The organism is Pedobacter zeae (assembly GCF_014196715.1).
In the GTDB taxonomy this organism is placed as follows: Bacteria; Bacteroidota; Bacteroidia; order Sphingobacteriales; family Sphingobacteriaceae; genus Pedobacter; species Pedobacter zeae.
Map to the genome: position 1 here is coordinate 1 of NZ_JACIEF010000003.1, position 115,343 is coordinate 115,343.

Genomic DNA, 115,343 nt, shown 5'->3' on the forward strand with positions numbered 1-115,343 from the left:
TTCAATATAATGGTTTTACCCAAAACCCCTTCCTTCCGAAGCGGGTTGCAAAGGTAGAAAAAATTATAAACCCTGCAAAGCAAATTCAGCAAATAATGCGCAAAATCCCGTAAACCTATGGTTTACAGCAGAAAATAATATTGCCTGATGTAAAACAATTGAGGCTTCAGGCTGTTTTACCCCCCCCCTTTCAAATCCGTCAGGTTTCGAAAGCCTGATGGGTTTTCCTCATGCCAGCCCACCTAGCCCCCGTCGGTACTGGCAGGCAATTGTAATGAAAAGCGGGAAAATCAATTAGATCCTGGCGCTAAAACTGCTTTACTGAAAAATAATATAAGTAAAATACACTAAAGGAATAAACAAATCCTAACCACGCATAATGGTATCGAGATTTCGAACAATAATTAATACTTTTATGGCTTTAAAATGCCCTATAAATGAAATTGATGCTCAGATTATACGCTATACTATTATTTATTGGCATAGCTGAAATTAGTTATGCCCAAAGTTTTAAAAATGAACTTGTGATTATCTCTGAAAACGATGCCTATATCGACATTACCAGCGACCGCTATTATACGAATGGGGCTTTTATTAAATTCAGGCATGCATTAAATGGAGAAAACCTGAAAGCCGGAAGAAGCAAAGAGATTATCGGCTTTGAGCTTGGCCAAAAAATATACAATCCTTATTATAGCTTTGTACCTAATCCGGCTTTACACGACAGACCTTTTACAGCATATCTGTATGGAGAAGCAAACTACAGCCGGTTTTATGAAAACAAACAGCTGTTAAAGGTTTCAGCCCAGCTGGGGGTTACCGGAAAAGATGCTCTTGGAGAAAAATTTCAGAAGGCTTTTCATAAGCTGGTTGGCCAAAACCAGATTGAAGGATGGGAATATGGCTTAAACAGCGAGCCAACGCTGAACCTTGGTGCTGAATACAACAAACTTTTAGTAAGCACCAACAATAAGGTGTTCGATGTTACAGGAACAGCTTCGGCCGCACTCGGCAATGTGATTACAAAAGCTAATCTGGGTGCCCTGTTCCGTTTGGGAAGATTTAACGATATGGAAGGCTCAGCGGCCTTTAACAGTTTGGTAAGTAATAACAATACCTATAAAGTTCTGCGTAAATACGAACTTTTTCTTTCAGTTAGTCCGCAATTACATGCTGTTGCATTTGATTCGAGCTTGCAGGGCGGTTTATTTAGAAGCGATAAAGGGCCGATCACTTTTAAACCGAAACCATTTGTTTTTACCACACAGGTAGGTTTAACCTTTGCCATTGCCCGCTGGACAGCCAATTACACTGCCACCTTTACTTCAAATGAAGTTAAAAACAGTGCAACAGGATACCGATATGCCTACTACAGCCTCGCTTACCGTTTTAGTAAAAGTTAATATGAAAAAACAGTTACTCTCTTTCGCCTTAATTTTTACAGGCTTGTCTTTTACCAAAGCGCAAATTGTGCCGGAAAATCATTCGATTATTTTTAAACCGGTATTCGGCACACACATCAATAACGATCAGGGACACTTGTTCCAGGATCAGATTACAGGATTTGATGCGGCCTATTTTAAAGATATTAGCCAGAATAGCGATAAATGGATTGGTTTTAGCGGTGCAAAATCATACGGAATCGGCTTTGTTTTCAGAGACCTGAGTAAACTGAAGGGCACTAAAGATACTTCTGCCCATGCCTTTGGCCAGATTTATAGCGCCGTATTACAACTAGATTTCCAGCTCTTTAAAATTGGAAAGGCCAAGTTTAACTTTACACCGGGTGTGGGTTTAGGTTACACCAATAAATACTACTTCAATAATACCAAAAACCGTTTTCTGGGCAGCCCGATTAATGAAACAATAAAGGCCGACCTGGGTATGGAGCTGCCATTAAGCAAGTATACGGATTTAATGGCCGGTTTTGGCTTCCTGCACGTATCAAACGGTGGTGCAACGGTACCTAATGGTGGCTTAAATACCGGAAATGTATATATCGGGCTAAAACTTGGCAATCCAAAAGAACTTACTGCCGAAAGAAAAAGTACATATACTACTTTGCAACGCAACTCCATTGAGCTTAGCGCAGGTTTGGGCGCCAGGGGTGTATTTGGCGATAACACCAAAAGTCTTTATAAAAGTGGGCTGTACGCAGGATATAATTTTTACTTAAACGATATCATGTCGTTAAAAGCGGGAGCCGATGCCGTTTACTATTACAGCGTTTTTGATCCTGATCGCTTTGGCGAAACCTATCAGAACTACGGCACTTCTTATGACAGATGGCGTACAGGAATAAGCGTTGGCGCCGACATAAATTTATGGCGCGTTACCGTAGCTGCACAAATCGGAAAATATATCCATTACAACAGGCTGATGGAGAAAGCATCCTGGTACTGGACATTTGGTCCAACCTTTAACGTTACCCCTCACCTGGGTTTACAGGCAAAAACCTATATGCATTTTGCCCAGGCCGATTATGTGAACTGGGGTATAGTATACAGGTTCTAATACTGGCCGGTACTCAGTAGCACCAAGGTACAGGCCTCAATGGGCTCTATATTATGCTGATCCAATAATTTCTCTAACTCATAATTTTCAGTTCCGGGATTGAAAATTACCCTTTTGGGTTTGGTTGCTAAAATATAATCGTGATATTGCGACTGCAAAGCAGGGCCTATATACAGGGTGATGGTATCGATATCATGATGGATTTCTCCCGGCTTTTCAATTTCAACACCTGCAACTTCTCCTTTTTTTATTCCAACGTTAACGATATCGTGATTAAAACGCTTAAGCATGTTGGCCGCCTTATAAGCATATCTTGATGGATCTGGCGATGCGCCAATAATTAATGTCTTTTTCATTTTAAATTGATTATACAGATGGAGAGATTACACAGATTAATATTTTGACAATAATGCAATCTGTCCGGAGTGATAGGCATGGTGCTGTGCCAAACCACTCACCAGTTCAATATTAGTTACCCCTGTACCTAAAGCAGGATTACGCTCGCTCTTTACCTCATCATCCCACTGGTTATCTTTCAGGCTTTCGCAATGGCGGATCAGTTCTTCGTTCGCAATCTTAAAATCGAAGATAATACGCTCCCAGGCCTGTGGTGTCCTGGCATCAGGTTCAGGCCAATCTCCCCGCTCCGGTTCAGCAGCTGGCTTACCAGTTAGTCTGGAAGTTACTTCCTCTGTCCAGGCAGTTAAATGCAAGGCTATTTCGGCTATAGAGTGTGCTCCCGGTATAAAATGGCTAAATGCACTTTCAGGATTTACATTATTTAATGTTTGCATTACGTGATTGCCATGCCAGGCATCACCATTAAAGGCCTTTTTTATTTCGTTCGTGATATTAAACATATCAAAACAACAATTGGTCTAATATAAAGTTTGTTAAGATGCATTCATTATTGCATTTGCACAGTTGATTCCATCAATAGCTGCCGATACAATTCCACCCGCATAACCTGCCCCTTCGGCACATGGATATAAACCTTTCACCTGGGGATGCTGGTATGTTTCTTTATCCCTCGGAATCCTAACCGGGGAAGAAGTTCTGCTCTCAACACCTACTAAAATAGCCTCGTTGGTATAATAACCCTTAATTTTTTTTCCAAACAAAGGTAATGCTGCACGCAAACTACCGGATACAAATTCAGGCAGGATGTTATCGAGCATCGAACTCTTGGTACCGGGCAGATAAGAATTTTTGGGCAGATCGAGCGACAATTTGTTGTTCACAAAATCGATCATACGCTGTGCAGGAGCAACCAGATTTCCTCCGCCGGCTTCAAAAGCAGCTTTTTCGATTTCAGACTGAAAATTCAGCATCCTTAATGGATCGTAACCCTGAACATCATTTAAAGTTACCTGAACAACGGTGCCCGAATTGGCGTAGGGATTGTTTCGCTTAGAGGGCGACCAGCCGTTAACTACGATTTCTTTTTCGCCCGTAGAACAAGGTGCTATAATTCCACCCGGGCACATGCAGAAAGAAAATACGCCCCTTGCTCCAACCTGCTCAACCAAACTGTAATAAGCCGGCGGCAAAAATTCTGAACGGATATCGCAATGATACTGTGCCGTGTCGATAATTTCCTGCGGATGTTCAATCCTGACACCTAAAGCAAAAGGTTTTGCTTCAACCAGGATATTTTTACTGTTCAACAATTCGTACACATCCCTTGCGGAATGTCCTGTTGCCAGGATAATATCATCAGCCAGCAGTTTTTCTTCAAAATTAATCTCAATGCCCTTTACCTTGCCAAATTCGATTAAAATGTCGGTCATCCTGCTATCAAACATCACCTCACCACCCGCATTCAAAATTGTATCTTTTATGGCCGTGATGATGTGGGGAAGTTTATTGGTACCAATGTGCGGGCGGGCATCAATGGCAATATCGGGTTCTGCGCCATGGTTCACAAAAACCTGCAACACTTTATTGATGTCGCCACGTTTGTTGGAACGGGTATAAAGTTTACCATCAGAATAGGTACCTGCACCACCTTCGCCATAACAATAGTTGGATTCGGTATTGACCAAACCTTGCTTGTTTATGGCTGCAAGGTCTCTCCGGCGTTGTTTAACGTCTTTGCCCCGTTCGATGATAATGGGTTTTAGTCCATTTTCAATGCATTGTAAAGCGGCAAACAAACCTGCCGGACCAGCGCCGATAATAAGTACCGGTTTAGCTCTGCTTACATTGGGATAGTTGATGGTATAAACTTCTGGAACGGCTTCTTCATCCACAAAAACCTTTACCTGCAAACGGAAAATCACCTTTCTGGAACGGGCATCGATCGATCTTTTCAGTATTTTGTAGCCCTTTATCCTTCTTTCTGAAAGTTTTAATCCCTCGGCAAGTTTCTGTTTAATAACTTCAGTCTGCTCAACCTGTTCCGGGAGCAAAGTAATTTCGATGTCTTTTTGCATATCTGGTCAGGTTTTTATCCCGAACGGTACAAAGATAGGCAACTAACAAGAATAATTAATACAATTTAGTGCTATTGAGGTTCGAATAGATATTATGGCATCCAGAAAGCATTGGTTGGTTTGGAAAGCAATTGCAATATTCCTTAGGCAGCTTTCTTCCCGCTCTACCTCCGGCCCCGATCGGAGCGGGACAAACATTAAAAAAGCGAAAAACCCTGCACACCAAACAAACGAAATAGACGAGAGATACACAGGTTTATTATCCAATTACTCAATCAAAATATCTTGATTTACTTTATCAAAATTAATGAGTAGCTTGTCAACCTGTCAGATAAATACCGAAACTGTAACAAAGGCATACAATTTGATATCTAATTCGTAAATTGAATTATAATTCAGTTTGATTATAAAAGACAAAAACCATAAAAATGAAAAGATTAATATTTGGAATTTTAGCTGCAGTAATTGCAGTAAGCACTTTAAGTTCGTGCGGTTATAACAGCATGGTTAAACTTGATGAGAACGTGAAGTCGAAATGGGGAACCGTACAGACCCAGTACCAGAGAAGAGCTGATTTAATTCCGAACCTGGTAGCAACCGTAAAAGGAGCGGCTAAATTTGAACAGGGCACACTAACCGCAGTAACCGAAGCACGCGCTAAAGCTACGCAGATGACGGTTAGCACGGATGATTTATCACCTGAAAACATTAAAAAATTCCAGGCTGCACAGGGCGAATTAAGCCAGGCATTAGGTAAATTATTATCCATTACCGAAAATTACCCTGAATTGAGGGCAACACAGCAGTTTAGCGATCTATCTGCACAATTAGAAAGTACCGAAAACAGGATTACGGTTGCCCGTAAAGATTTTAATGATGCAGTGCAGGAGTACAATGGTAAAATCAGGTCGTTTCCTACCAATTTAACAGCCGGAATGTTCGGTTTTAAACCTAAAGGATATTTTGAGGCCGATGCTGCTGCAAAAAATGCACCTAAAGTAGAGTTTTAAAAATCTAACGATAACATGGAAGGGTAATGGATGTTTATAAATTAAACGTTTGTTACCCTTTTTAATTCTTATACAAATAAACTCATGCCACTATTTTCAGATATAGAACAAGAAAAAATAGCAAGCGCAATAGCTGATGCTGAGAAAGCCACCTCCGGAGAAATCAGGATTGCGATTGATAAGTTTTGCGAAGGAGATCCGTATGAAAAGGCCATTGAATATTTTAGCAAACTGGATATGGACAAAACCGCCGGGAGAAACGGTGTACTGATTTACCTTGCACATGCCGATCATAAATTTGCCATTATCGGCGATGTAGGCATTAATAAGGTGGTGCCGGAAAACTTCTGGGAAACTACCAAAATTGCAATGACAGCTCATTTTACCAAAGGAAATTTGGCTGAAGGTATTATTGCCGGTGTTGCATTGGCAGGAGAAAAGCTGGCTTTATTCTTCCCTCCACAAAAAGGCGACATTAATGAGCTGCCGAATGATATTGTTTTTATGGATAATTTAGAAAATAAATAAGCGATGAAGAAAATATTCCTTTTATCGCTGCTCAGCCTGTTCTTCAGTCTTGCATTTGCACAAGATTTTCCGGAAAAACCCAACACTTTGGTTAATGACTATGCGAATGTATTATCGGCCGATCAAAAACAGGCGCTTGAAAGTAAGCTCGTAACGTTTAACGACTCGTCATCAACACAGATTGCCATCGCTATATTAAAATCGGTTGGCGATTATGATATTAATGAATATGCGGTAGAACTGGGCAGAAAATGGGGCGTTGGCCAAACTGGCAAAAACAATGGTATTATGATTGTTGTAGCTGTTGGCGACCGAAAAATTTCGATACAAACCGGTTATGGCTTAGAAGGGGCTTTACCCGATATCTATGCCAAACGCATTATAGATAATGATATTAAACCCAATTTTAGAGCCGGTAATTATTATGCCGGCCTGGATGAGGCGACAACATCGATCATAAAATATGTGCACGGTGAATATAAGAACGATAATCCAAAGGTATCTAAAAGTAAAGGAGGCTCCGGAAGCATTATCATTATCGTTATTATCATAATTGTGATCATCATTATTATGAGAAAAGGCGGTGGGGGCGACAGCCAAATAATCGGGGGCCGTGGTGCATCTAATGCTTTATTCTGGGCAATGCTTTTTGGCAGCGGTGGCGGCGGAGGCCGTGGCAGCGGCTGGGGCGGTGGTTCATCAGGAGGTGGAGGCTTCGGTGGTTTTGGTGGCGGAAGTTTTGGCGGTGGGGGTTCAAGCGGAAGCTGGTAAGTGTTGATTCGTAAACTGGTTAATTGTTTAAATCGGTTAATCGATGCAACACGTAAAACTTGTCATTGGCTCAATGGTTAAACTGGCTCTGAAAATCAAAACTCTGTAGCCCAAACGAACAACATTTCAACTTCCAACAAACAACATTTCAACTTTACATCCATGTACAGGAGAGATTTAATCACAGCAGAAATACAGAAACTTGCCCAGGTTTTGGCTCGTATCATGGGACTCAAATTAGAAGGCAAGCTGGCAGAGGCCGGTCAGCTTTTTGATGAAACAGTAGAAAGTGGTTTCCAGCTGCCCAAAGAAATTCTGGAGAACGAAGATCTGGCAATTTTTGAAAACTGGTTGAATGAAAATAATCTTCTGCCGGAGAAACTCGATTCTCTAAGCGAGTTTTTGTATTATGAATTAGGATTCAGTGCAGAGAGAAACCAGCTCATTGCCCCGAAACTTAATTTGGTTTATCAATATTTGTCAGATCAGCATAAGATTGTACATTTGGTAAACCTGCACCGGCAGAAAACGATACAACAATACCTGCGATAAGTACATAGTACTCTAAAATAAACAACATAAATATATGATGATAGAAAAGTGGCAGAAACTTGCCTCTAAATATTTGGTTAGGGAAAAGTGGGCTACCTTAAGGGTAGATGAGGTTAAACTTCCGGATGGAATAGTAAAGGATGATTACTATGTTTTAGAATACCCGAACTGGGTAAATGCCATTGCCTTAACAGCCGAAGGAAAAATGATCATGGTGCGCCAGTATCGCCACGCGGCGGATATTGTTTCACTCGAAGTTCCGGGTGGAGTAATAGACGGAGACGAAACGCCGGAGTTTGCGGTTAAACGCGAGCTTTTAGAAGAAACAGGTTATAGTTTTGAAACCTGCAAATTTATAGCTGAGCTTTATCCCAATCCGGCAACATCAAATAACAGGACCTTTACTTATTTTTTAACTGGTGGTGTTAAAACCCATAATCAGCAACTGGACGAACATGAAATTTTAAACGTGGAAGAATATACGGTTGAAGAAGTTAGGCAATTGATCGGCGATAATAAAATAGCACAGGCCCTGCACGTGGCAGCTCTATGGTATGGCCTCGCCGAGATAGAAAAACTTTAATGACCAGGAAACCTGGTACAGCAAAAAGGCCCGATATTTTACCGGGCCTTTTTAATTACTTCAGCTTTTTTGAGCAGGAGCGAAAGAGATTTTAATTTACACCTTCCGGCTTTCTTTCCCGGCGTTTATGCTAGCTCATTTTTAATTTCTTCTGGATATCGTGTACGTAAGCTTTAAACTTTTTATCGGTATCAATTAAATCTTCTACCGTTTGGCAGGCATAAATTACGGTACTATGATCGCGGCCACCAAAAAAAGCACCAATTGTTTTCAATGAGGATTTGGTATGGCTTTTAGACAGGTACATCGAAATCTGACGTGCCTGCACAATTTCGCGTTTACGTGTTTGCGATTTCACCATATCAACCGGTACCTCGAAATACTCGCAAACCAGTTTCTGGATGTATTCCATTGAAATTTCTTTTGAAGTATTTTTGATGAAATTCTTCAACATCTGCTTAGCAAGGGCTAAATCAATTTCCTTTTTATTCAGAGTAGCCTGTGCCAAAAGCGATACCATAGCGCCCTCTAATTCACGTACATTGTTATCAATATTGTGGGCCACATATTCTACCACCTCGCCAGGTAACTCAATACCATCGGCATACATTTTCTTTCTTAAAATAGCGATACGCGTTTCCAGGTCGGGAATTTGCAGATCAGCAGACAGGCCCCATTTAAAACGGCTTAACAAACGTTCTTCCAAACCAGCTAAATCTTTCGGGGCTTTATCTGATGTTAAGATCACCTGCTTGCCCGATTGGTGTAAGTGGTTAAAAATATGGAAGAAAATATCCTGTGTTTTTTCTTTACCTGCAAAGTTGTGCACATCATCCATAATGATTACATCCATGGCCTGGTAAAAATTAACAAAATCGTTAATGGTGTTGTTTTTTAGGGAGTCTACAAACTGCTGACAGAATTTCTCACAGCTTACATAGATCACCAATTTATCCGGCATGCTGCGTTTAATCTCATTACCGATTGCCTGTGCCAGGTGGGTTTTACCCAGGCCTACTCCTCCGTAAATCATTAAAGGGTTAAAAGACGTGCCTCCTGGTTTAGCCGCAACAGCGTAACCTGCAGAACGTGCCAGGCGGTTACAATCCCCTTCAATGTAATTTTCGAAAGTATAGTTAGCGTTTAATTGCGGATCAACATTTAATTTTTTTAATCCAGGGATAATAAAAGGGTTTTTGATATCCTTATTAATGGAAACCGGAATTGGCATCGATTGTACCTTTGCCTCCGCGCCATTTCCATTTGAGGGCATATTGGTAGTATAAGGATTACCGCTGTTTGACGATTTATCTACAACGATGTTATATTCCAACCTGCCATCCTCTCCAAGTTGTTTTTTTACGGTCTTGCGTAGCAAGCCTACATAATGTTCTTCAAGCCATTCGTAAAAGAACAAACTTGGCACCTGTATGGTTAGAACCTTGCCTTCCAATTTAAGAGCCGTTATTGGCTCGAACCAAGTTTTGAAACTTTGATTCGGAATGTTATCCTTAATAATTTGAAGACAGTTCTTCCACACTTCTGTACAAGTTTTTTCCATTGCGATTTCTATAATTTATTGGTTTACAGTGCCGATTCGAATTAAACGGATGGTCCGTCTCGGGACTACGAATATTGATAAAATTATCAACATTTTAAACAAAAATTTCAAATAAATTGTAACGTGCTGATAAGGAATATAGTAGACCTCTTAACCTCAATTTTTTATGTTGATAACTATTTATTAACACCGGTTATCCACATTTACAATTATTTAACGCGATTGTTCCAAATTAATTTCAAATCGCCAATAGAAAGCAAATTCTAAGCCATTTAGGAGGTAATTAACCGTTTTAGTAGTATAAATATTAGAATTAACTGGAAATCAAAGTAATAACAGAAGCAAATAAACTCCTATCCTTGGCCTCATCAACAAGAGATCAAAAATAAATCATTATGATTATTTTTTTGTATTAATTTTACGACAGTTCAAACTCCTTTTATATAATAGGATATGCATCTGTTTCCCGTAACTTTACCATAAAATCGCCCGGTCTGAGTTATGGAAACTTAATATGTTCCAAAGCTAGCCCTGAACACGTCTGCGATTTCGCCAAGGGTGGCATATTTTTCGACGGCATCAATAATCAAAGGCATCAGGTTGGCTTCACCTTTGGCAGCTTCGCTCAACTGTTGCAATGCTTGTTCCACTTCAACCTGATTACGGATTGATCTTAAATGAGCTAGCTTCTCAGATTGAAGTTTACGGATCGAATCATCTATGTTGAAAACCTCGGTCAAACCTTCTTCTTCCTGGGTAAATTTATTTACACCAACTGATATCCGCTCACCGCTTTCAATCTCTTTTTGATATTGATAAGATGCGCTGGCAATTTCGTTCTGCATGTACTCACTTTCGATAGCATTCACCGAACCTCCCATGGCATCTATCCGGTCGATATAACCCCATGCAGCTGCTTCAACTTCATCAGTGAGGCTCTCTACAAAGAATGATCCCGCTAATGGATCTACCGTATCGGTAACCCCGCTTTCGAAAGCAATAATCTGCTGGGTACGCAATGCGATCTTAGCTGCCGATTCTGTAGGCAAAGAAAGGGCTTCATCATAGCCATTGGTATGGAGCGATTGTGTACCGCCTAGAATAGCTGCCATGGCCTGATTGCTAACCCGGATCACGTTGTTTAAAGGCTGTTGTGCGGTTAAGGTAGAACCTCCCGTCTGTGTATGAAACCTCAACATCTGGGCCTTTTCATCGGTAGCCCCCAAATCTTTGGTAATTTTTGCCCACATTCGCCTTGCCGCTCTGAATTTGGCGATTTCTTCAAAGAAATTATTGTGGCAGTTAAAGAAGAACGATAAGCGCTTTGCGAATACATTAATATCTAATCCTTTATCCAGTGCGGCTTTCAGGTAAGTTTTTCCATTGGCCAGCGTAAAAGCAAGTTCCTGTACCGCTGTTGATCCGGCCTCGCGGATATGGTAACCAGAAATGGAAATCGTATTCCACTTGGGCACTTCTTTACTGCAGAATTCAAAAATATCGGTAATTAACCGCATGGATTGTTTTGGAGGGTAAATATAAGTTCCCCTTGCAGCGTATTCTTTTAAGATATCGTTCTGAATAGTACCCGAAATCTGTTTTAAATCTGCACCCTGCTTTTTTGCAAGCGCAATATACATGGCCAATAAAATTGAAGCTGTAGCATTAATGGTCATTGAAGTTGTAATATCCTTCAATTGAATACCATCAAACAGGATTTCGATGTCTTTTAGCGAGTCGATGGCTACCCCAACCTTTCCTACTTCACCGTCGGCCATTTCATGATCAGAATCGTAACCGATCTGTGTCGGGAGATCAAACGCAACCGATAAGCCTGTTGTTCCCTGTGCCAATAGGTAATGATACCGTTTGTTGGATTCTTCAGCGGTAGAAAAACCGGCATACTGCCTCATTGTCCATAAGCGGCCACGGTACATATCCTTTTGGATCCCCCTGGTAAAGGGAAATTCGCCCGGACGCTCATCCATCGGTTTCGCCTCGGTATACAAGGGCTTTATTTCAATGCCCGATGTAGTGGTGTGTTTTTTATCGCTCATTTGGTTAGTTCATTAGTTCAGTGGCTCATTAGCCATTAGTTTATTGGTTCATAGTCAATAGTTTGATGGCCATGGCCAAATTGTTAACTGGGGCAATTAACCAATTAACCTTAAAAAAGCCTGTGGATATCTTTCTTGATTAACTCAATCGTTAAATCGTAAGGATTCTCCTCTATACTGGCCATGTGCTGCAAAACTGTTTTACTTAGGTCAATCCCGTTTGCATCTGCAGGTAAACCCTGAACAGCGTTATTGATCATCGCAATGGTATCATCCTTCAATTTACGGACCACATTCCAGGTTACACTGTCTATATACAATTGCTGGATAATGTTATGCTGGTACTCTGAGCGCACTTCATTTAAAATACCCGCCTGTAAAACAGCAATACTGATGCCCTGCTGATGTAAACGTACAAACAGGTTTGCCGGATTAATACGGTCAATAAACAGGATCAGGCGTTCGTGCGCCTGTAATCGTAAAGGTAAAATGTGGGCCCTGCTTTCTTTATTCAGTTCGATGTTTTTGAGATCGAAAAATCGTTGGATATCGCTCTTTACAATATAATAAACGGCTGTTAATGCAGCAAAAATGCCTGCAAATAAGACTGCTACATCAATTAAAATCTGTTGGGTATTCATAAGTATTGTTTAATTACGGTAATATTAACGAACCGTTAAAAGCAAAAATGTGCATTATTATTTATATTTGTAACAGATAAAATTTAAATAACATGAGCACAACAGTGGATACAGCATTTGCACCGGTTACTTTTTCGGAGGGAGCGGCCAAAGAGTTATATAAGTTAAGAGATCAGCAGGAAATTGGCGAAGATTATGGTTTACGCGTTGGTGTAGAAGGTGGCGGTTGCGCCGGTATGAACTACGTTTTAGGTTTTGACCAGAAAAAAGATGGCGATCAGGAATATGTTATTGATGGCATCAAAGTTTTTATGAATAAAGCACACCAGATGTATTTAATGGGTATGATGATTGATTGGCAGGATGGCTTAAATTCACGTGGTTTTACATTTATAAACCCTAATGCAACCAGCACCTGTGGCTGTGGCACAAGTTTCTCGGCATAAATAAAATATTATTGTAACATATAGTACAGTCCCCTTGTCTAAACATCGGGACTTTTTTTATTTTTAAAGGCTTTGCCCGTCAAACGCTTATCGCACGACTAAATGAATTACAGAGAAAACATCAAACTGGCATTAGAATCAATTAAAGCTAACCGCTTGCGTACCATGCTTACTGCTTTGATTATTGCAATTGGTTTAATGGCTTTGGTTGGGATTTTAACCACGCTGGATGCGGTAAAGAAAAGTATGACGGATGCCTTTAGCAGCATGGGAGCAAACTCATTCACGATCAGGAATCGTGGTACGGGAATCAGGATCGGGAACGGTAAAAGACCAAAACCCTTTAAGTCCATCCGCTATGAAGATGCGATTAAGTTTAAAGACAGCTTAAATACCCCGGCTACGGTTGCGGTAAGTGTTTTCGCCAGTGGCGGTTCTACTGTAAAATATGGCAGTTTAAAAACCAATCCCAATATCAATGTTCAGGGAATTGATGAAAATGGTTTGGCCTCTCAGGGCTTAAACCTCTCTCAGGGAAGAAATTTTAGTGTTTCTGAAATACAATTGGGAAGCAATGTCTGTATTGTAGGTGGCGAAGTGGTTGAAAAACTGTTCAAAGATTCAGACCCATTGGATAAACTGATCAATGTAGGCAACAACCGGTTCAAAATTGTTGGCATCCTGGAGAAAAAAGGATCAAGCATGGGTTTTAGCGGCGATAGGGCCGTATATGTACCGCTATTAAAAGCGAAGCAGATTAATGCCAATGCCAACCCATCTTACACCATAACCGTAATGGTTCCCAGCAATGAGATGCAGGAAAACATTATTGGAGAATCCATTGCACTATTCAGAAATATCCGTAAGGTAAAAGTAAATGAAACCAATAACTTCGAAATCACCAAAAGTGATGCGATTGCACAGACGTTATTCGAGAACCTGGCATTTGTGGCAATAGGTGGCGTGGCCATTGGTATCATTACCTTAATCGGAGCATCAATCGGATTGATGAACATCATGCTGGTATCGGTTACAGAGCGTACACGCGAAATTGGTATCCGTAAGGCCATTGGCGCAAATCCGAAAGTAATCCGTCGCCAGTTCTTAATCGAGGCGGTAGTGATTTGTTTAATTGGCGGTGTATTCGGTATTTTTCTTGGGATCGTTTTAGGCAACTTGATTTCACTGGCCATGGGTGGATCCTTCCTGATTCCCTGGCTGTTTATTATCGGTGGTTTTGTGCTTTGCGTTTTGGTAGGAATTCTTTCCGGATATTACCCTGCTAAAAAGGCTTCGAAGCTGGATCCAGTAGAGGCGTTGAGGTACGAATAGGAAGGTTCATTTAGTCAGTGGTATATTGGTCAATGGTTGATTAGTTGATGGTGATAGACTAAAAGTTCAGTAGTTCATGGGTCAATGGTTGATTAGTTAATAGCCAATAGGTTAATTGTCTTAACCGGTGAATTGGAAAAAAATCAGAGTGCCAAAAAGTTAGTGCCTTAGGAACAATTAACCGGTTAACCAGTTTAAACAGTTAACCAAAACAAGCTATGAACGATCAAGACCACCGACATGGCTGCAACAATGAACTCATGACTAATGAACCTAGAGTAACGCGTTCTTAAGCTGGTGTTGTGTAAGTAATTGTTGCATTAAAGGTGTGCTGAGGCTATCTTCAAGTGCTGCTGCATGTTTTAAATGGTGCATGTCGCTGCCCAAAAAATCGACCAGGTGGTTTCCCACCATTTCTTCCGCTGTTTTTTTTGCTCCCGAACCGTAGTAACCCGTTAAAGCAATCGAATTGAGCTGCAATAAACAACCGGTTTCCCTGATCTGGTGATAATTTTCGAAAGAACTGTAATAGTACGGGTACCTTTCGGGATGGGCCAAAACAGGTTTGTAGCCGGCATCCTGTATGATTTTAATAAAATCGAGAAGGTTTTGGGGCGGATTGATATAAGAAAGTTCGAACAGCAGGTAATTTTCGCCAAAGGTAAGCACTTCCTTCTGCCTGATTTTTTTCTCCAAAGTTTCATCCAGGTAATATTCGGCAGCAGCATCAACAGCCAAACCGATTTCATTTTCTTCAAGGCCTTTCCTTAAAACATCCAATCCACGGTTGATCGTACCTGGTGTATTACGGAAATAATCGGCCATAATGTGCGGTGTGGCAATCAGTTTCTGATAACCTAACGCTTTAAACTTTTTGGCAAGCAGCAAGGCCTCTTTAAGGTTTTGTGCACCATCATCAATTCCCGGAATAATATGGGAGTGCATATCGGTTTTAATGCCTGAGAAATTAAATTCGGGTGCTATTTTTTTCTTTTTAAATAATCCGAACATACTGGTAGGTTATAATTTAACTGATCTTTTTTGGCAAATTACCGGCTTCTGCTGCACCAGCCAATTTAGAAGAATAGATTTTATCGAGCAAATGATTCAGCTCTTCACTTAAATCGAACTGCAGGTCTTCGTGCAGTTTTTTGAATTTATTGATGGTTACCGCAACCGTTTTGATGTAATATATACCAAAAAGCATCATAAAATCGCGGTAACCAAAAATTGACTTTTTATAATCAAAAGGGATGGCATTGAGGATAAACAGTTTAAGTTCTACTTCCCCAACAGGATCTTTGGTTACTTTATAAAAATGGTTAACCAATGTGATCATCTTCCTCACTTTTACCAATGCCTCTTTGGCATTTAACTTTTTCAGTTCAGGAAGCTGCTTGTCAACATCGGCTTTAATCCTTTCTTTACGGTCTTCAAGATCGGTTTCATCCTCCAATAATTTATAATGAAGGTGTTCAGTGAGCACTTTATCTTTAGCCACCAAACGCAATAACAACTTGTCTTTTTCTTTAACAGGCAGTTCGGTAATGGCGGTTTTTAAATTTTTATGCTCCGATAACTTCATCTAAAAAGGGTTAGCCTTGATGTATTTTTCCCACTCCCACGCAGAGCTCATCATTTCGTTGATATCGAGATTGGCTTTCCAACCCAGTTCTTTATTTGATTTTTGTACATCGCCATAAATCTGAACAATATCTCCTGCCCTTCTCGGACCAATTTTGTAATCCAATTTTTCTCCGTTTACTTTTTCGAAAGCGGCAATAATCTCCAGAACTGAAGATCCTTTACCGGTACCGATATTGAAAACATCGTAATTACCGTTAGGGTTTCCATCTTCCAGTTTTTTAATGGCTGCAACGTGTGCTTTAGCAAGATCAACCACATGGATATAATCACGTATAGCTGAACCATCAGGAGTATCGTAATCGTCACCATAAACGGTGATCGGTCCGCGTTTGCCAATGGCCGATTGCGTAATAAAAGGAACCAGGTTTGCTGGAACTCCGTTAGGCAACTCGCCGATCAAGGCAGTTTCGTGAGCACCAACCGGATTAAAATAACGTAAAGCGATTACCTTTAAATCAGGTGTTACCGCAGCAGTTTCTGCTAATATTTCTTCGGCGATCTGTTTGGTGTTGCCATAAGGGGATTCGGCCTTTTGCACCGGCGCTGCTTCGGTTACCGGCAAAGTTTCCGGCTGGCCGTAAACCGTACACGATGAAGAAAACACGAAATTAATTTTTCTGTTGAACGAGGTGAGCAGGTTAATTAATCCATAAAAATTGTTTTTATAATATTTTAAGGGTTGTTCTACCGATTCGCCTACTGCTTTTGAAGCGGCAAAATGGATTATCCCTTCAATATCGGTATGGTTTTCTGCAAATTCCCGTACCGCTTTTTCATCCTGAAGATCAATTTCGTGAAAATCGAACCATTTGCCGGTAATAGCATGTAGCTGGGTTAAAATTTTGATATTCGAGTTTGAAAGATTATCGATGATTACAACTTCGTATCCTGCGTTATGTAACTCTACAACGGTGTGCGAACCGATGTACCCTGTTCCACCAGTAACTAATATTTTTGTCATTTTAACGGTTAAATGTGGTAAAATCTTTATGTTCTATTTTTTCCAATGCCTCGGGAGGCAATGATTTAAAATATTCGTATGTAATTTTCAATCCTTCAGCACGTCCGATTTTGGGTTCCCAGCCCAATATCTCCCTTGCTTTTGTAATATCCGGCCTGCGCTGTTTCGGATCATCCTGCGGCAGTTCCCTGTATACAATTTTCTGCGTAGTGCCGGTAAGTTTGATAATTTCCTCGCAAAACTGCTTGATCGTGATTTCGTCCGGGTTACCGATGTTTACCGGTTGTGCATAATCGCTCATCAGCAAACGGTAAATACCTTCGATCAGGTCATCCACATAACAGAACGAACGGGTCTGGCTTCCATCGCCAAAGATAGTTAAATCTTCTCCTCTTAAGGCCTGTCCGATAAAAGCAGGTAAAACTCGGCCGTCATTCAGGCGCATTCTTGGGCCATAGGTATTAAAAATCCTCACAATTCTCGTTTCTACCCCATGGAAAGTGTGGTAAGCCATAGTAATGGCTTCCTGGAAACGTTTAGCCTCGTCGTACACGCCACGCGGACCAACGGGGTTTACGTTGCCCCAGTATTCTTCGGGCTGAGGATTTACACTCGGATCGCCATATACTTCAGAAGTTGAAGCAATCAGCATCCTGGCCTTTTTACTGCGGGCTAAGCCTAACAGGTTATGTGTTCCTAAGGAACCTACTTTAAGGGTTTGGATAGGGATTTTAAGGTAATCGATCGGGCTTGCTGGCGAAGCAAAATGTAAAATATAATGAAGCTCACCGGGAACATGCACAAACTTGGAAACATCATGATTGTAAAACTCAAAATTTTCCAGTTTAAACAAGTGTTCGATATTTGCCATATCACCGGTAATGAGGTTATCCATTCCAATAACGTGATAGCCTTCTTTTATAAAACGATCACAAAGATGTGAGCCCAAAAATCCGGCAGCACCGGTAATCAATATCCTTTTATTCCCCATTTTAATCTATTAATTTTCTGCCGATACTGTTATAATAATAGCCAAGATCGATCATTTTTTGCAGGTCGTATAAATTACGTCCATCAAAAATAACCTTACTTTTTAAGATGTTATCAATCTTTTCGAAATCAGGGTTACGGAAAACCGACCACTCTGTTGCAATTAACAGGGCGTCAGCATTTTCCAAAGCATCGTACTGGTTTTTGGCATAATTTACCTGATCCCCGATTACGCCTTTCACATTGTTCATCGCTTCCGGATCAAATACCGTTACAGTAGCGCCGTTTTTAATCAATGCCACAATAATATATAAAGCCGGTGCTTCGCGGATATCGTCAGTTTCCGGTTTAAAAGCCAAACCCCACAGTGCAAAATGTTTGCCACTAATATCGTTTTTATAATACTTAAGTACCTTATCAACCAGGATTGTTTTCTGTCTTTCGTTTACTTCCATGACAGATTTCAGGATCTGGAAATCGTAGGCATAATCATCAGACGATTTTACCAGCGCCTGTACATCTTTCGGAAAACACGAGCCACCGTAACCTACACCCGGGAAAAGAAAACGCTTACCGATTCGCTCGTCAGAACCGATCCCTTTTCTTACCGCATCAACATCGGCCCCTACCAGCTCGCAAAGATTGGCCACCTCATTCATAAAAGTGATTTTTGTAGCCAGGAAAGAGTTTGCAGCATATTTGGTCAGTTCAGAAGAACGCTCATCCATAAAAAGAATCGGGTTTCCCTGGCGTACATACGGTGCATATAGCTCGGCCATCAGTTTTTTGGCTTTTTCACTTTTTGTTCCCAGAACAACACGGTCAGGTTTCATAAAGTCATCAACGGCAACCCCTTCCCTTAAAAATTCAGGGTTCGAAACCACATCTACCTCAATCGAAGTATTTTCGGCAAAAACAGCTTTTACCTTATCGGCCGTACCTACCGGAACGGTTGATTTATTTACGATGATTTTATATTCGGTAATAAGTTTTGAAATATCTTTTGCAGCGCCCAAAATGTAAGAAAGATCAGCTGCACCATCGCCACCCGGAGGGGTTGGTAAGGCCATAAAAATAATTTGCGATTCTTTTACAGCATCAGCAAGGTTTGTGGTGAAGGTTAATCTTTCCTGTTCTATGTTCCTGTGGAACAAAAGATCTAAACCCGGTTCGTAGATCGGTACTTCGCCGGCCTGCATCTGTTTTACCTTTGCTTCGTTAATATCAACACAAATTACATCATTTCCTGTTTCTGCTAAACAGGTTCCGGTAACTAAACCTACATATCCGGTACCAATAACGGCTATTTTCATCTCTTAATTTATTTTAGCGGCTATGGAGCGATCATCGAAGCCTGTTTATCCAGTTGAAAGTTAGGCCAAATAGCGATGGTTCCATATATTTTTAAGCTTTTTAAATATATTCGTTTTATCTTGGCACGAAGATATGAAATTACTTTACATCATCGGAATTCAGGCTTATACTTTACTCATCAGGATATTTTCGTTATTTAATCCTAAAGCAAAGCTGTTTATAAATGGGCGTAAGAATATTTATACAGCAATTGCTCAAAAAATAAATCCTGCTGAAAAACATATATGGTTTCATTTTGCTTCTTTAGGCGAATTTGAACAGGGCCGGCCGGTTTTAGAAAAACTGAAATCACGCTACCCGGCCAAAAAGATCGTGGTTACTTTTTTTTCTCCTTCGGGCTATGAAATCAGGAAAAATTATGCATTGGCAGATGTATTTTACCTCCCGGTTGATACGGCTGCCAATGCCAAACGTTTTGTATCCGATATTAATCCCGAAATGGCCATTTTTACCAAATATGAGTTTTGGCATTTCTATTTTAAGGAGTTAAAAGATCGAGACATACCCTTGTACGTAATTTCCGGAATTTTTAGAGAAAGCCAAGCATTTTTTAAATGGTATGGTGGCTTTTACCGTACTATTTTAAAATCGGTTACCCATTTTTTTGTACAAAATGAAGAAAGCCAAAAGCTCTTAAAATCGATCGGCCTTGATCATACTACCATTAATGGCGATACCCGTTTCGACCGTGTTTATGAGAATGCGCAATCGCCCAAGCGGCTCCCGCTGATCGAAAGTTTTATCGACGGTTCGCCCACTTTAGTTTGCGGGAGTACCTGGCCGGAAGATGAGAAAATATTATCGGTCCTGCCAGAAAAATACCCCAACTGGAAGTTTATTATTGCGCCACATGAAATCCACGAAAGCCATATTGAAAGTATTGAGAAACAGTTTTCAGTTAGCAGTTTGCGGTTTTCGGTTTTGAGTGCACCCGACCAAAAGCTAAATGCTGCCCCGCAAACGCTTATCGTTGATAATATTGGTATGCTCTCCTCTCTTTACCAGTATGGAAATGTAGCCTACATCGGCGGAGGTTTTGGGGTTGGTATCCATAATACTTTAGAAGCTGCTGCATTCGGACTGCCCGTAATCTTTGGGCCTAACTATGATAAATTTCAGGAGGCGAAAGAGCTGATTGCCCTTGGTGCGGCAAAAAGCATCAGCTCAACAGGAGAATTAATCGATGCTTTTGACAGTTTTATTGAAAATAAACATGCAGCAGCATTAGCCAAAAAATATGTAGACGATAAAAAGGGCGCCACCGATCAGATTATTTCGGAGATTACGAAATCAGGTCGGCTTTAACAATTTCTCCAATAATTTCAGAAATACCTTGATCAACAGAAACCGTAAATACATCCGGTTCATCAAACTGCGGTTCCTCCAGCGTGTCGAACTGGCTTTGCAATAAGCTGGCAGGCATGTACTGGTGCGAACGTTTCAGAATTCTATCGTGGATCAGGTCGAAACTTCCTTTTAAATAAATAAAACGGATAGAATCATTATCTATTCTCAACAGGTCGCGGTAGGATTTTTTCAGTGCAGAACAGGCAATAATACAGGTTGTTCCATGTGCTGCATGCTCACGCCCCACCTTAGCAATCAGCTGAAGCCAATCCAAGCGATCGGCATCTGTTAATGGAATTCCGGCAGCCATTTTATCGACATTGCGTTGCGAATGCAGGTTGTCGCCATCTATAAATTCGGCATTTAGTTTAGGTGCCAGGGCTTTTCCAATAACAGTTTTACCACTTCCGGATACTCCCATTAAAACGATAAAGTTCGCCATCTCTAAATCTAAAACTATTTAATCATTCCGGCAAGTGCCTCAATAAAAACGGGGCTATCGTTCAAACTTTCTACCAGCTGAACATGCTCGCCGCCGAGCGTTTTAAATTCTTCATGATACTCTACCGTAATTTCATAAAGCGTTTCTAAACAATCGGCCACAAAAGCGGGACTGAATACCAAAAGGCGTTTTTTACCTTCGGCTGCCAATTTCTTTAATACATCAGTAGTATAAGGCTGCACCCATGGCTCTTTACCTAAACGCGATTGGAAACAAACCGTATACTGGTCTTCTGACAGGTTTAATTCCCTGGCGATTAACCTTGCCGTATCATGCCCCTGAGCAGAATAACAGAACTTATTTGTATCGTTTAAGGTTTGGCAGCAATCGGCACTCTTTAAACAATAATTTCCGGTATGATCGCACTTTAAAAGCTGACGCTCCGGCAAACCATGGAAACTGAACAATACATGATCGTAGCTTTCTACATTATGCTTTCTGGCATTTTCTGCAAAAACTTTAATCATCAGTTCGTTATCATGAAACGAATTAATAAAAGATATTGGGGGTACAGTTTGCCATTTGCTCACCAGTTCCATCACCAACTGAATCACTGAACCGGTACTTGCTGATGCATACTGAGGAAACAATGGAATAACCTGTATGCTCTCTACCAAACCTGCTTTTAAGTTGGCCAGGGCCGAGGCAATAGATGGACTTTGGTAGCGCATGGCCAGCTCTACATGGTAATCATCTCCTAACCTTTCCTGTAGCATTTTGGCCTGTAACCTACTGTAATACAATAATGGCGAGCCATTCTCATTCCAGATTTCTTTGTATAATTTGGCAGTTTTAGGGCTTCTGAATGGCACAATGATTCCCTTTACCAACAATGTCCTGTTCAACTTCGGAACATCGATTACCCTTTCGTCCATTAAAAACTGATCTAAGTATTTTTTAACGTCGGCTGTTGCCGGACTATCAGGCGTTCCTAAATTTACCAGTAAAATTCCCTTTTTGCTCATTTATACAAGAATATGTTTTGTGCGGCAAATATCGCCTTTTTATTGTTTTTTACCTATGATAAAAAGTGATGCGCCAACATTTTTTGGTCAGAAAAGTGTTATTTCGCACTCCAAAAGTTTAAAAATGATTGAATAGGAATAGATCTGTGTAAAGAAGTGGGGACAACGTCCGATTTAGTGGCAGATACCAAACATCTGATAGCGCGATCAGCATTACTACTATTTCATTCTATACAACTGCCACCAGGGCATACCCGGCTTTTGGTGGTGTTCGAAATGATAACCAAAAAAATAACAGGTTATAAAAGCCACAAAATGGTTTTTCTGTAAAGTACTCGCATGGTATTCGTTATTATGCTCACCTTTGTGCGGCCGGTAGGTACCAAAATAAAATAACTGAAAAGTGCTCAATAACGACGGAAGCACCCAAAACAACAACAGGTTCCTTTCATCCACCCAGATTTTTAATACATTATAGGCTGCTGCCATGATGATCAATTGAATAATGGTAACATAATTTAACATGAAACGGAAATACCATCTCCAAAAACCATGTGGAGCAAAATCAGGATCTTTTTCGGTATGTACATGATCATGATGCTGATGATGTTTGGCGTATAAGCGGTTATAGAAGAAGCCTGCATAGAGAAAAACAGATAAATAACCGATAAAATCATTGGCCTTTTTATTCGATGAAACTGTGCCGTGCATGGCATCGTGGGCAGTAATAAACAACCCCGTGTACAAATGCATCTGAACAAAAACCATAAGATAAACCAGAGGATTGTTCCAGTTAAAATTCCAGTTTAACAAGAAAAAAAGGGAAATAAACCAACAGCCTATTACGGTTAACGCAACCAGGATTCCGGTATATGGATTTATTGTTTTCAATGAATTTATTTTATTCGTCATGCTGAATTTAGTTCAGCATCCTTCTCAGCGATAAAGACCCAGAAACAAATTCAGGGTGACGCCCAATTAGAGAAATCTAGTATTTTTCTAAAGCGGCCTTAACCTTCTGCATGAGCCACATTGGTGTAGAGGTAGCCCCGCAGATACCAACTTTATCATTTTCGGCAAACCAGCTTTGCTCCAACTCTTCAACATTCGAAATAAAGTAAGAGTTTTCGTTATGTTTTTTACAAACATCGTAAAGCACTTTTCCGTTAGATGATTTTTTACCTGAAACGAAAACGATTTTATCATATTGACCTACAAAATCTTCAAGTTCTTCGTAACGGTTAGATACTTGCCGGCAAATGGTATCGTTAGCCTTAACATCATACCCCCGACTCAATAATTCATCTTTAATGTGGTAGAATTTATCAGTGCTTTTAGTGGTTTGGCTGTATAATGTAAATTTAGCAGGAAGTTCAACATTGTCTAATTCGGCTAAATCCTGAAAAACAATGGCCTTACCATCTGTTTGTCCCTGGAGACCGATTACTTCAGCGTGGCCATGTTTCCCAAAAATAAGAACCTGCTCATCATCATCATGTGAATTTTTGATCCTGTTCTGCAATTTCAAAACCACCGGACAAGAAGCGTCAATCAGGGTAAGATTATTTTCTAAAGCCAATTGATAAGTGGAAGGCGCCTCACCATGTGCCCTGATCAAAACCTTTTCATCCCTTAAGTTTTTTAAAACTTCATGATCGATGATTTTTAATCCTCGGTTGGTTAAACGTTCCACTTCTTCATCATTATGAACGATATCACCAAGGCAGTATAAATAACCTTCGTTATCCAAAATATCTTCGGCCATTTCTATAGCGTATACTACGCCGAAACAGAAGCCTGATGATTTATCGATGTTGACCTGTAAGTTGTAACCCATTGCGATACAAAATTAAGCAAAAATATTTGTTCCGGTTGTCATGTATAAGACAACAAAAAAGATTAATTGCGAGGCAAACATGGCCGTACCGATATATTTTTGCTGTTTTAAGCCTAAAGCGTAATAAAACTTCAATAAGATTACCGAAACAATAAACCAGGCCACATAATTTTGAACTGGGATTTCGTGCCAGTCCCAGTGCCAGTAATCAAATTTCATGGCTACCGGTTCTAAAAAGAAATCGAAAGCAACGAGGATAACAGCACCGATAAATGATGCCAGGATGCTGTTTCTAATTTTCATGCTCCTGATCATCTGCCCCACGCTGAAGACCAGGATAACCCAGTTTACGCCCATTAGCAAAGGAACCGCAGCTATTTTGTAGCCTAAAGTATTGCCATAATAATAGCTGCCAAATATTTTACCGGTGCTTACTCCTAACACTTCCACCAGAAAACCGCAAAGGAAAACACCTGATATAAATAACAATAACCGTTTAACATCTGCATTATAAGCGAAAACAATGACGCTAAACATCAATAACAAATGAAAAGGAACCAACTTGATAAAGTAAGGCTGTGCGGCAGGTATTAAAAAGCCAAGCAAACCAACCAAATGAAAAACAACAATTATTGCAACTGCAATTCTTTTAACCTTTAAATCGTTTTGATCGTTCTGCCCTTCCATGTTCCAGTTTTAAAAGTATATTTTGTTATAGAAATGATTGAAATAATTAAGAAGAATAACATCTGAAAAGGATGTAATATCAAGTTTATGAGTACATGCTGTCCTGATAAATAAGAGATCATCATTCTACTTAATAAGATTAAAGTTAATGGTAATACCAGCAAAGCGAAATTAAAGTTTAAGATTAAAATTACCGGACCTATAGCTACCAAAAGCTGGTAAAGTAATAATATTATGATATTATTCCCAAAACCTGCAAGTAAATTTTTACTGAAACCGTTTAAGCTTTCACCTAAATTTTTATACATCCTGCAATAGATCAGTCCGTTGGCCAAAAGTGCTTCTGCATTTAATTTTTCCTGTTTTACCAGTTTCATTATTTCTACATCTTCCACAACACGTCCCTTAACCTTTGCGTGCCATTGGTTTTCCTGATATTGCTTGGCATTAAAAAACATACACTGCCCGCTAGCCGCAGCAAAGGCCGGATTTTTCGAAAGCCTCACCAAACGCAGGGGCAATAAATTCAATAGCATAAAGTGCATTAACGGTACGGTAAGCCACTCTCCTATCGATTTTATCGTTTGGTTAGTAAAAACGCTTAGCAGCGCAAGGTTTCCGATTTCCATCCGGTTGATGAGGCTATTGATCAACCCCCTTTTTATAGATTCATCTGCATCTACAAACAACAGGTATTTCCCTGAAGCCAATTCGCTAAGCTGGTGGCAGGCATAGTTTTTACCCAGCCAGTCTGGCGGAAGCTCCTTTCCATTTATTACGTTGAACTGCGGGTTAGCCATGCAAAATTCTTCAACTATCGCCAAAGTATTATCGGTACTGCTATCGTTTAAAACCATTACTTCGTAATTGGCATAATCCTGATTTTTAATAGATAGAAGCAGATTCAGGATATTATCGGCTTCATTTCTGGCAGGAATTAAGATGGAAACTTTATCATGGTAATGTTTAACTACCCGGGGCAATTTAGGATTGGAAAGGAAATTAAATACGGTAACCGAAAACCGGATGACCAGAAAAATTAAAACGGCGTAAATAAAAATTGTCATTCAATAATCTGATTTTGTTTAACCGCCGATTGATCATAATGTTTATTATAGGCACTTTTTAACAATTGCAGGCTTACATATTCTTCATTTTCCCAATGTTGCAGATAAGTGTACACAGATGGCTTCCTCTTCGCGAAATAATCTATAAAAGTGGCTGCAAAAATAATGTTAAGTTTCTTCTGGCTGGCGTTGATCATCTGCATCACCCCTTTTTCGAAACTGATATTTTTTAAATGGTTTGAATATAACTTGCCCTGCGGAAATACAAGCACAAGATTTGCAGCATCGTCCAGCAGTTTTCCGGCATAATCTAAGGTGGCCAATACATCTTTTCCCTTATTTTCGGCAGCAAAGGCACCCAGGTATTTCAAAAAGCCCACTTTGGTATAATTTTCAGCATTCACCAATACATGAAATTGCTTTTTAAATACTTTCTTGTTGATGTAGAAAAGAAAAAAGCCATCCCACCAGCTGAAATGGTTGGCTAAAACCAATATGGAAGCATCAGATTTAACCTCCATTTGATCATAATGAAACGCCGCAAAGTCTTTTTTGATGATAAATCGGATGTACCAGGAGAAAAAGTTGAAAATCAAATTATTTTTTCTGGGATGATACATTCCGGAAAATTGCAAAAAATTGAGCTGAATTGCAAATTTTAAACGGTTTATAGTCCTCGTTTGCAAGGAGGATCAGGCAGGATCCGCATTTGTGGTATAAAATTCTTAAACGATACATTATTCAGCGATACAATCGCTGTTCTCGTCCATCCTCGTTACAAACGAGAACGATATTGCCATCACCCATCCTAACTCTTCCATCTTACATTTTATACCCGCCCTAGCTCAAATAAACCCGGTCTTCTTCACCTTCCACATCCATCACCACATCTACATGTTCCTTTAAAATGGTTGCCAGTTCAAGACCAACAAAATCGGTTGCGATAGGGAAAATTTTATGGCTGCGGTCTACCAATACTACCGTGCGGATTTTTTTATGCGGGGTGTTTAAGAAAACGCCCAAACCATAAGCCAAAGTTTTACCACTGTTGAGCACATCATCAACGATAATGATTACTTTATTTTTCCAGTGGCTTTCATCCAGATCGGTTGAGGCAACCAGTTTGCTGCTTTCTTTTTGCAGATCAATGCGCAGCAGGGTTAATTTAAAGCCAGAGATTTTTTTGAGTACCTTTTCTAATCTTAAGGCCAATTTATAGCCGCGGTCCCAGATACCGGCCAATACAATTTCTTTCTCATTCAGGTTGTCTTCCAAAATCTGATAAGCGATACGGTCTATTTTCTGCTGAATTTGTTTCTTGTTAAGAATAAGTAATTGCGATGCCATTTTATAAAAAGGATTGAATACAAAAAGAACGATTTTAAGGATGAAATTCAAACTATTTGAAAAATAATTTCGATTGTTTGCAACGTTTCTACCGGAGATGCGTCTAATGGATAACCAAAACACAAAAATCATGAACATCATTCCGCAAACATTCGTGAAATGATAGCTTCAGAATCATTTAACGAAATACAATTATGAAAAGCCTTATTAAATCGTCCGTTTTTTTATTTATAGTGGTAACCAGCTACATGGCTAAAGCACAGGAAACAAAAAATTTCCCGGTAAAAAATTTTAGCAGTATAGGAGTAAGTAGCGGAATAGATTTATACCTCACACAGGGCAATAGTGAAACTGTGAGTATAAAATCAGATGCAGAAACCTTGAAAGATATTATTGTTGAGCAAAATGGTAATAATGTGAATATCAAATTCAAAGATGGCATCAAATGGAGCAGCTTATTTAAAAACCGTGTAATTAAAGCATATGTAACTTTCAAAACATTAAATGCACTTGCTGCATCAGGCGGATCGGATGTTTTTACACAAAACCAGATCAAAACCGATAAGCTTGCCATTCGTTCTTCTGGCGGTTCCGACTTAAAATTAACGGTAATCTGTAAGGATTTATCCATCCAATCGAGTGGTGGCAGTGACCTGAATTTAAAAGGTAAAGCAGAAAACATGACCATTCAATCAAGCGGCGGCAGTGATATCGATGCCTACGAACTGATTACTGAATATGCAAAAGTGCAGGCTTCTGGTGGTTCTGATGTAGATATATATGTAAATAAAGGCCTGGAGGCAGCTGCAAGTGGCGGTGGTGATGTGAGCTATAAAGGAAATGCATCACTTAAAAAAACATCAAGCTCTAAGAGCGGAGATGTTAACCATGTAAATTAAAAGTTTAGTTTAGTTAATAATAGCTCGCCGTTTTGTGGATGCAAAACGGCGTTGTCTTTATAAAGGATTTTACCGATTCGGAATTATGCAGATGTAATTCCTTATACGAACAGGCTTCCTCCCAGAGCAGCAAACTTTAGAATAAAAACCTACTTTCTGCCTTTTTTATAAGGATAGTAAATAAAATTTGCCCCTTCCGGAACAATTACGAACACACACATAAAATCTTCAGGTTTTTTATAAACCTTTAAAAATGGTTCTTTCTTCTCTTTGCTGATGATCCCTTTTTCTACAAATTCTTCGAAAGTAGAAGCCTGTATGGTCCATTCGGTGTTGAGTTCTTCTTTATTTAAAATGAGTTCTCCAATATTTACTTCGTGCTGGTGTGCAATAAAAATCGGATAAGCCGAGATACCTTCAACCATGATTTCGATGGCAACTTCTTTAATTGCATCTGCATAAAATTCCAGGTCTTTTTCTAAACTCACCAACGGACTCTCCCGTTTCTTCTGCGGTTCTCCGTCTTCTTCCGGTGTTGCGTGTAATAATTCTTCTCTATCCATTTTTTTATTATTGAAAGGTTTAAATGATGAAACGTTCTAAAATTCCATCATACATCTTCCATTTTACAGCTTACTTCCATTTTACATCTTACGCCTTCAACCTTAAAAGCACTACATTCTCCACATGTTGTGTGTGTGGGAACATATCTACCGGTTTAATGCGCACCACATCGTATTTGTCTTTTAAAAGTTCTAAATCGCGCGCCTGTGTTGCCGCGTTACAACTTACATATACAATTTTTTCCGATTCCATTTCCAGCAACCGCTGCACCACATCAGCATGCATCCCCGCACGTGGCGGATCGGTAATCACCACATCCGGTTTGCCATGTGCCAATATAAATTCAGAAGTCAGGATATCCTTCATATCGCCCGCATAGAAAACTGTGTTATCAATTCCATTCAATTCAGAATTAAACTTGGCATCTTCGATTGCCGTTGGTACATATTCTACTCCAACTACCTGTTTAACTTCTTTTGCAATAAAATTGGCAATGGTTCCGGCCCCTGTGTAAAGATCGTACACCAGCTCATCGCCTTTGAAGCCAGCAAAATCACGGGTAATTTTATAAAGTTCTAATGCCTGCTCTGAATTGGTCTGATAGAAAGATTTTACGCCGATTTTGAAACGGATGACATCCCCGCCTGTTAGTCCGGCAGGCATTTCTTCGAAAATATGATCGCGACCTGCAAATACCACCACATCCTGATCGAAAATCGTATCGTTTTTCTTTCGGTTAATGATGTATAGCAGCGAAGTAATCTGTGGGAATTCATTTTGGATAAAACTCATTAAGCCATCAACCTGCGCCTGTTCAGGATAAGCAAATACCACCGCCACCATTACTTCGCCTGTAGTTGAAGTACGGATAATGAGGTTACGCAAAACCCCTTCATGGTTACGGAGATCGTAAAACGACAGTCCGTTCTCCAATGCATATTTACGTACTGCATTCCGGATCGAATTGGAAGGTTCATCCTGGAGGTAACAATGTTCGATATCCAAAATTTTATCGAAACGCAAGGGCACGTGAAAACCCAGAGCATTCATATCAAAGTTTTCATCGCGTTCTACATCGGTTTTTTCCAGCCAACGCTTGTTTGAGAATGTGAATTCGAGTTTATTACGGTAATAACGGTTCTTGGCAGATCCCAGAATAGGCTCTGCGTTTGATACATCTATTTTTCCAAGGCGCTGTAAAGCGGCCTCAACATTTTTCTGTTTAAATTTAAGTTGGGAATCGTAGCCCATATGCTGCCATTTGCAACCGCCACAGGTGCCGAAATGAGGACAAAAAGGCTCGGTACGTAAATCTGATTTTTCGTGCAATTGCTCAATGATGGCTTCAGCAAAATTCTTTTTCTTCTTGGTCAAACGCACATCTGCCACATCGCCTGGAACAGCTTTGTCAACAAAAATGACCAACTCGTCGGCCTTGCCAACACCTTTCCCTTCTTCAGCGATATCAATTATATGTACGTTTGGAACTATGGTTACCGTACCGGGTTTTCTCTTACTCATTATTCTGCAAATATAGAAAAAAGAGGATAAAGGTTGAGGGTAGAAGGTTGAGGGTTTAAATTAAGAAAGATTGGGCAATATTTTTCCGCTCAGCTAATAACAACTGATTTAGCATATCTTTGATGTTAAAAATTATTTTCCAAAAAATTTAAATGCAGCTCCCCAAAAGCCATCCAGCCAGTTAAATTTTAAGTCAAATTTTTCATCAACCTGTACAGAAAACTCTAGTATTTCTTTGCTCATGATCAAAAACCTATCTATTTAAACAATAATACAAAATTTATACCGAAAACCACAATGGTACAAATTAATTTTATGTTAATTTTAAGATATACCTGTAAGTAACTTTATCGCAGTTAATTTAATTTCTGTTCCTGCTGATTTTCAAATCTTTATTTGATAACTCCATATAAAATCCGTAACTTAATGTATCATTCACATAAAAATGGAGGTTCATTATGAACGTTATCCGTAAAATTGAACATTGGGGAGATGTTCATCACTCGAAATGGCTGGATTATCTGCGCATTATGCTCGGCCTGATCATTTTTGGAAAAGGTGTTTCTTTCATTAGCGACACATCCGTACTTCAGAATATGATTACACAGAACAACGTATTTGGTTTTTCAGGTGTACTGATCAGTGTAGCCATCCACGTTGTTGCCTTTGCACACCTGGTTGGCGGCATTTTGATTACACTGGGCCTGGTTACGCGCTTTGCAGTGGTTATCCAAATCCCTATCTTACTGTTTGCCGTGTTTTTCATTAACCTTACCCCAGGGTTCTCTACCCCCAATTCGGAACTCTGGCTTTCGGTGCTGGTGCTGTTCCTGCTCATTATGTTTTGGGTGGTTGGCTCTGGTCCGTTATCGGTTGATGAAGGATTAAAACATAAAACGGGAAAGCGTTACGCATAAGTAAGCTGAAATATTCTTAGTATCTTTCGCTTTTATAGATGATCATGAAAACGAAGATACTTTTTCTACTGCTTTTTGCGGGAGTGGCATGTTACGCACAAAACCCAACAGATGGATATTTTAAACTCACCAGGGCAGGCTTTCAGGAAAAAAACGCATACGAAACCACCGCTTTTGTAGAAAAATATTTCCGCGTACCCGGCAATACCGGTTTTAATGCCAGCATTCATTATGTAGAAAACATCCTTAAAAAAGCGGGCTTTGTACAGCAGAAGCAAAATGAAGCCGAAGCTCCTTTAACTTATCGCATCGAAAAAAGGGCGATGAAAAATAATACCTGGGAGCCCGTTGATGCCAGTATTGCTATTGTAGGCGAAACACAGCCGTTTATTTCTTACCAAACCAACCGCAACATGATTCCGATCAATTGCGGCTCAACCCCTGCTGGTGGCGTTACGGCCAATGTGGTTTACCTCGAAAAAATAATTCCGGCAGAAATAGAGAAAATGGATCTAAAAGGAAAAATCCTGTTTTCAGAAAATAATCCATCACGTTTACTTCAAATTGCAGCCAAAGCCGGTGCCATTGGTGTTTTAGGCTATTCCATGCCAAAATATACCCAACCAGAGATTCATCAAACTTCTATCCAGTTTGGCAGCATGAAAGCGAACAGTGACGTATGGACGCTGCTCTTATCTTATGCAGCTAAAGAAAAACTAAAAGCTGCTTGTTTAAAGGGTGAAACGAAACTGAAGGTAAATATCCAGACTAAAATTTATCCCTCAGAAGAATTAACCATTATCGCCAATGTCAGGGGCAGCATAAATCCTGCTGAACGTTTCGTATTTAGTGCTCATGTACAGGAGCCAGGGGCAAATGATAATGCGAGCGGTGTAGGTACGCTGGCAGAAATGGCGAGGCTCACAGCCGAATTATACCAGGTTAAAAAAATCAATCCCAAGCGCAGTCTCACATTTTTGTGGGGCGATGAAATTGTATCAACGAGAAGATACATTATGGAGGATACTACACGTGCCAAAGGCATTTTATGGGGCATGAGCCTGGATATGGTTGGCGAAGACACCAAAAAAACAGGCGGTTCTTTCCTGATCGAAAAGATGCCTGATCCGTCTGCCATCTGGACGAGGGGAACAGATAAACATACCGAATGGGGTGCCGGGGATGTTGGCGAAAAAGACCTTTTCCCACATTATTTTAACGATTTTATTTTTGACATCTGCAAAACGCAGGGAAAATTTGCCAACTGGACGGTTAACTATAATCCTTTTGAAGGCGGCAGCGATCATACCCCTTTTTTACAGCATAAAATTCCGGGCTTATTGATGTGGCATTTCACGGATGTGTTTTACCATACAGATAACGACCGGATCGATAAAGTTTCGCCAACGGAAATGAGAAATGTAGGGATAAGTGCCTTAACTGCAGCTTATACATTGATTTCTGCAGATGAAAACACGGCTATAGCTACTGTTTCTCAAGTTAAAGCAGATGCCTTGACACGCTTAAAAACCGAATTTGAGCTTAGCAAAAAAGCAATTGCTGGGGGAAAAGCAGCAAATAACGAAAAACATATTATCGAGGTTTGGTGTAAATGGTATGTTGATGCATTGGCAACCATCGGTAAAATGCCTGTAAAAGCAGAAACCACAAAAGTAGGTTCGGCCATTAAATTTGCGACCAACGAGATCGAAAAGCAAACTGAGGTATATTTAGGGGAATTGAAACAGGTTAATGACTAAACCAAAAGCCATAGTTATTGGTGCCGGAATTGCCGGAATTGCATCTGCCATTCGTCTGTCTATAAAAGGTTATGATGTTGATGTTTTTGAAGCCGGCTCAAAAGCCGGGGGCAAGCTAGGGGAAATAAAAATGAATGGTTTCAGGTTCGATGCCGGGCCCAGTCTTTTTACCATGCCCCATTATGTGGATGAACTTTTTAAACTGGCGGGTAAAAATCCCGGAGATTATTTTAAATACACGAAGCTAAAAGAAGTTTGCCGTTACTTTTACGAAGATGGCTTAAGGTTAAATGCCACCTCTGATCTTGATCGATTTGCAAAAGAAATAGAGGAAAAAACCCATTCAACTGCAGCAGAAGTCTATCGTTATTTAAAAAAAAGTAAAACAATTTATGAGGTTACACATCGCGTTTTTTTAGAAAGGAGTTTACACAAACTTAAAAGCTACCTGCATTGGGATACTTTAAGATCGATATTCCGTTTTGGCCAGATAGATGCCTTTAGAACGCAGGCTAGGGCAAACCAATCCTTTTTTAAAGACAAGCGGATAACCCAACTTTTTAACCGTTATGCCACTTATAATGGCTCAGATCCCTATCAGGCACCAGCTACGTTAAATGTAATTCCACATTTTGAATATCATTTTGGCGCTTTTATTCCCGAAAACGGAATGTATGGCATTGTTCAGGCTTTATTAAAATTGGCTGAAGAGCTGGGCATCAGGTTTAATTACAACCAAAAAGTTGAAGAAATTTTATATAACAAGGAAGGCAAACCTAAAGTAAAAGGGGTAAAAGTTAACGATAGAAGCTATCAAGCAGATGTGGTGGTCTCTAACCTTGATATCTGGTTCACTTATAAAAATCTACTTACAGGCATAGCTGAACCGAAAAAATTATTAACCCAGGAACGCAGCAGTTCTGCTATGATCTTCTACTGGGGGATGGATGGCCATTACAGCGACTTAGGCCTGCATAATATTTTCTTTGCCGAAGATTATCAAAAGGAATTTAATGCCATCTGGAAGGATAAAACCATTAGCAGCGATCCTACCATTTATATCAATATTACTTCCAAGCAGCTAAGAACTGATGCACCGGCAGGCAGTGAAAACTGGTTTGTAATGATCAATGTACCCGCAAACAGTGGTCAAAACTGGGATCAGCTGATTAAGGAAGCAAGAGCAAATATGATCAAAAAAATCAGCCGGATGCTGAACAGGAATATTGAAAAAGATATCATTTGCGAACAGGTGCTTGATCCCCGGAGTATTGAAAGCAAAACCGGATCCTATCAGGGCTCCTTGTATGGCAACAGCTCCAATAATCAGTTTTCTGCCTTTTTAAGGCATGCTAATTTCAGCTCAAAAATTAAAAACCTGTATTTCTGCGGGGGCAGCGTACATCCGGGTGGTGGCATCCCCCTGGCACTATTGTCGGCTAAAATTATCGATGATGATATCAGTTCAGTGGTTCATTAGGTATTGGTTCATTGGTCAATAGTTTAATGGTTAATAGTTTAATGGTTAATAGCCTATAGTTCAGTAGGCATTGGTTCATTAGTCAATAGTTTAATGGTTCATGGTTGATAGACTTAAAACAATCGCTAAAACTCAATTCCCTTAACTTCTTAATGGTGATAGTTTAATTGGTAAATTAACTCCAAACTTAACGATTACCATCGACTACAGACTGAAGACTCCAGACTAAGGACTGCAGACTAACGACTTTTCTTAATAGCCTCCTCCAGCTTTTCCCCATCAAGATCAAATGCATCTACAATGATTTTTGCCTGGGTATAAAAAGGATCGCGCTCCTGAAGTTTTTCTTTAATGAAGACCAAAAGCTGCTCGTCATCCAGATCTTTAATCAACGGACGCTTTTGGCGGTTATGTAAACGTGAAACCAAAGCTGCGGGTTCCATTTGCAGGTATACTGTTTCTCCATGCGCATTCATCCATTCCATATTATCAAAGAAACAAGGCAATCCACCTCCTGTAGCCACCACACAGGTTTCGGGGTAATCGTATGTTTTAAGCATTTTGCTTTCATAATCCCTGAAACCACTTTCTCCGAATTCTGCAAAATATTCGGCAATGCTTTTGCCGGTTTTTGAAACAATTTCGGCATCGAGATCTATCACCGGGCAATCTAAACGGTGAGCCAGCTGTTTTGCTTTGGTGCTTTTGCCGCAGCCCATATATCCAATAAGGAAAATTTTCATCTGAAGTTCTATGGCCGACCTATAACAAATGGTCGCGTTTTAACATAATATAATCGGTTACAGGCGGTGTAAAACCAGCCTTTTTTAACAAAGTTACCACCTGTCCGCGATGATAAGTAGAATGATTAAATAAATGAAATAAAATTTCATCTATGCGGTTTTCATATTGATCACCCCTCGTATTCGCATACAAAATCCGTTTATCTAAAGGTTGATTATTCAATACCTCCCTCATCAGCTTAAAATTTTCTGCAGAAAGGAGCTCAAAATTTTCTTTTGGATGGGTATCCCAAACCCCATAAAGCGGTTTTTTACCTGAAATCCTTTGCGCCCAAATATGCTGGGCATTAAGCACATGACTGAACAAACGCTCCGCATCCGGCAATTCAATTGTTGCTGACTTAAATAGTTCAATGATCCGGGCATCGGCAAGCTCCGTATAATTAATGATTTCTGCTATTTGCATTGTTTTAACTTAATTTAACCCTTGGATCGATATAAGCATATAAAATATCAACCAGAATATTGATGACTACAAATACAAAAGCGATAAAAAGGATAGATCCCATTACAACCGGAAAATCAGACATTTCTAAGGCGGTTACCGTTGTTCTCCCTAAACCATTATAACCAAAAATATACTCTACAAAAAAGGAACCTGCCAGTAAAGAGGCAAACCATCCCGAAATGGCTGTAATTACGGGATTCATGGCATTTTTTAAAGCATGTTTATAAATAATGGCATTTCTGCTTAATCCTTTGGCGCGTGCGGTCCGGATGTAATCCTGTGCGAGCACATCCAGCATGGCGCTCCTGGTAAGCTGTACAATAATGGCAAGAGGCCTCAGCCCTAAGGTAATCATCGGTAACCATAAATTTCTTAAGGTCAGGATTTCGCCATTAAACGGGTCATAAGAGTATAAGCTCCCACTCATTTTTAAACCCGTATAGTTGCTTAATAAAAAACCAAATAACCAGGCAATGATAATCCCTGCGAAAAAAGAAGGCGCTGATATTCCTAAAATGGCAAATGCATTGGCCGTTTTATCAATCCACGAATCTTTATGAACTGCTGATAACACACCTAAAAACACGCCGATGACGGTGGCAAAAATCATAGCGGTTAAAGCAAGAATAAAGGTATTGGGTACCGTTTCGGCAAGAATTGCCGTGACATCGCGCTTGGTTTGGTACGAACTCCTCAAATATGGCCATTTTAGGGCGAGCACTTTTTGGTCAAAGGCAATCAGTTTTGCATAATGGTATTTTTGCTGACTGGCACTATCATTATCCAAAATACTGACCGGCGATAAATCGTTGATATATAAAACGAACTGAACAGGTTTGGAGCGGTCTAAACCAAACTCTTTACGCACCGCCTCCAGCGATTGTACATCGGCCCGTTGGCCCATCGTCATCCTTGCCGGATCGCCAGGCAAAATATTGAACAGCACAAAAACAACCAATATCACACCACCCATTACAAGCAATCCATACATCAGTTTTTTCAGTGCGTATCCGATCATGTTATTTATCGAAATATTTTCTGCTTAATTGATCAAATGTTGGCACATTATGAAAATGCCACTTATTGATCACCACGCCATTCTTCATCAGCAAAACACCCGGATTTGCCCTTACCATACTTTTTAAAGGTACCGCGTCAGCAAAAAAAACTTCAGAAAACAAGTTGTTCTTTTTAATGAAAGCTTGGGCATCCTGTGCTGAATTGGAAGTAAGCAATACCGTACGGATATTAAATTGTTGTGTAGCATTTAGGGCCAGCGCATTTAATTTACCAATGGCAGCCTCATTGGTGTTGTGAAGATCGTAGGCTACAAAAATCAGGTTATAGTATGGGTTTTCAATCAGTTCTTTCGTATAATCAGTACCGGAAGCATCGGTAATATTGAGGTCTTTTATTTTAGGCTCAAATCCTTTTTTGATGAGTTTTTTAGTCGGTTCGCCTATAATTTCCCAGTTATTATCTTTCCAGATTTCCGTTTTCAGGTAATCTTTATCGCTCATGTCTTTCTCTTCCTTGGTTTTCTTGTTCTGAAGGTGATACATGATTTCGAATTCATCAGGCTTTTCTCCCGGAGGAATCACCATTAACGATGGAAGGTGTGCACCAACTTTATAAGGTAAAAAATCGATAATGGGCAGCACATTATAGGTATAGAGGCCAAAACCTAATGAAACAGCCGTTACGGCAATAGCAATATTTCTTTGTGTGTTTTCTTTTTTAAACAGGGGACTGATGAGCTCTTTTTTCAAGAAAATCACAATAATCAATACCAACAGGATCAGGTCTTTACTAAACGATTGCCAAGGGGTAAGTGGAATGGCATCACCAAAACAACCGCAGCTGGTTACCACTTTAAATGCGGCAGAAATAAAGGTTAACAGTGTGAAGAAGATAATCAGTAACAATAAGCCCCAAGCTACTTTTTTACTCCAAAAACCCAACAACAATAACACGCCCAAAACAATTTCCAAAGTACAAAGTAAAATGGCAATACCTGTAGCCATTCCGTTAAGAAAGTTCAGGTGAAAAACTTCAAAATATTCCTGAAGTTTATAACCAAAACCAAGCGGATCGTTCGCTTTGATCAACCCTGAAAATATGAATAAGGCACCAACAAAGAATCTGGAGAATCTTAAAAGTAAATTTTGCATCGGTATAATTGTTTTTTCTAGTGGTGATGGTATAATTTTATTTAACGCCTAGCTTAATCAACGCAAAAACCGAATAGTTAAGCATATCCTGGTAATTTGCTTTTACCCCTTCAGAAGCAAGGGTCTGTCCTTCGTTATCTTCTATCTGTTTAACCCTAAAAATCTTCATTAGAATCAGATCGGTCAACGAGCTGATGCGCATATCGCGCCAGGCTTCACCATAATCATGATTTTTGGCAAACATTAAATCTTTGGTTTCGGTTACTTTTGCTTCAAACAGTTTTTCAACGTCAGCGTAAGGCATTTCGTTGGGGTCATTTTCAGTCAGTTCGAGCTGCATCATGGCAATCACACAGTAATTAACAATACCAATATATTCGGATACCACACCCTCTCCCACTTTACTCACTTTTTTTTCTTCGAGGGTACGGATGCGCTGTGCTTTTATAAAAATCTGATCAGTGATCGAACTGGGTCTTAAAATCCGCCATGCCGTGCCATAATCTTTAGTCTTTTTTAAAAATAATGATCTGCAAACCGCAATCACTTCATCAAATTCGGTAGAGGTATTTGTTTGTGCCAAAGCCAATAATTATTTAGTTTTAATGTATTTTTGTCGTGAAAAAACAAAAGCTAAAGATACATTTTTAAAGCGAAACCCAAATCCCCGAAAGGGTTTATTATGGCAGAAAAAAACTTTTTTGAGCCCAAACAAAGCTTAAATATAAAAGGCAGAATTATTGATTTAAGCACACCAAAAGTGATGGGGATTTTAAACATTACCCCCGATTCTTTTTACAGCAACAGCCGCACAAAAACGATAGACGAAGCTTTAACAAAAGCTGCCCAGTTTTTAAATGAAGGGGCAACATTTATCGATATCGGCGGATATTCATCAAGGCCGGGTGCTCAAGACATTTCTACAAGTGAAGAAATAGACCGTTTGGTTCCGGTTATAACAAGTTTAGCTTCGGCATTTCCGGAAGCGGTTATTTCTATCGATACCTTCAGGGCGAAAGTGGCTGAAGAAGGCATTTTGGCCGGTGCGCATATCATTAACGACATTGCTTCAGGTGATATGGATGAAAAAATGTTCGAAACCATAGCCAAACTGCAGGTGCCCTATATGATGATGCATATGCAGGGCACACCACAGAACATGCAACAGAACCCGGTTTACAACAATGTTCTTTTAGAAGTGATTGATTACCTGGCCAAAAAAATCGCCATACTCAAGTCACTGCATGTTCACGACCTTGTTATCGACCCTGGGTTTGGTTTTGGAAAAACAGCGGCGCATAATTACGAACTGCTTAACCAGATGGAAGCCTTTAAAATATTCAAACTCCCGGTATTGGTTGGCTTTTCGCGTAAGGGAATGATTTATAAAACACTCGGAATTACAGCAGCAGAAGCCTTGAACGGAACTACAGTACTGAATACCATCGCGTTGCAAAAAGGAGCCGGCATTTTAAGGGTACATGATGTAAAGGAAGCAATGGAATGTGTGAGGTTGGTAGAAAGGTTAACTGGTTAATTGTTTAAATCGGTTAACTGAGCAACATTGTTAAAAGTTAAATGCATTACGTAAATCGATCCTAAAGAGTTAATCCTTATGCATCCAAACAGTTAACCGATTAACCGGTTTAAACAATTAACCAACTTTTAAACAAGCAACCTATCTTGTAAACTGAAATCTGTTTTGCTATCTTGCCACTAAATGAAAGGTTTTGATTTTGACTTCCTTAAAGTATCGCCAACTGATATCGTTGATATCATTTTGGTGGCCTTGTTAATTTATTACGTTTATACGCTGATCCGCAATACACTGGCCGTTAACCTGCTTGTGGGCATGTTTATTATTACAGTTTTTTACTGGATAGTAAAGGCTTTACACATGGAATTACTCACTGCAATCATCGATAAATTTATGAGCGTGGGGATCATCGCATTGATTGTAATTTTCCATCCGGAGATCAGGCGGTTTCTTTTACTGATCGGCAAAAATGCCTTTTTACAGAAGAACAAAGCCTGGTGGGGTTATTTATTTGGCAGAAAAGAGATTGAAAGGAACAATTTAACAAGGATAAAGCCCATTATCGATGCCTGCAAAAGCATGAAGAAAACCCGTACCGGTGCTTTAATGGTTTTTGTTAAATTTTACGATGAACAGTTTTTTGCCAATAGCTGTGAACTGGTTGATGCCAAAATCTCGAAACGTTTGCTGGAAAGTATTTTTCAAAAAAACAGTCCGTTACATGATGGTGCCGTGGTTATCTCCGAAAATAAAATTAAAAGTGCCAGTTGCATTCTACCTTTAACCGATAACGACCAGTTGCCTTCGCAATTTGGCTTAAGGCACCGAGCAGGAATCGGTGTTTCTGAAACCACTGATGCTGTTGCGGTAATTATTTCAGAAGAAACAGGAGAAATTTCTTACGCTAAACAAGGCCGGGTAAGGATGAATGTTTCGTTCGGGGAACTGGAGAAATTGCTGAATAAGGATTTTTAGTAAACACTACCGGATAAGGTTCAATAAAAAAACCGTCATCTCTGCTGGAGTGTAGCGGAACGTCTGCCCGTACAGGCGGGGAGAGATCTATCACAAGATAGTACCTTAACTTCTTTGTCAATAATATTAATTTATACAATAAATTGTTCCTTGGGATAACGAAAATTATTAAACGCAAAAAGGCGAATGTTTCCATTCACCTTTCTATATCGTTTTAAGCATCACCTATCGGTGTAATCCCTCAATCGGGGTCTTTTATTAGCAATATTGCTCGAAAGCACCGATCAGGTTATCAGCGATCATTTGTGCCGGACGACCTTCAATCTGGTGGCGCTCGATCATGTGTACCAATTTACCATCTTTAAATAATGCCATTGCCGGAGAAGATGGCGGAAAAGGCATCATATAGTTTCTGGCCTGATCTACTGCTTCTTTTTCCATACCTGCAAAAACGGTAACCAATTTATCAGGATGTTTTTCGTGGGCTGCTGCTGCTCTTGCTGCCGGACGTGCATTAGCCGCTGCGCAACCGCAAACAGAGTTCACCACTACCAACACGGTCCCTTCACCTTTAATGGCCTGATCTACCTCTGCTGCATTTTTTAATTCTTGAAAACCTACGTTAGTTAATTCCTTACGCATTGGCTCTACTAAATATTCTGGATACATTATCTTAGTTTTTTATTTACAATTTTGAACGATACAAAAATAAGAAAATCGGATGGCATGTACCATCCGATTTATATTTTTAAGGTAAAATTAAATGATGCTTTATTGAAGACCTTTTAAGATTTCCTGCATTTTATTTGGATCGCTTAACATTCCCATACCAAACATTATAATGATAACAACGTAATAAAGCAGGGATAAAATATTAAAGATTAAACCAATAATGGCACATATTCTGCCCGCATTTAAGTTTTTATATGAGCTTAAAGTATAAAGAGCTGGATTGGCTGCATACAGAACCCTGTCCTTCTTACTTAAAACCAATGCAATAATTGCAGGGATCAAACCTATAATACCATAGCAACAGCAAAATGCAATCGAAAGAATGCCCAGTACAAGCACTACGGTAGAGTTGGGCAGGCTTTGCTGTCCAAAGCCACCTCCAAATTGGCCAAACGGCGGAGGCTGCTGAAATGGTGGAGGTTGTTGAAACGGTGGTGGCGTTGCAGACCCTTGGTCAAGCGGCTGAGAAGGTGCCGGTTCAGGGTTTTGATTCTTTGAAGGATCAATAGGTTTATTTTCTTGAGGGTTTTCCTGTTCTTCTGACATAGGTATGTTTAGATCAATTGATGAGTGTATATTTTGTAAATGTAGTTGATTAAAATAATTAGTACAACACCTGCAAAAACGATTTTTATTAATTGTGCCCCAAATTTAAAATCTAATTTCAGGTGAACAATGGTAAACAACACCATAAAAATAATCGGGATCGTTGCAGGATATAATTTAAAGGAAGCGATAAGATCACCCTTTAACAAAGCTAAAACCGACCGCTGAAAGCCACAGCCCGGGCAATCTATTCCAAAATTTGCTTTGAAAGGACAGCTGAAAAGATGCTTTCCCAACCAATCGGTAAAACTATGTTGCGGTTGAGCCATCTGCATTACCAATAAATTTTATTTGAGCATCCTTCCATGCCTTATATTTTTCAAGATCTTTAATCACCTGCCTGTACACCAGGTTTAAGATATAAATATCATCAATAAAGCCTAAAAACGGTACAAAATCCGGAATCACGTCTACAGGCGACAAGAAATAAATTAAACCGCCTAAAATGGCAATGATTGATCTTTTAGGGATTTCGGTATAATCTCCGTTTACATAATCTTTAGCTACAGCAAAGAGCAATACCAGCTTAGCCCAAATCCCTTCTAAATCACCTTTATTGGTTACCGCCTTGCCAAGTGCATCTTTAATGGTATTGCTGGCTTTGGTTTTATCATTTAAGATAATTGTGGCTTTGCTTTCTGATTTCTTAAAGAAGCCTAGTATTTTCGCCTTATTCAATTTCATGGTTAATCCTTTACAAATTAACGGCCAAAAGCATCGTAATTGTCTTCTGCGTATTTGGTAAAACGGTCTAATAACTTAATATTTTTATTTTCTATCGGTGTTAAATCATGATCAACATTGCTTTTAACGGGAACGTACCATGCTACCGGATCGAAAAAATTTCTAAAAGTCTGTTTTTTAAAAGCATAACCATGCCTGGCAAAAATGGTATTCTTGATGATCTGCAGATCGAGTTTCCTTAGGTTTTTTACATCCTCTTCCTTAAGTACTGTGGTTGAAGCATTTAATTTAAAAATCTGATCGGATGCGCTCCTGTAAAATGGATTGGCCTCAAGGGTGTCGATTTCTCCGTCTTCTGCGGTATCCACTCTTTTTATCATCTTGTGGTCGCTCCAGTCTACATAACTGCTTTCGCTGGGCAACATCAGGTTAGCGTTGTAGGCAAAAGCTTTTTTGATCAGTTTAAACTGTCTTTCGGGCCATTTTAATTCGGTTCTATAGGCATTCCATTTGCCGATCAAGGTATCGCCAACTAAGGTGATTTCGAACTTACCATCGTATTTTTCTGTGCCTGGCTCATCTAACACAAAACTGATTTTACCTCCATCGTCTGATAATTTACCCAATAACGGGCGGCTGTTGCCTGAAACCACACTTTGAGCGATTACCGTATCTGTGGTTATCTTTTTAATATTGATATTGAGTTTTCTTACTGCGTCGGTCATATCCCCGTCGTATTCCAGCTCCTCTTCGGAGTAAAAATCGCCCACCCAAAAACCGTAAAGTTCTTTGTGGATTTCCGGTTGAGCTACCTGAATAACCTTTTTTTGTTCATTTGTTTTTTTATTATCCCTGCACGATAACATCAAAAGTGGAATCATAACGAGCGCCAAGATTTTTTTCATAGGGTTTATTTGTTTTTACATTAAATATTCTTTCTGATCAGCCATTCAGCAATCAGTAAATTGGGTATCCAGCCCAGCCAGGCAATAATCTGGTACACATCCATAGGCGCCGGGTGGAATAAATATACTAAAATAACCTTCCACAGCCTTAAAGTGATGGCCGAAGTTGCCAGGGCAAAACTGCGGTACATCAACTTTTTATGGACGGTTATTTTTCTTTCCAGGATCAATAAGGTGGCTTTTAAGGTAAACCAGAACCATAAAACACCCAAAATTATAAAGGAGGTTTTTGCTGTTAAGCCTCCGTTTGCAAACCAACCGATAAAAATACCGGATGGTGAAGCCAACAATAACACAAAACTTACGTACAAATAGCCCAGCCATTGGTGTATTTTAGGATATTTAGTTAAAATTTTGGCGTTAAATTGTGTAAAGCCTGCCAGCAAGACAAATATGGCGCTGTATACATGCACATAAAATATAGGAAGGTAAGCTTTGATTCCGGTAACTTCGGTCTGCTTAATCTGCAGGAATGATACTTTACTGCTTAATGGGAGGTAAAGTAAAGTAATCTGCACCATCAGGATAAAAAAGTAAGTGAAAAACAATAGCCAGGCGATTTGTTTATAGCTGATGCTTTTCATCTGTTTCTATTAAAGCGTGGCAATAATTTTTTATCAAAAGCGATTGCAATTAGTTTATCGTTAGCCACATCTTCTTCGTAAAGCTGCTGTTTTTTGGGATCAAATACAAACCTTGCAATAATGGGCATCCTATCGGCATAACTTTCGTGCAGGTTAAAATGATAGTTTTCTGAATAGGCTTCTGAAAGATCAGTTTTGGGATTTGGGCTACTTTCGAGCATAATGCCATAAGAGGTACCACCATTTTTAACAATCCTTTCGTAAAGACCTTTGGTAAGCTGCCTATACCTCGGAGAAGTTTCTACGATCTTATAGGCGATCTGTGCTTTATAATGCTCTTTAACCTGGGCTTTGGATTGATAAACTGAAGATCCCAGAATTAAAAGAAAAAATAGGATGTTTTTCATTTTGAGCAGAGTTAATTATAAGATTGTCATACTGAGCCCGTCGAAGTGCCATCATTAGGTCTTCCACAGACTCAGACTGACACCCTAATTAAATTTAAGCTGATTTTATCATCTCCAAAATATCTTCTACATATTTACGTTCGTTGGCTAAACGGGGTACCTTATGCTGCCCCCCCAATTTATCCTTTGCTTTTAACCAATTGTAAAAAGTATGCGCAGGGGCATTATGTACCTTAGGCCGGGCCAAAGCCATGTCTTTAAAACGTTTTGCGTCGTAATCCGAGTTCACCTCACGTAAGGTTTGATCCATCACATCAACAAACTTTTCAAAATCATTAGGTTGTTTATCAAATTCAATGATCCATTCGTGCCCACCGGCTTTTTCATCTTTAAAGTAGATCGGCCCTGCAGTATAATCTTTTATTTCTGCACCTGTTTCCTGGCAGGCTTTGGTTAGGGCCTGTTCTGCATTATCAATGATCACTTCCTCGCCAAAAGCATTGATAAAATGTTTGGTGCGCCCTGTAATTTTTATGCGGTATGGAGAAAGTGACGTAAACTGGATGGTATCGCCAATCATATACCGCCATAAGCCTCCGTTGGTTGAAATCACAATGGCGTAGTTTTTATGCAGTTCTACCTCAGCCAGCAATAATGCCTTAGGATTTTCATCCCCTATATTCTCCATCGGCACAAATTCATAAAAGATGCCATAATCGAGCATGAGCAACATTTCTTCCGAATTATCCTGATCCTGAATCCCAAAAAAGCCTTCTGAAGCATTATAGGTTTCGAGATAATACATTTCAGCGGATGGGATAAGCTGTTTGAACTGCTCACGGTAGGGGGCAAAATTTACCGCTCCGTGAATATATAGCTCCAGGTTTGGCCAAACCTCCAGTAAATTCTGTTTTCCGGTAAGTTCGAGCACTTTTTTAGCCAATACGATGGTCCAGGTTGGCACGCCAGAAATGCTGGTTACGTTTTCAGTAATGGTGGCTTCGGCCATCCTATCCATCTTGATTTCATAATTATCCATCAACGCGATAGACATATCGGGCGTACGGTAATATTCGGCCCATATCGGGAGGTTTTTGATCAGTACAGCTGATAAATCACCATAAAAACAGTCTTCGTTTAACTGATTAACCTGATGGCTGCCACCCAAAACCAAGCCTTTACCGGTAAACATCTGGTTATCGGGCCTGTTATTGCAATAGATGGAAAGCATATCTTTACCACCTTTAAAATGGCATTCTTCTAAAGATTCCTGCGAAACCGGGATAAACTTACTTCTATCGCTGGTGGTACCGGATGATTTCGCAAACCATTTGATATCAGACGGCCAAAGGATATTTTGCTCACCATTGAGCATGCGTTCGATATAAGGTTTTAAGGTATCGTAATTTTGAATTGGGATGCGCTCCTGATATTGCTGCGGAGTTAAAATGCTTTTGTAATCGTACAATTTACCCCATTCTGTATTCTCTGCACTATCAATTAATGTATGGAACCACTCTTCCTGAACGTCATACGGATATTTCATAAAAAGCTCGATCTGGTGGATCCGCTTTTTCATTAACCAGGTAAAAATTGAATTTACAAATGCCATTTTTAAATGTTAAAGTGAATAAGCCTCATTTTACCCGGGATTTTCATACTTACCCATTGGTCACGTGGGGATTCGCACATATTTTTATACACAGAAATAACTTTAGTTTTAACGCCGCGCTTAGGCAACACATCAAATCAGAATTTGTTTGTTGATCCAACTACTTTTGTCGGCGATAGAATGGTTAAACATCAAATTTTTTTCGTTTCAATACGAAATTCGATCCTAAATACACTTTTCTTACCATTTCGTTTTCGGCGAGCACCTCGGGCACACCCTGCTCTAAAATTTTCCCTTCAAAAAGCAGGTAAGCCCTATCGGTAATCGATAGTGTTTCCTGTACGTTGTGGTCGGTAATTAAAATGCCTATGTTTTTATGTTTCAATTTGGCAACAATACTTTGGATTTCCTCTACCGCAATTGGATCAACGCCGGCAAAAGGTTCGTCCAATAATATAAAATTAGGATTTGCAGCTAAAGCACGTGCAATTTCGGTGCGGCGGCGTTCACCACCTGATAACAGATCGCCACGGTTTTTCCGTACCTTGTGCAAACTAAATTCGTTAATCAGCTCTTCAAGTTTATCACGCTGTTCTTCCTTGGTCAATTTGCTCATTTCCAAAATGGCCAGTATATTATCTTCTACGGTAAGTTTTCTAAAAACAGACGCTTCCTGGGCCAGGTAACCGATTCCTTTTTGCGCCCGGCGGTACATCGGGTCTTCGGTAATGTCTTCTTCTTCCAAAAAAATACGGCCTTCATTTGGCTTGATCAAACCCACGATCATGTAAAAAGAAGTGGTTTTACCCGCCCCGTTGGGGCCTAAAAGCCCAACAATTTCCCCTTGGCTTACATTAAAGGAAACATTATTTACAACGGTACGCTGCTTGTATTTTTTAACCAGGTTTTCGGCTTTTAATATCATATATTGATTCATCCGTCATCCTGAATTTATTTCAGGATCTTCAAATTTAGATGCTGAATAAAGTTCAGCATGACGATTTATTTTATAGTTAATTAACTTTTATTCCTTTAATGTTTAACTGCAAACGTTTCTTATCGCGCCATACATTTTCTTCTAACGTATAACAAACAGAAAACGGTACTTTTGGCTGTAAAAGATTCTGAAATTCTGCCAGTCCGAATGCAATGCCTTCAAAAATAGGCGAATTTTGTTGTTTTATGTTAATTTTTAAATGATTTTGGCCAACTGCCGTGGCATACTGTGCCAGGTATACATTGTGCGTAACAAAAACAGGCGACATATTTTCCGGCCCGAACGGCCCCATCTGAGATAAAACCCTGTAAAATTTACCATTTATCTGCGACAGTTCGATTTCGGCATCTATCCTGATCATTGGCGTTAAAAGCTCTTCGGTAATACTGGCAGATACAATTTCTTCAAATTTATCGGCGAAAGCACCAATATTATGTTCCTGCATGGTTAAACCGGCAGCAAATTTATGTCCACCGTACTGATCCAATAAATGAGCACAACCATTTAAAGCTTCATATAAATCGAAGCCTACCACCGAACGGCATGAACCGGCCACATGCCCGTTAGATTTAGTGAGTACCACCGTCGGACGGTAATATTTTTCCGTTAAACGCGAGGCCACGATCCCGATCACTCCCTTGTGCCAGCTTTCGTTAAACACCACGGTCGTTTTCCTGTTAATGAGGATTTCACTTTCGCCGATCAGTGCCAACGCTTCGCGGGTAATGTCCTGATCGTAGGTTTTACGTTCAGTATTTTTAAGGTTGATGAGTTCGCTTTGCTCTAACGAGTTACCATCCACCTGGCAGAGCAGCATGGCAACGGCATGTTTAGCATGATCGATCCTTCCGGCAGCATTAATCCTGGGCCCTAAGGTGAAAACCACATCAGTAATGCTGTAATTTTCGGTTTTCCCCGAAACCTCCATTAAAGCCCGTAAACCTTCGCAAGGATCGGTATTTAATTTTTTCAGGCCATAATGGGCCAAAATGCGGTTTTCGCCTATTACCGGTACAATATCAGCAGCGATGCTTACCATCACTAAATCAAGATAACAGAGATAGCTTTCTTTCGGAAGCCCGTGTTTCTGGGCATAGGCCTGCGCCAGTTTAAAACCGATACCGCAGCCGGCAAGTTCTTTAAAAGGGTATACGCAATCGGCACGTTTAGGGTCTAAAACGGCAATGGCCCGGGGCAGTTCATCACCAGGTAAATGGTGATCGCAGATAATGAAATCAATACCTAACGTATTGGCGTACCCGATTTTATCAATCGATTTTATTCCACAATCTAATGCTATAACCAAAGAAAAACCATTTTCATTGGCGTAATCGATTCCTGCGGTAGAAATGCCATAACCTTCCAGGTAGCGATCGGGGATGTAATATTCGATATTTTTAGTGAGCTGAGAAAAGAAGCTGAAAGCCAGCGCAACCGAAGTTGTTCCATCTACATCATAATCTCCATAAATTAATATTTTTTCGTTGTTAGCCAATGCAGTTTCTATACGGGCAATGGCAACATCCATATCTTTCATTAAAAAAGGGTCGTGAAGTTGATCAAGATTTGGCCTAAAGAAATCTTTAGCCTGATCGAAATCACAGATGTTCCGCTGCACAAGTATCTGTGCCAACGAGCGGTCTATATTCAGTTGTTCTGCAATCGTAGTTATAGTAGCATCATCACAATCTGACGCAAGCACCCATCTTTTTTCCATTTATTCTGTTTCCGAACAGTAAATATACATTTTAATTGGATATGATGGCGGCAATCTTTAATGGCCATAGGAACAATCGCCTTAATAGCAAAAAGTTAGATTTTACTTCGAATTTCCGGGGTATTCCAGGTAAAGTTTCATCAAATGCGCTTTTTGGCTTACATATTTTGCATCATCAATTAAATTAACCCGCTCGGCCGGATCCCATGATAAATTGTAAAGTTCGGGTACTTCCTGATTGTCTTTTTTAGTGATGCGCAACTTCCAATCGCCGTCTTTTACCCCTTCCAGTACATAATTGTGGTAATAAATAGGTCGATGTGTTTTGTTATAAGTTTTATTGGTTAGCAACCCTGAAACAGACTCACCATCATACACTTTCTGCGGCAATTTACTTTTGGTCCACTCGGCCAGTGTAGGAAAAACATCGAGATTAGAAATGGGCTTGGTTAACTGGGTATTGTTAAGCGTGTGCCCCTTCCAGTACACGATAAACGGAACACGATGACCACCTTCGTATGAGATTCCTTTTGAGCCTCTAAAAATCCCTGCCGAGCCTACATGGTAAAATTTGGTAAAACCATCATCATACATGCGCTGTGGTGCATTTATCCATGGACCATTATCGCTGGTGAAGATAAAAATAGTATTATCCGCCTGTCCGGAGGCCACAACCTGTTTCCAGATTTCGGCCAGTCCTGCATCCATGTCTTCAATTACATTGCCTAACTCGCCTCCCGCGGAAGGTATTTTCCTGCTTTTTTGCGCGGCAAAAGCTACTGGTAGGTGCGGCATATTCTGCGCCAGGTAAAGGAAAAACGGTTTCTTTTCTGCTGTACTTTTTTTAATGAATTTTATCGACTCGCGGGTATAAGAGGTGGTTAAAATACTATCGTGCGGTTTGTAAATTTCGGGTTTGGTATTTCTGAAAATCTTGATCGTGGTATCGGTTTTTACATAGGGTGCCCTGTAATCGTGACTGTATAGCAACCCATAAAACTCATCGAAACCTTTTTTGTTCGGCAAAGAAACGCCATGATCGCCGAGGTGCCATTTACCGATCAAGGCTGTTGCATAGCCCGATTGTTTAAGCATTTGGGCAATGGTAATTTCATCTTCAGGAATCCCCTCTTTTTCGCCGGGGCCTATTGGCCTTGGCAAATCCATCCGGCTGCAATACCTGCCGGTAAGCAACGATGCCCTCGAAGGGGTACAGGTTGGTGAGGTAGTTACAAAATTCGTTGCTTTTATTCCTTTTGCAGCCATCCCATCTAAAAACGGGGTTTTAATCAGCGGACTCCCATAACATGAAATATCGGCGTAGCCCATATCATCGGCCAGTACAATAATTACGTTTGGCTTTTGTTGTGCCTTTACCTTTAATTGTAAAGAAAAAAAAGAAGCCAGCAGAAAAATTAAAATTCGAAGATTCATGCCTGAAATTTAAGCATCATATTTTACAAAAAAAGGAAGTATTGAAGCTTTTACCAAAACAAATACTCAAGTTTAGATTGTTACCTTTGTATAAACATTAATAAATAACATTTTGCAAGTCCACACCCTATACGAAGGAACTTATTCTGTTGATGCTTCAAAGAAATTTGTGCCTTTCGATCCCGCAATACATCATTTTAAAGACAGGCCCGCTTCATTATTCATCAATGTGCAGCCTTTCTTGGTCGAGTTGAAAAACGATCTCGTACTTTTTGATACCGGTTTAGGCTTTAGTGACGATCATGGCGAACTGATTTTACATAAAAATATCCGTAATGCGGGCTTCGATCCTACGGATGTGACCAAGGTTTTAATGTCGCATTTACATTACGACCATTCAGGCGGCATGATCCACAAACATGAAAATGGAAAAGTAGAGCTGAGTTTCCCTGACGCGGAATACGTAATTAACCGTGGCGAATGGGAAACCGCTTTTAGCAGTACTTCATCGTCTTACCATCCTGATATTTTCGATTTCGTACAACGCAATGCCCAGCTTAAATTTGTTGAAGGCGATGGCGCATTGGACGACGCCATTACTTACGAATTTACCGGGGCACATTGCCCGAACCACCAGGTTTTTTTATTGACCGAGGGCAAACAAAAAGTATTTTTTGGTGGCGATGTACTACCTGAGCCAGAAGAACTGGTTAAAAATTTTATCGCCAAATATGATTTCGATGGTCGCAAGGCGATGGAATTAAGAAAAGAATTTGGAAAAAGAGCCGCAGCCGAAAACTGGGAATGTTTGTTCTACCATGGTAAAAGTGCCGCAACAGGATTTGTAGACGAAGTTGAAGGTGGATTTAAAATAAGGTAAATCTGCCCGTTTTTTACCGAGCGTTTTTTTACCACAGAGTTCACAGAGTTGGGACATATCTAGTTTTCAAAAACTCCGTATTCCTCTCTGTAAAACTCGGTGCGCTTGGTGGTTATTCTTCCAACTCCACTCAGACTGACATCGATTATTCGTGGTAAAACTCAGCGCTCTTTTGCGGTTAAACAAAAAAGCCCCGACGAATGCCGGGGCTTCTATTTTCCGAGACTGGAAAAATTATTTTTTAGCTACCAATTTAACAGACAACTCGAAGTTATCATCAATTGCCTTGTCGCCAATGCTATCAAAGAATGATTTCGAACCATATTTGATGTCATATTTAGTTCTGTCTACAACGATTTTACCAGCTAAAGCTGAAGCTGTACCATCTGCATTTACAGTTACAGTTGCAGGGAAACTTAATGGTTTAGTAATCCCTTTGATGGTTAAATTACCAGTTACAGTTACATTGGCACCAGAACCGGCAACTTTAGTAATAACGAAAGTTGAAGTTGGGAATTTAGCTGTACCGAAGAAATCGTCTGCTTTTAAGTGACCTTCTAATTTCGCACTGCCATCAGCATCTTTAATAGAAGTCATATCGATAACAAAAGTACCGCCGGTTACGCTTTTACCGTTAACGGCTAAGCTACCTGATTGTAAAGCAACTGTTCCATTGTGAGAACCTGTTACTTTTTTACCGATCCAGGTAATGGTCGATTTTGCTGCATCTACAGTATAAGTTACCGGTTTTGTTGGGTTTTTAAAAGCTGACAATGCTACTACTGCCACTAATAAAAAAATTGAGCTAATTTTTAATTTCATTTTCTGGTTTTTTAAAATTTGATACAAATATAGATGAACTCACAATCTCTTGTTGTTGACCTATGTTAAGTTTTTTCAAAAATAATCGATTTATTTAAAATCATTCTATTGACTGAAGAATTGTAACAAAGGTTTAATTTGTTTACTTTTTTGTATGGGTGAGATTCATCGTTAATTCAATTAATGACGTTTACTCCTGTTCTTATTGGTGATAGCAACCATTTATTTTATAAATTTATGCCATGGCAAAGAAAAATTTACCGGAAAATTTAAAAAATGGAATTGAAGCCCTTTCGGCTATTTCGATGGATAATGTTCGTGTTCATTTCAATGCTGATAAACCGGCACAATTGGCTGCTTCGACTTATGCACAAGGCACGGATATTCACATCGCTCAAGACCAAGGAGAACATTTACCACATGAGGCATGGCATCTCGTACAACAAAAACAAGGTCGGGTTAAAGCAACAGCACAATCAAAATCTAACACAATTGTTAATGACGATGCTGGCTTAGAAAAAGAAGCAGATGAAATGGGATCAAAAGCTGCTAAATTGCAAATAAGGTAACAGCTTAGTTAAATACCTTTGCCTGGCCCTTGCATCTCTAAACCAGCAGCGAAAATCCCTTTTGTTTTGTAGCAACCTTGAATATGATGTCATGCTGAGGCACGAAGCATGACAGTATCACAAAAAGATTGAAGCAAATGGCAGGACTGCACTTTCCAATGAAAACCGGCGCTCATTTCCAAAAAAAATCTGCAAGCTTTATGAACTGAACCCATAAAACTTGCAGATGATTTATCTAAACAGATTGCCACGTCGTTCCTCCTCGCAATGACGAAAAAGGAGCTTAAGGAACTATCTCTTCCAAATAACTCTCAACCGGCGGACAAGCGCAGATTAACGACCTATCGCCATGGCTGTCGTTAACGCGACCAACCGAAGGCCAGAATTTGTGCGCTAACACATAAGGGAGCGGGAACGCAGCAGTTTGACGGCTATAAGCATGCTCCCACTCATTTGCGGTGATTACCGAAACAGTATGTGGTGCATTTTTTAAAGGATTATCCGCTTTGTCGAAAGTTCCATTCTCTACCGAAGTAATTTCATTTTTGATGGCAATTAATGCATCACAGAAACGGTCTAACTCATGTTTAGGCTCTGATTCAGTTGGCTCAACCATTAAAGTACCCGCAACCGGGAAAGAAACCGTTGGTGCGTGGAAACCATAATCCATTAAGCGTTTTGCAATATCGGTTACTTCAATACCGAAAGCTTTAAAAGCACGGCAATCTAAAATCATTTCGTGCGCACAACGGCCCTGAGCACCTGAATAAAGTACCGGGTAGTGCTGCTCTAAACGCGCTTTCATGTAGTTAGCGTTCAGAATAGCATATTTAGTGGCGTTGGTTAAACCTTCAGCACCCATCATGGCAATATATGCGTGAGAAATGATCAGGATTGAAGCCGAGCCCCAAGGTGCAGATGAAACCGCAGAAATAGATTTTCCTTTATCGATATCAACCACAGCATGGCCTGGTAGATAAGGAACCAGGTGTTTAGCCACACCGATCGGGCCCATACCCGGACCACCGCCGCCGTGAGGGATACAGAAAGTTTTGTGCAAGTTTAAGTGACAAACATCGGCACCGATATTGGCCGGGCTGGTTAAGCCAACCTGTGCGTTCATATTTGCACCATCCATGTAAACCTGTCCGCCGTTAGCGTGAATGGTTTCACAGATTTCGATAATGCTCTCTTCAAATACCCCATGTGTAGATGGATAAGTTACCATTAAACACGAAAGATTGTCTTTATGCAATTCTGCTTTAGCTTTTAAATCTTCAACATCGATATTTCCGTTTTCTAAAGATTTAACCACGACAATTTTCATATCGGCCATGGCTGCAGAAGCCGGGTTGGTTCCGTGTGCCGAAGCCGGGATTAAAGCCACATTACGGTGGAAATCGCCTCTATCGTGGTGATAGGCGCGGATAACCATTAAACCGGCATATTCACCCTGAGCACCAGCATTTGGTTGTAAACTCATGGCTGCAAAACCGGTAATTTCGCTTAACCATTTATCCAGTTCGTTAAAAACCGAATAATAGCCCAACACCTGATCGGCAGGAGCAAACGGGTGGATCCGACCAAAGTGAGACCAGGTAACCGGAATCATCTCGGCAGTTGCATTTAATTTCATGGTGCAGCTACCCAAAGCAATCATAGAGTGGCAAAGCGATAAATCTTTTGCTTCCAATGATTTGATGTAACGCAACATCTCGTGCTCTGAATGGTGCGAGTTAAAAATCGGGTGGGTTAAATAAGCTGAAGTACGTTGTAGAGCAGCCGGAATAACGGTTTCTACCTGTTCAGCTACTTCTACCTGATCGCCGGCAAAACCTTTAGCTCTTGCAAAGATTTTGGCAATTAACGTAATGTCTTCAAAAGTAGTGGTTTCATCAACTGAAATGGTCACCGTATTGCCTACATAATTTAAGTTGATCTCGTTATCCAGGCAGTAAGCATGAATGCCGCCTTTTAAATCGCCTAAATCGAAACGGATGGTATCGAAATAAGCTGAATTTAACTGCTCGTAACCTAAGTTTTTCAAAGTGGTAGCCAAACTGATGGCTAAGCCATGTGTACGCTCAGCAATGGCTTTTAAGCCTTTCGGACCGTGATATGCAGCATAAAAACCAGCCATAATCGCCAATAATGCCTGTGCAGTACAGATATTTGAAGTTGCTTTATCTCTGCGGATATGCTGCTCGCGCGTTTGTAAAGCCATACGCAAAGCGTAATCGCCATGGCTATCGATGGTTACACCGATAATACGGCCCGGGATTGAACGTTTATATTCTTCTTTGGTGGCAAAAAAAGCAGCATGCGGACCACCAAATCCCATCGGGATACCAAAACGTTGTGTAGTACCTACCACAATATCAGCACCCCACTCGCCCGGAGGCGTTAATAAGGTTAAGCTTAATATATCAGCAGCAACCGTTAACTTAATATTTAAGTTATGTAATTCGGCAGCAAAGTTTTTATAATCGAAAACCTCACCATTACCAGCAGGATACTGCACAATGGCACCAAAGAAATCTTCGGTAGCCACGAAATCCAAATGATTTCCAATAACGAGTTCGATGCCATAAGGATTGGCACGTGTTTTTAAAATATCTATCGTTTGTGGGAAAAGCAATTCAGAAACAAAAAATTTCTTGGCTGCCTGATTTTTGCGCGTGCTGTACTGCATAAACATGGCCTCAGCCGCAGCTGTACCTTCATCTAACAATGATGCATTTGCAATTTCCATTCCGGTTAAATCGATAACCATGGTTTGGAAATTTAACAAAGCCTGTAAACGGCCTTGCGCAATTTCTGCCTGGTATGGCGTATATTGGGTATACCATCCCGGATTTTCGAATACGTTACGTAAAATTACACCAGGGGTAATGGTATCATAATAACCTTGACCGATAAAGCTTTTGAAAACTTTATTCAACAATGAAGTTTGTTTTAAAGCACCAAGATATTCAGTTTCTGATTTCGCAGCAGGTAAATTCAAAGGCTGTTTTAACCTGATTGCCGTTGGAACAGTTTGTTCAATTAGCTCATCAATAGAATTTACGCCAACAGTGTGCAACATCTCGGCTGTATCAGCCTCATTAGGAGCAATATGGCGATTTTGAAAATCTTCCTTGTAGTGGATATTTAAGCTCATGCGGTATGAATAATAAATTTGCGTGCAAAGGTAGCAAAAACGAAGCTGTATTTCACTATCAATCAGTGTAAAAAAGGCGTCTTATTTACACTTAAAAGCGACAAAACAGGTAGATTTTATAAGCAATAACCAGAACAAACGTTTGTTCAATTTTTGAGCAAATCCTTTGGTTATTTGGAAAGCAGTGGCAACACTAAAATTTAAATTCGCTCCTGCTATTCGCTGCAATCTTTTTACCAGCTTTCGTCGCGCTGAGGCACGAAGCACCTGCAAGATTGGAAACAGATGATTCTCAGCATAACAGCATATTTAGGTTGTTGCAAGCAAAAAGGATTATAGACCCCCATGATTTAAAAACTAGCGGCGCTATAAGAAAGCAGTAACTGTAGCGTTAAGAGGTATTACACTTTAACCTTTGGTCTTTCAGCTTTAGTCTTCCACCCTATTTCTGCACTTTCCAGCCTTCATCTTTACTTAGCTTTAATTTATAAGTTTTGGTGATGAAGTTGCTGTTTTTATTGGCCTCTTTATCAAAAGGCTCGAAATCGGTCGTATTCATTTTAAGCGATACGGTTACTTTGGCCGTGCTTGAGTTTACCTGAGCAAAATCAACCGGTTTTTCGTCAGACAATACATATTCTACCGCTTTAACCGTTGCCCTGTCGCCATCTTGTTTCAATACCAAAGGACTTGCTTTATCGGTTAGGGTAATCTGGTAAACAAAACTGCTATCTTTTGAAAGAAATTTCTTCTTGGCTTCTTTTAAACTTAATGTAACCAAACCTTTGCTGGCCAAAGATTTATATTTCCCCAGTTCGAACATATCATTGGTACTGTTGAATTTCATCTCACCAAATTTAAACCTGGTGGTTTTGTACTCAGGATTAGCTTTTAAGTAATTGGTAATCACTTCTGCGGCCTCATCCTGATTGATGGTGGTTTTGGTTTTACATCCGGCCAGGCCGACAATGATCAAGGATAAAATATAAACGGTTAGTTTTTTCATGTGTAAATGCTTTAAGCTTTTTAAAGATATTTATTTTTTCAATAAGTCGGATGTCCGGGGTCCGAAAGTCGGAAGATTATTTCTTTCGTGTATTTCAACCTTACACCCCCAACCTCTACCCTCTACCTTTTTTCAGGTATTTTAGGTTTGGCAAAACCATCGCCGATAATATCACCACAACCCCTATCCACCTTAAAAAGGATACCTGTTCCTGCAGTACCAAGCTCGCCATCATTACAGCAACAGGTAATTCTGCGGCGCTTAAGATAGAACTAATGGCTGTGCCTATTCTTGGCACTCCTTCAGCATAAAATAACGGTGGAATAACTGTACCAAAAATCGAGATAATCAATCCCCACTTCAATAAACTTCCACCCAAAGCCCCGTTAAACAAAAAAGCTGGCGGGAAGATTATAAAGATTAAGATACAGGCACCGCTAATCATCAGGGCGCTTTTCTTTAACGGAACATATTCGTTTCCGATCCTACCGCTCAACAATAAAAAGCCGGCGTAACCAAGTGCAGCCAGCAAACCGAAACCAATCCCCTTTAAATCCATGCTTCCGATACTGGTTTCTGCCATTCCACTCGCTAAAACTGTACCCCCTAAAACCAACAGAACTGCAAATAGCTGCAATCCAGTAGGTTTCTTACCAAAAATGAGGTATTCCATCAGAATGCTCATCCAGATAAACTGCATCAACAAAATAATTGCGACCGAATTGGGTACCAACTTTACACATTGATAGTAAAATAAACTCACCAGGCCTGTACAGGTTCCGGCCAATAGCATTTTCCACCATGGAGTTACTACAGCAGGCATTACTTTAGCTTTGTATTTTGCTGTTCTGCTTTGAAAGAAAAAAAGTATCCATAAAATTACAGCGCCGAAAAAAGCCTGTGCACCGGTTACATCGCCAAGGGTATACCCTTCATGGTAAGCCAGTTTTACAAAAGTAGACAGGATGCCAAAACTACAGGCACCGAAAAAAACAAGGAGTATTCCTTTAAGCATAATGTATTTTTTAACCACCGAGAAATCAGGGTTTTTACGGAACGCACAGAGGCTCTGTTTCTCTGTGCATTCCTTTGTGCGCTCTGTGGTTAATTAAACGAGCTGCTCCAAATAGCGTTGTATGGTGGTTTCTAACCCCAGATAAAGTGCATCGCTTATTAAAGCATGCCCGATAGAAACTTCCAGCAAGCCCGGAACGCTTTGAGCGAAATAATGCAGGTTATGCAGATCCAGATCATGGCCGGCATTAATGCCCAGGCCCAGTTTATTAGCATGGCGTGCAGCTGCAATATAGTTTAACACTGCTTTTTCACGATCAGCAAAATAATTATGCGCATAGGCCTCGGTATATAATTCGATACGGTCTGTCCCGGTTTCAGCCGCTCCTTCCACCATTTCTACCACCGGATCAACAAAAATAGAAACACGGATGCCTTCCTTTTGAAAAACTGCAACCATTTCTTTCAGGTAATCCTTATGTTTTATGGTGTCCCAACCGTGGTTAGAAGTGATCTGCCCTTCGGCATCGGGCACTAAAGTAACCTGTGCAGGTTGGTTGGCCAGAACCAGGTCAACAAATTTATCTTCTTTGCAATTTCCTTCAATATTGAACTCGGTAGCAATAACGGCCTTTAAATCGTATACATCCTGATAACGGATATGGCGTTCATCAGGACGTGGGTGTACCGTGATTCCCTGTGCGCCGAAACGTTCGCAATCTAATGCAACTTTAATTAAATCGGGATTATTCCCCCCGCGGCTGTTGCGGAGCGTAGCAATTTTATTGATGTTAACCGATAACTTTGTCATGAAACAAAGATAGCGCTTTGCCCCTGTTAATCTTAAACCTTAAAAAAATTTGACTTTTTTTTGCTCATATTTGCTTCTTGTAAATGAACCTGAAAGACATCACCTTATATAAAACTTTAATCGCCCTGATGGTTTTCGTCAGTGTATTGGCACTTTTTGGTGGGGTGATGGAGCCTGATTCTGCACTTTATGCGTCCATAGCCAAAAACATGGTGCTCCGGAGCGATTGGATTAATATTTATGTTAGAGGTGCTGATTGGCTGGACAAACCGCATTTAACTTTCTGGCTGGCAGCCGCCTCATTTAAAATTTTCGGAATTACTGCTTTTGCCTATAAACTCCCCTCCTTTTTATTTGGGCTATTGGGTGCATGGTACCTTTATAAACTGGCCAAAGACATTTACAATGAAAAAACAGGATTGATCAGTGCCCTGATTTTTTTAAGTTCTTTGCATATCCTTATCTCTACCTTCGATGTACGTGCAGAAGTTTACATCACTACCTTCACCTTAGCGGCTATTTATCATTATTATAAAGCGCATGACCATTCTGTTAAGCATATCGTTGCAGGTTCGTTTTTCGCCGCCTGCGCCATTATGATTAAAGGTATATTTGTGCTGATCCCTGTTTTTGGTGGGTTTATTATATACTGGTTGTTAACCAAACAGTTTAAACAGCTCTTAAAACCAAAATGGTGGCTCGCCATTGTATTGATTTTCATTTTCATTATTCCGGAGCTTTACACCTTATACGTTCAGTTCGATTTACACCCGGAGAAACTGGTGTTCGGAAAAACCGGGGTTTCCGGCTTAAAGTTCTTCTTTTGGGACAGCCAATTTGGCCGTTTCTTTAACAACGGGCCAATAAAAGGCAAAGGCGATGTTTCATTCTTTTTGCACACTACCCTTTGGGCATTTTTACCGTGGTCGATACTTTTTTATTCAGCAGTGGTTAATCTTTTCAACAAGAAAAACAGGGCAAATTTACCTGCCGAAAGTATCATGATCTGGACGAGTGCCGCCATTACATTTTTATTGTTTTCGCTTTCGAAATTCCAGTTGCCACATTATATCCTGATTATTCTTCCACAGTTTGCCATCATTACGGCTCTATATATACAGAAATTGGAAAACAAAAGTTTGAAGGTATTTCTTACCATACAAAATGTACTGGCAGTTTTAATCGTTGTGATATTATCCGCAGTAGCGATCTTCTTCAGATTTACCAATAATTATGTAGCGATTACAGTTTTAGTTATTTTATTAATGGCATCTTTTTTAATCTTCAAAGGATTAAAAACGGAGGTGTTATTGGCACGAAGTGTTTTGATCTCTGTTGGCCTGATGATTTTTTTATCGGTTTTTTTCTATCCGTCAGTATTGAAATACGAATCAGGCAGGGAAGCTGGAAATTGGCTAAAAGAAAATTATCCGGAGGCCAGGGCTTCGGTTTTAATGTACCCGGATGCATATTCATTCGATTTTTATGCCCAGGGAGAGCCGGAATACTTTTGGAGCTACGAATCGCTTGACCAATTTAAAGAAGATAAAAACCTAGTGATTTATACACCTGAATCTGAACTGGCCAAGCTGAAAAAAGATTACAGTGCCAAAGTGTTAAAATCGTTCGAATACTATCACATTACAAAGCTCAGCCCCAAATTTATCAATGCAAAAACGCGTCCTCAGCTATTAGAACATTTTTACCTGGTTAAACTGCATTAACATGGATCTATTCTTCCGCATTATAAAATTTGGGCTGACCGGCCTGCTCGGAATGGCAATTGACTTCGGTGCAACATGGCTCTTTAAAGAAAAAATAAAGGTAAATAAGTATGTGGCAAATGCCATTGGTTTTACACTGGCAGTAACCAATAATTACCTCATTAACCGTGTATGGACTTTCGAAAGCACCAACACCCATTGGGCGACCGAATTCACTAAATTTTTGGTTGTGAGTTTAATCGGCTTAGGTTTAAACACCATTATCATCTACCTTTTCCACCAAAGGAAAAATGGAACAAACTTTTACGTAGCGAAATTTTTTGCCATTGTAATCGTATTTGTCTGGAATTTTTTGGCAAATATGTTGTTTACTTTTAGATAGCTTTTCGCCATTAAGGGATTAAGGACATTAAGAAAAAGCCAGATAATTGCGCTATGCAACTGCACGGTTAATGAATCAATGGCTAATGACTAATGAACAAATAACTTATGTTACATTTTTACCGATAAAGTAAAATACCACAAGCCAGATCAACCCTTTTATCAGGAAGAACAGGAAGCCTATCAGCCCTACCCGTTTAAACCATAGTTTTAATTTTTCTTTGTTCATGGCGATCTTTGTAAAGATAATAGATTTGGGTTAAATTAGAAAGATTTTAAATAAGGAAGCTTAGATTTCTGAATAGTCTGCTAAAGATTTAATTTTTTGAAAGTTTTCTGTAAATTCAATAATTCTAATTTAAAGCTTATGAAAAAACTATTATTCCTACTATTGCCCGTTTGCTTCATTTCATTATCGGCAATCGCATCTCGTCCACAGTCTTTCTCAAAAACGTTTTCTTCAAAATCATCTGTTATTGATTCTACAAAGAAAATGAGTGCGAAAGAATGGAAAGAAATAGAGAAGCAATTAAAGAACACCATGCCCAAACAGATGGCCGCTACTATGCTCAAACAGTTGAAAGAAGCTGAAAAACTTGGCAAATCTACCTCGGTCGATAACCAGAAAGCCTTAGGTAATATAATGAAGGATTTAACCGACAATTCAGATCGAATGAACTATGAGATCGAAAAAAAAGAAATTATTGACGATTTCAAACAGGAAGAATTTGACAGCCGTACAGAAAAAAGGGAGGCCCGTAAGGAAATGCGACAAGAACTCAGGGATCTAAAAAAAGAATACAAAAAAGATCAGAAGGAGAAAAAGAAAGACAAAAAAGCAGAAAACCTTCAGTTCATTTAACCTTACTCCAAAAGATACGATTGCAGTCACTGTAAATGAAACCTATATTATTTACCTTATTACTCCTTTTATCCCAACTTAGTTTTGCGCAAAATTTTAATGGTATTAAACGTTATCAAGTAAATTTTGCCGTGGCAACAGGAGCCAATGAGAAGTTAATCGCCCTCCGAAGTTTTTCTGCGAATAACCAAAAATATTTATTACTGGTAAATCCTGAAACTTTAGACACCAAGGTAAGCCAGGCTAATAATTATACCACAAGTAACCTACAATATTCCAATGTACTGGCTATTTTTAAAAATACTGCCTATGTTAAGGCGTTAGAAGCCGCAGCCGCTAAAGATGTTCAGTTACAAAATGCTGGTATAGACCACGCTTTTCCAAATGAAAAAGGCATTACTTTAACCATCGATCTTTGTCCTTCGCATAAAGCACTGGACAGGATTATTTTCCAATCCGTTTTCGACGAATTTAAAAAGATAGAACAACCCTCTCCTTTAGCCGTTTCTGTTTCGGGCAAATGGATGTTAAAACACCATGATGATTTGAATTGGTTGAAAAGTTTGGTAGAGAAAAAAGAATTAGACATTACCTGGGTGAATCATACCTACAACCATGAAGTAAATAAACTGCCCCTGGCTGAAAATTTTCTACTTGCACCGGGTACCAATTTAGATGTAGAAGTATTAGAAAACGAAAAACTGATGCTAAAAAACGGTTTAACCCCTTCGGTGTTTTTCCGTTTCCCGGGATTGGTATCGGATAAAGCAATAGTCGAAAAAATTGAAGCTTATGGTTTAATTTCCATTGGAAGTGATGCCTGGTTAGCCAAAGGACAGCAACCTAACGCCGGAAGTATAGTGCTGATACATGGCAACGGAAATGAAGAAATAGGCGTAAAAGATTTTATCCGGTTGCTAAAAACGAAACAAGCTGACGTAAAGAATAAACAATGGTTGCTTTTCGATTTAAGACAGGGTTTGGAGAAAGAATTTGAATAAATTATCGCGTTTTTAACCGCAAAGAACATGGAGAATAACGCAGCAAGCGCAAAGCCGGATGCAGATTTGCCAAATGTCCCTGACTTATCTTTGCGAAAAGCTTTGCATTCTTTGCGGTATAGCTATTTCTTAACCGGCAATAACTTTATTTCTTTGGCCTTAAAGCGGTTGTTTACAATTTCGCCGGTAACTTCTGCTTTGCTAATGGCATTGCAAAAACCATGTTCGCCGTGTGCATCGCCAAAGTCATCAATACCTTTACCATCTACAAAATAAGATTTTCCGTCTATTTTCACGGCCAGTTCGCAATCTTTACCTTTCATTTTAAACTGACATTCGCCACAGGCAATATCGACCACCTGTTTGCTTACCACTTTTGCGGTTGCAGCTTTTTGAGGACTGGTTTGGGCATTCGCAGCAACTGAAAACACACCCAATAAAAGGGCAAATATTAACTTTTTCATTGTTTTTTGTTTTTTCAAATGTAAGTTTTCAGGAGCAAAAGAACCACAGCCCGCTGTAAAATAAACCTGATAGAAATGGAAATCCTTTTTGTAACCCGTGCATAGCGAGAGGGAAACAAAAAGATTGGAATGAATAGCAGGACTGAAACCTCCGAAAAGAACCGAACGTAGGTTTTCAAAAAAATAATTGAACGCCCTGCTGGAAGAGTGGAATAAAAAAGGGACATGCAAATCTGCACATCCCTCTAATATTATTTGTCTTAAGTTAACTGCTAACTAAAAACCGTAAGCTGAACTAGTACCTATATGTATCTGCTTTGAAAGGACCTTCAACCGGTACGCCGATATAATCAGCCTGGTGTTGATCCAAAACGTCTAACTCTACACCGATTTTTTCCAGGTGTAAACGCGCAACTTTTTCATCTAAATGTTTAGGCAAAGTATATACTTTGTTTTCATACTTATCCGTATTGGTCCAAAGTTCGATCTGCGCCAAAGTTTGGTTGGTAAAAGAGTTACTCATTACAAAGCTTGGGTGACCTGTTGCACAGCCTAAGTTCACCAAACGACCTTCAGCAAGAACGATTACGTCTTTACCATCGATGGTATATTTATCAACCTGAGGTTTAATTTCAACTTTGGTATCTCCATAAGCACCGTTTAACCAGGCCATATCGATTTCGTTATCAAAGTGGCCAATGTTACAAACGATGGCTTTATCTTTCAATGCCCTGAAATGCTGTTCGCGAACGATATCACAGTTACCGGTGGTGGTTACCACAATATCGGCTTCTTTAATGGCATTAGCCAGTTTTTTAACTTCATAACCTTCCATAGCTGCCTGTAAAGCACAGATTGGGTCAATTTCAGTTACAATAACCCGTACACCTTGTGAGCTTAACGATTCTGCAGAACCTTTACCCACATCACCATAACCACAAACAACAGCCACTTTACCAGCCATCATTACATCGGTAGCACGACGGATCGCATCAACCAATGACTCACGGCAACCGTATTTGTTATCGAATTTAGATTTAGTTACTGAATCGTTCACGTTAATTGCAGGTAAGTGCAAGGTCCCGTTTTTCATTCTTTCGTATAAACGGTGAACACCGGTAGTGGTTTCTTCTGATAAACCTTTAATTCCTGCAATCAGTTCAGGATATTTATCGAAAACCATATTGGTTAAATCGCCACCATCATCCAAAATCATGTTTAATGGCTGTTGCTCCGGACCAAAGTGTAAAGTTTGTTCAATACACCAGTCGAACTCCTGCTCGTTTAAGCCTTTCCACGCATAAACCTGGATACCGGCAGCAGCAATTGCGGCAGCAGCATGGTCTTGTGTAGAGAAAATATTGCAAGATGACCAGGTAACTTCAGCACCCAGGGCCACCAATGTTTCGATTAATACAGCCGTTTGGATGGTCATGTGCAGGCAGCCTGCAATACGCGCACCTTTTAACGGTTGTGTCGGACCGAATTCTTTACGTAAACTCATTAAACCTGGCATCTCTGCTTCGGCTAATTCGATTTCTTTACGGCCCCATTCTGCCAGTGAAATGTCCTTAACTTTGTAAGGAATGTAAGTTGTCTCTACTGATGACATAGTATTTGTTTTTAAATGTTTTTGAATCAAATAATTAGAAAGATGTCTGTTTTTACACTCCTATTATTTTATTATTTGCATACTTTTCTAAAACCGTTGTTTTCGAGCCTCAAAATTACGCAATAGTTTAGCCAATATCAAAGTCTTAAAAGCTAATCGTTTTAAGGCTATGGATTATAACTTTAGAATGGCAATTGGAATTACCATTGATGATCCCACTTTCCTCACACAAGCCAATTAATAAGATCACTTTGATTAAAGAATAACTTTCCATCGACAACATTTTTATTTTTCAAAAATACCAAGAGTTATTTGCAAGCATTCCCAAATTGTGTATTTTAGGAATCACCTAAATTCTTAATTATGATTAAAAAACACAAGTTATCGTTTTTAGCTACGATTCTATGTCTCTCAACCATCATCTATTCCTGTAAAAAAAATGAAACAACACAGGAAAGTTTGGACAATTCAAAAAACAAACTAGAAATTATCAAACCAGATAATTTGGCTTTAGCAAATAACGATCCAGGAACCGAAATTGGTTGTTATATAAAACTAACTGATGATCTTAGTGCTGGATCTACAACCGCTGGTAAAGACTACAATAAATGTGTAAAAAACCTTCAACCACCAAAAGACTTCAAGGACCCTGTTGTATCAAGCCCCGCCACAGATGTTGTAGATGATTATATGTTAATAAGGGAAGTAAGCGAATTGGCAACTTTAGCAGGAATAAATCCAAATGATCCGCTAGCTTCAAAGGTAAATCAAATGAGTAGCTTCTACGCCCCGTCAATCAACTTATATAATATTTATTATGATACCTCGCTTACATCGGAAGATAATTTAACGCGTTTACTTTGGCATGCAAGAGAAAACGGACTGGATTCAACTTACTATACATTAGGCGGTGGCACGCTATATCCAACTTCAAATTCGTACTTTTTGAAAGCATTATTATATGCACGACAACAGACCGGCCCTACATTCACTATATCATCCTGGATAGAGGGAGGATTATCAGGCTTATAAATTATAGCCATTCAAAAGGATGGCTTTTTATTTTCCTAATTTACGGATGGTTTTAGCTGCCCTCGCGCGATCAAAATTTAACTAGCCCGCAATCATTAAATTTTAAGCTGCTGTCAGAGATTCTATATACTTGTCTATGGGGGGGCGGCAATAGTATCCACCTATCTTCGCCCGATAGCTTTTTGCTGAGATATGGTTACCCAAAGTCAAGTTTGATATGGCCCGATACACATTAAAATCCTGACTTCTTTTAAAGCCCAAAAAACCAAAATAAAACTTTGATATCCAGCTAATTATTTCTTAAATTGTTATAACCAAATCAATAATTATGAAAAGCGTAAAACATTTACTGGACACCAAACAGGCCATTATAATTTCGGTACCTGAAAATATTTCTGTTTTGGATGCCTTAAAAGTAATGACAGAGAAAAACATCAGCGCGGTATTGGTGATGGAAAACGAACAACTTCGGGGTATTTTCACCGAACGCGATTACGCCCGCAAAATCATCCTTCAGGGAAAATCATCAAAAGACACCCTGATCCAAGAAGCCATGACGGCGAACCCCATTACCATCAAGTTTAGCGACAGTATTGATCATTGTATGGAACTGATGACGGATAAACACATCCGCCATTTACCGGTTGTAGAAAACGGTGAAGTAAAAGGGATGGTCTCCATCGGTGATGTGGTAAAATTTATTATTGCCGATCAAAAACAGACCATTTCGCAATTGGAAAGCTATATTAGCGGGTAATGGATGCTCCAATTTACACCTGTATTGAATTAGCGATTTAAAAACTAATCAAATAGATTTCTCCACTACGGTCGAAATGACAAATTATCATACTCGAATTAGCTGGATAGAAATCAGTGTAATCATTCTGTTAGTGGAATCTACCATGAAGCGAAAAGCAAGAAATTAAACCGCAGGTTACTTCCAGCGCCACTCTCCCGCTATCGTTAACGGCTCTTTTAAATTCTGCGACTCCAAAAAGGCCCTTAATTCTTCCTCACCCTGAACACCTACAGGGATTTTTGGTGTATTGGCCAGTGCATAAGTTAACATGGTGCTGTAACGCACCGTATTTTTAAGTCCCTGTTCATCAACCAATTTAAAGCTATCGCCATCGGAATGGTAAAATGGACCCGAGTTATTGGGCAATTTGCCACCGAAACCACCACCCGTAGGAATGCCTTCTAACATAAACGGCTGATGATCGCTATGCAAACCCGCACCGGCATTAAACAGGTTTTTGAACCCGGTATCAATTTTTACAATATCCGCTCCCCAGGCCGTAAACAGATCTTTCATTTCAGTCCGTGAAGTAGAAAACCCCTTGGGATCGTTCGTCATATCGTAGTTTAGCATAAACTTTACCTGAGCCAAAGTCCCGTCCTTTTTTGTTCGCTCTACATAAGCTTTAGAGCCCAGTAAACCCTGCTCCTCGCCCATAAACAATACAAACTCTACTGTACGTTTGGTTTTTAAATTTAGTTTTTTAAATGTCCGTGCCATATCCATAACGGCAAAAGAGCCAATTCCATTATCGATGGCGCCGGTTGCCAAATCCCAGCTATCCAAATGCCCGCCAACTACAATTTTATCTTTGGGTAGCTCGGTTCCTTTAAAAGTAGCCACCACATTACGGGCTTTGATCAAACCTGAAAAATTCGTCATGGCGATATGTGCAATCTGTGACTGTGATTTAATTTTTTCTTTTAAGGCCATTCCATCTTCCAAACCGATGCAAACGGCAGGTATCGGGATCAGTTTACCTGTTACCGAAGCAGTTCCGGTAAGTAACACGCCGTTCTTTACCGTGTTAATAATAATCACACCGGTTGCGCCATATTTGGTGGCAATAGCAGTTTTCTCCGAGCGGTGTAACGATTTGGTACCCGCAGGAGAGCCGGGCAACACCCCCAGGTAAATCAAGGCAATTTTACCTTTAAATTTTTCCGGACTCCCCTGGTAATCTGCTTCCAGCCCGTTACCGGCATCTACAATTTCACTGGTGATATCTGCCTTTACCGGCGAATGTGCAAGCGTAACAGCTTTCATTTTAGTTAAACTGTTTTTATCCTTACCAATTTCTACACTGATGGTTTTTCTGGCCCAGCTTTCTACTTCAAAAGGTTGAAATCTCACCGCGCAGCCATAAGATTTTAATAAATCGAAAGCATACTGTTCAGCTTTTGCGCCATTCGCAGAGCCTGTTAAACGGTGACCGATGGTTTCAGTTTCATACTTAAGGGTTTGATACGCTTTTGAATTTTGTTGTACATCAGCATTGATCTTGGCAAAAACATCATCAAATTTATCCTGTGCGCTGGCCAACAAAGTGGTACAAAGAAGGGCTGTAGAGAAAAGGTATTTCATTACGTTCAGTTTAGCTGCTGAAAGTACAAATTTTTGATAGAGATTGCCAGCTGTAACGTTTATTTTGCTTTCTGGCTGAACATTACTTATCCCACTAACCCTGAATAGGCTATTATGCCAGGGCACCAACATCTGTTTCATCGCTGCAGATGCGTCGTACCTTAGCATGACCAAAAACTTACGGATTCTAAGGCGGCGTAGATGATTAAAATAATTTTAAAGGCAAATATTTAATGACAGCCTTAAGGTTCCAGGCGCACTTTTTTCTTCGGGAAAACCAAAGAAGCCACAATACTGATCACCAAAATACTCAAAATCACGATCAGCGAATGCTCGGTAGTGAAACCCCATTTTTCCAGGTAGGTATGTCCTAACATTTTTATACCGATAAAAGCCAGTAAAAAAGCTAAACCTGTTTTTAGATAATGGAATTTATGAATAATATTTACCAGCAAAAAGAACATAGACCGTAAGCCCATGATGGCAAAAATATTAGAGAAAAATACAATGTAAGGATCTTTGGTTACTGCAAAAATAGCGGGAATAGAATCTACAGCAAATAACAGATCGGTAAATTCTACAATCAACAATACCAAAAATAGTGGGGTAACCATTCTTTTATGGTTTATTTTAACGAAAAAGTTTTTACCCTCATATTTCGGATGGATTGCGAATACTTTAGAAGCCCATTTCACTACAGGATGATTTTCCGGATCAATTTTGTCGTCCTCTGCTTTGCTCAGAAGCATCTTTATGCCCGTAAAAACCAGGAAAACGCCAAAAACATAAAGTATCCATGCAAATTTGGTAATTAAAGCCGCACCCACAAAAATGAAGATGAAACGCATCAAGATGGCGCCCAATATGCCCCAGAACAATACCCTGTGGTAATACTTCTCTTCCACAGCAAAGGCAGAGAAAATCAGAACGATTACAAAAATATTATCAACAGAAAGAGCATATTCAATTACGTAGCCCGTTAAAAATTCCAATCCAAGGTTTTGCCTGTAAACCGCTAAACTCCCTTCAAAATCATTCGGGATAAGCTTAATATGGTGCTGGTGTTTGGTTACGATTTCCTGTAGATGGGCAAAATCCCTGATTCCGTGGAGCTGATGCCCCTCTGTTAACAGGATAAAATAAAAACCGATGGCCAGCGCCACCATAACCAAACTCATTACCCCTGCCTGTTTTAAGCTCACCACATGTTCTTTCCTGCTAAACAAGCCTAAATCCAAAGCAAGGATCAATGCAATGAAAAGTAAAAAGCCTAAGCTAAAAAGTAATTCGTTACCCATTATTTTTTACGTTCTGTAGTATAGAGTACAAGCTGCTCCAAACCCGTTCGTGCCTCGCCCGCATCAAAGCTGTGCAGAATAGCAAATGCTTCATTTTGGTACTCCAACATTTTCTGGTTTGCATAATAAACACCTTCGTGGGCATTTACAAAATCAATGATCTGCTGAATTTTAACCGGATCATCCTGGTGGTTTTTCACCAGGTTGATCATCTTTTTACGTTCGGCTTTTTCTGCCTTGTTTAAAGCATAAATCAAAGGTAGCGTTACTTTCTTCTCTTTAATATCTATACCTAAGGGTTTACCTACATCATCTGTTCCAAAATCGAAGGTATCATCTTTAATCTGAAAGGCAATCCCTACTTTTTCGCCAAACAGTCGCATTTTTTCTATTGTAGCATCATCAGCACCTGCCGAAGCCGCCCCTGCAGCACAACATGAAGCAATTAACGAAGCCGTTTTCTGCCGGATCACCTCAAAATACAGGTCTTCCGAAATATCCATTCTCCGTACCTTTTCTACCTGCAGCAATTCGCCCTCGCTCATCTGTTTCACCGCTTCCGATACTATCTGTAACAAACGGTGTTCATTATTGTTTACCGAAAGCAATAATCCTTTAGCCAACAGGTAATCGCCCACCAGAACAGCAATCTTATTTTTCCATAAAGCATTGATAGAGAAAAAGCCACGGCGTTCGTAAGCATTATCTACCACATCATCGTGCACCAAGGTAGCCGTATGTAAAAGCTCAACCAAAGCCGCACCACGGTGGGTCGATGCTGTAATTCCGCCACACAGTTTGGCCGCAAAAAATACGAACATGGGCCGCATTTGTTTGCCCTTTTGCTTTACAATATAATGGGTAATCCTATCCAGCAACGGTGCGTCGCTATGCATCGATTCCTTAAAGGTTTTTTCAAACGCTTTAATATCAGCAGCTATAGGTGTTTTTATCTGTTCGATTCCCGGCATTAAGTCGAAAAATTTTGATTGCAAACTTAAACTAATTTCCCATAAAAAGGTAATCTGCCATCTTATTATTAAGGATTTGAAAAGCAGGGCTAGCATTCTTTACCATCTTTGCTCCTGCTATTGCCTATAGTCCTCGCCCTCATGCTTCGGGCTGTGGGCTATTTGGCGCTATCAGGTTTAACATTAAGGGGCAGTGCAGGTAAAAAAGACCCTCAAAGCGATAATTAATTCTTTTAAAAATTAGCTTTATTTAAATTCAAATTTTACATTTAAACCAATTATTTAATGGCATGAAAAAACGCTACAAAGCAATTATAGGCCTCTCGGCATTTATTATTGCAGGCTATTTATTGGGGCCAAAACCCAAAAAACCGGTATTTAGTGAGGCGCTGACCAAAGTACCCGACCTGGAAGATCTGGATAGTTATGTAGCCAGCATCGAATCCATGCACAGGATAAAACCCGGCAACGAAGCTGAAATTGTGTGGGCCGATACGCTCCACCAACAAACCGAATATGCCGTTGTTTACCTGCATGGTTTTTCGGCCTCAAAAACAGAAGGTAACCCGGTACATTTAAACCTGGCCAAAGCACTGCATGCCAATTTATACCTTGCCCGCCTGTCTGATCACGGCATCGATACCCTGGCACCCATGCAATATTTTACGGCCGACCGTCTTTGGGAAACCAGTAAACAGGCCTATGCCATTGGCAAAAAACTGGGCAAAAAAGTAATTTTAGTGGGCACCTCTACTGGTGGTACTGTGGCTTTAAAACTGGCAGCAACCTATCCCGAAATCAGCAGTTTAATTTTATTATCACCCAATGTGGCCATTAACGATAAAAATGCCTGGCTTTTGAACAACCCCTGGGGGTTACAGATTGCCAGGAGGGTTGTTGGAGGCGATGAACGCAAAGTAGACGACCGTACAGAAGAATATAAAAAATACTGGTACACCAATTACCGCCTCGAATCGCTGGTAGAACTCGAAGAATTTATAGAGAGCACCATGGTAAAAAAGACTTTCAAAAAAGTAAAACAGCCTGTTTTAATGCTTTATTACTACAAAAACGAACTCGAACAGGATCCCGTTGTTCGCGTAGATGCCATGCTGAAAATGTTCGATGAACTGGGCACACCAGACAATTTAAAAAGAAAAGTAGCCATACCCAACGCAGGTAACCATGTAATGGGCTCCTATATTACTTCGAAAGATTTGCCAGGTGTAGAAAAGGCAATAAATCAATACATAAAACACACCTTAAAAATATCTTTGGAAACTTCTAAATAAATCAAAATGAAAAAATGGCTCTCCCTTCTTAGCATCATATTCTGTTTTATCAAAAGCCAGGCGCAGACAGTAAGTTATAATGATTTTAAAAAGCTAATCCCCTACCTACAGACCGAAGACTGGAAAAATGCCTACAGAATTTCATCTGATCTTTTGTCTTCATCAGAAAAAGATACTTCTGATTACAGGGCAATAGTTTTATATGCTAATATTTTGTCGGCGTCAGGTATGGTAACTCAACGTTTAATGACTTTTGAACAATTGGAAAAAGCTATGAGCAAACACAAAGGGCATAGAATATTATTTTCTTCACATCCAATCACACAAAAAGAAGGGTCATTAAATTCAGTTAAATTCTCTGACGCCAAATCAGCGAAAGATGCTTTTATTACTGCAACCAATAAAGAGGGTGCCCATATTTTATGTTTCGAAAATATCATTTTCAAAGCCCCAGTTAATCCGGCTTCTTTTAATAATTCTTTTGTACGGTGCGGTGGTAAAATTGATAAAATAGAGTTTAATCCAAATAAATCACTAGTATGGATTACCAGATTAACCATTAAAGATGGCTTTGCCAGGGCATCGCAATAATCGGAAGTTGAAAAAAGAAATACTTTTCCCTAGCCTTTACTATATTTTTGTAATCTGTTGTATATTAATCTGCATAAGATATTTCCGCTCGGGTGCCTGTACGCCAAACCTCGATTTTATATCTATAATACTATTGGTCCCAATTAGTTTTATATTACTTTTATTCAATCTCTATAAAAGCATAAGAACAAAAAACTGGTGCTTATTCGTCCCTCATTTATTAGGATTCTCAATACTTTTATTAGTTTTAAATATTATCTGATCTTTCTCTCTCTCAAAACCAATGAAAAACCTCAAACCTTTATTAATTGAAATAGCGTGGCTTATAGGCTGCGTCGCATTTACCATCATTATTGGCATTCTCTTTTTTGGAAAGGCTATTTTTGAAAGAGATATCGATATTAATCTACATGACACCTATTTTGTTATTGCGAATCAGCATTTTTTTATTTGCTTTTTTATCGTTTTTTCATTTACATTCTATATTATCAAAGAAAACAGGCATGCTTTTAATCGGAAATTGCCACTAAGTGTCTTTTTAATTTTAGGATTTGGCTTTAATGTATTATTGTTCAGAACGGGTCCGATTGCAACATTTTTTAATCCGTGGAAAAGTGGGTAGACAGTTTATCCACCTCTATCAGTTAAAGCCAAACCAACAGAAGTTAACGCAATAACAGGATTTGCGCCAACCGTTTTTACCCCATTAAATGCGCTATTGGTCGTCCAAATTTTGGTAATTGCATTAATGTTGCATGCGGTCTACAAATATGGAAAATCAAAGAAAATGATTTCAGGAATTTAGTACTACTCACCAAGCCCTATCACTAATCCTGCCAGCTACATTCCGTAAGACACTAACCTACAATATCTTTCACAATCATTTCGGCGTGTACCCTGGAGTTTTCGATAAAAAGTTTGTGCGTATCTAATCCACCACAAACCACCCCTGCCAGGTACAAACCTTTTACATTGGTTTCCATGGTTTCCTCATTATATACCGGACAAAGGCTTTCGGGCAGGTCGATACCGAATTTCCTGAGCATGCTAAAATCTGGCTGATAACCCGTCATGGCAATTACAAAATCGTTTGGAATCGTTTTTATTCCATCGGGTGTCTTAATCTCAACTTCACCATCCCGTATTTCAACCAATTCAGAATTGAAAAATGCCTTAATCTCCCCCTCTTTAATCCTGTTTTGAATATCCGGACGTACCCAATATTTCACATGAGGGCCAAGATCGCCACTCCGCACCACCATGGTTACCTTTGCACCTTTACGATAGGTTTCAAGGGCCGCATCGACACCGGAATTATTGGCACCAACCACAACAACGTTCTGGAAGGCATATAAATGCGGGTCTTTATAATAGTGCGTTACTTTTGGTAAATCCTCTCCGGGCACGCCCATTAATAAGGGAACATCATAAAAACCCGTCGCAACGATCACATGATCAGCGGTATAATTCGTTTTAGAGGTATTAATTCCGAAAAGATCCTGATCATTTTTAACCACTTGCTGTACCCTTTCGAAAAGGTGGATATTTAAATCAAATTTTTCTGCAACACGGCGATAGTACTCAACTGCTTCATTTCTGTTGGGCTTTGGACTAATGGTTACAAAAGGTACCCCACCAATTTCCAACTTTTGAGAAGTAGAAAAGAAAGTCATAAATACAGGATAATTGAACAAGCTGTTCACCAAAGCTCCTTTTTCTATAATAACATAGCTTAAGTTTGCTTTTTGGGCTTCAATTGCACAGGCCATCCCAATCGGCCCGGCACCTATAATTAATACGTCGTAATGATTTTGATTTGCCAAAATGGTTATATCTTAGGTTGTCATTCTGAGCCCGACGAAGCATCTTAATTGCATTTCGACAAGCTCAATGTGACAATTGCTTTTATTATACTTTCATTGCTTTACTCGGGCAAGCAAAATCGGTTCTCTTTAAACCGGTATTTTTAATTGCACCATAACCTCCGGCTATATCTATTACATTTTCTACACCACGCGCTTTTAAGATGGAAGCCGCTATCATTGAGCGGTAACCGCCGGCACAATGAATGTAATACGTCGCTTTTGGATTAATCTCACCCATCCACTCGTTAATAAAATCTAACGGGCGGCTCAGGGTAAATTCCAGGTGTTCTGCTTCATATTCACCTGGTTTACGTACATCAAGCGCAGTAATTTCACCACCTGATGCAGCCTGCTCAAAAGCTTCAGCCGATATAGATTCAATGGTATCGATTTCTTTACCCGCTGTGGCCCATCTTTCGAAGCCACCATCTAAATAACCTATGGTATTATCGTATCCTACTCGGGTTAACCGGGTAATGGTTTCTTCTTCTTTACCCTGATCGGTAATCAGTAAGATCGGTTGTTGTAAATCGGTAATCAAAGCACCAACCCAGGGTGCAAACTGTCCGTTTAAACCAATATTGATCGAATTTGGGATAAAACCTTTTGCAAAAACCTGCGGATCGCGGGTATCGAGCATAATGGCACCGATTTGGTTGGCCAGATCTTCAAATTGTTGAGGGCTTAACGCATTTAAACCCTTTTCATATACCTCATCTATGCTTTCTACCCCACCTTTATTAATGGCAGCATTTTTAGCAAAATATTGTGGCGGAGGTAAAATACCATCGGTAACTTCTGCAATAAACTGTTCCTTTGTTTCTGCTCTTAAAGCATAATTAACCTGTTTCTGATGCCCCAAGGTATCAAAAGTTTCTTTACTCATACTTTTACCACAGGCCGAACCTGCACCATGAGCCGGGTAAACAATTACATCATCAGCTAAAGGTTTAATTTTTTCATTTAACGAATCGTAAAGCATTCCGGCCAGGTCGTCCATCGTTAAATGGCCTTTTTGCGCTAAATCAGGTCGGCCAACATCACCGATAAATAAGGTATCGCCACTAAAAATGCAATGGTCTTTTCCATTTTCATCCCTTAAGAGGTAGGTGGTCGATTCTAAAGTATGCCCGGGGGTATGCAATGCGGTAATGGTGAGTTTACCGATTTTAAACTGCTCGCCATCTTTGGCAATATGCGATTTAAATTTGGTTTTAGCAGTTGGTCCGTAGATAATTTCGGCGCCGGATTTCTCTGCCAGGTCTACATGTCCGGAAACAAAATCTGCATGAAAATGCGTTTCAAAAATATATTTAATGGTAGCGCCCGCCTTTTCTGCTTTCTTTAAATAGGTGGCAACTTCCCTTAAAGGATCAATAATTGCTGCTTCTCCATCACTTTCAATGTAATAAGCAGCTTCTGCCAGGCAGCCTGTATATATCTGTTCTATTTTCATTCTTTAGATTTGAGTATTGAGATATGATAAGTGAGTATTAAGACATAAGCACAACTGTACCCTACGCCTTAAACCCTTTACCTTATACCTCCTTACTAGCAAAAATAGGGCTAAATACTTATAACCGAAATGATGCTGCTCATAATTGCAGAAGTTTTACGTATTCAGGTACCGCAACAGTACCATAAACAGAGGAACCCTTGCTTATTAAACCTGATAGTAGGAAAAGCCCACGGCAAAATGTAGACTGCCACAAAAAATATTGACCGTATCAGTCGCCCGAGTGTGCCTCTAAGTAAGCGGTAAAAGTATTTTAAATTTAAAGCCTCGCAGTCTTTAAAAACCTGCGAGATTTGACGTATTAATCTTTAGTCAATTCGCCGCGTAGCGATTCTTCCATCAGTTTACAGCTTTCTTCAACTGATAAACCCAAGCCCATTACAAACATTAGCTTGGTTACGGTAGCTTCGAAAGTTAAATCATAACCACTTAAAACGCCCATTTTTAACAGTTCTCTACTGGTTTCGTAGCGGCCAAGCTGTACCGAGCCTTTTTTACATTGCGAAATGTCGATAATGATTTTTCCATTTAAAATGGCCTGATGCAAGCTATCTAAAAACCATTGTGCGGTGGTGGTGTTGCCTGAGCCAAAAGTTTCCAAAATGATGGCATCTACTTTAGAATCGGTAATGGCCTGAACGGCCTGCGGGGTAATTCCCGGATACAATTTAAGTACACCTATATTCGAATTAAAATTGGTATGCAATTTTAATTCACCTCCTTTAGCTTTCAGGATATAATTTCTGTGGAACTGCAGGTGCACCCCAGCCTCTGCAAGTACCGGGTAATTTGGCGAACGGAAAGCTTCAAACTTTTCGCTATTGTATTTTATAGATCGGTTACCCCTAAATAATTGTGCATCAAAATAAATACAAACCTCTGGAAATAATGCTTTGCCATCTTCTTTGGTTGCGGCAATTTCTAATGCAGTAATCAAATTTTCTTTAGCATCGGTCCTGATTTCTCCGATAGGCAGCTGCGATCCGGTTAAAACAACAGGTTTATCCAGGTTTTCGAGCATAAAACTCAGTGCCGAAGCAGTGAAGGCCATGGTATCAGATCCATGCAAAATCACAAAACCATCGTATTGATCGTATTTATGGTAAATAAGCTCGGCCAATGTTTTCCATATTTCAGGATCCATGTTTGATGAATCCAACACCGGATTAAAAGAGTGTACATCTAACTGGTAATCTAATCGGCCCAGTTCCGGGACGTTTTCCTGTATCTGCTCGAAATTAAACGGAACTAACATCCCGTTTGTTGGATCGTTAACCATACCGATGGTGCCACCGGTATAGATGATAAGTATTTTGGTCATTTGGTTTAGTGAAGGTTGCTCAACGCAAAGAAACTAAAAATTTACAAATGATCAGGCGATATTTTTAAATCAGCAACAAAAAAGCTAAAAAACGTGAATGTTTTGACAATATAATAAAATTTTAGCGGATATTTTACAATAAAAGAAATCAACACTGATACAATCCTATTGGAGATACTTCAGCAGAGTTCTGCATTACGCAAAGTTTATCGGAATGACGATCGAGCTAAACCGACTAATGCCTCAGACCAGGGACTCCGGACTCCATCCTAAACTCCAAATATCTTTTTCGAATTCTCCGTAGTTATTGCAGCTATTTCTTCGATAGAAAGACCGTAAATCCCGGCCAGTTTCTGTGCGATATAAATCAGGTAACTGCTCTCATTGGGTTTACCACGGAAAGGAACAGGTGCCAGGTAAGGAGAATCTGTTTCTAAAACCAGCTTAGTTAAAGGAACATCTGCCAATACCAGATCCAGGCCTGCTTTTTTATAGGTTACCACACCGCCAATGCCCAGGTAAAAATTCAGATCAATAGCCTGTTTTGCTTGGGCTAAATTTCCGGTGAAACAATGAAATATGCCCCGTAGTTTTTCATCTCTTTCACTTTCCAACATCTCAAAAACTTCATCAAAAGCTTCCCTGCAATGGATTACAATCGGCAAACCCAACGCTTTTGCCCAGCCAATCTGTTTACGAAAGGCGTCTTGCTGGATTTCCAGAGTGGTTTTATCCCAGTACAAATCGATCCCGATTTCACCAATGGCATAAATTTTCCGCCCGGCAATGCTTTTATATATTTCATCCAACAGCACCAGGTAATCTTCCTTTACATCGCAGGGGTGCAGGCCCGCCATTGCAAAACAGTTTTCAGGATATTTTGCCACGAGGTCATCAATCATTGCGACTGATTTTACGTCAACATTGGGCAAAAACAAGCGGTTTACATTGTTTTCAAAACAACGCTCCATTAACTGAGCCTGTTTCTCAGCATCCTGCTCGTAATATAAATGGGTATGGGTATCGGTGAAAAGCATTTTTTTATGGTATCAAGTATTTAGCATTAGTATCAAGACAGATTTACCACTCTTGATACTTTCATAAGCAGTCCTATTTTGTTTCAGCTTTGCTTTTCTTCGTTTTTTTGACTTTAGACTCCTGATTTCCGTCTTCGGTCTTCGGACTATATTCCATTTCCTTTTTCAAAAATTTTCCGGTTAAACTGATCGGGTTCTGGATTAGCCCTTCTGGCGTACCTTCGAATAAAATCCGTCCGCCGCCAGCGCCACCTTCTTCCCCTAAATCGATTACCCAATCGGCAACCTTAACCACATCTAAATTATGTTCGATTACCAAAATGGTATTCCCCTTATCAACCAGCTCTTGTAATACACCCAAAAGCACGTTAATATCTTCGAAATGAAGCCCGGTAGTAGGTTCATCCAAAATATAAAAGGTTTTTCCGGTATCTTTTTTGGAAAGTTCGGTAGCCAGTTTTACACGTTGTGCCTCGCCACCCGATAAAGTAACTGACGATTGCCCCAAAGTGATATAACCTAAACCAACATCTTTTAAGGTTTTGATCTTTCTATAAATGATCGGGATATTTTCGAAGAAAGTGCAGGCATCTTCAATACTCATATCCAATACGTCGCTGATTGATTTTCCACGGAAACGCACTTCTAAAGTCTCCCTGTTGTACCTTCTTCCGCCACACTCTTCACAAGGCACCTGAACATCAGGCAAGAAGTTCATTTCAATTACCTTTAAGCCTGCTCCCTGACAGGTTTCGCAGCGGCCACCCTTTACGTTGAAAGAGAAACGGCCGGGTTTGTAACCACGGATTTTTGCTTCGGGCAACTGAACAAATAAATTCCTGATATCGGAGAAAACCCCGGTATAGGTAGACGGATTGGAACGTGGCGTTCTGCCAATCGGCGCCTGATCTATCTCGATTACCTTATCGATCTCTTTTAAGCCATTGATTTTTTCGTAAGGCAAAGGCGTTTTTTTGGCCCTGAAGAAATGGTGATTTAAGATCGGGTATAAAGTTTCGGTAATTAAGCTCGATTTACCACTCCCCGAAACGCCGGTTACGGCAATAAATTTACCCAAAGGAAAATCTACTGAGACCTCTTTTAAATTATGTCCGGTAGCTTTAATCAGCGATAGTTTATGCCCATTGCCTTTTCTTCTGGTTTTTGGTATTCTTATGCCTTTTTTACCGTTCAGGTAATCAGCGGTTAGGGTATTCGATTTCAGGATCTGTGCAGCTGTTCCTTCGGCAACAACCGTACCGCCATGAATACCGGCACCTGGCCCTACATCAATTACCCAATCGGCCTCTAAAATCATATCCTTATCATGTTCTACCACTAGAACGGTATTTCCAAGATCCCGCAGGTTTTTAAGGGCATTGATCAATCGTTCATTATCGCGCTGGTGCAGGCCGATGCTTGGCTCATCGAGAATGTACATCACATTCATCAGCTGCGAACCGATCTGCGTAGCCAAACGGATGCGCTGTGCCTCGCCGCCCGAAAGGGTGCGTGCAGTCCGGTCTAAAGTTAAATAGGTTAAACCCACATCGGTCAGAAAGCCGATCCGCGCTTTAATCTCTTTTAAAATTTCTTTGGCAATAATATTCTGACGGTCGGATAAACGTTCATCAACTTTTTCAAACCATTGATGGAGATTATTAATATCCATCGATGAAAGTTCGAAAATGTTTTTGCCGTCGACTTTAAAATGCAAACTTTCTTTTTTCAAACGGGCGCCATGGCATTCCGGACAGGTCTTCAGCTTTCTGAACTCGTCCATATCGTCAGATGCCGATTCGCTTCGCTTCTCGTTCTGCTCTTCGAGCATTTTAATTATCCCATCGAAAGTGATGTTATAATTCTGGACGTTCCATTTATTGTATTCAACTTCAACCTTAATCAGATCTGGCGAACCATTTAAAATGATGTCGATCACTTCATCGCTTAATTTTTCAATTGGTGTAGAAAGCGAGAAACTGTATTTCTTGGCCAGTGCTTTTAGTACCTGGAACATCCAGATATCGCGGTACTCCCCCAATGGCGCCAAACCACCATTTAAAATACTCAGTTTCGGGTTTGGGATCACCGATTCTTTATCAACCACGAAAATATAGCCTAAACCGTCGCAACGTTCGCAGGCACCATAAGGCGAGTTGAACGAAAAACTGTTGGGCTGAGGCTCATCATAAGAAATACCCGTGGTTGGGCACATCAAAAATTTACTAAAATGTGCCACATTATTATCCTTATCGCTGATTTTGATAACCCCCTTACCCATTTTCATCGCAGTTTGCAAGGAGTCGAGCAGGCGTTTCTTATCTTTTACGTCGATAATCAGGCGATCGATTACCACTTCAATATCGTGGATTTTATACCGGTCTACCTGCATTTTAGCCGTAATATCCTTAATCTCTCCGTCTACACGAACTTTTACATAACCCTGTTTACGGATCTGCTCAAAAAGTTCCCGGTAATGTCCCTTCCTGCCTTTAACAACCGGTGCAAGGATATTTACGGCAAGCCCATCAAATTTGTTAAAAATATTCTGCAGGATCTGATCTTCGCTCATGCGTTCCATTTTCTCTCCGGTGTTGTAAGAATAAGCATCAGCAACACGCGCATAAAGCAAACGCATAAAATCGTAAATTTCGGTAATGGTTCCCACGGTAGAACGCGGGTTTTTACTAGTCGTTTTCTGTTCGATGGCAATAACCGGACTTAAACCCGAAACTTTATCTACATCGGGGCGTTCCATTCCGCCCATAAACTGACGGCTATAGGCGCTGAAGGTTTCCATATAACGGCGCTGTCCCTCCGCATAAATGGTATCAAAAGCCAGGGAAGATTTACCGCTTCCGCTCAGCCCCGTGATGACCACCATTTCGTTACGCGGAAAACGAACGTCTATATTCTTTAAATTATGCACCCTCGCACCGTATACTTCAACATCCTTTTGCTCGCCGAGGTCGATAGATTTATTGCTCATATTTATTAAAAATTGTGGATGAAACCAAGCCTTAAAAAAGACCGGATTTCAATCCGCAAAAATGCTAAAAATTTTATCAAAAAGAAAGTCTAATGCAATCTGTATTAAGGATTAAATGTCATAATATAAAAGCCATCTTCCGAAATAAAGTTTTGGCTTTTTCCAATAGCCTAAACGTTGTGAAACAGGTAATGGTTTTGTATTTTTAGAGAAAATAGCGAACGCATCATCAAATGATAAGCAAACTTAAATAGCATGGATTAAAAGCCGGCTTTGACATTTGCCACTGCTTTCACCAAAACCCATCAGAACCAGAACAATGCTCCGGAATAGATATTACATCTTAAATTACATTTTTATTGTTTGTGTGTTTACCCTTTTGGTTAACGATCACTACCTTAAATTCATGCATACCAGTTGGTTAACCGGAAAATTATCTGATGTGGCCGGGATAATCATATTACCCCTAATTTTAGTTTACATTTTTCCCAAATTCGGTAAATCAGCTGTGGCACTCAGCGCTGTTTTATTTTTATTCTGGAAATCAGAATTTTCGCAGGGAATAATTGATTTTTACAATCAGTACAGCTTTATCGGAACTTCAAGAATAATTGATTATTCGGATTTTCTGGTGTTTGTTTTTCTGCCCATTCCATATTACATCATCAAACACATAAACGAGCTGAACGCCATTAAAATAAGGCAGATCAATCCTTTGGCGGTACTTATTCCGTCATTCGCGGTATTAATTGCCACTTCACCTCCAGCCAGTTTTTATTATAACAGAAGCAATGCTGATCTTACCTGTTATAATTGTACCATTAGCATAAATTATTCCCAGGATGAAATTCTTAAAAAATTAAAAGAACAAAACATCATTTTTGATAGCATTAAACCTTTGGAAAAATCGCACCTCGTCAAAAGTCAGGAAGTTAATTTCTACAAATTAAACCGGTTGATCATCAAAAAAGATACACTCAGGGGCCTTGAATTTACCATGCGTACCTTTAAAAACGGAAATACCAAAATTTATTTCAGGGGGATGCACATCGCACAGGATCTAAGCAATGATAAACTGGAAAAAACTTTAAGAAAATATTATAAAAAGCTTGTATTTAATGAAATAAAGAGCCGGATAAAAAACACTACAAATTGAAATTCCATCCCACGGCCGATAGTCAACATCATCACCACACTATTGTTGTCCCATTCTCGGTGGGATGACCGGTACAAACCAGCACCCTGCCCCTTTCTAATTCATCATCAGTAAGCACTTCATTATAATCCATCCTCACGCCACCTTTCGTGCAATTGGCTACACAGGTACTGCACACTCCTCCACGACAACTATAAGGTAGTTTGATTTTATTTTCGAGCGCAACATCCAGAATTCTCTTTGGCCAGGGAATATCGAGGTTATACGTTTCGCCTTTAAAATGCAGTACAACCGAATAGGTATTTTTATCGACTACTTTTTCAGAGCTATCATCTTCATCAACCTCATCTTCGGGCAGTACGAAAGTTTCTCTTTTGATCTGTTTAATATCAAACCCCATGCCCAATAAGGTAATGCGGCATAAATCCATATAAATTATTGGCCCACAGCTATAAAATAGCGCATCATTTCGATTGAAATGCAAATGTTCCTTAATTAATTTTTCAATATAGAACTTGTTCAGCCTGGCCGTCATCAGGTTTTTGCTATTGCTAAAAACCCAGACAATTTTTAGCCTTTCGGGATATTTTAGCTGCCATTCGATCAACTCATCATAAAACAGGGTTTCTTCTTTCGATCTGTTACTGTATATCAATGTAATCAACGATTTTTTCTCACGCACCAAAGCCGTTTTCATAATGGAGAACAAAGGCGTAATACCTACCCCGGCCGCAAAAAGAAAAAGATCGCGTTCTAAATTTTCTTCCGGGAGATAGCTGAACAGCCCTTGTGGCTCCTGGGCAAAAAGAATATCGTTCACCGAAGTCTTATGATGCAAAAACCTCGAAATTTCACCATTCTCTACGCGCTTTACGGTAATAGCCAAAGGTTCGTCCACATCAGGCGAACTGTTAAACGAATACGATCTTCTGATCTCTTGGTGCCCACCCTGAAAAACCAACGACAGAAACTGCCCCGCCAAATACCTTGGATATGGCCCATCTACTTCCTCAAATTGAAAGGTAATGTTATCGCCAGGCTGGTTGATGATTTTATTGATCCGCAGTTTGAACATAGTACAAAGAAAGGAAATTGGTTTGTTAGTTCAGTTGTTCACTGGTCATTTGTTCATTGCCAACTGGAAATTGTTCATTGGTCATTTGTTTATTGGTTAGCATGGTGTAGAATTTCACGCACATTAAACTAAAAATTGCCAACTGGAACCGTTAGCTAGCGTGGTGCAAAAAATGAATCTGGGAAATCACTTTTCCAAAAAAAAGCGTCCCGTTTTAAACCGGGACGCTTTACCAAATGCTTGTCTTTATCTTAATTATATTATCCGCCGTTATAGGCCAATAATACCCTCGGTTTTTTGTAACCGTAACGTTTCGGATGCTCCATAATCTGTTTCATGGAAATTACCTTGTAAACATAGCCACCGGTTTCGCGGTTCAGCTTCATTTTGTAGTAATTGTCCTGATTTTGATTATTGATCTGCTTGCGCAGGCGTCCGTCGCCAACATTGTAGGCCGCAGCCACTAATGTCCAGCTTTCTAAACCTTTATACATTTCCTTAATGTATTTGCAGGCTGCAATGGTCGATTTGCGTAGATTATAACGCTCATCAACATTTCCATTCACTTTTAATCCATAGGTACGGGCTGTTCCCGGCATAAATTGCCAGATCCCGGCTGCACCTTTTGGCGAAGTCCCTTCAGTCATTCCAGATTCGACCAAGGCCAAATACTTAAAATCGTTCGGGATACCGTAAGCGGCAAGTATCGGTTCGATAATCGGGAACCATTTAGCTGCTTTTTGGTGCAAAAGATTGGTTTGTGTGTTCTTGTAAGTGTGTGCGGCCAAGATTTTCTTCATCTTCCTTTCCACCCTTTTATCGCCCAAAGGCAGGGTTTCGTCCGCGAAATTTAACTGGGCCATTAAAGTAAGAGGTTTCGCAACGTCTTCAACTTTTGAGCTATCAGTTTTTGTTATTGTGGAGCTTAATTTTTCTTCCTTAAAAAGACTTTTTTTCGTTAAGGGCATTTGGTAAGTGAACACTTTTGCCAAGATAAATAGTGTTGCCACTACTGAAAATGGTACGATGTGTTTCTTTAACATTCTCCTCCTTTTTTTGGTGAAACTTAAATAAAAACGTCGGCAAAGCTAAAAAATAATAAGCACACTATCAAATAGTTACAAAAATAAGCGTAAAAAACAGCCTTTAAAGTGCTTTAAACGCAGATTTTAAATTTTGATTTTTGATCATATTTTACTATTTTAGAGGCTATTTTTTTATCCAATTTTTCCGGTTTTAAAATTGTTATGTTCAGCATTTTTTCATAAATTTGCAGCCCGCATTTTTAATGCGTTAAAAGCGTATCATGATAAATAAAAACAACAGGAACAGTCGGGATGACAAGTCCAAACCAGGCAGTCGGAGAACGGAAGGCAAAAGTAGCTCAGCCGGGACCGACAGAAAAAGATCAGGCGACAAAGACAACAAATTCAAAAAATCATCCGATTCACAAGAAAGCTTCAGACCCAGGAGCACAGACGGTAAAGATTTCAGATCAAAATCGTTTGGAGACAAAAAAGATTTCAAACCAAGATCCGGCGGACGTGATTTCAAATCAAAAGATTCGGAACCAAAGGGTTTCAAATTTGGTGATCGTGAGTTCAAATCAAAAGATTCTGCAGATGACCGCGGTTTTAAACCGAGAGATTACAAATCAAAAAGCGGTGGCAGGGATTTTAAAGCAAGAGAAAGTGGCAGAGATTACAAACCAAGAACAGGAGAACGCGATTTCAGATCTAAGGATGGAGATTCGCGCGATTTTAAACCGAGAGAGGGCGGTTATAAAGATTACAAATCAAGGGGAAAATCAGACTTCAGGCCAAGTGCAGGAAGTTCTAGAGATGTAAAACCCAGGGAACAAAAGGATGGCGATACCCGTCCGTTCAGAAAACGCGAGGAGCTGAAACAGCGGGATACAGAATTTAACCGCCCGCAGCGCACAGTTGTTGCGCCAGCCCGTAAAACCAATGAAGATAAAGGCTTAATCCGCCTAAACCGATATATTTCAAATGCGGGGATCTGCTCACGCCGTAAGGCCGACGAACTGATTACTGCAGGTATTATTACCGTAAATGGTGAAGCTGTAACTGAGCTGGGTTATAAAGTAGACCCAGCAAAAGACCTGGTACGCTACAACGGTGAATTATTGAAACGGGAGAAAAAGGTTTACGTTTTATTGAATAAACCAAAAGATTACATCACCACTACCGACGATCCACAGGAACGCCGCACGGTAATGCAATTGGTTGAAAAAGCGAGCCGCGAACGCATTTATCCGGTGGGCCGTTTAGACCGTAATACCACGGGCCTGTTATTGATGACAAATGATGGTGATTTAGCCGATAAATTATCACATCCTAAAAACGGAATTACCAAAATCTATAATGTTGAGTTAAACAAGGCTTTATCACAGGGCGATTTAAATAAAATTGCCTTTGGTTTAGAACTTGAAGACGGCCTGATCAAACCCGATAACATTTCATATGTAGCCGGTGGAACAAAAAAAGAAATCGGTATCCAGATCCATAGTGGAAAAAACAGGATTGTACGTCGTATTTTCGAACATTTGGGATATAATGTAGAAAAATTAGACCGTGTAGTGTACGGCAATTTAACCAAAAAAGATCTGCCACGTGGCAGATGGCGTTATCTTGAAGAACATGAACTGGTTCAGATTAAGCATTTAATTAAATAAAAACATGAAAGCAGCCGATTGGCTGCTTTTTTATTGAACATAGAAGAGGTTGTCATTCTGAACGCAGTGATGAATCCTTATTCAATGAGAGTCAAACACCTAACTTCTAGTGACCAAAGATCAATTTAGTCATCAACCATCTGCAAAAATCAAGAAAAGATTCTTCACTGCGTTCAGAAGGACAGTTATCTCTTTTACATTAAAATTTTCTCATATTTGTTAAAATCAAGATCATCCTTTCATGAAAAAAATCAGTTCATTGTTTATACTCACCATACTATCCGGATTAACATTTGCGCAAAAAAGCAATTACAACCTTATTATTGGCACTTACACTTCGCCAGGAAAAAGTGAAGGGATTTATACCTATAATTTTAATTCTTTAACAGCAGCTGCAACATTAAAAAGTATTACCAAAAACACGGCAAATCCAAGTTATGTAGCCATTTCTCCTGATCAGCAATTCATCTATGCGGTTAATGAAACAGGAGCAACAAGTACTGTTAGCGCATTTAAATATGATGCAGCCAGCGGCAATTTAACTTTTCTGAATAAGGTTGATAGCCACGGTGCCGATCCATGTTTTATTACTGTAGATACCAAAAATGTAATCGTAGCCAATTACAGCGGAGGCAGTCTGGCCGTATTCCCGCGCAAAGCCGACGGTTCTTTAACCGAAGCCATCCAGGTAATCAAACATACCGGAAAAAGCATTGATCCTAAAGGCCGGCAGGAAAGCGCACATGTACACATGGCCATGTTTACACCAGATCGTAAGTATTTAGTTGTTAACGACCTTGGCGAAGATCAAACTTATATTTATAACTACAACCCGGCGGCAAAAGAAAAAATATTAACCGTAAAATCAGTTCTTAAAACCAATGCCGGCACCGGTCCAAGGCACATTACTTTTAGTCCGGATGGAAAATTTGCCTATTTAGCGCACGAATTTAATGGTAGCATTACCGCCTTTGCCTATACCAATGGCAGCTTAACGAAAATCCAGGAAATCGGTACCATACCGGAAAATTTCACCGGCAGAATTGATGGAGCAGACATCCATATTTCTGCCGATGGCAAATTCTTATACGAAACGAACCGTGGCGATGCAAACAGCATTTCAGCATTTTCCATTTTACCTGACGGGAAACTCAAATTCATCGAAACGGTAAGCACATTGGGCAAAGGCCCCAGAAACTTCAGCATTGACCCAACGGGTAAGTTTTTATTAATCGGTCATCAGTACAGCAATAATGTGGTTATTTTTAACCGCAATAAGATAACCGGGAAATTAACCGACAGCGGCAAAAGGATTGACGTTGGGGCTCCGGTTTGTTTAGTTTTTAATTAGGCACAACATAAGGCCATGGAGAATTTCGATTGGACAAAATTCACAATCAGGATTGCCATTAAAGCAAAACTTGAGGACATCTACAATGCCTGGACACAGGCCAGCGAAATTGAAAAATGGTTTTTAAGTGATGCTTCATTCTCTGATGAAAATGATGTTCTGTTGAGCAAATCTCAAAATGTACTCAGGGGCGACCGGTATAAATGGACCTGGTACCTTTATGATGATATCGAGAAGGGCACCATCACTAAGGCGAACGATAAAGATCAGCTCCAGTTCACTTTTGCCGGCGATTGCCTGGTTGACATTAAACTCCGGGAAGAATTTGAATACATCGTGGTAGAACTTACCCAAAAAAATATCCCTGAAGACGAAAGTTCTAAAAGAAATATCCGCTTGGGCTGCCACAATGGATGGAGTTTCTACCTGGTTAATCTAAAGTCTGTTTACGAAGGTGGCTTGGATTTAAGAAACAAGGATAACCGTTTTAAACCCATGTTGAATAATTGAGGTTATGGATTTAGCGATAAAGGAAAGAGAAATCCGGGAATTGGGTTTTTCGGTGATTGATAATGTATTTACAGATCAGGAAATTGAAAACATCCGGGCGGCTATTAACAAAACAGATTCAACAAAAGAAACCTTTAGAAAATCAGATGATCTTTTTGCGATACGCCAGTTTTTGAAAGAAGTTCCGCATACAAAGCGCATAATTTTTAATGATCAACTAACTGCCATTATACAAGAGTTTTTTGGAAATGACTATTTCCTTGTTAAATCGATCTACTTCGACAAACCCGCAACCTCGAATTGGTTTGTTTCCTATCATCAGGATTTAACCATTTCGGTTGACCATAAAATCGAAATACTGGGATTTGGCCCTTATACAAATAAGCACAATCAATTTGCTGTCCAACCGCCACTCCATATACTCGAAAGTAATTTTACCATCCGTATTCATCTTGATGATACAAACGAAGAAAACGGAGCGCTGAAAGTAATCCCCGGTTCGCACAGCAAAGGCATTTACCGGCCAGAAAACATAGACTGGAATATCGAAAAAGAAACAAGCTGCAATGTAACGAAAGGTGGCATCATGATTATGAAACCCTTATTGCTGCACAGCTCGGGCCGTACAACCAATAATCAAAAAAGAAGGGTAATCCACTTAGAGTTCAGCAACCAGCTATTACCGAAGGAACTGAAGTGGTCAGAGCATCTTAATTTCGGTTGCAATGATAAATTGGCATGATGGATGCTGAAACAAATTCAGCATGAGGGAAACAGATCAGAAAAGCTTACTAAAGTTAAAGTCCCATTTGGATCGTCACCCTGAATTTGTTAAGGATCTGAGGTTGCGATCAGGCCATTGAAAAACAAATAAAAACGGCTGATAAACATCCAGCATAAGAATATAGCCAATATTCAACAAAAAAGCTTCAGGTGACCTGAAGCTTTTTATATATGTTTATCGTTAACAATGCTAAGCAGGTTCCGCTACCTTTGCTACATTACGGTAAGGGAATTCATTAAAAATATGCCTGCGGGCGAAACGCCCCGGCGAATCAGCATTCACCAACTTGATGTAAATTGCCCTTGGCACATCAAAATATTCATAAGCACTTCCATCAAAAAACTGGATATTTAAAACGGATTGCTTGTATTCGAAATCCAGAATATTCGACAAAGTTGTGGTTTGTATATAGGCTTCTAGATGCTGCTCGCGTGTTTCAGGTGCAATGCTCACTAAGAAATGGTAGGCTTCGATAATTTCTTTACTTCTTGCTTCTGCATTCAGTTTCTCTTCTTCCAGCTGAAATTTATCAGGATGACAATCTTTCATCAGTGTACGGTACACCGACTTAAGCTCTTTTAATTCAGCATTTTTATCTACGTTTAAAAGCTTTCTATAGTCAACTATTTTCTTCATGGGCTAACCTCTTTTTTAATTTTGGCGAAACTATTTTAGAATTTTCAATCAGCCAAAACCGTTTCGAGCCGCAAAGATACGATTTATAATCGTTTGATTTTGAGAAAGTTTTGTTTTGACAAATATTAGCAGCACAAATGATCAACTGACCTGGGCTACCGGCCTTATTTTTAATATTAACCACAGATGCGCACAGATTTACAAGAGCTGTGTTTAAGTTAATTAGCGAAACCCAAAGAAATACTAATACTTAGCCTGTAATGAGTTTTCGATCACCTCTTTATAATAACGGATATACTCAGGCAAAATCTTTTTCAGGTCAAAATCCTGTGCCCTGGTAAAGGCATTTTCTTTAAAACGGCCCAATGTTTCATCATCCTTTAAAATTTCGATCGCATGGGCTGCCATTGCATCAACATCACCAACATTGCTCATGTAACCACAAAATCCATCCACATTAAGTTCTGGCAATCCGCCGGCATTAGTGGTAATAATCGGGACCTTGCAGGCCATGGCCTCTAAAGCAGCCAAACCGAAGCTTTCTGATTCAGAAGGCATCAGGAAAAGGTCTGAAACCGATAGTATTTCTTCTACGGCATCCTGTTTGCCTAAAAATCTTACATTTTCGCAGATATTAAGCGACCGGCAAAGCTGTTCGTTATAAACCCGTTCCGGGCCATCGCCAACCATTAACAATTTAGAAGGGATTACGGCTTGTACCTTTTCGAAAATCCTGATCACATCTTCCGTGCGTTTTACTTTACGGAAATTACTGGTATGGATTAAAATACGTTCGTTATTGGGTGCAATTGCTTTTTTGAAGTGATCTTTCGCCTGTAAACTAAAACGGCTGAAATCGATAAAATTAGGGATTACCTTAATTTCTTTTGTAATCTCGAAATGACGGTAGGTATCATCTTTTAAATCCTCCGAAACGGTAGTTACACCATCACTTTGGTTGATCGAAAAAGTTACCACGGGTTTATAGGTCGGATCTTTGCCCACCAAAGTAATATCGGTACCATGAAGCGTGGTTACCACCGGGATATGAATGCCGTAACTGGCTAAAATCTGTTTCGCCATAAAAGCCGCAGAAGCATGAGGGATGGCATAATGAACATGCAATACATCCAGTTGCTCAAAACGAACCACATCTACCACTTTGCTGGCTAACGCTGATTCGTAAGGGGCGTAATCAAAAAGCGGGTAATTTCTTACCGAAACTTCGTGGTAAAAAAGGTTTTCGGAAAAGAAATCCAGCCTGGCAGGCTGACTATAAGTGATAAAGTGAACCTGGTGTCCTTCGTTAGCAAGCGCTTTACCGAGTTCTGTTGCAACTACTCCACTACCGCCAAAAGTGGGGTAGCAAACAATTCCTATCTTCATTATAAACGTATTGTTGTTACCGCAAATGTAGCCGATTTTAATCTATTATACGTGTCGGTTTAATGTAATAACATTTTGTTACCGCTTCCTCTTTACAATCGATACCATAAAGAGCATTTTATTCAGAAGAACAGGTTCATCGGGCCTTTTTTAAAGCCAAAAACAGGAGATAAAATATTGAGCAAACGGGGAATAAAAAATGAAATTATTTAAGGGCGCGCATTTCTTCCTTTATCACGAGAAAAAGTTCGTTAGGTCTTTGGGTACCGATAAAGTATTCCAAGCCATCGCGATCGGTTAAAACAACCGCATCCTTACCCGACGAATAAAACCGTATGGTACCCTTGGTATGCAGGTTGTACACGGGGTTATTAAAAAAATAACGGCTGTAGGTAGCCTTACGTACATCAACAATGCTGTTTAAATCTATTTTAACACGCTTGGTAGTCCAAAGGCCATCTAAAATCATGCTGCCATTGTCCACTACGATTTTATACTGGATTAAAAAAAGCAACAACATCGAAACCCCTATAATGCCGAACCCCACAACGAGGAAAAGATCCTGGGTATTATCACGGTCGCGTTCGTAAACGTATGCCGCAAAACAGAATGCAGCCATAATCAACCGGATGAAAATGCGGACATAATCGCGGCCGATGTACTGTTTTTCGATATAGGCGTACTTGCTTTCCACTTATTTAATTTTGAGTTCGAATATAGCAACTTTTTTGGTTGCAGTTGTTAATTTATATCGGTTATCCTGCCGCATCCCTACAATCCAGATGATTTCGCCATTGCCATTAACCAGAATCGGTGTGGTGGCTTTCAAATGTAAAGGAACTTTTTCATCAATAAAATAATCGCTTACTTTCTTCAAGCTGCGCATGCCCAGGGGGATAAACTTATCGCCATTTTGCCAATTCCTAAATGTTAAGGGAAAAATCAGCTTATCGGCATTTACAAAAGCTTTATTCAGCCCTGTAGCAAACTTTATTTCTTCAGTAAAGGTTAAAAATATCTCATGATTGGCAAAAACAATACTTTTGTCTGTTGGATGGATAAACTGGTTTGCAGCAACCATTTTGTTTTTTTTAACGATTACCAGGTCATCCCGGTTGATAATGGCCTGATGCGTAGCGCTAAAAAAATGTGTTCCCGTCAGGGCCTTTAAGTTATCTAAAATTTCCTGTATCAGGCTTTCGCTAAAACCAAAAGGTTTAAGCAGTTCGTAAAGCAATAGTTTTTGCGGGTTTAACCGTGCAATCTCCGCTAAAGAAATATAAATACCATCACTGCGCTGATTTAAAATTTTACCGCCCAGTTTCTGAACCTCTGCATTTAAAAAAGTCTCCAGTTCAGCAAAGCGGGAAATATTTTCGGCAAAGGTTTTTTCGAGGTTAGGGTTAATTTCCTGTAAATGCGGCACCACCTGCAACCTGATCTTATTCCGAGTATAATGGGTACTGGCATTCGAGCTGTCTTCTACAAACTCCATGTTGTTGGTGCTAACCAATTCATCGATCTGTTGCCGGTTTAAAAATAATAATGGCCTGATCAACCGGTCGCGTTTGGGTAAAATACCATGCAATCCGCTGATTCCGGTGCCACGGGTAAGGTTGATCAATACCGTTTCAACCGCATCGTTCTGATGTTGGGCCAAGGCAATATAATCGTATTGCTGCTTAACCCTGATTTCTTCGAACCATTGGTAACGGAGGTCGCGGGCAGCCATCTGCGTAGAAATTTTATGTTCGGCAGCATATTTTTTGGTATCAAAATGCGTTACATAAAATGGTAAACCTAATTTTTTGGCCAGAAGCGCAACAAAACTTTCGTCACGCTGCGCCTCGCCCCCCCTTAAATTAAAGTTACAATGTGCTACCCCAACATCCACACCTATTGCTTTAAACAAATGTAACATCAGTACAGAATCTTTACCGCCGCTTACCGCTAAAAGAATGCGGTTACCTTGCCAAAATAGCTGTTCTTGTTCAATAAAATCGCGAAATTGCTGCAAGGGTAACATCCACCAAAAATATTTAATTTTAACTGGTATTCCGAACGTTCGGAACAAAAAACTAACTTTGTAGTGTGCAAAAACTATTTGTCTTTTTATTTCTTTTAATCAGCCCAGTATTTTTATTCGGTCAGCAACCCGCTTCGAAAATTAAAATTGTTTCTTACCGACATATTTCCGGCGATATTAAAAAGAAAGCAACCTATCTTAATTTTGTTGTTTTTCAACAGGATAATGCCACCCTGGCCTGCGATAGTGCTGTATTTTATAGCGAACGGAACTATTTCGAAGCCTATAGAAATGTGCACATCAACCAGCTTACCACCGATATCTATTCCGATCAGCTCGAGTATGATGGAAATAAAAAACAGGCACATTTAACAGGAAATGTAAAAATGGTTGATCCTACTTCGGTTCTAACCACTAACATACTTGATTACAACACCCTGACCAAAATCGGAACCTATACCAGTGGAGGCAAGATTGTAAATAAAGATGTAACGCTTACCAGTAAAAACGGTTATTATTTCAGCCAGAGAAATGTTGCTTACTTCCGGTATGATGTTGTAGTGGTTACGCCTCAATCGGTCATCAAGTCGGATACGATGAGTTACAATACCGATGATAAATGGACCTACTTTTATGGACCAACCAATATTAAGGGAAAAGATGACAACCTATATACCGAAAATGGCCAATACAACACCTTAACGGAAGACGCTTTTTTTGGAAAGAAAAACCTTTATACACAGGGTACACGCTCTTTAAAAGGCGATAGCCTGTATTACTATGGCAAACTGGGAGTGGGTAAAGCGGTTAAAAACATTGTCTTTTCTGATACAAAAGATAAGATGAAAATGTTTGGCGATTTGGGCTATTATTACAAGCAGGATCAGCGGACTTTGGTTACCCGGAATGCCTATTTAGGAATAGGTACGGAAGACTCCATAATGGTGAAGAATAAAAAAAGACCCGACAGTTTATGGATGGGCGCTGATACGCTGGAAACCCAAATGGTGCTGCAAAAAACCTTAAAACTAATTCCTAAAATCTCGATCAAAGCCGATAACCAGGTTGGGGAGGATGATGAAGATGGTGGAAAGAAAGAAAAAAGCGAGCCAAAATATAAACCTGAAGCTGAATCAGTCCAAAAAGAAAACAGAAATAAGCGTAATGCGAGAAACAGCAAGGCCGACAAAAAGAAAAACAATAAAGGTAATTCCGAAACGGAGGAAGAGCTGAATCTGAAAGATAAAAACATTGATAGTTTAAAAACGAAAATAGATTCGTTGGGGAAAGGACTGCCCAAAATTAACCCCGATAGTTTGCAAAAAGGTGATATTTTAAAGGGAAAGGCCGATTCTATCGTTAAAACACTCAAAACAGATAGTTTACAGAAAAATATAACCAATAAGACTGGCCCGGCGATACGGAAACTTGCCAAAACAGGAGCCGATAGTTTGCAAAAAAAGATCGCAGACAAAGCTTTTCCAGCGGTAAAGGATTTTTCAAAAGCCAAAGTTGATAGCCTGCAGAAAAAAGCAGTCATATCGGGCGCTAAAGATAGTTTAACAAAAGCTTTGGGAAATTTAAAAGCCGGTGCTTTAAAAACTGATACAACTAAGTTTAATCCGGCTGACACCGTTCAAACGCGTATTATTAAAGCATACCACGGTGTTAAAATTTTCAAAACCAATATCCAGGCCAAAACCGACAGCCTTTTTTACACCAGTGCCGATTCTACCCTGCGCTGTTACAACAACCCGATTATATGGTCGGAAGGTTCGCAGCAGGTTGGGGATACGATTTACGTACAATTTAAAAACAAAAAGCTGAATAATTTACAGGCCATCAGAAATGCATTTTTGGTAAATACACCGGCTGATTCGCTAAGGTTTAACCAGATAAAAGGGCGGTTGATGACCGGTTTCTTTTCTAATGGAAAATTGAAAACCCTCTATGTTGATGGCAATGCCGAAAGTATCTATTATACCCAGGACGACAGCACGAAGGTTTATAAAGAAATGAACCAAACCTTAAGTAGCAGGATAAAATTTATTTTTAAGGACAAGGAAAACGCGATCGAGGATATTGTTTACATTAAGGGCGTAGAAGGGGCTTTAAATCCGGAAAACGAAATTGCGAAAGATCATGCTTTAAAAGGCTTTTCATGGAAACCCAGCGAACGGCCAAAATCTAAGAAAGATGCTATTGGTTCGGCTGGTAAGCCTAAACCTAAAATAAAAGCTAAAACAGTTGCCGGTAAAACGGTTGCGGTTGCAAAAACAAGCGTTGCCCCTGCCAAGCCAGTTTCAAACCCTCCTGTTGCCAAAGCCACAGTTACTGCAGGTAAGGACAGTTTAAACCTGGATAAAAAACTACCTTCAACTAAGCCCGCAGATACCGCTAACTTCGGCATTAAAGCGATTTTACCGAAAAAGGATACCATCCGGGTGAAAAAAGACACTACGCAGGTGAAAAAACCGGTTGCTAAAATGTAGTTTGTTAATCAATAAATTAATGGTGAAACTTTCCAGAAAAACATTGATTAAAGGAAAACTGGGACAGAAACTGAGGTCAAAAAATTTGTTAACAGGGTATTCGCCTACCTTGAAACTTATCTGAAGAACCCTTCATTTCAAGAAAAACATACAAAACAAAACATGCTTATGTGGGAATTATAATTCCGCACACATCTGTTGTATACCAGATTAAGCCCAAAAAAGAGACTTTAGAAATCATTACTTTTATAGACAAAGCAACAAAAAGAAAAGAAAGTTCCTGTAACGCTTTACCCCTTCAAAAACTCAATCATTTTTTTCAGTGCAATTGCCCTGTGGCTGATTGTATTCTTCAGCGCCATATCCATTTCTGCAAAGGTAACATCATAACCATCAGGCTGAAAGATCGGATCATAGCCGAAACCGTTTGATCCGGAGATTTCTTTTCTGATTGTACCCTCAATTACACCTTCAAAAATATGGTTCCTGCCATCCTGCATCAAGGAAATTACAGTTTTAAACCGGGCTTTTCTGTTACTGTTTCCCTGCAGTTTTTTCAAAACAAGCCTCATATTTTCAATGCTGTCCCTACTCCCCGAATACCTTGCCGAATAAACGCCGGGTTCGTTATTTAATGCCGCCACTTCCATACCGCTATCATCAGCAAAACAATCCAGGTTGAAATGTTCTGCCACATAACCACTTTTTAAGCTTGCATTCCCTTCAAAAGTATCGGCTGTTTCAGGGATATCCACAAAGCAACCAATGTCCTGTAAATTCAATACTTCGTATTCACCTTCAAGTGCGGCACGTATTTCTTCCGTTTTATGTTGGTTATTGGTAGCGAAAACAAGTTTTTTCATGGTAAGAGGGGGTAAAGGTTTAGGTTTTTTTGGAGTTGAATTAAAATGCCGTATATCAGCACTTGATACTTAATTCTCAATATGTGTTACTTGCGAGACGCTTATTTAATTTTCTGAAGATGCCCCCAAAGCTTTTTCTTGGCGATAATATCACTGTCGAGATGATGAAGATTTGGCGCGAAAATAATTTTTGTGCTGTCGTGAATAATAATTTCGTCCTGCCAGCTAAGATTCAGTTTTAATTCTGCAATCTCTACCCCAAAAGATAACATGATATGTGGTTTAAAAAAACGGTGTAGCTCTATATAATCGGTTCCTTTATAATTTGCATAATTTAAGACCGCAAAATCGGGTGTTCCCAGGTCAATGGCCTTAACAATTTTCCGGAGCAGTTCCCTACCCTGTTCGGTACTTACATCATGCTGCTGGTCGTTCACCAATATCAGTACCGATTTTTTATTTCCACCTAAAAATTTAAACACTTTTTCGGGCACTGGTTCTTCGGCAATACGCGGAATTTCAGGTGCCTGCGGATAAACTTTTGGCTCTGTTGTTGATTTAATCTCAGGTATCCGGGCAATTTCTGTATCTAAAACTGTTTTATTTTCTACTGCTACAGCAACATTTCCCGCAGCAAAAACAGGCTCAGGATTACCTACAGACCGCTTTTGCATGCTTTCATCTTTCACCACAAAAACCTCATCGGTAAAAAATAAACGTAAAGCGTTCGCATTGTTGGTAACCTGGTTTTCCATTCGTATTTTTGCTGGATAATAATTTCTGTTAAAATTAGTTAAATATCTTATAATAGCGCCGCTAATTGTTACTTTTATCCCTTAAAATTTATAGAGTACTCTGTGTGAGGAAAGCTTATTGCTTATTTGTTTTCAGCCTGATATACGGCATTTCATTTGCACAGAATGTTGCCGTGGTTAATGGTAAATCAATAAGTACCAAGGAGTTTATGTGGGCATATAAAAAAAGCCATAACGGAAACATGAGCACGGCATACGATACCTTGCAAACATATTTAAATTTGTATATAAATTTTAAACTTAAGGTTTTGGATGCCCGTGATATGGGACTGGATAAAAGTGCCAGTTACCAGGAAGAGATCAAAACTTACGAGGATGTTTTAGCCGCGCATAAAAAAGTTGGGGTTAACAATAAAGACCGTGATTTTTTATTGAACGAATACCGGGAAGGCGTTTTAATGTTCAATGTTTCGGAGCAGAAAATCTGGAGCAAGGCACAGGAAGATGAACAGGCCATAATTGATTTTTACAACAAAAATCAAAAAGATTACGGCAAACCCTTAAGTGAGGTTAGGGGCGAAGTAATTGCTGATTACCAGCAAAATTTGGAAGAAAACTGGCTGAAAAGCCTTAAACAGAAATACCAGGTAAGGATTAACGAAAATGAACTTAAAAAACTCGCCAGGTTATAACCAAATGGATAGAGTTGACCATAAGTATTAAATTTGCAAAATATAACAAATAGAATGAAGAAAGTTTTTTTAGTAGCAACCGCTTTAATTAGCCTGTTTTTAAACAGTTATGCCCAAAATAAGCATACTGTAGATAAAGTTGCTGCTGTTGTAGGAAACAATATTATCCTGCTGTCAGATTTAAACCAACAATACACACAATATCTTTATCAGGGTAATCCGCCCAATGATGAGATCAAATGTAAAATTTTACAACAGACTTTAACACAGAAGTTACTTAAACAACAGGCCGAAATCGATTCGGTAATGGTTGAGGACGGTGCGGTTGATGATGAGGTGAACAAACGCATGCGTTACAGTATGCAGCGGGCAGGTGGCCAGGAACGTTTAGAGCAATTCCTGAACAAATCGGTTCTTCAGTATAAAGATGAAATCAGGCCATCGGTAAAAGATGAACTGATTGCACAGAAAATGCAGCAAAAAATTACCGAAAATATCAATGTTACGCCAATGGAGGTAGAAAAATACTTCAAATCACTTGGCGATAGCATCCCTGAATTCAACACCGAGGTTGAAGTTGGTGAGATCATTTTAAACCCTCAGTTAACCAGGGCCGAAAAACAGAAATTCCGCGATAAAATAGAAGCACTCCGTTTGAGGGTTAAAGCCGGAGAAGATATGGGCGTATTGGCAAAAACCTATTCGGAAGACCCGGGTTCTGCATCTGATGGCGGTGATTACGGTTTTATCGACAGAAATACCATGGTAAAGGAATTTACTGCATGGGCATTTAAATTAAAAGCCGGAGAAATTTCGCCGGTTTTCGAAACAGATTATGGTTTCCACTTTTTACAGGTGCTGGAGCGCCGTGGCGAACAGGTACATGTACGGCACATCTTAATTATGCCTAAAACTACCCCCGAGAGTTTAACCCGTTTAAAACTTCATGCAGATAGTATCTATAATAACATTATCGGCAAAAAATTAAGCTTTGCCGCCGCTGCAAACCTATATTCAGACAACAAAGAAACCAAGTACAATGGTGGTATGATGCTGAATGCCGAAAATGTTCAGGCAAGAAGTACTTTTATTCCGGTTGATAAATTGGATCCATCGGTATTTTTGGTAATCGACAGCATGAAAATTGGTGGTGTTTCCAAACCTGATTTATTTACCGCTGCCGATGGAAAACAAGGTTACCGCATTTTATATTTAAAGTCGAAAATACCTCCGCATAAGGCAAATATGAAACAGGATTTCCCAAAAATCAGGGACGCTGCACAAAGTGATAAAATTAATCGTACTTTAAGCGAATGGTTTGAGAAACGCCGCGAAAATACTTATATTAAAATCGACGACGAGTTCAACAACTGTGACGAATTAAAAATCTGGACAAAAACCACAGCCGCAAAATAACGCCAATGCAGTATAAGAACGAAGTAGAAGCTGTTGATGCACTTCACCAATCTTTCAACAATATCAAAGCCGAAATAAGTAAGGCAGTAGTTGGACAGGACGACATCATAAAATCGGTTTTAATCGCCATTTTCAGCAACGGACACTGTCTGTTGGTGGGCGTACCCGGATTAGCTAAGACTTTACTTGTACAAACTGTGGCCTCCGTTCTGGATCTCGATTTTAACAGAATTCAGTTTACGCCCGATTTAATGCCAAGCGACATTATCGGTGCTGAAATTTTAGGAGAAGACAGGCACTTTAAGTTTATAAAAGGGCCTGTTTTTTCTAATATTATCCTTGCCGACGAGATTAACCGTACCCCTCCAAAAACGCAGGCCGCCCTATTAGAGGCCATGCAGGAAAAATCGGTAACCGCAGCGGGCCAAACACATTCCCTGCCCAAGCCGTTTTTCGTGCTGGCTACACAAAACCCAATTGAGCAGGAAGGAACATATCCTCTACCTGAGGCGCAGTTAGACCGTTTCATGTTCAATATTCAATTAAACTACCCTGCTTTTGCAGACGAATTGAACATCGTAAAAAACACGACCGGGAATAAAGCCCTTCAACTGCAGAAAATTATCCATGCAGACGATATCCAATTTTTCCAAAAACTGATCCGTGATATCCCGGTAACCGACAATGTACTGGAATATGCAGTAAAACTGGCAGCAAAAACCCGTCCGAATACAGAATTTGCTACTGATGCAGTAAACAAATACATCAGCTGGGGTGCAGGTCCGCGTGCCTCGCAATTTTTGGTGTTGGGTGCAAAATGCCACGCAGCAGTAACCGGAAAATATTCTCCAGATATTGAAGATGTAAAAGCAGTAGCTGAACCCATTTTACGCCACCGTATTGTAAGGAACTATCGCGCCGAAGCCGAAGGTTTATCCATCGAAAAAATTATTAAAGATTTATTGTAGCCGTTAACCGGGGTTGTATTCCCGGTTCAAAAGGTTAAAGATTTACCCAGGGTCCGGATTGCAAATCCAGACCAACGAAGTACTCCTCACTAACCTAAACAGGCATCAATTAAACATTCGTCATCTCGACTGAAACGCAGTGGAATGGAGAGATCTGTTTTCATCAATTTAGCTTCGCTGGGTACTTATTTGATTCCCCAAAATCAGGATTGCAAATTCAGATCAACATAAAGCAGATGGTTACCTTTTTACTATAGCCGGTATTAAAGATTAAAAGGCAAATGGAAATTGTAAATCCCATCCTTTCATTTATGTGGCGAAGAATAATTTCATTAATATTCATAAGTTTTTACCTTGTTAGCTGGGCATATACTTTCACATTTTTTCATACCCTGCCAGTAAGCACAAAACCAAGATGCGGCATGCCTGATTTGGCGATTATGGTAACCATTTTATTTATTACATCTCTTTATTTCATTATTTTCCTTATCCTTTTCTGGTAAGTAAAGGGCGTTCAAAAAAAGAATTTCTTATTATTTTGGCCATAGTTACTTTACCGATCAACATCGTTCTTATTGATATATTGACTTAATTAATCAGAATTTTCTGTATTGCCTGGTTACAACATTTATTATCGCAAAAATTGTGAACCAAAGCTGACGACCACTAAAATCAACATTATTCAAAAAAACCGCTTGCAATTCACTGGAAATAAATATCTTTGCGTCAAATTTACAGCAATGCTATATCAACTACATATCCAAAAAATGAACTTTAGCCAGTCTTGTGGCATAAAGGGTTTGGGTATTGATGTAAATTTCCTTCCCAACCCTTAGTATTTTTTGCCATCAGCGCATAAAATCCAATTTTAAAAATCAATTTAATTACCCATTTGCTAAGCAATTACTGCTTATCAAAATTTAACATATCTGTTATGGACATTTATACTACTGTAGAGGAAAAATATCTACAGGCCATTGAAGAGCTGCACTGGGGCGAACTGCCTAAAGCACTTCAGTATTTTAATGAGCTGATTACTTTCGACCCTGATTATGCCAGGGCTTATTTTCAGCTGGGAAATATTTACCACAACCGTTTTAAGGATTACAAAACCGCAGGTTATTATTATAAACGCTGCACCGAGTTGGATGCTGACTTCCCGGAAGTTTACGTCCCTTATTTAAAACTGGTGATTACACTTAAAATGCATAAACTGGTAAAACAAATCGCTGATAAAGCTTTAAGGGTTGCTGGTGTTTGCGAAGCTCATATTTATGAAAGCCTGGGTTTATATGCAGAGCAACAACAAAATTTTGCCGAAGCAGCCAGCTATTTCAAAAAAGCTGAACTCTTCAATGCCATCCAGGATGAGCACAATGCATTGCGCGAACATCAGGACCGCATTAAAAGCAAAATGAACAGCACCAAAAAAATGATTTATGAGCTGCAGGGATAAAGGGCATAACCTTTATCCCATGCTTTTACATACAAATTGCCTTTTAATCTTTTTATTTTAATTTTGTTATTATCTTTACCACACAATTACAAAGCATAAATTTTAAAATCAAAAATATTCGATATGTCAGCTCACGATTCACATGCGCCTGTTCAGCAAACTAAAGGCATTTGGGCATTACCATTAACAGCCTGGATTATTGTTTTAATCCTGCTTGTGGCTTTCACCAGACCAATTTTCCCAGGTCACGAAAAAGCTGCTTCTCACGGCGAAACAGAAGGTTACCAAACAGAAGCTACAGAATCGCACCACTAGGCATTATTAATAAAGTCATAAAAAAAGCGCTGAAATCAGCGCTTTTTTTGTTTACCTCTTCTACTGGTCGGTGAGACACCGACCGATAGATTAAGACTAGTTATCCAATTGCCCCATAATATTAGGGTAATCGGTAAGTACACCATCTACACCTAAATCCATAAAATATTTAAGTTCTTTTACTGTATTTACTGTCCACGGGATAATTTTAATGCCCATGGCATGACAGCGGTCTACCAGGCCTTTTCCTACCAATACCGAATAAGGGCTATAAATAGTCGGTTTAAAACCCAGTTTTTCGATATAATCCTCAAAAGGCTCTTTTTCATCAATCAACAGCGAGGTTTGTATTTTAGGGTATTTTTCATGCAGATATTGCAACGTGCGCATATCAAACGATTCGATAATGACTCTTTTACTCAATTTTTTTGCATTAATGATTTCCATAATCAGGTCTACAAATTCTGCAGGTTCAGGGTGAAATTCATTATCGCCATTTTTAATTGTTTTCGTTTCAATACTGTACATGGGCTTGGCCAGTTTATGTTCTTTAACATAGGCCTCAACCGCATCAATTGTTTCAGTAAGTAATGGCTTATACGCTTTAAACTTCATTTGTCCGGGAAAGCGGCTATGCACCTTACTGCCCACATCAAACTTTTTAACCTCCTCATAATCCATCTGATAGATATTGAATTTCTTTTGGTCTTTCAATGTAATGGGTTTCCCGTTGGGCTGTAAGGATATTTCATTGTTAAAATAAGGTTCCTGCGAGAGTACCACCTGTTTATCTTTAGAAATAACGGCATCCATTTCGAGGGTGGTAACACCTAAATCAAGTGCTTTTAACATCCCCTCGATGGTATTTTCGGGCATAATACCACGTGCACCTGCTTTACCCTGGATATCGAATTTCTTTTTCTGCGCCGAAACATTGAAACATAATAAAGCGAGAGCAGAGAAGAGAAGTAATTTTTTATGCATAGATTTTAAACGTAAAATGGACAATTTTATTAGAAAAATTTCTTTTTGAAGCGCAAAAACTGTGCTGTTTTTAGCGTTTGTTCCTGCTTTCCACTATATCCCCGATGAAAAATCGGGGGGATGCCGCTTCAATCGGGGCTAAACGGAAAGGAACTTCAGGTAAAGGCAAAGTGCCGACATAAAAAAAGGGCCTCTTTTTATCGATGGCCCTTTTTAATTCACATTGTTATTTTATCTTTCAGCCGGTACAAAAGCCTGTACAATTAAGTTCCAGCTTGCATCGGCCGCTTTTTCGTAAACGAAAACATAATTAAAGCTCTCACGTAAATCAGCCTTATAATCAATTGTGGCCACCCCATAAGTATAAGCCAAATCGCTACCGATCGCTTTATCTACCCCAGTGGTTTTTAAGTTGATCTTGCTGATCATGCTATTATAAAAAGCAAGAATTTTTCCTTTTCCGTTAATGGCTTCATTACCGGGGAAGAGTAAACGTGCATCATTGGTTAAAAAGCCTCCGAATGCTGCAATACCATGTGTTTTAAGCAAGGTATTTAATGTTTTCTCTGTAGTTAAAATGATATCCCTGCCTGCTTTAATTTCTCTTTCATTTAAAAACTTCGGTGCTACGTGGTCTTTTGGTTCAACAAACGACTGGCTGACCTTTGCTAAAGGTTTGTTACTTTCTGTTCCAAGATCGATCGCCAGTTTCCATCTGCCATTTTCTGATTTCCAGATCGAAAGGTACTGGCCATATTTTTTTTCTGAAGTACCGATTTCGTAAGGTCCGGTGGTGAAGCCTAAATCGCCACTGCGCGATACCTTTGCCAGATTGGCTGTCCAGCTTATATCATTTTGAGTTTCTGCTTTACCTGTGTAAAAAGTTTTGGCATTAACCGGATTGGGTCTGAACACTAAGGTTGTTGCAGATGAATAATCCAGGAAAGCTTCTTTATCTCCATTTTTGGCAACTGATTTAGCAAATTCCTTTTCGGCATTTACTAAAGATTTGGTTGTGCCATCACTCTTCTGGGCAAAAGCACCCAAGACTAAAAGCGAAGCTACTGCAGTTGAAAATAGTTTTTTCATTATTGAATAAGATAATATTGTTTGGCGAATATAAAATTTTCTTTGGTGTATGGTCTTAAAAATAATTAACAATTAAACATTGTTACCGGTTATTGTTCCCTGTAAATGGTTTCCAGAACAGTCTGGCCGGTTGCTTTCAGGGTGTTTTTGTCAATATTCGCCAGGTTATCCGATTGGGTATGCCAGTTAATGTAAAAACCGCTGTTATCATTATAATGGATAATATCAATAGAAGGAATGCCTGCTTTGTTCATCCAGAAATGATCATCAACCAGTTTGCCACTCGGAATTTTAGTGAAATAAGAAGAATAACCAATTTCATTGCCGGTATCCCACACCTTATTTACCACATCGGGCGCAGCCTGACGCGAAATTTCATCCTGGGTAAATTGTGCATTACCTCCCCCAACCATATCGAGGTTAATACCATACCGGGCTTTATAACCCGAAGCAATGGCCTTTTTAGCCCAATATTGCGAACCTAAACACCAGGTGGTTTCATCAGGTGTTTCATCATTGGCTTTACCATAATCTTCAAGGTCCCAAAGCACAAAATCAACCCCAACATTTGGTTGTTTCTGCTGTATATTTCGGGCCATTTCCAAAATTACCGCCACACCGCTGGCTCCATCATTTGCTGCATCAAAGGCCTTGTTATGGTTGGCCGGATCGGGATCCTGATCAGAAAAAGGCCTGGCATCCCAATGCGCAGTAATTAAAATCCTGTTCTTTTGTGCAGGGTTAAAAACAGCTATGATATTTTTTAACTGAAAACTTTTACCATCGTAAGTGGTTGTTTTTTCGCCTTGAACCTTAACATCTGCACCGAACGATTTTAGTTTGGCCACCAGGTAATCTGCACATTTTTGGTGAGCTGCAGTTCCCGGTACCCGCGGACCGAAATCTACCTGAGCTTTGGTATAGGAATAAGCACTATCTGCATTAAAATCGGGTGAAGAAAGCTTTAACGTCACTTCTTTACCATTCTCTTCAGCATCTGGCTTTGTTTTATTCTGGCATGCCTCCAATCCTATTAAAGCTAATAAAGGCAGTATTAAAAGTTTTTTATTCATTTTTCATTCCTTGCTTTTTCATTCCCCACCCTTTTAAAAGGGAGAATGAACTTCCGGACTACCTAAGCTTTACTCCAGGTAGTTCCTTCCTTACCATCCTTAAGCTGAATGCCCAACTCCTGTAAACCAATCCGGATACGATCAGAAGTTGCGTAATCCTTATTGGCTTTTGCTTCTGTTCTTAAATTAATAACCATTTCTAATACGCCATTTAAGTCGTTTCCTCCGGCGTCTTCATCTTTCAGCCCTAAAATGTCGAATACAAAATCGTTGATGAGTTGTTTTAACTTTTCTAAAGCATCAGCAGAGATTTTGCCTTTACTATCATAAACGGTATTGATAATACGTACAGCTTCAAACAGTTCGGCAACTAAAATCGGGCTGTTAAAATCATCATTCATGGCAGCAATGCATTTCTCTTTCAATGCATCGATATCAAAATCATTCTGTTCAGAAACCGGCAGTTTATCCAACAGGCCAATAGCAGCCATTAAGCGGCGAAAGCCTTTTTCTGAGGCATCCAATGCATCGTTAGAGAAATCCAGGGTACTACGGTAATGTGCCTGTAACATAAAAAATTTTACCGTCATCGGGCTATAACCTTTTTTCAGTAAAGGATGGTCGCCGGTAAACAACTCTAAGGGAAGGAAACCATTGCCGGCCGATTTAGACATGCGCGTACCGTTTACCGTTAGCATGTTAGTGTGCATCCAATAACGTGCAGGCTGTTTATGACTGCAGGCTTCAGATTGTGCAATTTCGTTGGTATGGTGTGTCGCTGCTAAATCCATTCCACCACCATGAATATCAAATTCGGCACCCAGGTATTTGGCACTCATGGCCGAACATTCGATATGCCAGCCCGGAAAACCCATGCCCCATGGCGATTGCCATTGCATTAAAGTTTCGGGTTTAGCTTTTATCCAAAGCGCAAAATCCAACCTGCCTCGTTTCTCATCCTGTCCGCCCAGCTCACGGGTATTGTTCAGCATGTCTTCAAGATTGCGGTTGGTTAATATGGTATAGTTATATTCTTTGCTGTATTTTTCTACATCGAAATATACATTGCCATCTACTTCGTAACCGTAACCGTTGGCAATAATCACCTTAATCATTTCAATCTGTTCAATAATATGGCCGGTAGCAGTTGGCTCAATGCTTGGCGGCTGCGTATTGAACATGCGTAATACCTCGTGGAAACCTAAAGTATATTTCTGCACAATTTCCATCGGCTCAAGCTGCTCAAGCTTTGCACGTTTTGCAAACTTATCATCGCCCTCATCCCTATCACCTTCGAGGTGCCCTGCATCGGTAATATTGCGCACATAGCGAACCTTATATCCCAAATATTTAAGATACCTGAAAATCAAATCAAATGAAATAAAAGTGCGGCAATTGCCCAGGTGCACATCGCTATAAACGGTAGGTCCGCAAACATACATGCCCACATTGGGTGCATTTAAGGGTTGAAAGAGTTCTTTTTTGCGCGAAAGCGTATTGTAAAGCTGTAAGCCAGTATTCATATTGCAAATGTAAGATTTAGTTAGAAAGTTGAAACCCTTAAAATTGCAATGTTTAGCTTATGATTTTTGACTAACATTTACAGGCCGCATTTATCCGTGCTGTAAGATGTTATTATCTGACAGTAAAACAATATTGATTTATAGCATTGATTTTTCTCAAACACCAGGAAAGGTACCCTGCTGCTCATCGGTAACAGTAGTCCCTCTTTGCGCTATAGCTTCGCCGAAGGGGCCCAGGCTGTCGCTTCAATAGGGTTTAGTTTGGTTATTGCTGTACTTTTGACTTGTAAACCCATAGAACGAATTTAAATCCCTATTTTAGATTTACCTATCAAATGTCAATAAATGGTTCAGATAAGAGAAATTTCGGAACAAGATGCAGAAAGCGTGACCGCACTTTCTAAACAGCTGGGTTACGAAAGTAATATCAAGCAAACATCAGCCAGGATAAAACACATCAATAATAGTAACGAAAACTGTGCATTTGTTGCGATAGCCGAAAATAAAGTAGTAGGCTGGATTCATGGCTTTTATACTTTAAGGATAGAATCTGATCCTTTTGTCGAAATTGGCGGCCTGGTTGTGGATGCAGGGTACCGAAACCTAAGCATCGGTAAACAGTTAATAGAACGCATAAACCTATGGGCAAAAAAGTGGCAGGTGGAAAAACTAAAAGTAAGATGCAATACCAAACGTACTGAAAGCCATAAATTTTACGAACGGGTTGGTTTTGCAGAAAATAAACGGCAGGTTGCTTTCGAAAGAGACCTTTAGCCCAGCACACTTGCGAAGTCTGCCCGTGCAAAGACTAGTGCCGGCTTTGCGAGTTTTCCTCCCGCTTTGCAGGTTGCTCACAGTTAACCAATTTAAACAATAAACCAGTTAACCATACCTAGCATTTATTACAACCCTCAAACATTTCGGCATTGCAACAATTCAATCCTATTCATTAACTTTGTAGCATGATTGATTTACCGGTAGTACCTGCTGTAACTGAAGTTAAACGTAAACCAGATTGGTTACGTGTAAAATTACCTGTTGGTAAAGAATATGCACAAGTTCGCAGTTTAGTAGACACACATAAGTTGCATACCATCTGTGAAAGTGGAAATTGCCCTAATATGGGCGAGTGCTGGGGTGCAGGTACGGCAACTTTCATGATTTTGGGGAACATCTGTACCCGGAGCTGCTCTTTCTGTGCAGTTGCTACAGGTCGGCCACTGGCAGTTGATATAGATGAGCCAAACCGTGTAGCCAATTCGGTAAAATTAATGGGTGTTAAACATTGCGTGATTACTTCGGTAGATCGTGATGATTTAAAGGATGGCGGATCGATTATCTGGGCCGAAACATTGCAAGCCATCCGTAGGGAAAGCCCGATTACGACCTTAGAAACCTTAATTCCTGATTTTAAAGGTCAGTGGGATAATTTATACCGCGTTTTAGAGGAACGTCCGGAAGTGGTTTCGCATAATATGGAAACCGTTAAACGTTTAACCAAACAGGTGCGTATCCAGGCTAAGTACGACAGAAGTTTAGAAGCTTTAAAAAGGATTTCAGACTTTGGTTTACGAACAAAAACAGGTATTATGCTAGGTTTGGGCGAAACCCAAGAGGATATTTTTGAAGCCATGGACGATTTGGTAGCCAATGGTGTTCACATTTTAACCTTAGGTCAATACTTACAGCCAACCCGTAACCACCATCCGGTTGTAGACTGGATTCATCCGGATACGTTTGCGATGTATAAAGAAGTTGGTTTGGCTAAAGGACTTAAATATGTAGAAAGTGGTCCGTTGGTGCGTTCATCTTACCATGCTGAAAAACACCTTTTCCCAATTGAAGGGATTGGATAGTCCACTTATTACGTAGGAATTAAAGTGTTTTGCGGGTTACTCCTTTAGGGAATGCATTTATAAAACATTTTTTTGCTTTTGGTGTTCTGTATCGTATCTTAGCGACTATAGTGACTGCATTAAAAAAATTAACCCTAACCGAGCCAGAACTTGTTCAAGCACTGCAATCGAAAGATCCAGCGGTCCTGAAAATACTGTACAGCATGTATTCATCAGCTCTTTATGGTGTTATTTCACGCATTATTACCCACACAGAACTTGCAGAAGATGTTTTACAGGAAACTTTTGTAAAAATATGGCAGTCAGCAACACACTATGATCATACCAAAGGACGTTTGTTTACGTGGATGATGAATATTGCCCGCAATTTATCGATCGACAAGCTGCGTTCTAAAGATTTTAAGAATTCACTCAAAAACCAAGATATAGAAAATAACGTAAGTTTCGTTGATGAGCAAAACAAGGTTGCATTTAATCCCGATATTGTTGGTGTTAAACAACTTGTAGATAACCTTAAACCAGATTTACAAGCAGTTCTTGATTTAGTTTATTATAAAGGTTTTACTCATGTTGAAGCCGCAGAAAAGTTAGATCTGCCATTAGGTACGGTGAAAACCCGGATCCGGCTGGCTATTATTGAATTGAGAAGGAATTTTAATTGAGCGTGGAAAATTTAAAAGCATATATCGAATCTGGAGTACTTGAGCTGTACGTTTTAGGTGATTTATCACCTGAAGAAACGTTACAGGTTGAGGAAATGGCATCTCAATACCCTGAAGTAAGAGATGAAATAGCTGCCATTGAGCAGGCTATGGAGCAATATGCTATGCAAAATGCTGTAGAGCCATCTGCAGATGTAGAAACAAGATTATTCGAAAAGTTGGGATTAAGTGAGGTTGAGGAGAATGTGAATGTTCAACCCGCACCAATTTATACTGAAGAACCAAAAATTATACGTTTGGATGGAAGTGATGCCAAAGTGAGGGTATTACGATATGCTTTAGTAGCCTGTATAGCTTTATTGATCATCAGTACGGCGGCATTGTTTATTACTTACAATAAGTTAAGTGATGCGCACGATCAGATTGCAAATTTAAACCTCGATAAACAAAAATTTGCCGGGGTGGTAAGCAAGCTGGAATTTGAGAACCAGGGGCTGAATAATATTGCTGCCATGGCCGAAAGTAAGGAATGGGCAACCATACGCATGACTGGCCAGCCATTTAGTCCTACTTCTAAAATGAAGGTATTTTGGAACAAGAAAGATAAAAGTGTACTGATCAATTATGTCGCGATGGATTTACCAAAACCCGATGCCGAACATGAATATCAGTTATGGGCTCTGGTAAACGGCAAACCGGTAAGTTTAGGTGTTTTCGGAAAAACCGATTCGACCAATAATGAGGCACTGGTAAAAATGCAGGCCATCCAGGAAGCACAGGCTTTTGCCGTAACTTTAGAGCCTATGGGCGGAAGCATTAATCCAACTATGGAGAAACTTACCGTAATGGGTGGCGTTTAAATAAAAATAACGAATTAATATATTCAATCCCGGCATTTCATCAATGCCGGGATTTTTTATTTTTAAACGAAGTAATTCGTCATTTCGAGTGTAGGGAAATCGAGAACCACGAAGTGCTCAGCGAAGCTAAATCTGGATGAATAGATCTTTCCCTGCCTGTATGGGCACGGGTTCCACTACGCTTCAGTCGGGATAACCATTAGGCGATTAAGATTTAATGCCCAAGTTTATGCACCCCTGAACCAAGGAATATTATATTTTACGACTTAGCCGCATATTTCACTTCTTCGTAAGGTTGTACCAAAACCCATCCCTCACCAAAAAATTCGAGCTGAAATGACTCCCCACTTCCCCTGCCGATGAAAGAACCAAAAGTTAAATTGGTTTTGATGTTTGGGCTTAGGTTTTCAGACCAGGCTACCGTAGCATTGGGATCGGTATATACGGGTTGGCTGGCCGAAACCCTTAATAAAATAGGTTCGCCATGGGTGGTAATGGCAATGTAGCCACTTCCTGATAGTTTTACCTGAAATAAACCGCCACTCATCATTCCTGCAATGCTTTTCAACATCTTAATTTCGTTCTTGATGTTTTCTTCCAGGGCAAGCACATCATTTCCATTTACAAAAACGGCTTCGTTTTGAAGTTTAATGATTTTAACTTTTTTGCCTTCGTCGGCTAAATAAAGTTTACCTGTTCCGGCTGCGTGCATCAGCGAAGTACCTTCGCCGGAAATAGCTTTTTTTAACAACCCACCCAATCCTTTGCTCAATAAGCCCTCCCTTTTAAAATCGATATTGCCAATATAAGCCACCATGGAACCAGCCTTGGCCAGGATTTTTTGATTTTTAAGGTTTATCTCCAGCATGGCCGGTTTTTCCAGTTCAAAAAAATCGTTTTCAGCAGGATTTTCTGCTGATTCACGAATAAGCTCGTTCAGTGTGTACTCTTTTTGTGCCATAATAATTCTGTCTTCCTTTTTTTAAGATATCTGATATTAAATAGTTCCTAAACTATAAATCTTTAGCTGTAAAAACGATAGATCGACCAACGGTTTTTCTATAGCCTTAGCTACTAATGAGTGTTTTTATTTCCTTAGCTATGTTTACCGCTAATTGTGATGCTGTAACCACGAAATGATCTTTTGCCAGCTCATCGCCTGCCTTTCCATGAATATAACAGCCCAAAACGGCAGCATCTATTGCTGAGTATTGCTGTGCCATAAAGCCCGCAATAATCCCGGTTAGGGTGTCGCCCATTCCTCCCTGTGCCATTGCGGGGTTACCCGTTGGGTTAATAAGTACCTTGCCGGTTGGCAGGCAGATAAAAGTATATTGATTTTTAAGAACGATAACGATTTTGAGTTTTTTTGCCTGTTCTTTTGCCGATTGTACCCTGTCCCACCAGTTCTTATGCTCACCAAACAAGCGGTCGAATTCTTTCATATGAGGGGTTAAAACGGTATTTGGAGCAAGTTTGTCCCTCAGATCTGGTCTTTCGCTCAAAATATTTAAGGCATCAGCATCAATAATTAAGGGCTGATTGGCCAGGATTAAATTTTCCAATAATTTTTCATTTTCGGGCATGGTTCCCAAACCTGGCCCAATAGCAATAGCCTGATATTTCTTAGGGTTATCAATCCGGGTGTATTCATCTCTTGGCAATGCCATTACTTCAGGCAAGCTGGTATTCAAAGCTATTAATCCACTCTGTGGGATACATGCGGTGGTTAAACCCGCTCCTGTATGTAAACAGGCCATTGAAGAGAGCAAAGCGGCGCCCATAGTGTTAGTATTTCCTGCAATAATCAGCGCATGCCCATAGGTGCCTTTATGGCTGAACAATTTTCTTGGGTGGAGCGTTTTCCGAATATCGCTTTCTTCTATCAAATAAAAACCAGCATCCTGTTTCTGGATAAATGGCTCATCCAGATCAATGTCTACAACATCGAATCTTTCAGTCGCGACAGCCGATTCAGGGAAAAAAAAGTTAATTTTAGGCCGTTGAAAAGAAATGGTTTTATAAGCTTTTATGCCATTATAATTTTCAGGCAGCTTTCCTTCTGCAAAAAAACCTGTAGGGACATCAACAGCATAAACCTTCTTCTGCTGTTTGTTAATAAACTGAACCAGTTCCTCATAGTCGCCAGCCAAGGCTTTGTTTAAACCCGAACCTAAAATGGCATCGATAATCAAATCTGCTTTCAGGGTTTTGAGTTCGGAAGGGTGGTTGATTACTGTTTTTTTACATCTCGATTCGTCTATCCGCTGCAGGTTGATGGCAAAATCGTCGCTTTGCTTTTTACTGAAGTTAACAAGGTAAACTTTAATATTTTCATAACCGTTGGCCAACAGCAAGTGGGCAATAGCTAATCCATCGCCACCATTATTGCCCTTTCCACAAAAAATAGCCACACTTTTATTGGTATCAAACTCATCTCTCAAAAAGCACTGAACAAAGGCCCTGGCAGCTTTTTCCATTAAATCGATTGATGCAATGGGCGTATTGGCAATGGTAAACTGATCGGCACTGCGCATCTGGGCAGAAGTAAGCAACGTTCGCATATCGGTAAGGAGTAAGATTATAAGCTATAATACGAAATATCAAATTTTGTTTGATTTTCTATAAAGCAATTTATGTGGTTTTTGAAAATAATTTAACAGGCTTCCTGATAATTTTTATACCTTTTGCCAATCTTTAACGTTTTGTAAAGAATTAAATTAAACCTCAAAACCATGAATCAAAAACCCTCAAATGCATTTGTGGCAGCCGCTTGGATTGCATTAGGTATCGGAATGATCGGCTTCATTGTAGGGCTGTGGCGTTCGGATATGCTCCTCAACGAAAAAGGATATTATTTTACCGTATTGATGTTTGGCCTTTTTGCTGTAATCTCTTTACAGAAAGCTGTCCGCGATAAACTGGAAGGCATACCTGTAACAGAAATTTATTATGGCCTTAGCTGGTTCTCTACCCTGTTAACCATTACTTTATTGGTAATTGGTTTATGGAATGCCACTTTATTGCCAAGCGAAAAAGGTTTTTACGCCTTTGCCTTTTTACTCTCGCTTTTTGGCGCCATTACGGTGCAGAAAAATACGAGGGATAGCCAAATGGTAAATAAAAACCGGGATGCGGAATAAGCAGCATAAAAGCCAGTACCAGTTACTGGCTTTTTATGCTAACTAAGTACCGGGTTTGTCAATTTAGAGCTAAATTCCAAAAGTTCTTTTTTAACAAGAAAATGTCGTTCCACTATTACTCCGCCAAAAAAATTCATTGCAAAAAAGAGGTCTTTGATTTCTTCATCAAAATAAAGATCTGCCCCAAAATACTTGTAATCATGCTTTAAGTAATCCGCAAGGGCCGTCTTTGCCCCTTCGGTTATTAAACTGGCATACTCATCATTATTAACAATTGCAAGCAGGCAGTCTTTAAATTTCCTCTCTTCTTTTTTAACCACCACCATCTTTCTTTTAATCATTTCCTTGGATGCTGATGTATGCATGAATCTAGTTGCATTGGCCAGATCTGAATAAGCATGCTCCTGAACAGTAAACTCTTCTGCCACTCGCTTATATTTGATCGAAAGCGATTTAAATGTTGCTTCAGTTTCATTTTCTTTTGCCAAAAACCTAAAATATTCAAAAACCTTCTCATCAAGCAGGACCAATTGTTCATTTTTCTTGCTGATTTCATTCTTCAAATAATCAATCATCGCCCTGCAATCAGCAAGAGAATACTTTTTACCATCATAGTTGAAGGTTTTAACATTGATCACCTGCGAATCTATATTATCTATTATAGCCAGATCAGCTTCCAAGGCCTTCAGCTCATACAATACGCTTAAGTTGTTATCATCAAAAAACTCTTCAACGTTCAATTCAGATGAAATCGTTGGGAGTTCAAACGCATCTGCATTAAATTGATGATATGGATTTCTATAATCGAAATAACCATTAAAAATATCTGGGTAGGAATTTTGGTCATTTTCTTTCAAAAAATCGGCTTCAAAGTCACTCAACTGCTGGAGCGATGGTTGTTCTCGATAAACTGCATGCTGGAATATCTGTGCCGTAAATTTTTCAGCAATTTTTTCCTGATCAACAAGTAGCTTGTTCGCCATCTCATTGTATGGTTTTACTACGGGAATTCCGAGATCATTTAATCTTTTAATACGTTCATCAGTTTCTGGATGTGAGCTATATTGATTGGAAAAAGAAATTTTTGATTTGTTAAACCTGTTATAATAGCCGATGCTTACCTGTGGAAATCCATTTTCGAAAGGCAGTTTATTCCTTTGAGCCAAAAAATTCATTACTAAAATCTGTTGTGGAAAAATATTCTTCGATATGATACAATCATCTATTTTTCTTTCGTAATAATTATAAATAATATCAACAGAACGGCTTGCAAGCTGCATGCGCAATAACGAATCAATAAGCGGTTTAGAACCTACGGTTACTGCAGCAACTGCATCGGCATGAAATTCCATTTCGTGCGAAAGCTTGCTATAACTCTCACTTAAAACCTGATAAACACGCACCAGAATCTGCTGCATTAAACCAATTATCTTATCGGAAATTAACACAAAAATACTAATATAGGAACTTGCACCCGCTATACCCCGTGTTACTTTATCATAGCTTTCGTTTTCATAAAGCATATCGTAAACAATCTTATTAAACTGGTATACATAAATACCAACTTTCATACTCTTTTGCGAAAAGTGGCCAAACTCGTGGGCCAATATTGCACGTAGTTCATCAGCCGTGGTAGTATTGATCAGTCCAAATCCGATTATCAGATTTTTGCGGACGGGGAAAAACATACTCCAAAAGTTTGAATCATAAAAAACGGAAGCATTAACTTCATTCGATAGATATACTTTTTTCGGAAAATCTGTTCGTACATTTAAAACTATCTCATCAATCATCTTAAAAATTTCTGGCTGGTCGGCCCTCGTAATTTCCAATAAATGAGATCTGTCCAGCTTATTACTCTTAAATACAAACTTGACCAGAAAAAAAAGGATCATAAATCCAAAGCCGATCAAACCTATGCCCAATATAAAAGTTATGGATGAACGGATATATTGCATAAGCTTTATTCCTAAATAACAGGAAACTGCAGTTAGCGCCAATGTAAATATTACTAGTATAACATAGGTGGCCATAAATAAGATAATAGCCTGTACAGACCTGGCAGCCATCTTCTTAAAATTTTCAGAAGGCCGGAGAGCGTTTTCGTTCATCAAGATATCGTTTGGTGATGCAAGATAACAAAACTGGTAAATGCCCAAAAGCGCTTTAAAAAAAAATTAACAATAAATTATTGCGCAACAGCGAGTAATCGTAAAATGATTCGAAAATAATCACTACTTTAAACACCAGATACCGAAGCTAATAGTTTATCATTTTCGAGCAAATTTTATAAACCTATTTAAATCTTGTAATCCTGCTCATGGAACAAAAAGATGGCTTAAAGAAAACGCTAACCCCTTTTATGCTGTGGGGGCTTGGCGTAGGTTATGTAATTTCCGGAATGTATTTCGGCTGGAATTTAGGTCTCGAAAAAGGCGGCACCCTGGGTATGGCCATTGCTACAGTGGCCATTATGATCATGTATGTAACCTTTAGTTTCAGCTATGCCGAGCTGGCCTGTGCCATACCAAAAGCCGGTGGTGTTTTCGATTATGCCAATAAAGCGCTGGGAAAAAACATTGGTTTTATTGCTGGTATTGCACAAATGGTCGAATTTATATTTGCACCTCCAGCCATTGCCTTTGCCATTGGTGCTTATTTTAATGCATTTTTTCCCCAGGTACCCATTATGGCCAGTGCCATTGCCATCTACGTCATTTTTACGGCATTAAATATATATGGTGTTAAAGCTGCGGCATCATTCGAAGTGGTTATTACCATTTTGGCCGTTGGCGAATTGCTTCTCTTCTCTGGTATCACCTTACCCGAATTCCATGCAGAAAACCTGGTACACAATAATTTTCCAAGGGGTTGGAGTGGTGTTTTTGCTGCTATTCCGTTTGCCATATGGTTTTTTCTGGGCATAGAAGGTGTAGCCAATGTGGCCGAAGAAACCAGGAACCCGCAACGCGATATCAGTAAGGGTTTTGGCTGGGGCATATTTACCTT

114 protein-coding genes (1 of these 114 running past the window's edge) are annotated in these 115,343 nt (G+C 39.7%); 45 read left to right on the top strand and 69 right to left on the bottom strand.

What is annotated here, in order from left to right:
• The first annotated feature begins 437 nt into the window (after nt 1–437).
• Both GGQ60_RS12935 and GGQ60_RS12940 read left to right on the top strand, forming a co-directional pair.
• A complete protein-coding gene (locus GGQ60_RS12935; protein WP_183764844.1) occupies nt 438–1,403 on the top strand; it encodes a lipid A deacylase LpxR family protein in 966 nt (321 codons plus the stop codon).
• Nucleotides 1,330–2,514, top strand: coding sequence for an acyloxyacyl hydrolase (locus GGQ60_RS12940; RefSeq protein ID WP_183764847.1), 1,185 nt, complete (start codon nt 1,330–1,332; stop codon nt 2,512–2,514). The genes GGQ60_RS12935 and GGQ60_RS12940 overlap by 74 nt, the downstream gene beginning before the upstream one ends.
• Here GGQ60_RS12940 and GGQ60_RS12945 read toward each other — a convergent pair.
• Genes GGQ60_RS12945 through GGQ60_RS12955 form a run of 3 tightly spaced genes read right to left on the bottom strand, consistent with a single transcriptional unit; the run spans nt 2,511 to nt 4,949 of the window.
• Nucleotides 2,511–2,870, bottom strand: a complete 360-nt coding sequence (locus GGQ60_RS12945; RefSeq protein ID WP_183764850.1) for a CoA-binding protein — start codon at nt 2,868–2,870, stop codon at nt 2,511–2,513. The two genes, GGQ60_RS12940 and GGQ60_RS12945, sit on opposite strands and share 4 nt — an antisense overlap.
• 36 nt (nt 2,871–2,906) lie before the next feature.
• Nucleotides 2,907–3,374: a DinB family protein gene (locus tag GGQ60_RS12950; protein WP_183764853.1), complete on the bottom strand. Its 468-nt coding sequence runs from the start codon at nt 3,372–3,374 to the stop codon at nt 2,907–2,909.
• 33 nt (nt 3,375–3,407) lie between these two features.
• Complete coding sequence (locus GGQ60_RS12955) at nt 3,408–4,949, bottom strand: NAD(P)/FAD-dependent oxidoreductase (RefSeq protein WP_183764856.1); 1,542 nt, start codon at nt 4,947–4,949, stop codon at nt 3,408–3,410.
• A 428-nt stretch (nt 4,950–5,377) separates the two neighbouring features.
• Between GGQ60_RS12955 and GGQ60_RS12960 the strand changes: the two genes are divergently transcribed.
• The 5 genes from GGQ60_RS12960 to GGQ60_RS12980 all read left to right on the top strand — a co-directional run bounded on the left by GGQ60_RS12960 (nt 5,378) and on the right by GGQ60_RS12980 (nt 8,393).
• Nucleotides 5,378–5,959: a LemA family protein gene (locus GGQ60_RS12960; RefSeq protein ID WP_183764859.1), complete on the top strand. Its 582-nt coding sequence runs from the start codon at nt 5,378–5,380 to the stop codon at nt 5,957–5,959.
• A gap of 84 nt (nt 5,960–6,043) precedes the next feature.
• Nucleotides 6,044–6,487, top strand: a complete 444-nt coding sequence (locus tag GGQ60_RS12965) for a TPM domain-containing protein (RefSeq protein WP_183764862.1) — start codon at nt 6,044–6,046, stop codon at nt 6,485–6,487.
• Between the two features lie 3 nt (nt 6,488–6,490).
• Nucleotides 6,491–7,258 carry a TPM domain-containing protein gene (locus GGQ60_RS12970; RefSeq protein WP_183764865.1) on the top strand — a complete coding sequence of 256 codons (768 nt, stop codon included), beginning with the start codon at nt 6,491–6,493 and terminating at the stop codon, nt 7,256–7,258.
• Between the two features lie 162 nt (nt 7,259–7,420).
• The gene (locus GGQ60_RS12975) at nt 7,421–7,810 is read left to right on the top strand and encodes a hypothetical protein (RefSeq protein WP_183764868.1); all 390 of its coding nucleotides are present in this window, start codon (nt 7,421–7,423) and stop codon (nt 7,808–7,810) included.
• A gap of 34 nt (nt 7,811–7,844) precedes the next feature.
• Nucleotides 7,845–8,393 (top strand): NUDIX hydrolase, encoded by a 549-nt coding sequence (locus GGQ60_RS12980; protein ID WP_183764871.1) that lies wholly within the window; start codon nt 7,845–7,847, stop codon nt 8,391–8,393.
• A gap of 130 nt (nt 8,394–8,523) precedes the next feature.
• On the opposite strand, the gene dnaA is transcribed toward GGQ60_RS12980, so the two are convergent.
• The 3 genes from dnaA to GGQ60_RS12995 all read right to left on the bottom strand — a co-directional run bounded on the left by dnaA (nt 8,524) and on the right by GGQ60_RS12995 (nt 12,652).
• The gene (gene dnaA, locus GGQ60_RS12985) at nt 8,524–9,954 is read right to left on the bottom strand and encodes a chromosomal replication initiator protein DnaA (protein ID WP_010601383.1); all 1,431 of its coding nucleotides are present in this window, start codon (nt 9,952–9,954) and stop codon (nt 8,524–8,526) included.
• Nucleotides 9,955–10,463: 509 nt separating this feature from the next.
• Nucleotides 10,464–12,011, bottom strand: coding sequence for an acyl-CoA mutase large subunit family protein (locus tag GGQ60_RS12990; RefSeq protein ID WP_183764874.1), 1,548 nt, complete (start codon nt 12,009–12,011; stop codon nt 10,464–10,466).
• A 110-nt stretch (nt 12,012–12,121) separates the two neighbouring features.
• Nucleotides 12,122–12,652 (bottom strand): DUF7935 family protein, encoded by a 531-nt coding sequence (locus GGQ60_RS12995; protein WP_183764877.1) that lies wholly within the window; start codon nt 12,650–12,652, stop codon nt 12,122–12,124.
• Nucleotides 12,653–12,744: 92 nt separating this feature from the next.
• Here GGQ60_RS12995 and GGQ60_RS13000 point away from each other — a divergent pair, with 92 nt between their 5' ends.
• Together GGQ60_RS13000 and GGQ60_RS13005 are read left to right on the top strand one after the other, a co-directional pair.
• On the top strand, nt 12,745–13,098 hold the full coding sequence (locus GGQ60_RS13000; protein ID WP_183764880.1) for a HesB/IscA family protein: 354 nt from the start codon (nt 12,745–12,747) through the stop codon (nt 13,096–13,098).
• Between the two features lie 102 nt (nt 13,099–13,200).
• Nucleotides 13,201–14,430 (top strand): ABC transporter permease, encoded by a 1,230-nt coding sequence (locus GGQ60_RS13005; RefSeq protein WP_183764884.1) that lies wholly within the window; start codon nt 13,201–13,203, stop codon nt 14,428–14,430.
• Nucleotides 14,431–14,703: 273 nt separating this feature from the next.
• Here the strand turns inward: GGQ60_RS13005 and GGQ60_RS13010 are convergent, their stop codons facing one another.
• From GGQ60_RS13010 to GGQ60_RS13030, 5 genes are read right to left on the bottom strand one after another with little or no spacing between them, the layout of a single operon-like run.
• The gene (locus GGQ60_RS13010; RefSeq protein ID WP_183764887.1) at nt 14,704–15,441 is read right to left on the bottom strand and encodes a tyrosine-protein phosphatase; all 738 of its coding nucleotides are present in this window, start codon (nt 15,439–15,441) and stop codon (nt 14,704–14,706) included.
• Between the two features lie 16 nt (nt 15,442–15,457).
• Complete coding sequence (locus tag GGQ60_RS13015) at nt 15,458–16,015, bottom strand: hypothetical protein (protein ID WP_183764889.1); 558 nt, start codon at nt 16,013–16,015, stop codon at nt 15,458–15,460.
• Nucleotides 16,016–17,038, bottom strand: a complete 1,023-nt coding sequence (gene galE, locus GGQ60_RS13020; protein WP_183764892.1) for a UDP-glucose 4-epimerase GalE — start codon at nt 17,036–17,038, stop codon at nt 16,016–16,018. It abuts the gene before it with no gap.
• 1 nt (nt 17,039) lies between these two features.
• Nucleotides 17,040–18,029 carry a UDP-glucuronic acid decarboxylase family protein gene (locus tag GGQ60_RS13025; RefSeq protein ID WP_183764895.1) on the bottom strand — a complete coding sequence of 330 codons (990 nt, stop codon included), beginning with the start codon at nt 18,027–18,029 and terminating at the stop codon, nt 17,040–17,042.
• Between the two features lies 1 nt (nt 18,030).
• Entirely contained in the window at nt 18,031–19,341 is a 1,311-nt protein-coding gene (locus GGQ60_RS13030) for a UDP-glucose dehydrogenase family protein (RefSeq protein ID WP_183764898.1), read from the bottom strand.
• A gap of 133 nt (nt 19,342–19,474) precedes the next feature.
• Here GGQ60_RS13030 and GGQ60_RS13035 point away from each other — a divergent pair, with 133 nt between their 5' ends.
• Complete coding sequence (locus GGQ60_RS13035; RefSeq protein WP_183764901.1) at nt 19,475–20,707, top strand: 3-deoxy-D-manno-octulosonic acid transferase; 1,233 nt, start codon at nt 19,475–19,477, stop codon at nt 20,705–20,707.
• Here GGQ60_RS13035 and GGQ60_RS13040 read toward each other — a convergent pair.
• The 7 genes from GGQ60_RS13040 to GGQ60_RS13070 form a co-directional block, all read right to left on the bottom strand.
• Entirely contained in the window at nt 20,685–21,191 is a 507-nt protein-coding gene (locus GGQ60_RS13040; protein WP_183764904.1) for a gluconokinase, read from the bottom strand. The genes GGQ60_RS13035 and GGQ60_RS13040 overlap by 23 nt on opposite strands.
• Nucleotides 21,192–21,205: 14 nt before the next feature.
• The gene (gene hemH, locus GGQ60_RS13045; protein WP_183764907.1) at nt 21,206–22,216 is read right to left on the bottom strand and encodes a ferrochelatase; all 1,011 of its coding nucleotides are present in this window, start codon (nt 22,214–22,216) and stop codon (nt 21,206–21,208) included.
• A gap of 219 nt (nt 22,217–22,435) precedes the next feature.
• A complete protein-coding gene (locus tag GGQ60_RS13050) occupies nt 22,436–23,107 on the bottom strand; it encodes a fatty acid desaturase (protein ID WP_229685109.1) in 672 nt (223 codons plus the stop codon).
• A gap of 97 nt (nt 23,108–23,204) precedes the next feature.
• Entirely contained in the window at nt 23,205–24,053 is an 849-nt protein-coding gene (locus GGQ60_RS13055; RefSeq protein WP_183764911.1) for a 4-hydroxy-3-methylbut-2-enyl diphosphate reductase, read from the bottom strand.
• Nucleotides 24,054–24,065: 12 nt separating this feature from the next.
• A complete protein-coding gene (locus GGQ60_RS13060; protein ID WP_183764914.1) occupies nt 24,066–24,740 on the bottom strand; it encodes a carotenoid biosynthesis protein in 675 nt (224 codons plus the stop codon).
• Entirely contained in the window at nt 24,710–25,807 is a 1,098-nt protein-coding gene (locus tag GGQ60_RS13065; RefSeq protein ID WP_183764917.1) for a glycosyltransferase family 2 protein, read from the bottom strand. The genes GGQ60_RS13060 and GGQ60_RS13065 overlap by 31 nt, the downstream gene beginning before the upstream one ends.
• A complete protein-coding gene (locus GGQ60_RS13070; protein ID WP_229685110.1) occupies nt 25,804–26,328 on the bottom strand; it encodes a 1-acyl-sn-glycerol-3-phosphate acyltransferase in 525 nt (174 codons plus the stop codon). The genes GGQ60_RS13065 and GGQ60_RS13070 overlap by 4 nt, the downstream gene beginning before the upstream one ends.
• Nucleotides 26,329–26,337: 9 nt before the next feature.
• Between GGQ60_RS13070 and GGQ60_RS22990 the strand changes: the two genes are divergently transcribed.
• The gene (locus tag GGQ60_RS22990) at nt 26,338–26,469 is read left to right on the top strand and encodes a hypothetical protein (protein ID WP_260300609.1); all 132 of its coding nucleotides are present in this window, start codon (nt 26,338–26,340) and stop codon (nt 26,467–26,469) included.
• Between the two features lie 178 nt (nt 26,470–26,647).
• On the opposite strand, the gene GGQ60_RS13075 is transcribed toward GGQ60_RS22990, so the two are convergent.
• Entirely contained in the window at nt 26,648–27,154 is a 507-nt protein-coding gene (locus GGQ60_RS13075; RefSeq protein ID WP_090502125.1) for a phosphoribosyltransferase family protein, read from the bottom strand.
• A gap of 194 nt (nt 27,155–27,348) precedes the next feature.
• Between GGQ60_RS13075 and GGQ60_RS13080 the strand changes: the two genes are divergently transcribed.
• On the top strand, nt 27,349–28,053 hold the full coding sequence (locus GGQ60_RS13080) for a head GIN domain-containing protein (RefSeq protein ID WP_183764922.1): 705 nt from the start codon (nt 27,349–27,351) through the stop codon (nt 28,051–28,053).
• 149 nt (nt 28,054–28,202) lie between these two features.
• Here the strand turns inward: GGQ60_RS13080 and GGQ60_RS13085 are convergent, their stop codons facing one another.
• The 3 genes from GGQ60_RS13085 to GGQ60_RS13095 all read right to left on the bottom strand — a co-directional run bounded on the left by GGQ60_RS13085 (nt 28,203) and on the right by GGQ60_RS13095 (nt 30,381).
• Entirely contained in the window at nt 28,203–28,616 is a 414-nt protein-coding gene (locus GGQ60_RS13085; protein ID WP_183764925.1) for a hypothetical protein, read from the bottom strand.
• Nucleotides 28,617–28,704: 88 nt separating this feature from the next.
• Nucleotides 28,705–30,138: a 23S rRNA (uracil(1939)-C(5))-methyltransferase RlmD gene (gene rlmD / locus GGQ60_RS13090; protein WP_183764928.1), complete on the bottom strand. Its 1,434-nt coding sequence runs from the start codon at nt 30,136–30,138 to the stop codon at nt 28,705–28,707.
• Nucleotides 30,139–30,270: 132 nt separating this feature from the next.
• Nucleotides 30,271–30,381 carry a hypothetical protein gene (locus GGQ60_RS13095; protein WP_025145553.1) on the bottom strand — a complete coding sequence of 37 codons (111 nt, stop codon included), beginning with the start codon at nt 30,379–30,381 and terminating at the stop codon, nt 30,271–30,273.
• Nucleotides 30,382–30,596: 215 nt separating this feature from the next.
• On the opposite strand from GGQ60_RS13095, the gene GGQ60_RS13100 reads away from it, so the two are divergent.
• From GGQ60_RS13100 to crtD, 3 genes are read left to right on the top strand one after another with little or no spacing between them, the layout of a single operon-like run.
• Complete coding sequence (locus GGQ60_RS13100; RefSeq protein WP_183764931.1) at nt 30,597–31,055, top strand: DoxX family protein; 459 nt, start codon at nt 30,597–30,599, stop codon at nt 31,053–31,055.
• Between the two features lie 44 nt (nt 31,056–31,099).
• Nucleotides 31,100–32,815: a M28 family peptidase gene (locus tag GGQ60_RS13105; protein ID WP_183764934.1), complete on the top strand. Its 1,716-nt coding sequence runs from the start codon at nt 31,100–31,102 to the stop codon at nt 32,813–32,815.
• Nucleotides 32,808–34,295: a 1-hydroxycarotenoid 3,4-desaturase CrtD gene (gene crtD / locus GGQ60_RS13110; RefSeq protein WP_183764937.1), complete on the top strand. Its 1,488-nt coding sequence runs from the start codon at nt 32,808–32,810 to the stop codon at nt 34,293–34,295. Before GGQ60_RS13105 ends, crtD begins: the two co-directional genes overlap by 8 nt.
• Before the next feature lie 239 nt (nt 34,296–34,534).
• Here crtD and GGQ60_RS13115 read toward each other — a convergent pair whose 3' ends face one another.
• The 5 genes from GGQ60_RS13115 to GGQ60_RS13135 are packed head-to-tail and all read right to left on the bottom strand — an operon-like array spanning nt 34,535 to nt 38,300.
• Complete coding sequence (locus GGQ60_RS13115; protein ID WP_183764940.1) at nt 34,535–35,038, bottom strand: shikimate kinase; 504 nt, start codon at nt 35,036–35,038, stop codon at nt 34,535–34,537.
• 19 nt (nt 35,039–35,057) lie between these two features.
• Complete coding sequence (locus GGQ60_RS13120) at nt 35,058–35,504, bottom strand: DinB family protein (protein ID WP_183764943.1); 447 nt, start codon at nt 35,502–35,504, stop codon at nt 35,058–35,060.
• Between the two features lie 4 nt (nt 35,505–35,508).
• On the bottom strand, nt 35,509–36,564 hold the full coding sequence (locus GGQ60_RS13125) for an ABC transporter permease (RefSeq protein WP_183764946.1): 1,056 nt from the start codon (nt 36,562–36,564) through the stop codon (nt 35,509–35,511).
• 1 nt (nt 36,565) lies between these two features.
• Nucleotides 36,566–37,717, bottom strand: a complete 1,152-nt coding sequence (locus GGQ60_RS13130; RefSeq protein WP_183764949.1) for a BT_3928 family protein — start codon at nt 37,715–37,717, stop codon at nt 36,566–36,568.
• Between the two features lie 37 nt (nt 37,718–37,754).
• Nucleotides 37,755–38,300: a DUF1599 domain-containing protein gene (locus GGQ60_RS13135; protein WP_183764952.1), complete on the bottom strand. Its 546-nt coding sequence runs from the start codon at nt 38,298–38,300 to the stop codon at nt 37,755–37,757.
• A gap of 99 nt (nt 38,301–38,399) precedes the next feature.
• On the opposite strand from GGQ60_RS13135, the gene folP reads away from it, so the two are divergent.
• Together folP and cdaA are read left to right on the top strand one after the other, a co-directional pair.
• On the top strand, nt 38,400–39,254 hold the full coding sequence (folP, locus tag GGQ60_RS13140; RefSeq protein ID WP_183764956.1) for a dihydropteroate synthase: 855 nt from the start codon (nt 38,400–38,402) through the stop codon (nt 39,252–39,254).
• 183 nt (nt 39,255–39,437) lie between these two features.
• Nucleotides 39,438–40,229 (top strand): diadenylate cyclase CdaA, encoded by a 792-nt coding sequence (gene cdaA, locus GGQ60_RS13145; protein WP_183764959.1) that lies wholly within the window; start codon nt 39,438–39,440, stop codon nt 40,227–40,229.
• 258 nt (nt 40,230–40,487) lie between these two features.
• On the opposite strand, the gene GGQ60_RS13150 is transcribed toward cdaA, so the two are convergent.
• The 11 genes from GGQ60_RS13150 to GGQ60_RS13200 all read right to left on the bottom strand — a co-directional run bounded on the left by GGQ60_RS13150 (nt 40,488) and on the right by GGQ60_RS13200 (nt 49,967).
• Nucleotides 40,488–40,898, bottom strand: coding sequence for a BrxA/BrxB family bacilliredoxin (locus tag GGQ60_RS13150; RefSeq protein ID WP_183764962.1), 411 nt, complete (start codon nt 40,896–40,898; stop codon nt 40,488–40,490).
• Nucleotides 40,899–41,000: 102 nt separating this feature from the next.
• Nucleotides 41,001–41,507 carry a CCC motif membrane protein gene (locus tag GGQ60_RS22910; protein ID WP_221235964.1) on the bottom strand — a complete coding sequence of 169 codons (507 nt, stop codon included), beginning with the start codon at nt 41,505–41,507 and terminating at the stop codon, nt 41,001–41,003.
• 8 nt (nt 41,508–41,515) lie between these two features.
• Nucleotides 41,516–41,842, bottom strand: coding sequence for a DUF2752 domain-containing protein (locus GGQ60_RS13160; RefSeq protein ID WP_221235965.1), 327 nt, complete (start codon nt 41,840–41,842; stop codon nt 41,516–41,518).
• On the bottom strand, nt 41,817–42,251 hold the full coding sequence (locus GGQ60_RS13165) for a YkvA family protein (RefSeq protein WP_183764967.1): 435 nt from the start codon (nt 42,249–42,251) through the stop codon (nt 41,817–41,819). Before GGQ60_RS13165 ends, GGQ60_RS13160 begins: the two co-directional genes overlap by 26 nt.
• 17 nt (nt 42,252–42,268) lie before the next feature.
• Nucleotides 42,269–43,156, bottom strand: a complete 888-nt coding sequence (locus tag GGQ60_RS13170) for a YARHG domain-containing protein (protein WP_183764970.1) — start codon at nt 43,154–43,156, stop codon at nt 42,269–42,271.
• A gap of 20 nt (nt 43,157–43,176) precedes the next feature.
• Nucleotides 43,177–43,800 carry a DUF2306 domain-containing protein gene (locus GGQ60_RS13175; RefSeq protein WP_229685111.1) on the bottom strand — a complete coding sequence of 208 codons (624 nt, stop codon included), beginning with the start codon at nt 43,798–43,800 and terminating at the stop codon, nt 43,177–43,179.
• A complete protein-coding gene (locus GGQ60_RS13180; RefSeq protein ID WP_183764973.1) occupies nt 43,797–44,207 on the bottom strand; it encodes a hypothetical protein in 411 nt (136 codons plus the stop codon). Before GGQ60_RS13180 ends, GGQ60_RS13175 begins: the two co-directional genes overlap by 4 nt.
• A 94-nt stretch (nt 44,208–44,301) precedes the next feature.
• Entirely contained in the window at nt 44,302–45,819 is a 1,518-nt protein-coding gene (locus GGQ60_RS13185; RefSeq protein WP_183764976.1) for a GH3 auxin-responsive promoter family protein, read from the bottom strand.
• A 184-nt stretch (nt 45,820–46,003) separates the two neighbouring features.
• A complete protein-coding gene (lptB, locus tag GGQ60_RS13190; protein ID WP_090502159.1) occupies nt 46,004–46,744 on the bottom strand; it encodes an LPS export ABC transporter ATP-binding protein in 741 nt (246 codons plus the stop codon).
• 88 nt (nt 46,745–46,832) lie between these two features.
• Complete coding sequence (gene recJ / locus GGQ60_RS13195; protein ID WP_183764978.1) at nt 46,833–48,533, bottom strand: single-stranded-DNA-specific exonuclease RecJ; 1,701 nt, start codon at nt 48,531–48,533, stop codon at nt 46,833–46,835.
• 102 nt (nt 48,534–48,635) lie between these two features.
• Entirely contained in the window at nt 48,636–49,967 is a 1,332-nt protein-coding gene (locus GGQ60_RS13200) for a sulfatase-like hydrolase/transferase (RefSeq protein WP_183764982.1), read from the bottom strand.
• A gap of 112 nt (nt 49,968–50,079) precedes the next feature.
• Here GGQ60_RS13200 and GGQ60_RS13205 point away from each other — a divergent pair, with 112 nt between their 5' ends.
• Nucleotides 50,080–50,847 (top strand): MBL fold metallo-hydrolase, encoded by a 768-nt coding sequence (locus tag GGQ60_RS13205; RefSeq protein ID WP_183764985.1) that lies wholly within the window; start codon nt 50,080–50,082, stop codon nt 50,845–50,847.
• Between the two features lie 234 nt (nt 50,848–51,081).
• Here the strand turns inward: GGQ60_RS13205 and GGQ60_RS13210 are convergent, their stop codons facing one another.
• Nucleotides 51,082–51,669, bottom strand: coding sequence for a YceI family protein (locus GGQ60_RS13210; protein WP_183764989.1), 588 nt, complete (start codon nt 51,667–51,669; stop codon nt 51,082–51,084).
• Nucleotides 51,670–51,911: 242 nt separating this feature from the next.
• Between GGQ60_RS13210 and GGQ60_RS13215 the strand changes: the two genes are divergently transcribed.
• Nucleotides 51,912–52,238, top strand: coding sequence for an eCIS core domain-containing protein (locus GGQ60_RS13215; RefSeq protein ID WP_183764992.1), 327 nt, complete (start codon nt 51,912–51,914; stop codon nt 52,236–52,238).
• A 283-nt stretch (nt 52,239–52,521) separates the two neighbouring features.
• Here the strand turns inward: GGQ60_RS13215 and gcvP are convergent, their stop codons facing one another.
• The 4 genes from gcvP to GGQ60_RS13235 form a co-directional block, all read right to left on the bottom strand.
• The gene (gene gcvP / locus GGQ60_RS13220) at nt 52,522–55,398 is read right to left on the bottom strand and encodes an aminomethyl-transferring glycine dehydrogenase (protein ID WP_183764995.1); all 2,877 of its coding nucleotides are present in this window, start codon (nt 55,396–55,398) and stop codon (nt 52,522–52,524) included.
• A gap of 442 nt (nt 55,399–55,840) precedes the next feature.
• Complete coding sequence (locus GGQ60_RS13225; protein WP_183764998.1) at nt 55,841–56,404, bottom strand: hypothetical protein; 564 nt, start codon at nt 56,402–56,404, stop codon at nt 55,841–55,843.
• A gap of 115 nt (nt 56,405–56,519) precedes the next feature.
• Complete coding sequence (locus tag GGQ60_RS13230) at nt 56,520–57,419, bottom strand: EamA family transporter (protein WP_183765001.1); 900 nt, start codon at nt 57,417–57,419, stop codon at nt 56,520–56,522.
• A gap of 93 nt (nt 57,420–57,512) precedes the next feature.
• Nucleotides 57,513–58,229 carry a pyridoxine 5'-phosphate synthase gene (locus tag GGQ60_RS13235; RefSeq protein ID WP_183765003.1) on the bottom strand — a complete coding sequence of 239 codons (717 nt, stop codon included), beginning with the start codon at nt 58,227–58,229 and terminating at the stop codon, nt 57,513–57,515.
• An 83-nt stretch (nt 58,230–58,312) separates the two neighbouring features.
• Here GGQ60_RS13235 and GGQ60_RS13240 point away from each other — a divergent pair, with 83 nt between their 5' ends.
• Nucleotides 58,313–59,953: an ArnT family glycosyltransferase gene (locus GGQ60_RS13240; RefSeq protein WP_183765006.1), complete on the top strand. Its 1,641-nt coding sequence runs from the start codon at nt 58,313–58,315 to the stop codon at nt 59,951–59,953.
• A 1-nt stretch (nt 59,954) separates the two neighbouring features.
• Nucleotides 59,955–60,335, top strand: coding sequence for a GtrA family protein (locus GGQ60_RS13245; RefSeq protein WP_183765008.1), 381 nt, complete (start codon nt 59,955–59,957; stop codon nt 60,333–60,335).
• A gap of 105 nt (nt 60,336–60,440) precedes the next feature.
• Here GGQ60_RS13245 and GGQ60_RS22995 read toward each other — a convergent pair whose 3' ends face one another.
• Complete coding sequence (locus GGQ60_RS22995; RefSeq protein ID WP_260300610.1) at nt 60,441–60,563, bottom strand: hypothetical protein; 123 nt, start codon at nt 60,561–60,563, stop codon at nt 60,441–60,443.
• A 138-nt stretch (nt 60,564–60,701) separates the two neighbouring features.
• On the opposite strand from GGQ60_RS22995, the gene GGQ60_RS13250 reads away from it, so the two are divergent.
• Both GGQ60_RS13250 and GGQ60_RS13255 read left to right on the top strand, forming a co-directional pair.
• Nucleotides 60,702–61,196 (top strand): hypothetical protein, encoded by a 495-nt coding sequence (locus GGQ60_RS13250; protein ID WP_183765011.1) that lies wholly within the window; start codon nt 60,702–60,704, stop codon nt 61,194–61,196.
• Nucleotides 61,197–61,231: 35 nt separating this feature from the next.
• Complete coding sequence (locus GGQ60_RS13255) at nt 61,232–62,197, top strand: polysaccharide deacetylase family protein (protein WP_183765014.1); 966 nt, start codon at nt 61,232–61,234, stop codon at nt 62,195–62,197.
• 122 nt (nt 62,198–62,319) lie between these two features.
• Here the strand turns inward: GGQ60_RS13255 and GGQ60_RS13260 are convergent, their stop codons facing one another.
• Nucleotides 62,320–62,661 carry a DUF6370 family protein gene (locus tag GGQ60_RS13260; RefSeq protein WP_183765016.1) on the bottom strand — a complete coding sequence of 114 codons (342 nt, stop codon included), beginning with the start codon at nt 62,659–62,661 and terminating at the stop codon, nt 62,320–62,322.
• Nucleotides 62,662–62,956: 295 nt separating this feature from the next.
• Nucleotides 62,957–64,273: an adenosylhomocysteinase gene (ahcY, locus tag GGQ60_RS13265; RefSeq protein WP_183765019.1), complete on the bottom strand. Its 1,317-nt coding sequence runs from the start codon at nt 64,271–64,273 to the stop codon at nt 62,957–62,959.
• A gap of 363 nt (nt 64,274–64,636) precedes the next feature.
• Between ahcY and GGQ60_RS13270 the strand changes: the two genes are divergently transcribed.
• Both GGQ60_RS13270 and GGQ60_RS13275 read left to right on the top strand, forming a co-directional pair.
• Nucleotides 64,637–65,305 (top strand): hypothetical protein, encoded by a 669-nt coding sequence (locus GGQ60_RS13270; protein ID WP_183765021.1) that lies wholly within the window; start codon nt 64,637–64,639, stop codon nt 65,303–65,305.
• Nucleotides 65,306–65,633: 328 nt separating this feature from the next.
• Nucleotides 65,634–66,062 (top strand): CBS domain-containing protein, encoded by a 429-nt coding sequence (locus GGQ60_RS13275; protein ID WP_183765024.1) that lies wholly within the window; start codon nt 65,634–65,636, stop codon nt 66,060–66,062.
• A gap of 177 nt (nt 66,063–66,239) precedes the next feature.
• On the opposite strand, the gene GGQ60_RS13280 is transcribed toward GGQ60_RS13275, so the two are convergent.
• The 3 genes from GGQ60_RS13280 to GGQ60_RS13290 form a co-directional block, all read right to left on the bottom strand.
• Nucleotides 66,240–67,856, bottom strand: a complete 1,617-nt coding sequence (locus tag GGQ60_RS13280) for a M28 family peptidase (protein WP_229685112.1) — start codon at nt 67,854–67,856, stop codon at nt 66,240–66,242.
• A 74-nt stretch (nt 67,857–67,930) separates the two neighbouring features.
• Complete coding sequence (locus GGQ60_RS13285; protein ID WP_183765027.1) at nt 67,931–68,986, bottom strand: TerC family protein; 1,056 nt, start codon at nt 68,984–68,986, stop codon at nt 67,931–67,933.
• Nucleotides 68,986–69,957, bottom strand: a complete 972-nt coding sequence (locus GGQ60_RS13290; protein WP_183765030.1) for a polyprenyl synthetase family protein — start codon at nt 69,955–69,957, stop codon at nt 68,986–68,988. Before GGQ60_RS13290 ends, GGQ60_RS13285 begins: the two co-directional genes overlap by 1 nt.
• Before the next feature lie 290 nt (nt 69,958–70,247).
• Here GGQ60_RS13290 and GGQ60_RS13295 point away from each other — a divergent pair, with 290 nt between their 5' ends.
• The 3 genes from GGQ60_RS13295 to GGQ60_RS13305 all read left to right on the top strand — a co-directional run bounded on the left by GGQ60_RS13295 (nt 70,248) and on the right by GGQ60_RS13305 (nt 72,462).
• The gene (locus tag GGQ60_RS13295) at nt 70,248–71,249 is read left to right on the top strand and encodes an alpha/beta hydrolase (protein ID WP_183765032.1); all 1,002 of its coding nucleotides are present in this window, start codon (nt 70,248–70,250) and stop codon (nt 71,247–71,249) included.
• A 6-nt stretch (nt 71,250–71,255) separates the two neighbouring features.
• Nucleotides 71,256–71,840, top strand: a complete 585-nt coding sequence (locus tag GGQ60_RS13300) for a hypothetical protein (RefSeq protein WP_183765035.1) — start codon at nt 71,256–71,258, stop codon at nt 71,838–71,840.
• 283 nt (nt 71,841–72,123) lie between these two features.
• Nucleotides 72,124–72,462 carry a hypothetical protein gene (locus GGQ60_RS13305; RefSeq protein WP_183765038.1) on the top strand — a complete coding sequence of 113 codons (339 nt, stop codon included), beginning with the start codon at nt 72,124–72,126 and terminating at the stop codon, nt 72,460–72,462.
• A gap of 235 nt (nt 72,463–72,697) precedes the next feature.
• Here GGQ60_RS13305 and GGQ60_RS13310 read toward each other — a convergent pair whose 3' ends face one another.
• The 5 genes from GGQ60_RS13310 to uvrA form a co-directional block, all read right to left on the bottom strand.
• Nucleotides 72,698–73,663, bottom strand: a complete 966-nt coding sequence (locus GGQ60_RS13310) for a YpdA family putative bacillithiol disulfide reductase (protein WP_183765042.1) — start codon at nt 73,661–73,663, stop codon at nt 72,698–72,700.
• Nucleotides 73,664–73,748: 85 nt separating this feature from the next.
• Nucleotides 73,749–75,161 (bottom strand): MBL fold metallo-hydrolase, encoded by a 1,413-nt coding sequence (locus GGQ60_RS13315; protein WP_183765045.1) that lies wholly within the window; start codon nt 75,159–75,161, stop codon nt 73,749–73,751.
• 361 nt (nt 75,162–75,522) lie between these two features.
• Nucleotides 75,523–76,542 carry an asparaginase gene (locus tag GGQ60_RS13320; protein WP_183765049.1) on the bottom strand — a complete coding sequence of 340 codons (1,020 nt, stop codon included), beginning with the start codon at nt 76,540–76,542 and terminating at the stop codon, nt 75,523–75,525.
• Nucleotides 76,543–76,811: 269 nt separating this feature from the next.
• A complete protein-coding gene (locus tag GGQ60_RS13325; protein ID WP_183765052.1) occupies nt 76,812–77,579 on the bottom strand; it encodes a TatD family hydrolase in 768 nt (255 codons plus the stop codon).
• A gap of 73 nt (nt 77,580–77,652) precedes the next feature.
• Complete coding sequence (gene uvrA, locus GGQ60_RS13330) at nt 77,653–80,568, bottom strand: excinuclease ABC subunit UvrA (RefSeq protein WP_183765055.1); 2,916 nt, start codon at nt 80,566–80,568, stop codon at nt 77,653–77,655.
• A gap of 319 nt (nt 80,569–80,887) precedes the next feature.
• Between uvrA and GGQ60_RS13335 the strand changes: the two genes are divergently transcribed.
• A complete protein-coding gene (locus GGQ60_RS13335) occupies nt 80,888–81,724 on the top strand; it encodes a hypothetical protein (protein WP_183765058.1) in 837 nt (278 codons plus the stop codon).
• A gap of 31 nt (nt 81,725–81,755) precedes the next feature.
• Here the strand turns inward: GGQ60_RS13335 and GGQ60_RS13340 are convergent, their stop codons facing one another.
• Both GGQ60_RS13340 and GGQ60_RS13345 read right to left on the bottom strand, forming a co-directional pair.
• Entirely contained in the window at nt 81,756–82,799 is a 1,044-nt protein-coding gene (locus GGQ60_RS13340) for a ferredoxin--NADP reductase (protein ID WP_183765061.1), read from the bottom strand.
• Nucleotides 82,800–83,059: 260 nt separating this feature from the next.
• Nucleotides 83,060–83,842, bottom strand: coding sequence for a lytic transglycosylase domain-containing protein (locus tag GGQ60_RS13345; RefSeq protein ID WP_183765064.1), 783 nt, complete (start codon nt 83,840–83,842; stop codon nt 83,060–83,062).
• A 263-nt stretch (nt 83,843–84,105) separates the two neighbouring features.
• Here GGQ60_RS13345 and GGQ60_RS13350 point away from each other — a divergent pair, with 263 nt between their 5' ends.
• The 4 genes from GGQ60_RS13350 to GGQ60_RS13365 all read left to right on the top strand — a co-directional run bounded on the left by GGQ60_RS13350 (nt 84,106) and on the right by GGQ60_RS13365 (nt 88,097).
• On the top strand, nt 84,106–85,494 hold the full coding sequence (locus GGQ60_RS13350; protein ID WP_183765068.1) for a pseudouridine synthase: 1,389 nt from the start codon (nt 84,106–84,108) through the stop codon (nt 85,492–85,494).
• A 241-nt stretch (nt 85,495–85,735) separates the two neighbouring features.
• Entirely contained in the window at nt 85,736–86,845 is a 1,110-nt protein-coding gene (locus GGQ60_RS13355; protein ID WP_183765071.1) for a lactonase family protein, read from the top strand.
• 15 nt (nt 86,846–86,860) lie between these two features.
• Complete coding sequence (locus GGQ60_RS13360) at nt 86,861–87,355, top strand: SRPBCC family protein (RefSeq protein ID WP_183765074.1); 495 nt, start codon at nt 86,861–86,863, stop codon at nt 87,353–87,355.
• A 4-nt stretch (nt 87,356–87,359) separates the two neighbouring features.
• Nucleotides 87,360–88,097 (top strand): phytanoyl-CoA dioxygenase family protein, encoded by a 738-nt coding sequence (locus tag GGQ60_RS13365; protein WP_183765076.1) that lies wholly within the window; start codon nt 87,360–87,362, stop codon nt 88,095–88,097.
• Nucleotides 88,098–88,328: 231 nt separating this feature from the next.
• On the opposite strand, the gene GGQ60_RS13370 is transcribed toward GGQ60_RS13365, so the two are convergent.
• The 4 genes from GGQ60_RS13370 to tilS form a co-directional block, all read right to left on the bottom strand.
• Nucleotides 88,329–88,775 (bottom strand): KTSC domain-containing protein, encoded by a 447-nt coding sequence (locus tag GGQ60_RS13370; RefSeq protein ID WP_183765079.1) that lies wholly within the window; start codon nt 88,773–88,775, stop codon nt 88,329–88,331.
• Nucleotides 88,776–89,018: 243 nt separating this feature from the next.
• On the bottom strand, nt 89,019–90,161 hold the full coding sequence (gene bshA / locus GGQ60_RS13375; protein WP_183765082.1) for an N-acetyl-alpha-D-glucosaminyl L-malate synthase BshA: 1,143 nt from the start codon (nt 90,159–90,161) through the stop codon (nt 89,019–89,021).
• Between the two features lie 205 nt (nt 90,162–90,366).
• Entirely contained in the window at nt 90,367–90,855 is a 489-nt protein-coding gene (locus GGQ60_RS13380; protein WP_183765085.1) for a hypothetical protein, read from the bottom strand.
• Nucleotides 90,856–92,187 (bottom strand): tRNA lysidine(34) synthetase TilS, encoded by a 1,332-nt coding sequence (gene tilS, locus GGQ60_RS13385; protein ID WP_183765088.1) that lies wholly within the window; start codon nt 92,185–92,187, stop codon nt 90,856–90,858.
• Between the two features lie 65 nt (nt 92,188–92,252).
• Between tilS and GGQ60_RS13390 the strand changes: the two genes are divergently transcribed.
• Nucleotides 92,253–94,679 (top strand): OstA-like protein, encoded by a 2,427-nt coding sequence (locus GGQ60_RS13390; RefSeq protein ID WP_183765091.1) that lies wholly within the window; start codon nt 92,253–92,255, stop codon nt 94,677–94,679.
• A 290-nt stretch (nt 94,680–94,969) separates the two neighbouring features.
• Here the strand turns inward: GGQ60_RS13390 and GGQ60_RS13395 are convergent, their stop codons facing one another.
• Nucleotides 94,970–95,542: a non-canonical purine NTP diphosphatase gene (locus GGQ60_RS13395; protein WP_183765094.1), complete on the bottom strand. Its 573-nt coding sequence runs from the start codon at nt 95,540–95,542 to the stop codon at nt 94,970–94,972.
• 101 nt (nt 95,543–95,643) lie between these two features.
• Nucleotides 95,644–96,297 carry a hypothetical protein gene (locus tag GGQ60_RS13400; RefSeq protein WP_183765097.1) on the bottom strand — a complete coding sequence of 218 codons (654 nt, stop codon included), beginning with the start codon at nt 96,295–96,297 and terminating at the stop codon, nt 95,644–95,646.
• 104 nt (nt 96,298–96,401) lie between these two features.
• On the opposite strand from GGQ60_RS13400, the gene GGQ60_RS13405 reads away from it, so the two are divergent.
• From GGQ60_RS13405 to GGQ60_RS13425, 5 genes are all read left to right on the top strand, one after another.
• Nucleotides 96,402–96,989: a hypothetical protein gene (locus GGQ60_RS13405; protein ID WP_183765100.1), complete on the top strand. Its 588-nt coding sequence runs from the start codon at nt 96,402–96,404 to the stop codon at nt 96,987–96,989.
• 54 nt (nt 96,990–97,043) lie between these two features.
• Nucleotides 97,044–98,405, top strand: coding sequence for a peptidylprolyl isomerase (locus tag GGQ60_RS13410; RefSeq protein ID WP_183765103.1), 1,362 nt, complete (start codon nt 97,044–97,046; stop codon nt 98,403–98,405).
• Nucleotides 98,406–98,410: 5 nt separating this feature from the next.
• Nucleotides 98,411–99,373 (top strand): AAA family ATPase, encoded by a 963-nt coding sequence (locus GGQ60_RS13415; protein ID WP_183765106.1) that lies wholly within the window; start codon nt 98,411–98,413, stop codon nt 99,371–99,373.
• Between the two features lie 934 nt (nt 99,374–100,307).
• A complete protein-coding gene (locus tag GGQ60_RS13420) occupies nt 100,308–100,829 on the top strand; it encodes a tetratricopeptide repeat protein (RefSeq protein ID WP_183765109.1) in 522 nt (173 codons plus the stop codon).
• A gap of 123 nt (nt 100,830–100,952) precedes the next feature.
• Nucleotides 100,953–101,144 carry a hypothetical protein gene (locus tag GGQ60_RS13425; protein WP_183765112.1) on the top strand — a complete coding sequence of 64 codons (192 nt, stop codon included), beginning with the start codon at nt 100,953–100,955 and terminating at the stop codon, nt 101,142–101,144.
• A gap of 96 nt (nt 101,145–101,240) precedes the next feature.
• On the opposite strand, the gene GGQ60_RS13430 is transcribed toward GGQ60_RS13425, so the two are convergent.
• The 4 genes from GGQ60_RS13430 to cysS form a co-directional block, all read right to left on the bottom strand.
• Nucleotides 101,241–102,128 carry a glycerophosphodiester phosphodiesterase family protein gene (locus tag GGQ60_RS13430; RefSeq protein WP_183765115.1) on the bottom strand — a complete coding sequence of 296 codons (888 nt, stop codon included), beginning with the start codon at nt 102,126–102,128 and terminating at the stop codon, nt 101,241–101,243.
• A 231-nt stretch (nt 102,129–102,359) separates the two neighbouring features.
• The gene (locus tag GGQ60_RS13435) at nt 102,360–103,217 is read right to left on the bottom strand and encodes a nuclear transport factor 2 family protein (protein ID WP_183765118.1); all 858 of its coding nucleotides are present in this window, start codon (nt 103,215–103,217) and stop codon (nt 102,360–102,362) included.
• A gap of 89 nt (nt 103,218–103,306) precedes the next feature.
• Nucleotides 103,307–104,290, bottom strand: a complete 984-nt coding sequence (locus GGQ60_RS13440) for a M28 family peptidase (protein WP_183765122.1) — start codon at nt 104,288–104,290, stop codon at nt 103,307–103,309.
• A 62-nt stretch (nt 104,291–104,352) separates the two neighbouring features.
• Nucleotides 104,353–105,813, bottom strand: coding sequence for a cysteine--tRNA ligase (cysS, locus tag GGQ60_RS13445; protein ID WP_183765125.1), 1,461 nt, complete (start codon nt 105,811–105,813; stop codon nt 104,353–104,355).
• Nucleotides 105,814–106,158: 345 nt separating this feature from the next.
• Between cysS and GGQ60_RS13450 the strand changes: the two genes are divergently transcribed.
• The 4 genes from GGQ60_RS13450 (at nt 106,159) to GGQ60_RS13465 (ending at nt 109,191) form a co-directional block, all read left to right on the top strand.
• Nucleotides 106,159–106,587, top strand: coding sequence for a GNAT family N-acetyltransferase (locus GGQ60_RS13450; RefSeq protein WP_183765128.1), 429 nt, complete (start codon nt 106,159–106,161; stop codon nt 106,585–106,587).
• A 188-nt stretch (nt 106,588–106,775) separates the two neighbouring features.
• Nucleotides 106,776–107,669, top strand: a complete 894-nt coding sequence (gene lipA, locus GGQ60_RS13455; protein ID WP_183765131.1) for a lipoyl synthase — start codon at nt 106,776–106,778, stop codon at nt 107,667–107,669.
• A 29-nt stretch (nt 107,670–107,698) separates the two neighbouring features.
• Complete coding sequence (locus GGQ60_RS13460) at nt 107,699–108,331, top strand: RNA polymerase sigma factor (RefSeq protein WP_308421189.1); 633 nt, start codon at nt 107,699–107,701, stop codon at nt 108,329–108,331.
• A gap of 2 nt (nt 108,332–108,333) precedes the next feature.
• The gene (locus GGQ60_RS13465) at nt 108,334–109,191 is read left to right on the top strand and encodes an anti-sigma factor (protein WP_183765134.1); all 858 of its coding nucleotides are present in this window, start codon (nt 108,334–108,336) and stop codon (nt 109,189–109,191) included.
• A 259-nt stretch (nt 109,192–109,450) separates the two neighbouring features.
• Here GGQ60_RS13465 and GGQ60_RS13470 read toward each other — a convergent pair whose 3' ends face one another.
• Complete coding sequence (locus GGQ60_RS13470) at nt 109,451–110,152, bottom strand: AIM24 family protein (protein WP_183765137.1); 702 nt, start codon at nt 110,150–110,152, stop codon at nt 109,451–109,453.
• Nucleotides 110,153–110,258: 106 nt separating this feature from the next.
• A complete protein-coding gene (locus GGQ60_RS13475) occupies nt 110,259–111,755 on the bottom strand; it encodes an NAD(P)H-hydrate dehydratase (RefSeq protein WP_229685114.1) in 1,497 nt (498 codons plus the stop codon).
• A gap of 171 nt (nt 111,756–111,926) precedes the next feature.
• Between GGQ60_RS13475 and yiaA the strand changes: the two genes are divergently transcribed.
• On the top strand, nt 111,927–112,334 hold the full coding sequence (gene yiaA / locus GGQ60_RS13480; protein WP_183765140.1) for an inner membrane protein YiaA: 408 nt from the start codon (nt 111,927–111,929) through the stop codon (nt 112,332–112,334).
• 38 nt (nt 112,335–112,372) lie between these two features.
• Here yiaA and GGQ60_RS13485 read toward each other — a convergent pair whose 3' ends face one another.
• Complete coding sequence (locus tag GGQ60_RS13485; protein WP_183765143.1) at nt 112,373–114,445, bottom strand: M48 family metallopeptidase; 2,073 nt, start codon at nt 114,443–114,445, stop codon at nt 112,373–112,375.
• Between the two features lie 209 nt (nt 114,446–114,654).
• Between GGQ60_RS13485 and eat the strand changes: the two genes are divergently transcribed.
• A protein-coding gene (gene eat / locus GGQ60_RS13490) for an ethanolamine permease (protein ID WP_183765146.1) crosses the window boundary here: on the top strand, nt 114,655–115,343 show its 5' portion. It continues 628 nt past the right edge of the window; the window shows 689 of its 1,317 coding nt (coding positions 1–689); the start codon lies at nt 114,655–114,657; its stop codon lies beyond the right edge, outside the window.

What these genes read in the sequence shown, in the direction of transcription:
- GGQ60_RS12995 (WP_183764877.1), bottom strand. Translation starts at nt 12,652, where the DNA reads ATGAATACCCAACAGATTTTAATTGATGTAGCAGTCTTATTTGCAGGC.
- GGQ60_RS13420 (WP_183765109.1), top strand. Translation starts at nt 100,308, where the DNA reads ATGGACATTTATACTACTGTAGAGGAAAAATATCTACAGGCCATTGAA.
- GGQ60_RS13450 (WP_183765128.1), top strand. Translation starts at nt 106,159, where the DNA reads ATGGTTCAGATAAGAGAAATTTCGGAACAAGATGCAGAAAGCGTGACC.
- GGQ60_RS13010 (WP_183764887.1), bottom strand. Translation starts at nt 15,441, where the DNA reads ATGTTCGGATTATTTAAAAAGAAAAAAATAGCACCCGAATTTAATTTC.
- GGQ60_RS13325 (WP_183765052.1), bottom strand. Translation starts at nt 77,579, where the DNA reads ATGCTTTTCACCGATACCCATACCCATTTATATTACGAGCAGGATGCT.
- GGQ60_RS13280 (WP_229685112.1), bottom strand. Translation starts at nt 67,856, where the DNA reads ATGCTAAGGTACGACGCATCTGCAGCGATGAAACAGATGTTGGTGCCC.
- GGQ60_RS13075 (WP_090502125.1), bottom strand. Translation starts at nt 27,154, where the DNA reads ATGGCATCGCAATTACTTATTCTTAACAAGAAACAAATTCAGCAGAAA.
- gcvP (WP_183764995.1), bottom strand. Translation starts at nt 55,398, where the DNA reads ATGAGCTTAAATATCCACTACAAGGAAGATTTTCAAAATCGCCATATT.
- GGQ60_RS13080 (WP_183764922.1), top strand. Translation starts at nt 27,349, where the DNA reads ATGAAAAGCCTTATTAAATCGTCCGTTTTTTTATTTATAGTGGTAACC.
- GGQ60_RS13055 (WP_183764911.1), bottom strand. Translation starts at nt 24,053, where the DNA reads ATGGGTTACAACTTACAGGTCAACATCGATAAATCATCAGGCTTCTGT.
- GGQ60_RS13320 (WP_183765049.1), bottom strand. Translation starts at nt 76,542, where the DNA reads ATGACCAAAATACTTATCATCTATACCGGTGGCACCATCGGTATGGTT.
- GGQ60_RS13345 (WP_183765064.1), bottom strand. Translation starts at nt 83,842, where the DNA reads ATGTTAAAGAAACACATCGTACCATTTTCAGTAGTGGCAACACTATTT.
- GGQ60_RS12935 (WP_183764844.1), top strand. Translation starts at nt 438, where the DNA reads ATGAAATTGATGCTCAGATTATACGCTATACTATTATTTATTGGCATA.
- GGQ60_RS13115 (WP_183764940.1), bottom strand. Translation starts at nt 35,038, where the DNA reads ATGAAAATTTTCCTTATTGGATATATGGGCTGCGGCAAAAGCACCAAA.
- dnaA (WP_010601383.1), bottom strand. Translation starts at nt 9,954, where the DNA reads ATGGAAAAAACTTGTACAGAAGTGTGGAAGAACTGTCTTCAAATTATT.
- GGQ60_RS13040 (WP_183764904.1), bottom strand. Translation starts at nt 21,191, where the DNA reads ATGGCGAACTTTATCGTTTTAATGGGAGTATCCGGAAGTGGTAAAACT.
- GGQ60_RS13295 (WP_183765032.1), top strand. Translation starts at nt 70,248, where the DNA reads ATGAAAAAACGCTACAAAGCAATTATAGGCCTCTCGGCATTTATTATT.
- GGQ60_RS13130 (WP_183764949.1), bottom strand. Translation starts at nt 37,717, where the DNA reads ATGCAAAATTTACTTTTAAGATTCTCCAGATTCTTTGTTGGTGCCTTA.
- GGQ60_RS13210 (WP_183764989.1), bottom strand. Translation starts at nt 51,669, where the DNA reads ATGAAATTAAAAATTAGCTCAATTTTTTTATTAGTGGCAGTAGTAGCA.
- GGQ60_RS13060 (WP_183764914.1), bottom strand. Translation starts at nt 24,740, where the DNA reads ATGGAAGGGCAGAACGATCAAAACGATTTAAAGGTTAAAAGAATTGCA.
- GGQ60_RS22910 (WP_221235964.1), bottom strand. Translation starts at nt 41,507, where the DNA reads ATGTCAGAAGAACAGGAAAACCCTCAAGAAAATAAACCTATTGATCCT.
- GGQ60_RS13095 (WP_025145553.1), bottom strand. Translation starts at nt 30,381, where the DNA reads ATGAGCAAAGAAATACTAGAGTTTTCTGTACAGGTTGATGAAAAATTT.
- GGQ60_RS13245 (WP_183765008.1), top strand. Translation starts at nt 59,955, where the DNA reads ATGGATCTATTCTTCCGCATTATAAAATTTGGGCTGACCGGCCTGCTC.
- GGQ60_RS13065 (WP_183764917.1), bottom strand. Translation starts at nt 25,807, where the DNA reads ATGACAATTTTTATTTACGCCGTTTTAATTTTTCTGGTCATCCGGTTT.
- GGQ60_RS13150 (WP_183764962.1), bottom strand. Translation starts at nt 40,898, where the DNA reads ATGTATCCAGAATATTTAGTAGAGCCAATGCGTAAGGAATTAACTAAC.
- GGQ60_RS13000 (WP_183764880.1), top strand. Translation starts at nt 12,745, where the DNA reads ATGAGCACAACAGTGGATACAGCATTTGCACCGGTTACTTTTTCGGAG.
- GGQ60_RS13215 (WP_183764992.1), top strand. Translation starts at nt 51,912, where the DNA reads ATGGCAAAGAAAAATTTACCGGAAAATTTAAAAAATGGAATTGAAGCC.
- GGQ60_RS12955 (WP_183764856.1), bottom strand. Translation starts at nt 4,949, where the DNA reads ATGCAAAAAGACATCGAAATTACTTTGCTCCCGGAACAGGTTGAGCAG.
- GGQ60_RS13470 (WP_183765137.1), bottom strand. Translation starts at nt 110,152, where the DNA reads ATGGCACAAAAAGAGTACACACTGAACGAGCTTATTCGTGAATCAGCA.
- GGQ60_RS13165 (WP_183764967.1), bottom strand. Translation starts at nt 42,251, where the DNA reads ATGAAATTGAATAAGGCGAAAATACTAGGCTTCTTTAAGAAATCAGAA.
- GGQ60_RS13335 (WP_183765058.1), top strand. Translation starts at nt 80,888, where the DNA reads ATGCTCCGGAATAGATATTACATCTTAAATTACATTTTTATTGTTTGT.
- GGQ60_RS13410 (WP_183765103.1), top strand. Translation starts at nt 97,044, where the DNA reads ATGAAGAAAGTTTTTTTAGTAGCAACCGCTTTAATTAGCCTGTTTTTA.
- GGQ60_RS13275 (WP_183765024.1), top strand. Translation starts at nt 65,634, where the DNA reads ATGAAAAGCGTAAAACATTTACTGGACACCAAACAGGCCATTATAATT.
- GGQ60_RS13170 (WP_183764970.1), bottom strand. Translation starts at nt 43,156, where the DNA reads ATGAAAAAAATCTTGGCGCTCGTTATGATTCCACTTTTGATGTTATCG.
- GGQ60_RS13225 (WP_183764998.1), bottom strand. Translation starts at nt 56,404, where the DNA reads ATGAAAAAACTAACCGTTTATATTTTATCCTTGATCATTGTCGGCCTG.
- GGQ60_RS12970 (WP_183764865.1), top strand. Translation starts at nt 6,491, where the DNA reads ATGAAGAAAATATTCCTTTTATCGCTGCTCAGCCTGTTCTTCAGTCTT.
- GGQ60_RS13290 (WP_183765030.1), bottom strand. Translation starts at nt 69,957, where the DNA reads ATGCCGGGAATCGAACAGATAAAAACACCTATAGCTGCTGATATTAAA.
- GGQ60_RS13340 (WP_183765061.1), bottom strand. Translation starts at nt 82,799, where the DNA reads ATGTTCAAACTGCGGATCAATAAAATCATCAACCAGCCTGGCGATAAC.
- GGQ60_RS13160 (WP_221235965.1), bottom strand. Translation starts at nt 41,842, where the DNA reads ATGCAGATGGCTCAACCGCAACATAGTTTTACCGATTGGTTGGGAAAG.
- GGQ60_RS13180 (WP_183764973.1), bottom strand. Translation starts at nt 44,207, where the DNA reads ATGAAAAACATCCTATTTTTTCTTTTAATTCTGGGATCTTCAGTTTAT.
- GGQ60_RS13305 (WP_183765038.1), top strand. Translation starts at nt 72,124, where the DNA reads ATGAAAAACCTCAAACCTTTATTAATTGAAATAGCGTGGCTTATAGGC.
- GGQ60_RS13255 (WP_183765014.1), top strand. Translation starts at nt 61,232, where the DNA reads ATGAAACCTATATTATTTACCTTATTACTCCTTTTATCCCAACTTAGT.
- GGQ60_RS13435 (WP_183765118.1), bottom strand. Translation starts at nt 103,217, where the DNA reads ATGAAAAAACTATTTTCAACTGCAGTAGCTTCGCTTTTAGTCTTGGGT.
- GGQ60_RS12960 (WP_183764859.1), top strand. Translation starts at nt 5,378, where the DNA reads ATGAAAAGATTAATATTTGGAATTTTAGCTGCAGTAATTGCAGTAAGC.
- GGQ60_RS12965 (WP_183764862.1), top strand. Translation starts at nt 6,044, where the DNA reads ATGCCACTATTTTCAGATATAGAACAAGAAAAAATAGCAAGCGCAATA.
- GGQ60_RS13300 (WP_183765035.1), top strand. Translation starts at nt 71,256, where the DNA reads ATGAAAAAATGGCTCTCCCTTCTTAGCATCATATTCTGTTTTATCAAA.
- folP (WP_183764956.1), top strand. Translation starts at nt 38,400, where the DNA reads ATGGCAGAAAAAAACTTTTTTGAGCCCAAACAAAGCTTAAATATAAAA.
- GGQ60_RS13315 (WP_183765045.1), bottom strand. Translation starts at nt 75,161, where the DNA reads ATGAAAATAGAACAGATATATACAGGCTGCCTGGCAGAAGCTGCTTAT.
- GGQ60_RS13440 (WP_183765122.1), bottom strand. Translation starts at nt 104,290, where the DNA reads ATGAATAAAAAACTTTTAATACTGCCTTTATTAGCTTTAATAGGATTG.
- GGQ60_RS12980 (WP_183764871.1), top strand. Translation starts at nt 7,845, where the DNA reads ATGATGATAGAAAAGTGGCAGAAACTTGCCTCTAAATATTTGGTTAGG.
- GGQ60_RS13100 (WP_183764931.1), top strand. Translation starts at nt 30,597, where the DNA reads ATGAACGTTATCCGTAAAATTGAACATTGGGGAGATGTTCATCACTCG.
- GGQ60_RS13355 (WP_183765071.1), top strand. Translation starts at nt 85,736, where the DNA reads ATGAAAAAAATCAGTTCATTGTTTATACTCACCATACTATCCGGATTA.
- GGQ60_RS12940 (WP_183764847.1), top strand. Translation starts at nt 1,330, where the DNA reads ATGAAGTTAAAAACAGTGCAACAGGATACCGATATGCCTACTACAGCC.
- lipA (WP_183765131.1), top strand. Translation starts at nt 106,776, where the DNA reads ATGATTGATTTACCGGTAGTACCTGCTGTAACTGAAGTTAAACGTAAA.
- GGQ60_RS13250 (WP_183765011.1), top strand. Translation starts at nt 60,702, where the DNA reads ATGAAAAAACTATTATTCCTACTATTGCCCGTTTGCTTCATTTCATTA.
- GGQ60_RS13200 (WP_183764982.1), bottom strand. Translation starts at nt 49,967, where the DNA reads ATGAATCTTCGAATTTTAATTTTTCTGCTGGCTTCTTTTTTTTCTTTA.
- GGQ60_RS13260 (WP_183765016.1), bottom strand. Translation starts at nt 62,661, where the DNA reads ATGAAAAAGTTAATATTTGCCCTTTTATTGGGTGTGTTTTCAGTTGCT.
- GGQ60_RS13230 (WP_183765001.1), bottom strand. Translation starts at nt 57,419, where the DNA reads ATGCTTAAAGGAATACTCCTTGTTTTTTTCGGTGCCTGTAGTTTTGGC.
- GGQ60_RS13015 (WP_183764889.1), bottom strand. Translation starts at nt 16,015, where the DNA reads ATGAAGTTATCGGAGCATAAAAATTTAAAAACCGCCATTACCGAACTG.
- GGQ60_RS13185 (WP_183764976.1), bottom strand. Translation starts at nt 45,819, where the DNA reads ATGGCATTTGTAAATTCAATTTTTACCTGGTTAATGAAAAAGCGGATC.
- bshA (WP_183765082.1), bottom strand. Translation starts at nt 90,161, where the DNA reads ATGAAGATAGGAATTGTTTGCTACCCCACTTTTGGCGGTAGTGGAGTA.
- GGQ60_RS13005 (WP_183764884.1), top strand. Translation starts at nt 13,201, where the DNA reads ATGAATTACAGAGAAAACATCAAACTGGCATTAGAATCAATTAAAGCT.
- uvrA (WP_183765055.1), bottom strand. Translation starts at nt 80,568, where the DNA reads ATGAGCAATAAATCTATCGACCTCGGCGAGCAAAAGGATGTTGAAGTA.
- GGQ60_RS13105 (WP_183764934.1), top strand. Translation starts at nt 31,100, where the DNA reads ATGAAAACGAAGATACTTTTTCTACTGCTTTTTGCGGGAGTGGCATGT.
- GGQ60_RS13240 (WP_183765006.1), top strand. Translation starts at nt 58,313, where the DNA reads ATGAACCTGAAAGACATCACCTTATATAAAACTTTAATCGCCCTGATG.
- GGQ60_RS12975 (WP_183764868.1), top strand. Translation starts at nt 7,421, where the DNA reads ATGTACAGGAGAGATTTAATCACAGCAGAAATACAGAAACTTGCCCAG.
- GGQ60_RS13395 (WP_183765094.1), bottom strand. Translation starts at nt 95,542, where the DNA reads ATGAAAAAACTTGTTTTCGCTACCAATAACCAACATAAAACGGAAGAA.
- GGQ60_RS13085 (WP_183764925.1), bottom strand. Translation starts at nt 28,616, where the DNA reads ATGGATAGAGAAGAATTATTACACGCAACACCGGAAGAAGACGGAGAA.
- galE (WP_183764892.1), bottom strand. Translation starts at nt 17,038, where the DNA reads ATGACAAAAATATTAGTTACTGGTGGAACAGGGTACATCGGTTCGCAC.
- GGQ60_RS13430 (WP_183765115.1), bottom strand. Translation starts at nt 102,128, where the DNA reads ATGCATAAAAAATTACTTCTCTTCTCTGCTCTCGCTTTATTATGTTTC.
- crtD (WP_183764937.1), top strand. Translation starts at nt 32,808, where the DNA reads ATGACTAAACCAAAAGCCATAGTTATTGGTGCCGGAATTGCCGGAATT.
- cysS (WP_183765125.1), bottom strand. Translation starts at nt 105,813, where the DNA reads ATGAATACTGGCTTACAGCTTTACAATACGCTTTCGCGCAAAAAAGAA.
- GGQ60_RS13350 (WP_183765068.1), top strand. Translation starts at nt 84,106, where the DNA reads ATGATAAATAAAAACAACAGGAACAGTCGGGATGACAAGTCCAAACCA.
- GGQ60_RS13270 (WP_183765021.1), top strand. Translation starts at nt 64,637, where the DNA reads ATGATTAAAAAACACAAGTTATCGTTTTTAGCTACGATTCTATGTCTC.
- cdaA (WP_183764959.1), top strand. Translation starts at nt 39,438, where the DNA reads ATGAAAGGTTTTGATTTTGACTTCCTTAAAGTATCGCCAACTGATATC.
- GGQ60_RS12945 (WP_183764850.1), bottom strand. Translation starts at nt 2,870, where the DNA reads ATGAAAAAGACATTAATTATTGGCGCATCGCCAGATCCATCAAGATAT.
- GGQ60_RS13360 (WP_183765074.1), top strand. Translation starts at nt 86,861, where the DNA reads ATGGAGAATTTCGATTGGACAAAATTCACAATCAGGATTGCCATTAAA.
- GGQ60_RS13370 (WP_183765079.1), bottom strand. Translation starts at nt 88,775, where the DNA reads ATGAAGAAAATAGTTGACTATAGAAAGCTTTTAAACGTAGATAAAAAT.
- GGQ60_RS13030 (WP_183764898.1), bottom strand. Translation starts at nt 19,341, where the DNA reads ATGAAAATAGCCGTTATTGGTACCGGATATGTAGGTTTAGTTACCGGA.
- GGQ60_RS13285 (WP_183765027.1), bottom strand. Translation starts at nt 68,986, where the DNA reads ATGGGTAACGAATTACTTTTTAGCTTAGGCTTTTTACTTTTCATTGCA.
- GGQ60_RS13070 (WP_229685110.1), bottom strand. Translation starts at nt 26,328, where the DNA reads ATGGAGGTTAAATCTGATGCTTCCATATTGGTTTTAGCCAACCATTTC.
- tilS (WP_183765088.1), bottom strand. Translation starts at nt 92,187, where the DNA reads ATGTTACCCTTGCAGCAATTTCGCGATTTTATTGAACAAGAACAGCTA.
- recJ (WP_183764978.1), bottom strand. Translation starts at nt 48,533, where the DNA reads ATGGAAAAAAGATGGGTGCTTGCGTCAGATTGTGATGATGCTACTATA.
- GGQ60_RS13235 (WP_183765003.1), bottom strand. Translation starts at nt 58,229, where the DNA reads ATGACAAAGTTATCGGTTAACATCAATAAAATTGCTACGCTCCGCAAC.
- GGQ60_RS22995 (WP_260300610.1), bottom strand. Translation starts at nt 60,563, where the DNA reads ATGAACAAAGAAAAATTAAAACTATGGTTTAAACGGGTAGGGCTGATA.
- GGQ60_RS13175 (WP_229685111.1), bottom strand. Translation starts at nt 43,800, where the DNA reads ATGAAAAGCATCAGCTATAAACAAATCGCCTGGCTATTGTTTTTCACT.
- GGQ60_RS13365 (WP_183765076.1), top strand. Translation starts at nt 87,360, where the DNA reads ATGGATTTAGCGATAAAGGAAAGAGAAATCCGGGAATTGGGTTTTTCG.
- GGQ60_RS13485 (WP_183765143.1), bottom strand. Translation starts at nt 114,445, where the DNA reads ATGAACGAAAACGCTCTCCGGCCTTCTGAAAATTTTAAGAAGATGGCT.
- GGQ60_RS13025 (WP_183764895.1), bottom strand. Translation starts at nt 18,029, where the DNA reads ATGGGGAATAAAAGGATATTGATTACCGGTGCTGCCGGATTTTTGGGC.
- lptB (WP_090502159.1), bottom strand. Translation starts at nt 46,744, where the DNA reads ATGATATTAAAAGCCGAAAACCTGGTTAAAAAATACAAGCAGCGTACC.
- rlmD (WP_183764928.1), bottom strand. Translation starts at nt 30,138, where the DNA reads ATGAGTAAGAGAAAACCCGGTACGGTAACCATAGTTCCAAACGTACAT.
- GGQ60_RS13400 (WP_183765097.1), bottom strand. Translation starts at nt 96,297, where the DNA reads ATGGAAAACCAGGTTACCAACAATGCGAACGCTTTACGTTTATTTTTT.
- GGQ60_RS12950 (WP_183764853.1), bottom strand. Translation starts at nt 3,374, where the DNA reads ATGTTTAATATCACGAACGAAATAAAAAAGGCCTTTAATGGTGATGCC.
- GGQ60_RS13475 (WP_229685114.1), bottom strand. Translation starts at nt 111,755, where the DNA reads ATGCGAACGTTGCTTACTTCTGCCCAGATGCGCAGTGCCGATCAGTTT.
- GGQ60_RS13120 (WP_183764943.1), bottom strand. Translation starts at nt 35,504, where the DNA reads ATGCAAATAGCAGAAATCATTAATTATACGGAGCTTGCCGATGCCCGG.
- GGQ60_RS13125 (WP_183764946.1), bottom strand. Translation starts at nt 36,564, where the DNA reads ATGATCGGATACGCACTGAAAAAACTGATGTATGGATTGCTTGTAATG.
- GGQ60_RS13035 (WP_183764901.1), top strand. Translation starts at nt 19,475, where the DNA reads ATGAAATTACTTTACATCATCGGAATTCAGGCTTATACTTTACTCATC.
- hemH (WP_183764907.1), bottom strand. Translation starts at nt 22,216, where the DNA reads ATGAGCAAAAAGGGAATTTTACTGGTAAATTTAGGAACGCCTGATAGT.
- GGQ60_RS13415 (WP_183765106.1), top strand. Translation starts at nt 98,411, where the DNA reads ATGCAGTATAAGAACGAAGTAGAAGCTGTTGATGCACTTCACCAATCT.
- GGQ60_RS12990 (WP_183764874.1), bottom strand. Translation starts at nt 12,011, where the DNA reads ATGAGCGATAAAAAACACACCACTACATCGGGCATTGAAATAAAGCCC.
- yiaA (WP_183765140.1), top strand. Translation starts at nt 111,927, where the DNA reads ATGAATCAAAAACCCTCAAATGCATTTGTGGCAGCCGCTTGGATTGCA.
- GGQ60_RS22990 (WP_260300609.1), top strand. Translation starts at nt 26,338, where the DNA reads ATGAAACGCCGCAAAGTCTTTTTTGATGATAAATCGGATGTACCAGGA.
- ahcY (WP_183765019.1), bottom strand. Translation starts at nt 64,273, where the DNA reads ATGTCATCAGTAGAGACAACTTACATTCCTTACAAAGTTAAGGACATT.
- GGQ60_RS13425 (WP_183765112.1), top strand. Translation starts at nt 100,953, where the DNA reads ATGTCAGCTCACGATTCACATGCGCCTGTTCAGCAAACTAAAGGCATT.